Raw genomic sequence first — 115,343 nt, forward strand, 5'->3', positions numbered from 1 at the left:
TGGCAACCATCTTTATCCCCCCCCCCAGATCCCCCGGACTGCGCGCGAACCCCCGTCGACGCGCATGCCCGCTAATTATTGCCTACAATGAGCCGCGCGTCCACATGTCGGCCGGCCGGGCTCAAGGGGTGAGCCCGGATAGGAACGACGAGATGCGTTCGGGGAACACACGAGGGGACTTCAGGGGGAACACAGCCGTGCTCGGCCTAGATCACACTGCCGTTTTGGCGCCGCAACCCGCGCACGCCGCGGATCCCGCTCCGTCTCTGCCCCAGGGCCGACTCGCCGCCGAACCCGTGCCGGAGGCGCAGCGCGACCAACTCCAACCGCTGCTGAAGATCCTCATGCCTGTGGTGATGGTCGCCGCGCTGGGCGCGATGGTTGCTGTGGTCGCGCTCTCCGGCCGGGCGGTGAGCCCTGTGATGATGATCCTGCCGCTCATGATGGTGCTCAGCGCCCTCATGCTGATCAACCCGCCGGAGAAAACCGGCGACATTGATGAGACCCGGCGCACCTACCTGCGGCACCTCGACGCGCTGGCCGCCGCCGCGCGCCGCAACGCGGAACTCCAGCGCGCCCACGCGCAGCACTTCCACCCGGATCCCGCCGCGCTGGTCCACGCCACCCCGACCTCGCGCGTCTGGGAGCGGGGGCCGGACTTCCCGCAGGCGCTGGAGGTCCGGTTGGGGGTTGGCGCGACGTCGTTGTGTACGCCTATCGACGTCGGGGACCCTGGCTCCCCGGAAGACCTCGACCCCGTGTGCGCGGTGAGCCTGCGCCGCACGGTGGCGGCGGTGCACACCGTCGCCGGCATGCCGATCGTGGTGCAGCTGGGCGCCTTCCCCGCGATCTCGCTGACGGGCCCGCGTGCCGACGAGGTGGCCCGCGCCCTCGTGTGCCAGCTCTGTTTCTTCCACGGGCCCGAGATGGTGGGTCTGGTCAACCTCCATTCGGATCCCCAGTTCGAGTGGACGAAATGGTTGCCGCACACCCGCTCGCCGGAACGCGCGGAATTCCGCGTCGTGCTAGCAGACACCTCGCACGCGCACGCCGCGCTGCTTGATCCGGACGCCGACTGCGTGATTGTGGTCCACCCGGACGCGGGGTACGTCGCGGACGAGGAGGTCTTTCAGCTGGTGTGCGACGAGCACATCGTCGCCCGCACCCTCCAGGGCGAGGAGGTGCTGGGGACCCCGGACCGCTTCAGCGCGCGGGAGGCGGAGCTGGTTGCCCGGCAGCTAGCGTATTACCGGCGCCCGGAGAAGGCGGGCGCCGCGGGCAGCGCGGGGGAGCTGCTTCCCATGCTCGGGTTCGCCGACATCGACGACCTCAACCCGCACTCTATGTGGCGGGGTCGCGACGGCACCCGCCAGCGGTTGGTCGTCCCCTTCGGCTCGACGCCCCAGGGGGTACCCGTGCACCTCGACCTGAAAGAGTCGGCGCACGGCGGAATGGGGCCGCACGGCCTGTGCATCGGCGCCACCGGCAGCGGCAAGTCGGAGCTCCTTCGGACGCTGGTGGCGGCGCTCGCGGCTACGCATTCGCCGGAGGAGTTGAACCTCGTGCTCGTGGACTTCAAGGGGGGCGCGACGTTTCTCGGGTGCGAGGGACTGCCGCACACCTCGGCGGTGATCACGAACCTCGAAGACGAGGCGGTGCTGGTCGAGCGCATGTACGACGCCATCTCGGGTGAGCTCAACCGGCGCCAGGAGGTGCTGCGCAGCGCGGGCAATGTCGCGAACGTCACCGACTACTCCGACGCCCGGCGGACCAGGCGCCCCGAGCTCGATCCCCTGCCCTCGTTGGTGATCATCGTCGACGAGTTCTCCGAGTTGCTGGGCCAGCACCCGCACTTCGCCGACCTGTTTGTGGCCGTCGGCAGGCTGGGCCGCTCGCTGGGGGTGCACCTGCTGCTGGCGTCGCAGCGCCTCGAGGAGGGCAGGCTGCGCGGGCTTGACTCCCACCTGTCGTACCGGATCGGCCTAAAAACGTTCTCCGCGGCGGAATCGCGCCAGGTCCTGGGGGTGCCCGACGCCTACGAGCTGCCCGGTGAGCCGGGCAGCGGGTATCTCAAGGCAGGGTCGCCGGAGCTGACGCGGTTCCGGGCCGCCTACGTGTCGGGGCCGCTGACCAGGCGCAGTGCGGCGCCGGAACCTGGGGACGCGCCGGGCGTGGGGCTGTTCACCGGGTGGGAGCCACCGGATCCCGCGGGGAGCGCCGCGGACGGCGTGATCGTCGATGAGTCGACAACACTTCTCGACGCCGTCGTAGCCAAGGCACGCGACGTCGCCGAGGCCCGCGGGATGAGGGCGCACACGGTGTGGCTTCCTCCGCTGCCGCAGAGAGTGGAGCTCTCGGCGGTGTGCGAGTCGCCCGGGCCGCTGAGTGTTGCCATAGGCGTCGTGGACGATCCGTACCACCAGCGTCAGGAGCACCTCGTAGTCGACCTCTCCGTCGCGGGCGGGCACCTCGCCATTGCGGGAGGGCCGCAGACGGGCAAGTCCATGGCACTGCGCACCATCGTGTCGGCGCTGGCCGTGACTCACACCACCGACGACGTCGCGTTCTACGTCATCGACGCCGGCGCCGGCCAGTGGCAGGATGTCGAGGTGTTTCCGCATGTGGCGGGCACCGCCACCCGCTCCGAGGAGGAGAAGGTCCGCCGCATTGTCGACGCCGTGCTGGCGCACTTAGAGGAGCCCGAGCCCGCGCGTGACGACGCCCGCCGGCGCCACGTGTTCTTAGTCGTCGATGGGTGGCATGCCGTGGTGGCGAACGACTCGAAACTGGAGGACCTGCGCGACCCGCTGTCCAGAATCGCCTCGGAGGGTCCGGCGGCCGGCGTGCATTTGCTGGTGTCGACGCAGCGCTGGAGCGCCATCCGCAACAACGTCCGCGACCTCATCGGCACGCGCCTTGAGCTGAGCATGAGCGAATCCACGGATTCACTCATTGACCGCAAAGCGCAGCAGAAGGTGCCTACTCAGCCCGGCCGTGGCCTCGCGCCGGACGGGCGCCACATGCTCGTGGCGTTCACCGCCGCGCAGGACCTCGCGCACATCGCCTCCCAGACGGCTGCGCAGGAGAGGGTGCCGCGGATCAAAACCCTGCCCGCCCATGTTGCTGCGGAGCCGCTGCTGGCCGGGCCGTCGGCGCATCGGCTCCCCTTCGGCGTCGGGGGTGCGCGGCTCGACCCCGTCTTCCTCGACTCCTCCCACCTTGTGGCGGTCGGCTCCCGCGGCAGCGGCAAATCGACCTTGCTGGCCACCCTCATCGCCGGCATTTCCCAGCTGCCACGCGAAAACGCGCGCATGGTGATCATCGACCCGCGCCGCACGCACCTGGGCGCCGGCGGCTCGGACATGGTGGCGGCCTACGGGTCCGCCGGCTCGATTGAGGAGACGGTGAAAGCGACCGTCGAGACGCTCTCTGCCCGGCTGCCCGGCCCAAACGTCACCCCGGAGCAGCTCGCGGCCCGGTCGTGGTGGGACGGGCCCGACATCTTTCTTGTCGTAGACGACCTCGACCTGGTGGGAGACGACCCGCTGCGCCCGCTCCTGCCGTTGTTCCCGCACGCGCACGACATCGGGTTGCGCATTATCGTGGCCCGGAAATTCGGCGGCACCGCGCGCGCCCTCTACAGCGGCGTGCTGGCCGCCCTCAAAGACCTCACCCCGGACGTCCTCGTGCTCGACGGCAACCGCGACGAGGGCGCGATCTTCGGCGTCAAACCCGGGCCCCTGCCGCCCGGGCGGGCCACCCTGGTGCGCGGCGGGGAGAACGCCGGAAACATTCAGATCGCCGCCCTGCCACGCACGGAGGAGAGCTCATGACGACGACGCACCCAGACCTCACCGTCACCATTACCCCGGACGCCACCGTATTCGAGGGGCTGGCCAACGTCCGCCGCTACGACCATCCGAGCCCGGCGGACATCGCGGCGTACATCCGCAGCGTGATCGGGCCTTTTCCCGACGGCACCCAGGTGCACGTGGAGGCCGGAGGGGACGACTTCGCACGCGTCTCGGAGGCGCTGGCGGATTACGACATAGTTCTCACCCGCGGCCCGCGTGAGGATGGCGACGGCCCCTCCGGCGAGGGGAGGCACGCGCTCAAGGAGCCCGCCGAGCCTGCCGAGGCGGCTGAGCCCGCTGAGCCCGCTGAACCCGCTGACTGGTGGGACGACGAACCGATCCAGGTGGAGCGGCCCAGCGCCGATGGCGCCGCCCGCTTGCACCGGGCGTGGATTGTCGGGGCGTGTGTGGTCGCCGTCGCACTCGCGATCGCCGCGGCGATCTGGGCGACGATGGCGGCGCTTGGCGACGGGGCGGGAGAGGCGTTGCCGGAGGCGCCGACAAGCGCGGCGTCGCCAAGCGAGGCGGTGACAAGCGCGCCGACAAGCGCGCCGGCGGAGCCGGAGAGTGCCCCGGCGGGCGTCGTCATCGTACGGGAGGGGCTCATGGTGCGCGTGCCCGCCGGGTTCGAGGTCGAACCGGACGGCGACATGTGGAGGGCGACGGGCGACGACCCCGACTTCCGGCTGCAGCTCGCCGTCGATCCTCTCTACCGGTTGCCGCCGGAGGAGCTCACCGCCCAGCTGCTGCGCGACATGGATGGCGACCCACAGGTGGAGCTTGTGCACAACGACGGCCGCGCGCTGACGTACAAGGAAACCGGTGCCGATGGCTCCGAGGCACTGTGGCGCACGTGGGCGGAGGGTGGACACCACATTTCCGTCGGCTGCCACACCCGGACGGCGCCCAACCAGGTGCAGTCCGCGACCTGCCGGATGGCGATGGATTCCGCCGCCTTCGACGCCGATCACGCGGACGGGTAAAAAAATTCCCGACTGAAGGGAACCGAAGGGGCGCCGCGGGAGTCGAATAGAAGTAAGGCCACAACCGGCCTTGCCGGCAACCACACACCACTGACACCTATAGGGGGGAACACCTATGACTCAGCTGACTACTGAAGCCGATGTCATGCGCACCGCAGCCACCAACGTCGACGACACCAACGACGCAGTGAACAGGGAGATCGAACGCATCCAGGGCGTCGTCGAGGGCACCCGCGCCTTTTGGGCTGGTGAAGCCCAGACCAGCTTCGACGGGGTCATGCGCAACTACGACGACGCCCAGCGCCGTCTTGTCGAAGCGCTGCGCGCCATCGCTGACAACCTGCGCGAGAACGCGAAGAACTACGAGCACATCGAAGCGTCCAACATGGACGACCTGCAGAAGATCAGCGCCAGCGCGGGCCTGGCGCTCTAACGAGGAACTTTCAAGGAGACGATCAGCATGACCATCAAGTACGAATTCGGCCAGCTCGCTGGAGCGGCTGAGGACCTGCGCGGATCCGCCGCCCAGATCAACCGCATGCTCGACGAGCTCAAGAGCGGGCTCGCGCCGATGGTGGCGACATGGACCGGTGACGCCGCCGAGGCCTACAACGAGCACCAGCGCAAGTGGGACGCGGCGGCTGAGGACCTCAACGTGATCCTCAACAACGTCGCCCAGGCCGTCGACGGGGGCAACGACCGCATGCGCCAAGTCAACGACGCCGCCGCCCAGAGCTGGGGCTAGACCAATCGGCGGCGGGTAAGCTCGCCGCGCCATACCTATCGGGACATATCGGGGAAATCGGGGAACTCTCGGGGGCTCATCGCGCCCTCACGGCACGCCGGCCACGCGCCTTGGCCAGACCGTGGGGGCGCGTTGCCGCGTTTTGGTGTTCCGCGCGTCGTGCCGTAGGCTAATCCACCTGTGTGTTCACGCGCCGCGAGGCGCGCACCGCCCGTCGGGTCTCCACCGGCCGCCGTCTGGGTGTGTGAGGGCGCACTGACAATTTTCTGGCCGGCAGCCATCTAGACAGACTTTAAGGAGTCATGCATGTCTACTTACCACCCGAAGAGCGGTGACATTACCCGCAAGTGGTACGTCATCGACGCAACCGACGTGGTGCTGGGCAAGCTCGCTTCCACCGCAGCAGATATCCTGCGCGGCAAGCACAAGCCCCAGTTCGCGCCGAACGTTGACACCGGTGACCACGTTATCGTGATCAACGCCGACAAGATCCACATCTCCTCCAACAAGCGCGAGCGCGAAATGCGCTACCGCCACTCCGGTTACCCGGGTGGTCTGAAGTCCATGACCCTGGGTCGCGCTCTGGATGAGCGCCCGGATCGCGTTATCGAAGAGGCGATCCGCGGCATGATGCCGCATAACCGCCTCTCCCGCCAGTCCATCAAGAAGCTTCACGTCTTCGTCGGCTCCGAGCACCCCTACGCAGCTCAGAAGCCGGAAACCTTCGAGTTTAAGCAGGTGGCACAGTAATGACCGAGCCGAACAACTACACCGAAGAGACCTTCGACGCAGAGGTCGACGTCGACCTCGCCGCCGCAGCGACCGAAGGATTCAACTACACCATCGGCGACGCCATCGCCCCCGAGGTCGAAACCGATGCTGAGGAGACGGCAGCTCCGGTCTCCCTGCACGAGGGCCCGATCCAGACCGTCGGCCGCCGCAAGCGCGCCATCGCCCGCGTCACCGTGACCGAGGGTGACGGCACCATCACCGTCAACGGCCGCGAGTTCGAGAACTACTTCCCGAACAAGCTGCACCAGCAGGACATCCTGCAGCCGCTGACCCTGCTTGAGCGCGAAGGCCAGTTCAACATCAAGGCCACCATCACCGGTGGCGGCCCGACCGGCCAGTCCGGCGCACTGCGCCTGGCTATCGCCCGCGCACTCAACGTGTACAACCCGGCTGAGCGCCCGACCCTGAAGAAGGCCGGCCTGCTCACCCGCGACGCCCGCGCCGTCGAGCGCAAGAAGGCCGGCCTGCACAAGGCCCGCCGCGCGCCGCAGTACTCCAAGCGTTAATCACGCCGCGACAGGCACACAGCCGCTCCGACCGTATGGTTGGGGCGGCTTTCGGCGTTTCCGGCGGGCTGGCGAGACAAACGTAACCAGTCGTGCATAATTGGATAAATGACTCGACTGTTTGGAACTGACGGTGTCCGCGGCCTAGCCAACGAGGTGCTGACGGCGTCACTAGCCCTGCGGCTGGGTGCCGCTGCGGCGCTCGTGCTGACGGAGCACCGCAGCTCCGGCAAGCGTCGCCCCACCGCCATCATCGGACGCGACCCGCGCGTCTCGGGTGAAATGCTCGCCGCCGCGATGGCGGCCGGGATGGCGTCGAAAGGCGTCAATGTGTTGCGCGTTGGGGTCATCCCGACGCCCGGGCTCGCTTTCCTCACCGACGATTACGGGGCAGATATAGGCGTGATGATCTCGGCGTCGCACAACCCCATGCCGGACAACGGCATCAAGTTCTTCTCCGCGGGCGGGCGCAAGCTGCCGGACGAGGTGGAGGACCGCATTGAGGAGGCCATGGCGCGTCTCGACGACACCGGGCCCACCGGCACCGGAATCGGGCGCGTCATCGAGGAAGCCCCCGACGCGCAGGAGCGCTACCTCGCCCACCTCAAACGAGCGGTGTCGACGGACCTTTCCGGTATCAAGGTCGTGGTGGACTGCGCCAACGGCGCCGCGTTCGAGGTCGCCCCGAAGGCGTACGCCGCAGCCGGTGCTGACGTCACCGCCATCTTCAACGCGCCCGATGCCTTCAACATCAACGACGGCTCCGGATCCACCCACATGGAGCAGATTCAGCAGGCGGTTGTCAGCCACGGCGCGGACCTCGGGTTGGCGCACGACGGCGACGCGGACCGCTGCCTCGCCGTCGACGCGAAGGGCAACATCGTCGACGGCGACCAGATCATGGCGATTCTGGCCACGACGATGCGTGACAAGAACATCCTGCAGGAGAACACCCTGGTAGCCACGGTCATGAGCAACCTCGGGCTGAAACTGGCGATGCAGCGCGAAGGCATCACCATGAAAGAGACGAAGGTGGGGGACCGCTACGTTCTCGAGGAGCTCGGCCGCGGCGGGTACTCCCTCGGAGGCGAACAGTCGGGCCACATCGTCGTCCCCGCGCACGCCACGACTGGCGACGGCACGTTGTCCGGCCTCCTTCTCATGGCTCGCATGGCGGAGACGGGCAAGACCTTGGAGGAGCTGGCGAGCGTGATGACAGCCCTGCCTCAGGTCCTCATCAACGTGCCCGTGGCCGACAAATCCCGTGTCGCCGACGACCCCGCGGTGAAAACAGCCGTGGAGGAGGCTGAGGCGGAGCTCGGGGAGGCGGGCCGCGTCCTGCTGCGTCCGTCGGGGACGGAGGAAATCTTCCGCGTCATGGTGGAGGCCTCGGAGGAGGAGCACGCCCGCCGCATCGCGGGCAGGCTGGCGGCTGTGGTCTCAGCTGTCTGACGCCGTCGGCGGCGGGTCTATAGAGGCGCTGTGAAAAGAATTGCTGCGCGAGGGAACCGGGCGCGGCTTTTCGGAGTCTAAATAGGGTGCAACTGTTGATCAGGCGCGCCCTGCCAAGGGCCGCGCGGGGGAATGGGGGACACCCGTGGGACATCCGCTGCAGGTTGATCCGGCTGCCGTGAGGGAAGAACTGGCGGCCGCCATAAAGCAATACGAAGAAGTCATTTCAGAGCTCAGATCCGCACCGCCGGTCTTTCCGGCGGATGCTGTCGGTGTGGGCTTCGCAGACTCGGGCCGAGCGCTGGCAGAGGCCTTGGACGGAATGCAGAGCCTCAACGTGAAGTTCCTGGAGAACCGCGTCGAGGGGTGGCGCCAAGTGATGAGGTTGATGGACTCCGTCGAGGACACAGACGGCGTCAACGCCACGGATGTGGGGTCGATGTGGCAGTCGTAACCGCTAACGTCGATTCCCTTGCCGCGCAGGCCGCGGCGGTGCCCGGGTCGGACCCGGCGACGCTCCAGCGCATCATGTCGCTCGCCAAAGACATCAACGCCGCGTACAGCCGGACGGACGGCATGAACATGACGGCAGTGACCACGGGAGCCGGCAAGCTCTTGGGGTCCGGGGGGCGCTCGCGCGGCGGCATCGGTGGATTCATCTACAAATTCTTGGTTGACATCGCGAGCAAGATCGGATCAGACGGGGCGTTCCGGTGGTTTCAGAGCATCGGCGTGTCCGACGACGAAGAGCAGCGCGAATCGGCAGAAACTCGGCAACGGGACAACGCGCTGAAACTTCACGAGGAGGTGGAGGCGGCGTGCAGGTCCATCGAAGAGATCGACGCCACAGCAAACACCGCCATCGGAGGTTTGATGGAGACAATCTCCATGCTTCTCGGAATCGTACGACTCCACCCGGCCGGGCGAGCCGCAGCGCTCATCATGCCGCTCGTCGCCAACGGTTTCGAGCAGGTTTACGGCATCGTTGAGGACCGCAATCAGCAGCTCGAGGCGTGCCTGAACGCGGTGGCGGAGTCCGGCCGCGCCATGCAGGAGCACCAGCCTGCCCCACCGTGCGAGTGGACGTGCCCACCCGCCTCCGAAACTCCGTGTTCGGATGCGCCCGCGCCACAACAGCCGGGCGACGCACCCGCCCCACCCGCGCAGGGCGGAGCGGTCGCGGCGAGCAGTGAGGACGAGTGCGATGAAAAACCCACGCCGGCCGCGCAGCATGCGCAGCCCACACAGCCGGCACAGTGTGCGCCGCCTGCACCGAGTGAGCCGCCCGCGGAAAAATGCATCGAACGGTTGGTTCCGGCCCCGCCGCTCGACCGCATGCCCACGCACGCGGCTTCCGCCGTCACGGAGTCTCCCACGAACATTGCGTTCAACTTCCACATCGATTCAGATGCCACCTGGCAAGCTTCATCAGCGTGTGCACCGACGTGCGACGACGCCGCCCAGTTCGCGCCGCCGAAGCAAGACTTCTCGGTGTGCCACATCGGGGTGCTCGCCCAGATCGGGGTAAGCATCACGCTGGAATGCCTCGACTACCTCGCCGAATGCATCTCCCAGTCCGCGGAATGCCCCGGCGAGGACTGCAGTGTGCACGAGGAGACGCCACCTCCGGCGCCTGAGCCTCCTGCACCGGAGCCTCCTGCACCGGAGCCTCCTGCACCTGAGCCTCCTGCACCCGAGCCTCCGGTCACTGAGGAAACCCCGAAACCGCCGCCGCCGGACTTGGCCGCGGTGGAGGAGCCACCCGCGCCCGCGGAGAAACTGCGCGCGTTGGGTCTTGAGCCACAGGCTGCGCCGCCCGAACCGGAACCTGCACCCGCACCGGAACCGCCGCCCGCACCGGAACCGCCACCCAGCGGTGACACCCCGAAAATGAGAAAGACAGGTGAGTGGTAATGGATTTCATCGAGTTCGCTGAGCAGTACAAGCGACGCACCGCTAAACGGATGCTCGACTTCGAGGCGGCCATAGCGGAGGCGCACCGGAAGATGGAGCAGGCGGGTCGGCAGCAGGCGATGGTGCGCGAGCTCAACCTGCGCCAAACTCCGCCGAACCCGCCGCGCGGCACCTACAGGCCCGTGCGGCGCAGCGGCCGGGTGCAGGGGGTGCTGCGCCGTGACGGGCAGGACGAGGCCGACAGGTAGTCGTTCGAGCCGGCGCGGCTAGAAGAACGAGAAGCTGGAGTCGTCGCGGGTCAGTCCTGCCCGCTGCGCGAGGGCGTCGCCGGTCAGCGACTTCACCTTCGGGCCCGACGCGTCCGGCTCGCTGAAGTCCGAGTACTTCTTCTGCCCGTCGAGCTGGTGGAGGAAGTAACCGACGAGGAGACCGCGCACGGTCGCCTGCACACTGCTGTTCGGCTGCGCCAAGCCCATGATCCGCTTGACAAAGGAGTCCTCGCTGAAACTTGCCTGGCTTCCCTTGGCGGGGATGCGGTAGACGACGTCTCCGGCCCAGTTGTAGGCGAGCTTGGCGGGGTTGCCAGGATCGAAAAGCGAATCGGAATCGTCGTCTGCGCCGATGACCATGCTCGGAAGCAGCAGGTTGCGCGCCGCCTGTGTGGCGGACGGGGCGGTGTTGGCTGGGTACACGGCGGCGACCGCCTTAACCTTCGGGTTGTTCACCGCGGCCAGGGCCGCCGCGCCGCCGCCCATACCGTGGCCCGCCACTCCGATCTTGCCGGGGGCCACGGTGACGTTTCCATTGCCCAGCCGCACGCCGGCGAGAATCTGCATCGCCGTATCCAGGTCTGCGGCGAAGCCGGCGTGGTCGGGGTTGAAACCAGACTCGGTGTCCGGAGCTGCGACGACCAATCCCCAGCTGGCGAGGTGGCGCAGGGTGGCGTGGTAATCGCTCACGCCCTTCATCCAGTCGTGGCCGAAGGCGATGGCCGGCAGCCCGTTACCTTCGGCGGGGGTGTACACCTTTCCCGGCAAGCCCGTGTAACCGAGGTCGCCCTCCATCACTCGGTGCGGGCCCCGCTTGGAAAGATCCGACAGCTTCTTCAGATTCGCAGACACGTTGTACAGAATACGTTATCTAGTACGCGCGGGGCGCGGATCGAGCGCGGGCGAGTGGAGGTGGGCGCGGGCGGGAGGCGTCGATAAGCACAATGAGCGACGAATGAGTGCCGTGTATTAGGGTTGTGCGCATGTGTGGAATCGTGGGTTATGTCGGCCAGAAGCAGGCCCTGCCAATCGCCGTTGAGGCGCTCCGCCGGATGGAGTACCGCGGGTACGACTCCGCGGGTGTTGCCGTCGTGGGCGACGGTGGCATCTCCAGCGCGAAACGCGCAGGCAAGCTCGCCAACCTCGAGGACAAGATCGACGAGATCGGCCCCGACACGCTGGCGGGAACCACGGTTATCGGCCACACCCGCTGGGCCACCCACGGCCGGCCGACGGATGAGAACGCGCACCCGCACATCTCCTACGACGGCAAGGTGGCCATCGTCCACAACGGCATCATCGAGAACTTCGCCGCGCTGCGCGAGGAGCTGGAGCGCGACGGGATCGAGCTGACCTCGGAGACCGACTCCGAAACCGCAGCCCACCTCCTCGCCCAGGCCTACAACGACGGGCCGACGGCCGGCGACTTCCGCGCCAGCGCACTGCGTGTCCTCAACCGCCTCGAAGGCGCATTCACGCTGCTATTCGTCCACGCGGACCACCCCGGCCAGATCATCGCGGCCCGCCGCTCCACCCCGCTGATGGTGGGCGTGGGCGAGGGCGAGATGTTTTTGGGCTCCGACGTCGCGGCCTTCATCGAACACACCAAGCAGGCTGTTGAGCTGGGGCAGGACTCGGTGGTAATCATCACCGCGGATTCCTACGAGATCCTCAACTTCGACGGATCGAAGGCCGAGGGCACCCCCTTTAGCATCGACTGGGACCTCGAGGCCGCCGAGAAGGGCGGGTACGACTCCTTCATGATGAAGGAGATCTTCGAGCAGCCCGCGGCGGTGCGCGACACCCTGGCCGGTCACTGGGCCGAGGGGCGGGTCACGCTCGACGAGAACAACCTCACCGCCACCGAGCTGAAGTCCTTCGACCAGGTCTTCGTCGTCGCCTGCGGCTCCGCCTACCACTCGGGCCTCGCGGCCAAGTACGCCATCGAGCACTGGGTGCGCATCCCGGTGCAGATCGAGGTGGCCAGCGAGTTCCGCTACCGCGACCCGGTGCTCGACGAGCGCACGCTCGTGCTGGCGATCTCCCAGTCCGGCGAGACCGCCGACACGTTGGAGGCCGTGCGCCACGCCAAAACCCAGGGCGCGAAGGTGCTGGCTGTGTGCAACACCAACGGCTCGCAGATCCCGCGTGAGTCCGACGCCGTGCTCTACACGCACGCCGGGCCCGAGATCGGGGTGGCGTCGACGAAGGCGTTCTTGGCCCAGGTGGCCGCGAACTACATTGTCGGCCTCGCCCTGGCGCAGGCGAAGGGCACGAAGTACCCGGACGAGATCGCCGAGATCTGGGCCGAGCTCGAAGCCATCCCAGGCAAGATCGAGGAGGCGCTGAAATCGCGCGACCAGGTCAAGGAGATCTCGGAGACCCTCGGGGCCGTCAAGACCATGCTTTTCCTCGGCCGCGGGGTGGGCTACCCCATCGCGCTCGAGGGCGCGCTCAAGCTCAAGGAGCTCGCCTACATCCACGCGGAGGGCTTCCCTGCCGGCGAGCTCAAGCACGGCCCGATCGCGCTGATCGAGGAGGACCTGCCCGTCGTCGTCATCGTCCCCAGCCCCCGCGGCGTGAGCCAGCTGCACTCCAAGATCGTGTCCAACATCCAGGAGATCCGCGCCCGCGGCGCAAAGACCTTCGTCATCGCGGAGGAGGGCGACACCGCGGTGGAGCCGTACGCGAACTGGCTCGTGCGCATCCCGCAGACCCCGACGATCATGCAGCCCCTGCTGGCAACCGTCCCGCTGCAGTTCCTCGCCGCGGACATCGCCCGGGAAAACGGCAACGAGGACATCGACAAGCCTCGCAACCTGGCCAAGTCCGTCACCGTCGAGTAGCCGCGGACACTTATAGCGGATGCTCGGCGCACTCTCCCTCGCCTTTGTCGACTCCATCAACCTGCTGCTCATCGGGGTGATCGTCGCGGTGGGCATCGTGGCGCCGGTAGCAAGCCGATCGAGCGGGAGCCAGTACGCGAGGATCACCTCGCTGCTCATCGCGGGGGATTGGCTGGGGGTGTTGAGCCTCGCGCTGGTGATGCTCGTGGTCTTCGACGGGCTTGGCCCCGTGGTCCAGCGGTTCGTCGAGGGCCCGGTGTTCGGCATCGTGCTTATCGCCACCGGCGTGGTCACGGGACTGCTCGCTCTGCGCGGCGGGGACAACTCCGCGCTTGTGGAGCGTGTGATGGGCCCCGTGCGCACGCCCGGCCCGATGACCGTGGTCACCGGATTCGTGCTGGGCGTCGTCCAGTCGGCCACCTCCGTGCCCTTCTACGGCGGCCTCGCGCTGCTGTCGGCGTCGGGGATCGACCCCGCGGTGCGCTACAGCGCGCTGGCGCTCTACGCCACCGTGGCTCTGAGCCTGCCCACCGCCTGCGCACTGTTGATCGGGTGGTTGCGCCGGCACCCGGACAGCGCGGCGGGGCGCGCGTTTTCCTGGGCCCGCGTCCACCCGGACGTTGTCACGCTGGCGGCGACGTGGGCGGTCGCGGTGCTGCTGGTCGTGCTGGGCGCCGTTCACCTCTTCTAAGTTCGCGCGCGCCCATGGTGCACAATGGTGCCCATGGATTTGCTCACCGCGCGGGTCGACGTCGACGCCATCACGCACAACACCGGCGTGCTCAAGCGCCTCGCGGGCGAGGCGCGGCTGATGTGCGTGGTCAAGGCCGACGCCTACAACCACGGGGTGCGCCGCGTCGTGCCGGCGATGGAGCGCGGCGGTGCGGACGCGTTCGGCGTCGCCACGCTCGGCGAGGCCGCGCTCGTGCGCGAGCTGACCTCGAAGCCGGTTCTCGCCTGGCTGTGGGTGCCGGGCCAGGACATCCCCGCCGGCGTCGAGCTCGGCGTGCCCACCCTCGAGCACCTCCGCTGGCTTATCGACGCCCACGTCACCGCACCCCTACACATCAAGGTGGACACCGGCATGCACCGGTCCGGGCTCGTGGAATCCGACTGGGAGGAGGCCTTCGCGCTGGCCGCGCGGGCGGGCCTGAATGTGGTGGGCGTGATGAGCCACCTCGCCGTGGCGGACGAGGTTGGTAACCCGTACACGGACCTGCAGGCGGCCGCGTTCGAGCGCGCGGTGCGCCTCGCTCGCGCCCACGGCCTGCGCGCGGACGTCAACCATCTGGCCAACACGCCCGCACTCTTGACCCGGCCGGAGCTGAAGTTCGACCAGGTGCGCGCGGGCCTGGGCCTCTACGGCCTCGAACCGATCGCGGGGTCCGACAACGACCTGCGCCCCGCGCTGACCTGGGTGGCCCGCGTGGTGGCGGTCAAGCCGTTGTCCGCCGGCGAGGCCGTGAGCTACGGGCTGACCTGGAGCGCGCCCGCAAACGGCTGGTTCGCGGTCGTGGCGGCGGGCTACGCCGACGGCGTCTCGCGCGCCTGGCAGGGCACGTTCGAGGTCACCATCGGCGGCGTGCGGTACCCGCAGGTGGGCCGGGTGTGCATGGACCAGTTCATCGTCTGGCTCGGCGAGTCGGAGCCCGACGCCGCCTCTGGGGTGGCGGTGGGGGACGAGGCCGTCATTTTCGGTGCCGGGGGAGTCAGCGCGACGGAGCTGGCGGACAAGGTGGGCACCATCAACTACGAGATCATCTGCGCGCCGCGGGGCCGCACGGTGCGCAGCTACGTCGGAGGAGGAGACGCATGACACCGGACTTTCCCGCCCGGGGAACCCGCCAGTGCGACTCGGCGGCGGAGACGGCGCAGCTCGGGAGGGAGCTGGGTGCGGCGCTAGAGGCCGGCGACGTCGTCATCCTCGACGGCCCGCTGGGCGCGGGCAAGACCACGTTCACCCAAGGCATCGCGGCCGGCATGGGAGTGTCGGGGCGGGTGACCAGCCCGACGTTCGTCATCGCGCGCGAGCACAGGTCCCCCGCCGGCGGGCCGGCCCTGGTTCACGTCGACGCCTACCGGCTGATCGGTGAGGGATCCTCCGGCGACCCCCTCGGGGAGCTCGACGCGCTCGACCTGGACACGGAGCTGGCCAGCGCCGTCGTTGTGGCGGAGTGGGGCGGCGGGCTGGTCGAGCAGATTGCCAGCCGCTTCCTGCTCGTGACCATCGACCGCGAGACGCTGGTGCGCGCGGACCCCGACTCCGAGGGGCGGATCATCTCCTGGGAGATCAAATCGCCCGTCGAGGCCGGGATGTAGGCTTTAAGCCATGCTGAAGCTGAACAATGCGCACCGCCGCTGGATCGCCCTCGCCCTCGCTCTGTGGATCATCGTCCTCATCGCCATCATCTTCCTGCCCATGAGCCGGGGTGGAGCCCAGGCGAGCCACACCAACTCGCTGAGCCAGAGCCTGCAGTACACCGAGGCCGCCAACGGCGACGCCGTGGTCGCTGAGCTGATCACCCCCGCCAACGTCTACGACGATTCCTACGTCGGGTACACCACGATGTGCCCCACGGACCCGGTGGAGCTCACGCAGGCCAAGATGCAGGCGTTCGGCCTCGACGGCTCCCAGGTGGATCTGAGCGGCAAGTACGGGTACATGGTTCTGCTTCCGGCCGCGCAGCCCGGCGAGGTGACCCTCGACCGCGTCAACCTGAGCACCGTCAACATCTGCACTGTCCCGCAGTCCGAGTCGTTCCCCATCGACACCCCGATCCCGTTCTACATCGACGAGGGCACCTGGGTCATGGGGATCAACTCCTAAGGTCGCCCGCGTGATTGTTCTGGCTCTCGACACCGCCACGTCCGACCTGGTCGCCGGTCTGGTGGACACGGACGGGCCGCGCGTGCTCGCGGAGTCGGTCACGGCAACCCGGGCGCACAACGAAAAACTCGTGCCCGAGGTGACCAAGCTTCTCGACGCCGCGGGGGTCACCTTCGCCGACCTCGGCGCGATCGTCGTCGGGTGCGGCCCGGGCCCGTTCACGGGGTTGCGCGTCGGCATGGCCACCGCCTCGGCGTTCGGCCAGGCACTGGGCATCCCGGTGCACGGGGTGGTCACCCACGACGCGATCGCGTGGCAGATGGGTGCGCGCTCCGCACTCGCCGTCACCGACGCTCGGCGCCGCGAGGTGTACTGGGCCGCCTACTCCGACGGTGAGCGCGTCGCCGGGCCGTCGGTCACCGCGCCTGCCGACGTCGACGTCTCCGGGGCGGACGCGATCAGCGTGCCCCCCTCGCTGTCGGATCAGCTTCCCGCAAGCGAAGCGGAGATCACCTACGCCGCGCCCACCCCGTTGGGGCTCGTGGCCTCGGCCGACCTGGGTGCCCCGCCCGTCCCGTTGATGCCGCTCTACCTGCGCCGGCCGGACGCGAAGGAGCCGGCTCCCGCGCCGCGTTCCGCCGCCATCCCCGCGGATTTCTCGGTCGAGACGGGAGGCACGCCATGAGGTTACGCGAGCTCACGCTTGCCGACGCCACCCGCGTCGCCGAGATCGAACGCGACCTCTTCGCCGGCGACAACCCGTGGTCGCGCGACGTGTTCGTCGCCGAGTTCGCACAGCCCTACACGTTCTATGTCGGCGCGTTCGAGGATGGTGAGGATGACGGCGAGGAGCTGATGGGCTACGCCGGCCTGGCGATGCTGGGGCCCCGCGACGACCCGGAGTTCGAGGTGCACACCATCGGGGTGGCGCGCGAGCACCAAGGCAGGGGCATCGGGCGGCTGCTCATGCACCAGCTGGTGCACACCGCCGACCTGATGAACGGGCCGATGTTCCTCGAGGTGCGCACGGACAACGCGCCGGCGATCGGGTTGTACGAGAGCTACGGCTTCACCGTGCTGGCCACGCGCAAGGCCTACTACCAGCCTTCGGGTGCGGACGCGTATTCGATGATGCGGCACCCCAGAGACGAAAGGGATCCGGGCACATGAGCATGACCGTCCTCGGAATCGAGTCCTCCTGCGACGAAACCGCCGTGGGCGTTGTCACATTGCACGACGACGGGTCGATGGAGATCCTGGCCAACCAGGTGGCGTCATCCATGCAGGAGCACGCCCGCTTCGGCGGCGTCGTGCCAGAGATCGCCTCGCGCGCGCACCTGGAGGCCATGCCGCAGGTGATGGACGCGGCGCTGCGCGAGGCCGGCATCGACCGGCCGGACGCGGTCGCGGCCACGGTCGGTCCGGGCCTTGCCGGGGCGCTGCTGGTCGGGGCGTCGGCGGCGAAGGCGTACGCGGCGGCGTGGGGCGTTGACTTCTACGGCGTCAACCACCTCGGCGGGCACGTCGCGGTGGCCAACCTGGATGGCGCCGAGGACCTGCCGCACTCGGTGGCGCTGCTGGTTTCCGGCGGGCACACCCAGTTGCTCGAAGTCGACGCGGTGGGAAAGCCCATGAAGGAGCTGGGCAGCACGCTTGACGACGCCGCCGGCGAGGCCTACGACAAGGTCTCGCGTCTGCTCGGGCTGGGATACCCGGGTGGTCCGGTCGTCGATAAGCTCGCTGCCCGGGGCGAGGCCGTGATCGACTTCCCGCGCGGGCTGAACAAGGCGGAGGATTACCGCGGCGAGCACCGCTACGACTTTTCCTTCTCGGGGCTCAAGACGGCCGTGGCGCGGTACGTCGAGGCGGCCGAGCGCGAGGGCAGGGTGATCTCGGTGGAGGACGTGTGCGCGTCGTTCCAGGAGGCCGTGTGCGACATCCTGACCAAAAAAGCGGTCATGGCCTGCGAGGACACCGGCGCCCGCGTGCTGCTGCTGGGCGGGGGAGTGGCCGCCAACCGCCGGCTGCGCGAGCTGGCGGGGCAGCGGTGCGCCGCCGCCGGCATCGAGCTGCGCGTGCCCCGGCTGAGCCTGTGCACCGACAACGGGGTGATGATCGCGGCGCTGGCCGCGCAGCTGATCCACGAGGGGGCGCGCCCGTCCGGACTCGGCGTGGGCACGGACACCACACTGGATGTGGCGGTGCCCGTCGTGGCCGCTGAGACGTGTTGAGAGTTAGCACTCGCGGGGGTAGAGTGCCAGTAGGTTGCATTGAGCACAGTTGTTCACCCGCGACGACGGCTGCCGCTTGGATGAAAACCGACTTACGTAACTCCCATCACGAAAGGTCATTGATCGATCATGGCAAACGTCAACATCAAGCCGCTCGAGGACAAGGTCCTGGTTCAGATCGCTGAGGCGGAGACCACCACCGCCTCCGGCCTGGTCATCCCCGACTCCGCTGCGGAAAAGCCGCAGGAAGCCGTCGTCATCGCCGTGGGCCCGGGCCGTCTCGACGACTCCGGCAACCGCGTACCGGTGGATGTCCAGGAGGGCGACACCGTTGTCTTCTCCAAGTACGGCGGAACCGAGCTGAAGTACAACGGCGAGGAGTACCTGCTCCTGTCCGCCCGCGACCTGCTCGCAGTCGTCGAAAAGTAAAGAAACGGGGGCTTAGCCACCAATGGCAAAACTCATCGCATTTGACCAGGAAGCCCGCGAGGGCATCCAGCGCGGCGTGGACATCCTCGCCGACGCCGTCAAGGTCACGCTCGGCCCGCGCGGCCGCAACGTGGTGCTGTCCAAGGCCTTCGGCGGCCCAGCAGTGACCAACGACGGCGTGACCATCGCGCGCGACATCGACCTAGAAGACCCCTTCGAAAACCTCGGCGCGCAGCTGGTGAAGTCGGTCGCTGTCAAGACCAACGACATCGCCGGCGACGGCACCACCACCGCGACCCTGCTCGCCCAGGCGCTCGTGTCCGAAGGTCTGCGCAACGTCGCGGCCGGCGCGAACCCGGTGGAGCTGAACAAGGGGATCAAGGCGGCCGCCGAGAAGGCCGTCGAGGAGCTGAAGAAGCGCGCCACCGCCGTCTCGTCCAGCGCCGAGATCGCCAACGTGGCCACCGTGTCCTCGCGCGACCCGGAGGTCGGCGAGATGGTCGCCGGCGCGATGGACAAGGTGGGCAAGGACGGCGTGGTCACCGTTGAGGAGTCCCAATCCATGGACTCCTACGTGGATCTCACCGAAGGCATCTCCTTTGACAAGGGCTTCCTCTCGCCCTACTTCATGACGGACCCGGACGCCGGCCAGGCGGTCCTGGACGGGGCACGCGTGCTGCTCGTGCGGAACAAGATCTCCTCGCTGCCGGACTTCCTCCCGCTGCTGGAGCAGATCGCCACCGAGTCCGTGCCGCTGCTCATCATCGCAGAGGACGTCGAGGGCGAGCCGCTGCAGACCCTGGTTGTCAACACCATCCGCAAGACGCTCAAGGTTGTCGCCGTGAAGTCACCGTACTTCGGCGAGCGCCGCGCCGCGTTCATGGATGACCTCGCTGTGGTCACCAACGCTACTGTGATCGACCCGGAGGTCGGCGTGACCTTGAAGGACGCCACCCTGGACCACCTCGGCTCCGCCCGCCGCGTGACGGTGACCAAGGACGACACCGTCATCGTCGACGGCGCCGGTACCGCCGAGGCCGTCGAGGAGCGCCGTGCCCAGATCCGCCGCGACATCGAGGCGACGGACTCCACCTGGGACAAGGAAAAGATGGAGGAGCGCCTGGCCAAGCTGTCCGGCGGTGTCGCCGTCGTCCGCGTCGGCGCCGCCACCGAGACCGAGGTCAACGAGCGCAAGCTGCGCGTCGAGGACGCCATCAACGCCGCCCGCGCGGCGGTGGAGGAAGGCATCATCGCCGGCGGCGGTTCGGCGCTGGTGCAGATCTCCCACGAGCTGGAGGCGTACGCCGAGCAGTTCGAGGGAGAGCAGCGCACCGGCGTTCTCGCCGTGTCCCGGGCGCTGACCAAGCCCGCCTACTGGATCGCGAGCAACGCCGGCCTCGACGGTGCCGTCGTCGTGTCCAAGGTCGCCGAGCTGTCCAACGGGGAGGGCTTCAACGCCGCCACCCTGGAGTACGGCAACCTCATCGAACAAGGCATCATCGACCCGGTCAAGGTGACCCACTCCGCAGTGGTCAACGCCGCGTCCGTCGCGCGTATGATCCTGACCACCGAGGCGTCCGTGGTGACCAAGCCGGCAGAGCCGGATGATTCGGCTGCGGACCACGGCCACCACCACTAAGTAAGTGGCGTAGTCCCACTCATGAGTTAAGGCCCCGCTTGGCGGGGCCTTTAATCATTGGGCGGAGAAGCTACTTCGCGGAGACGGCGGCGACCTTCATGCCGCCGCGGGAGGAGCCGCCGCGCAGGATGGCCTGGCGCTCGGACTCGCTCATCCCGCCCCAGATGCCGTAGGGCTCCGCGACACGCAAGGCGTGGTCGCGGCACTGGGAGAGCACCGGGCAGTTGTAGCAGATCGCCTTCGCGCGGTTCTCGCGCTGGGTGCGGGCGCGCCCGCGCTCACCGTCCGGATGGTAGAAAACCTCGGAGGCCTCGCCACGGCATGCGCCGTGGAGCTGCCAATCCCAGAAATCCGCGTTCGGTCCAGGAAGTTGCTGAGGTTGAGACATAAAAGTTTGGGCTCCTTCTGCGTGGCGCCGCGGAAAATGCGGCGGGATCCATCTAAACCAGCGGTGTGTGCACCACGGAGCAGTTAAGTACGACATGGTTAACGTTTGGTTTCTGCGCGGTAACGTCCACCTAGAAACGAGGAGATAGCCGCGAAAATATTGGCAACACGCTGGGAGTTTGGTTAAGGTTAAACCTCGGTGAATTCTTGCGCGCCTGGGTAAAACCCGGCGAAAGGAGCACCACTGCGGGCGCGGGGTTGGGCCCCAGCGTAGGATGAACCGCAACTTTGAGAACCTGGGCCCGAATCGCTGAAAGGGGAGCTGTGGCTTCGTCGGACGTGGACAGTCGGCTCGCGGAACTCGTTCCGCTCGCGGCCGGCGGTGACCGTCGCGCTCTCCAGGAGGTGGTGAGGATCATCCACCCGATGGTCCTGCGCTACGCCCGGGCGCGCCTCGGCGGGGGCCGGGCCCCGACGGCGGAGGATGTGGCGCAGGAGATTTGCCTGGCCGTAGCGACGTCGGTAAGCAAGTTCGTCGACCGCGGCACGCCGTTTATGGCTTTCGTCTACGGCATCGCGTTTAACAAGGTCGCCGACGCGCACCGCAGCATGGCCAGGGACAGGCTCACGCCGACGGAGAACGTGCCGGATGGGGCGTCGGCAGAGGGGACGCCCGAGGACTTCGCCTTAGTCAACGACGGGAGTAACAGAGTGTACAAGTTACTCGATGTATTAAATGACAAGGCTAGAGACATCATCATCCTGCGGGTGTTCGTCGGGCTGTCCGCCGAGGAAACGGCGGCTGCTGTCGGTGGAACCGCAGGCGCTGTGCGTGTTGCGCAACACCGCGCCCTGGCCACTTTGAGGAAAGCCATTGAAGAAGGTGAGAGCAATGAGGCGTCGCTCTGACGAGCCGAAGCGCGATGTGACGGCACACCTGCAGCCGCTTGTCGACGACGACGTGTTCCTTACGGCGCTGTCCGAGGGAACCGACCCGTCCGACGGCGCCGACCCGCTCGCCGCGTTGCTGCTCGAGATGCGTTCCGAGGTGGAAAGGCAGATGCCACCCGCGCCCGTCATCGACGGCGGTGAGGCGGAAGGCGGTGTGGTCGACCTGGGTGAGGACCAGAAGCGCCACAGGGCGCCCGGCCCGCTGGTGTCCGGATTCATCGGCGCGGCCGCGGCGACGGCCGTCCTCGCCGGCACCGGCGCCGCCCTGTACAACGCGACGCCCGATTCGCCGTTGTGGGGCCCGTCCACGGCGTTGTTCGGTGAGCGGGCGTCCGTCGTGGAGCTCGCGAGCACGCTCGATGAGCTCGAGGTTGCCAGCGAGAAGGGCGATGTCGCCGGCACCCGGGATCTGCTCAACCAGGCTCGTTCACTTATCGACGCTCTCGGCGCCCCGCGCGCGCAGACCGACGAGCGGATGCCCGCCGAACCGGCGCCCACACCGGTGACGGTGACGGTGACGCAGACGGAACAGCGCCCGGCCGCGGAGGAGACCCCCGAGCCGTCGAACGCGGCGCCCGAGCCCGCCGAACCGGCCCCGGCGGTGACCCAGACACAGACGCTGGTACAGACCCAGACTGTGACGGTGACGGTAACCCAGCCGCCCGCGCAGCCCGCGGCGTCCGACACCCCGGAACCCGAGGCGCCCTCACCCGTCGCCGGTGCGCGGCCCGCCACGCCCCAGGCGGTGGCGGAGCCGGGTACCGCTAACGCCGGACGCTAGCGCGCGTCGAGCCCGTCGAGGTAGCCCAGGGCGTAGTCCCACGGCACATAGGCCTCGACATTGGGCTGCGCGCTCGGTTCGTGGACCGGGGGCAGCTCGCCGTTGAGGCTGGCGATCATGTTCTGCTCCATGATCTCCCAGTCGTAGTAGTGCATTTCCTCGCAGTCCTCGCACTGGAAATAGATGCCCTGCAGGCCTCGCGGCCCCAGCACGTCCTTGAACTCGCGGACCTGGGCGAGGTCGCGGATTACGGCGACGCGCTCCGAATCACTCAGTGGCTCGACGGCTTCGTCGTCCTCGATAAAGGACGCCGGATCGTTCGGGTCGTCCTTGAACGGGTCGAGCGGCATCATATCGTCGTAGTTCACAGTGGCCAACTCTAATTCCCTAGCCCGAGCCGGGGCAATTCACCGGCTTGTGACCTGCGCATATGTGGCAATTGGCGGCTCGATATATCATAACGTAAACGAACGGGATTCTACCTCAAGTGGAAAGGGAGTTGCGGATTATGGCCACAGAGTCAGTACTCACAGGCGGGGACGACCCGAACAAGGTGGCCCTGCGCGGCCTGACCTTTGACGATGTCCTGCTGTTGCCCGCCGAGTCGCACATCGTCCCCGCCGAGGTGAGCACCGCGAGCCAGTTCACCCGCAACATCCGCCTCGGGATCCCGATCACGTCCGCGGCCATGGACACCGTCACGGAGTCCCGCATGGCCATCGCCATGGCCCGCCAGGGCGGCATCGGCGTCCTGCACCGCAACCTCAGCGCGCAGGACCAGGCCGAGCAGGTCGACATTGTGAAGCGCTCGGAGTCCGGCATGATCACCGATCCCGTCACCGCCTCCCCCGAAATGACCATCCGCGACGTGGACGCACTGTGCGCCCGCTTCCGTATCTCGGGCCTGCCCGTGGTCGACGACGCGGGCACGCTCGTCGGCATCATCACCAACCGCGACATGCGCTTCGAGGCAGACTTTGATCGCCGTGTCTCCGAGGTCATGACGGCGATGCCGCTCGTGGTGGCCAGCGACGGCGTGTCCAAGGAGGAGGCGCTCGCCCTGCTGTCGGCCAACAAGGTGGAGAAGCTGCCGATCGTGGACGACGACGGCAAGCTCACCGGGCTCATCACGGTCAAGGACTTCGTCAAGTCCGAGCAGTACCCCAACGCGTCGAAGGACAGCCAGGGCCGACTGCTCGTCGCCGCCGGCATCGGCACCGGAGACGACTCCTACGACCGCGCTGGGCTGCTCGTCGAGGCCGGAGTGGACGCGCTCGTGGTCGATTCCGCGCACGCCCACAACAACCGCGTGCTCGAGATGGTCGCGCGGGTGAAGAAGGACTTCGGCGACCGCGTCGACGTCATCGGCGGCAACCTCGCCACGCGCAGAGCCGCGAGTGCGATGATCGACGCCGGCGCAGACGCCATCAAGGTCGGCATCGGCCCGGGCTCCATCTGCACCACCCGCGTCGTCGCCGGCGTGGGTGCCCCGCAGATCACCGCGATCCTCGAGGCGTCCGTCCCGGCGCACAAGGCGGGGGTCCCCGTTATCGCCGACGGCGGCATCCAGCACTCCGGCGACGTCGCCAAGGCCCTCGCGGCCGGCGCGTCTACGGTGATGCTCGGCTCGATGCTCGCGGGCACGAAGGAGGCCCCGGGCGACATCGTCGTCGTCGGCGGCAAGCAGTACAAGCGCTACCGCGGCATGGGCTCCATGGGCGCGATGCAGGGCCGCGGCCTCTCGGGGGAGAAGCGGTCCTTCTCCAAGGACCGCTACTTCCAGGCGGATGTGGCCAGCGAGGACAAGCTGGTGCCGGAGGGCATCGAAGGGCGCGTGCCGTACCGCGGCGAGCTCGACGCGATCACCCACCAGATCGTCGGCGGCCTGCGCGCGGCGATGGGCTACACCGGGTCGTCGTCCATCGAGGAGCTGCAGACCAAGCAGTTCGTCCAGATCACCGCCGCGGGCCTGCGCGAGTCCCACCCGCACGACATCACCCAAACCGTCGAGGCCCCCAACTACCGCGGCTAAGCCCGCCACCCCAGGAGAAAGCGAACGCACATGCGCGACTACGTGGAGATCGGAATCGGCCGCGAGGCCCGCAAGGCCTACCAGCTGAACGACATCTCGTTGGTGCCGTCGCGCCGGACGCGGTCGTCGGCTGATGTGGACACCAGCTGGAACATCGACGCCTACACCTTCGACGTCCCGCTCGTCTCCCACCCGACAGACGCCCTCGCCAGCCCCGAGTTCGTCATCGAGATGGGCAAGCAGGGCGGCCTGGGCGTGCTCAACGCCGAGGGGATCCTGGCGCGCCACGCGTCGCTTGACGACGCGATCGCCCGTGTCGTCGGCGCGGGCGTGCCCGACGACATCTTCGAAATGAACACCAGTGTCGCGGAGTTCATCCGCGCTACCCGCGACACCACCGCGGCGCTGCAGGAGCTGCACGCCGCGCCGCTGGACCACGACCTGCTCGCGGAGCGCATCGCCCAGGTGCGCGATTCCGGTGTCACCGTCGCGGTGCGCGTCTCCCCGCAGAATGCGCGCGAGCTCGCGCCCGTCGTGATCAAGGCCGGCGCCGAGATCCTGTTTATTCAGGGCGCCGTCATCTCGGCGGAGCACGTCCAGCGCGGCGGCGAGCCGCTCGACCTCAAGGAGTTCATCGGCTCCCTCGAGGTCCCCGTCATCACCGGCGGGGTCTACGACTACACCACGGCGATGCACCTGATGCGCTCCGGTGCGGCGGGCGTCATCGTCGGCTCCGGTGTCATCTCCGGCAACGCGTCGGTGGGGGTGGGCGTGCCCATGGCGACCGCAATCGCGGACGTCGCGGCCGCCCGGCGCGAATACCTGGACGAGACCGGCGGGCGCTACGTGCACATCCTTGCCGACGGCGAGATCAACAACAGCGGCAACGTCGCGGCGGCCATCGCGTGCGGCGCGGACGCCGTCATCCTGGGGCGCCTGCTCGCGCGGGCGACGGAGGCCGCGGGGCACGGCTCCTACTGGGAGTCGGTGTCGGCGCACCCGCGCTACCCGCGCGGTTCGGTCGAGCCCGTAAGCCTCGGCGAGGAGCGCATCCCGCTCGGCCAAGTACTCGGCGGACCCGCATCCGAGCCCTACGGGGAGACCAACATCGTGGGCGGGCTGCGCCGGATCATGGCCAAGTGCGGGTACACGGACACCAAGTCATTCCAGAAGGTGGGGCTTACGCTGGCCCGCTAGCGCTCCCCGGGTATTTCCTAGTCGCGGGGTGGGTTAGTATTTGGAGCGTGACTACACCCCAACAACGCCCAGTACTTGTTGTCGATTTCGGCGCGCAGTACGCGCAGCTCATCGCCCGCCGCGTCCGCGAGGCGCGCGTGTACTCGGAGGTCGTCCCCTCCACCATCACCGCCGCGGAGGTGCGCGCGAAGCAGCCCGCCGCGCTCGTGCTCTCCGGCGGACCGTCGTCCGTGTACGAGGAGGGCGCGCCGCAGCTCGACCCGGACATCTTCGAGCTCGATGTGCCGATCTTCGGCATCTGCTACGGCTTCCAGGTGATGACGCAGGCGCTCGGCGGAAAGGTGGAAAAGACCGGCGCCCGCGAGTACGGCCGCACGACGATGCTCACCAGCGAGGGCGCGCTGCACGGCGGGCTGCCCACCGAGCACCCGGTGTGGATGAGCCACGGCGACTCCGTCACGCAGGCCCCCGAGGGTTTCGAAGTCACCGCGTCGACCCCCGGCGCGCCGGTCGCCGCGTTTGAGAACCCGGCCAGGCGTTTCGCAGGCGTGCAGTACCACCCGGAGGTCATGCACTCCCCGCACGGCCAGCAGGTGCTTACGCGCTTCCTCACCGACATCGCGGGCCTGGAGCAGAACTGGACCGCCTCCAACATCGCCGAGCAGCTCATCGACCAGATCCGCGAGCAGATCGGCGAGGATGGCCGCGCCATCTGCGGCCTGTCCGGCGGCGTGGACTCCGCCGTCGCCGCCGCGCTGGTGCAGCGTGCGATCGGCGACCGGCTGACCTGCGTCTTCGTGGACCACGGCCTGCTGCGCCAGGGCGAGCGCGAGCAGGTGGAGCAGGACTTCGTCGCGGCCACGGGCGCGAACCTGGTCACCGTCGACGAGCGCGAGGCGTTTTTGGACAAGCTCGCCGGAGTGACGGAGCCGGAGGCGAAGCGCAAGGCAATCGGCGCCGAGTTCATCCGCTCCTTCGAGCGCGCTGTGAGTACGGTGCTCTCCGACCACACCGTCGACTACCTGGTTCAGGGCACGTTGTACCCGGACGTCGTCGAGTCCGGCGGGGGCACCGGCACGGCCAACATCAAGAGCCACCACAACGTCGGCGGCCTGCCGGATGACGTCGAGTTCGAGCTCGTCGAGCCGCTGAGCCTGCTGTTCAAGGACGAGGTGCGCGCCGTCGGCCGCGAGCTCGGGTTGCCCGAGGTCATCGTCAACCGCCAGCCGTTCCCGGGCCCCGGCCTGGGCATCCGCATCATCGGCGAGGTGACGGAGCAGCGCCTCGAGACGCTGCGCCAGGCCGACGCGATCGCGCGCGAGGAGCTCACCCGGGCGGGCCTGGACAACCAAATCTGGCAGTGCCCGGTCGTGCTGCTTGCCGACGTCCGCTCCGTCGGCGTCCAGGGCGACGGACGCACCTACGGACATCCCATCGTGCTGCGCCCCGTCGCCTCCGAGGACGCGATGACCGCCGACTGGGTCCGCATTCCCTACGACGTGCTGGAGACCATCTCGACCCGCATCACCAACGAGGTCTCCGACGTCAACCGCGTCGTGCTCGACATCACGTCGAAGCCCCCGGCGACCATCGAGTGGGAGTAGAAAGACAACGGCGGAAGACCTCAGCGCGAAATCGGCCCCGAAAAATGGCCTTTTTCGCGCTGAGGTCTTCCCTGTAAGTGCGGCGGTTATGGAGCAGCGACTTCAATCTCCCCGATGCCCAGGTCGATATCGAGGGAGAGGGTGGCGCGGCCGGAGGCGTCGTTAAGCGTGGGCGGGCAGTTGTTCGAGCCGAGGCCCTCGTCGCACGTGAACTCCACGCGGGTGTCCTTCGGCGGGATGATGGTGACGGTGCCGATGTCGTGCTGGATCCTCGTCTGGCGGTCGCCGTCCAAGGGCGCGAGGTGGGAGAGGTCGATCGTGGTGTCGCCGATGCCGGACTCGTAGATGTCGCGCAGGTCGTCGGTGACCGTGACGTGCTCGGACCCCACGTCGACCCGGGCCCCCGCGTGCAGGCCCCCGACGGTGGCCGCCATCGCGGCCAGCGCGATCAGCCCGGCGACGCCTAGTGCGATGAGCCAGCCCCACACCCCGCCGCGCTTCTTCTCCTGCGGCGGCGGGACGGTCTCTTCCTCCAGGTCAGGCAGGTGCCAGAGCTCGGGGGCGGCGCCTAGCGGGTCCCAGCTCGGAGGGGTCGTTTGCCCCACGTCCGGGTGCGGGTAGCCCGCGGGCGCGCTGAGGTGGCTGGTGTCCACCCGGATCCCCGTGTCCGCGGCGGAGGCGCTCAGTTCCGCCGGCGGGATGGGGTGGGAGCGGTGGAGCAGGTACAGCGCGGCCGCGGCGAGGGCGAGGGTGATGAAGGACGCCGCGACGAACCCGCCGGCGCCCGCCGACAGCGAGGGGAAGAACACGACCAGGCCGACGAGCAGCCACCAGCCGGTGTTGCGGTCTCGGCGTTCCTGGGGGTCGAGCTGGGCCTTGGGGGTGTTGATCGCGCGCCAGGGGGAGGTGGACATGCCGTAGCGGGGCATGTTCATCCACATGAGCAGGTACGCGAAGATTCCGCCACCGAAGGCGAGGGTGAGGCCGACGAAGGCGAGGCGGACGATGACGGGGTCGATTTGGTAGCGGGCGCCGATGCCCTCGCACACGCCGGCGACCATGGCGCTGCCGCCCTGGCTTTTGGGGATGCGCGTGGGGCGGGTGTGCCACATGTCTTTGATGGTGGTCTCGATGCTCTGGTTGGTGTCCATGCTTAAATCATCTCGGCTTCGGGCGGAAATGACTATCGGGATCAGCCCTGATTTCGTGGTTCAGGGTCTTCCCTGATTTCAACGCCCGCTGTCCGTGCGACAATCGGGGACATGCCGACTACCACCTCATACACAGCCGCAGCGGGGCAGCTCTACCCGCGCTTCGAGCGCCACCGCCGCGGGCGCGTTGTCGCCGGCGCCGCGTCTGGGCTGGCGGCGCACCTGGGGTTGGATGTGACGTGGGTGCGCGTGTTTTTCACCCTGGCCTGCTTCGCCAGCGGGTTCGGCCTGATCCTGTACGCCATGATGTGGGTGTTTACTCCGCTGGAGAAGCTGGAGAAGCTGGAGAAGCTGGAGAAGCTGGAAAACGGGGCGCGTCAGGGGGGCGTCGGAAAGCAAGGCGAGTGGCCGCAGGCGGCGTACGTCATTCTCGCGGGCGTCGGGATCGCCGGCGCGGTGGTGTCGATCGCGCTGGTTAGCGGGGTCGGCGGCGCGTTCTCTTTCGTCGTGGGCGTTGTCGCGGTCGGTGCGGTCGTGGTGTGGCAGGCCTACGACAGGGGGCTGTCGTCGGCAAGCAACGTCGTCGCGCTGGGGCTGGGCATCACGCTGGTGATGGGCGGGGTCCTCGCGATCGCGCTGCTGGGCGAGACCGCGGGCACGGCGGGCGTGGTGGTGGCCGTCGTGGCCACAATGTTCGGCATCTCGCTGCTGGTGATCCCCCTGATCGTGCGGCTCGCGTCTTCGCTGATGCAGGAGCGCCAGGCCACGGCGGTGGCCAACCACCGCGCCGAGATCGCCTCCCGGCTGCACGACTCCGTGCTGCAGACACTCGCGCTGATTCAGAAGCGCGCGGATGATGCCGAGGAGGTCGCGCGCCTCGCGCGGGGCCAGGAACGCGAGTTGCGGGCCTGGCTTTTCGACGCCGACGTCAAGGCCGAGGAGCGCTCCACCTCCACCGTCTTCGCCGCGCTGAACAAGGCGGCCGGCGAGGTCGAGGACCTGTTTTCCGTGGTCATCCGCCCGGTGTCGGTGGGCGAAGACGTCGCGTTCACCGGCGCCACCGAGCCGGTCGTGCTGGCGGCGCGCGAGGCGATGCTCAACTCCGCCAAGCACGCCGGGGTGGGAAGCATCGATGTGTACGCGGAGAACGTCGCCGGGGAGATCGGCGTGTTCGTGCGCGACCGCGGCTCCGGCTTCGACGCGGACGCCGTGCCGGCGGACCGCCACGGCGTGCGCGACTCCATCATCGGGCGAATGGAGCGCGCGGGGGGCCGTGCGGTGATTCGCTCGACGCCGGGCGAGGGCACTGAAGTCGAGCTGGGCTTACCGCTCTAGAGAGTGGGGTAGTCGATGTAGCCGGTGTCGCCGCCGGTGTAGAAGGTGGCGGGGTTCGGAGTGTTTTCCTCGGCCCCTGTCCTCCACCGGGTGACCAGGTCGGGGTTGGCCAGCATCGGGCGCGCCACGGCGGGGCCGTCGACCCAGCCCTTCTCCACCATCTCCACGGCGTCTTCCCGGGTGGTGGTTCGGGATTCCAGGATGGTGGCGTTGCCGAAGATGGTTCCCTTGTACGTGTTGCGCACGAGCTGGGCGATCTCGCCGGACAGGTCGGGCTGCTCGAGGGAGATGTAGGCCAGGCCCAGCTCTTGGATTGCCTGGACGAGCTCGCCGTACGTCTCCAAGGCGTGGGCGGTGTCGGATTCGCCGACACCCTGGATGCTCACACCCGGGCTGATGCGGATGGCGAGGCGGTCGGCGCCGATCTCGTCGGCGACTGCGCGCATCACCGAGATGGGGAAAGCGGCGCGCTTGCGCGGGGTGCCGCCCCATTCGTCGTCGCGCACGTTGGAGTTCTTGCCCAGGAAGGTGTGCAGCAGGTAGCCGTTGGCGCCGTGCAGCTCCACGCCGTCGAACCCGGCGTTCATCGCGCGGCGAGCGGCGAGGACGAACTCCTCCCGGATTGTGTCGAGGTGCTCAGCGGTCGCGGCCTGGGGCGTCTCGAAATCGATGTGGTTGCCCTGGGCGTCGTAGGTGTAGCCGTCGTGGGCCACGGCGCTCGGCGCCTCAACCGGCTTCCCGGTGATGGCGGAGTGGGTGTTCCACCCGGCGTGCATGTGCTGGTTGACGATGAGGCCGCCGTTGTCGTGGACGGCGTCGGTGACCTCGCGCCAGGCGGGGACGTGGTCGTCGCTAAAGATGCCGGGCTGGAGGAACTGGGCGCGGCCCGCCTGAGAGGGCGAGGTGCCGTCGGTGACGAGCAGCCCGACGCTGGCGCGCTCGGAGAAGTAGGTGACCATCCGCGGGGTGGGGGTGCCGTCCGGGTTGGCGCGCAGCCTGCCCATCGGCGCCTGCATCACCCTGTTTTTCAGCTTCAACGCCCCTGCCTCGATGGGCTGCCAGAGGATGTCGGTGTTCGTCGTGTTGTCAGTCATAACGTGCTTCTTTTACGTCCTTCTTTTCGAAAAGTTCGGGGAGGTATTCGAACCGCGCCCATGGTACGCCTGACTACAACGCGCATGGGCGGGGTCTTATTTCGGCGGTACGGGGCGCGGCGGGTCGGCCGGTGGCTTATTGTCTGGTGTATGGTTCGCGTCTTCCTCGTCGACGATCACTCCGTTTTCCGTGCCGGCGTGCGCGCCGAGCTCGCCGCCGCCGCAGGCATCGAGGTCGCCGGGGAGGCGGGCTCGGTGGCGGAGGCCATCGCGGGTATTGGGCAGGTGCGGCCCGACGTCGTGCTTCTCGACGTCCACATGCCCGACGGCGGCGGCCTCGCCGTAATCAGGGGAGTCCCGTCGGAGACGCCGGCCACCTTCCTCGCGCTGTCCGTCTCGGACGCGGCGGAGGACGTCATCGCCTTGATCCGCGCCGGGGCGCGCGGGTACGTGACCAAGAACATCGCAGGTGAGGAGCTCGCCGAGGCGATCGTGCGCGTCCACGGCGGCGACGCGTACTTCTCCCCGCGCCTGGCCGGGTTCGTCCTCGACGCTTTCGCCTCGGGCGGGGTGGTGGAGGACCCCGAGGGCGAGCCGGTCAAGGTGGAGGACCCGCTTGTCGACGCCCTCACGAGGCGCGAGCTGGAAGTCCTGCGGCTTCTGGCGCGCGGCTACACCTACAAGGAAATCGGCGGGCAGTTGTTCATTTCGGTGAAGACGGTGGAGACGCACGCGTCGAATATCTTGCGCAAGACACAGACGTCGAACAGGCATCAGCTCACGCGCTGGGCGGCGGACCGAAACCTGGATTAGGAGAGGACTGGGAGAGCAGGGAGGCTGCCACCGCGTCTGTTTCCTGCAGGAACGGGGCGTCGGTGCCCGGCATCGGCGAGATGGTCGTGTCGGCCCACTGGCCGCCCGTGGGAATGCCCGCGATGTGCAGCCGCGGGTCCAAGGTGCCGTCGGCGCGCACGGCGCGCCGGGTGGCGGCGTCGGTCTCAGGAGCGGCGGTGGGGACGCCGTGGGGGGCGAAGGGGCGGATGCGCCGGGCGTCGAGAAGCGAGCGGGTGAGCGGATCGGCGGGGCGGCGGACGTCCGGGCCGGGCAGAAAGGCGTCGGCGAGAACGGGTGCCGTGACGCGGCGTGTGGCGCTCGTGGCGGTAAATCCCGGGTCGGCGGCGGAGAGGACGGGCTGGCCGCCGAGGAAGCGGATAATCCCTGCGTCGTAGAGCGCCAGCAGCTCGCGAGTGCGGAACAGGGGAGGCCCGGAACCCACCATCTGACCGAAGGCCAAGAACTCGCGGAGCGCGCGCAGCCGGTCCTCCTCGGCGCCGCGGCCGTTCTCCACGGCGATGGTCGTGGGCTTGCGCGCCGTGGAGATCTCCCACAGCGCAGCCTTGACGGGCGAATCCCACGCCGCGACGGCCTCGGCGATGTCGCGTTCCATGCGGGAGGCGATGTATTCGCCCAGCTCGCCGATGCCGAGGCCGTCGGTGCCGCGCAGGGGGTCGATCCACTCGTTTAAGTCGAAGTCCGCGTCCGCCGAGCCGCGCAGGGCGTCGTTGAGCGCCGCGGGCACGAGCGAGATGTCCACCGCGGAGGCCACGGGCTCGACGTCGGCGGCGTCGATGAGCCCGACGATCTCGTCGAGGCCGCGCCGAAGGGCGTTCGGGCGGACCCGCGCGAGGGTGCGGTAGTAGGCGGCGTAGGCGTCGCGCACGAGCGCCGGCCAGATGCGGGTGCCGAACGCGATGGGGGAATGCTCTGAAGCCAGTTCTGAGAGTACTGCCCGGTGCCGCTCGAGGGTTCCGGCGGGCGGAAGCGAGTGGTACTCAGACTTGGGCAGGTACGGGTACCCGCGCCCGGAAGTGACCACGATGCGCGGCTCGCGCCCCGACGGGACGTAGCTCAGCCCCGAGCGGGCCGAGGCGTCGGGCACGAAGCGGCCGCCCCGGTCGATGGTGATCAACGCCATGAGGTCGAAAAATCCCATGCCGAGGCCACGGACGAGGACGGCCTCCCCGGGGGCGAGAGCGGCGGTGTCCTGCTCGACCGGGTTGTCAGGGGCGACCCACACCCCGCCTGAGGAGGGGGGCGCGGACCGGGCGGGCAGCACCCACCCGGTGGACAGCACGGTCGCGTCGGCGGTGACGGTCGAGCCGTCGTCCAGCTCGATGCGGTCGCGCCCGCCGTCCTCGGTGATGCCCACGGCCCGCGCGCGGTGGGTGCGCACCGTGACGTAGTCCGGCAGTTGGGCGAGCGCCACGTCGAAGACCCAGCGGAGGTATTCGCCGTAGAGGGCGCGGGAGGGGTTGGATTCAGTGCGCGTCGCCGCGATCTCCGCCGCGAACCGCTCGGTGCGCGCGGGGTCGGCCGGGTGGGCGTCGTAAAGCGAGCGGGCGGGGGAGGCTACGGCGTCGCGCTCGCCGCGGATGAGTTGGATCCACTCGAACATGGTGGGGCCCTCGAGCACGCGGCCGCCGACCGTGGAGCCGGGCTCGGTAAAGAGCGTCACCGCCCCGGCCAGGGTGTTCATGCACAGCGTCCGGGTCTGGTCGGTCTCCCAGACCCGGCCCGCGCCGATCTCGGCGTCGTCGATGAGGTGCAGAGTGAGTGCCTTCGGGGGGCGGCCGTCCAGGTACGACGCGATGCGTTCGACGGTGGAAATCCCGCGCGGGCCCATGCCCACGAGTGCGATGTCTGCCTGCATGCGGTTCAATGTACCTCCGCCCTCATCTTCGGACCCCAAACAGACCGAGTAGTTTATTTTTATTAGACCAAATCGTCTACCCGTGGTATGTTACGCGCCATGCAGACCCAGACGAAGGACGACGCGCAGTGAGGGCGCGGTGGACACGAGGGGCCGCCGCCGTGGCGCTGCTTCTAGCCGGCGGGCTCGCGGCGGGGTGCGCTGCGGACGCCGGCACCCAGGCGGCTGAGCCGAGCGAGGACGTCATCACCTACCTGGAGCCCAACTGGTTCACCAGCCTGTACCCGCCGGCCGCGGGCTTCTACCCGAACGGCGGGGTGGTCAACCAGATCACGGACAGACTGCTCTACCAGGACCCAGACACGCTCGAGCTCTCGCCGTGGATTGCCACGAGCCTGCCCGAGGTCAACGCGGACGCCACCGAGTTCACCTTCGACATCCGCACCGACGTGACGTACTCGGACGGCAGCCCGCTGACCGCCCGCAACGTCGTGGACAACATCGACCTCTACGGCAAGGGCGACAAGTCCCGCCTGCTCAGCCCATCCGAGCAGATCAAGGGGTACGACCACGGCGAGGTCGTCGACGACGATACCGTCCGCTTCCACTTCTTCGAGCCGGCCCCCGGCTTCGCGCAGGCGGTGTCCGTCTACAACGCCGGCCTGCTGTCCGACGCCAGCCTCGCCATGCGCAACGAGGAATTCGGCCCCGGCAACGCCGTCAACGTCATCGGCTCCGGGCCCTTCGTCATCAGCGACGAGCAGCTCGGAACAGAGCTGACCCTGCGCACGCGCGAGGACTACAACTGGGCCCCGCCCGCCCTGGAACACCAGGGCAGAGCGCGCATCGGCGGGGTGCGCTTCAAGCTCGCCCCCGAGGAGTCCATGCGCACCGGCGCGGTGCTCTCCGGCCAGGCAGACATCGCCCGCAGCATCACCGCCCCCGCCGAGCGCTACATGGAAGACGCCGGCGCGCACATCATCTCCCGCGGCACGAACTCCATGAACAACCAGCTCGCCCTGCGGTTTAACCACCCTCTTCTTCAGGACATCCGTGTGCGCCAGGCCATCACCCACGGCATCGACCGCGCCGAGATCCTGCGCGTGCTGTTTTCGCCGTCCTACCCGCTCGCGACCTCGACGGTGGCGGCCACGGGCCTGGGCTACAAGGAGCAGGACCAGTCCGCCTACGCCTTCGACCCGGACGAGTCGCGCCGCCTGCTCGCAGAGGCCGGCTGGACGCCCGGCCCGGACGGGATCGTGCAGAAGGACGGCGAGCGCTTGTCACTGCGCGTCAACATCGCCGGACCCCAGCCGCGCTCCCGGGAGGTGCAAACCATGATCCAGGACCAGCTGCGCCAGATCGGCATTGAACTGACCATCAACTCCGGGGACAACGCCAGCCAGAACGCCGACGCGAAAGACCAGGGGAAGATTCAGATTTACCACTCCATGGTCGGCCGGGCGGACTACGGCGCCATCGAGTCGCTCTACTCGGTCTCTTCCCGCGACGTGTTCATCAACTCGCCGTTCGGCGGGGAGAAGGGGCAGATCGCCGACCAGCACCTCGAAGACCTGCTGCACCAAACGGTCTCGCTTCCCGACAACGCCGACCGCGCCGCCGCCGTCGCGGCCGTCCAGGACTACGTCACCGAGCAGGCCTACTCCATCCCGCTGTTCGAGGAGCCGCAAGTCTACGCCACGACCGACCGCCTGAAGGGCTTCGAACCAGAGGCAGTGGCCCGGCCATCCTTCTACAGCGTCTACCTTGACGACGCCCGCGAGGGGGAGGGGAACTAGATGAGCTACGTTATCCGCAGACTCGCCCAGGCCCTCGTTGTCCTGCTACTCGCCTATACCGCCGCCTTCTTCCTCCTGTCCGCGCTTCCGTCGGACGGCGTCATGGCCCGCTACGCCGACCCGGCGCTGGGCCTGTCCAAGGAGGAGGTTGAGGCGATCCGCACCGAGCTGGGCGTCGACAAGCCTCTCGCGGTGCAGTATTTCACGGCGCTGGGTGGGTTCCTCACCGGCGATCTGGGTTACTCGGTGCGCACCGGGACCCCCGTCGCCGACCTGATCGCCGACGCCGCGCCCCACACCCTCGCCCTCGCGGTCACGTCCGTCGGGCTGGCGGTGGTGGTCGCGCTCGCCGTCGCGTACGTGGCCACGCTGCCGGGGATGGGCGCGGTCGGCGGCTTCTTCCGCTCGCTGCCGTCGTTCCTCGTCTCCCTGCCCGGGTTCTGGGTGGCCATCCTGCTGCTGCAGTTCTTCTCCTTCCGCCTCGGGTGGGTCGACGTGATCGACCCCGGCCCCGTCGAGGGCCTGGTGCTGCCCACGCTCACCCTCGTCGTGCCGATGTCGGCGCCGCTGATCCAGGTGCTGGTGCGCTCGATCGACGAGGTCAAGGCCCAGCCGTTCGTTCAGGTCCTGCGCGCCCGTGGGGCGAGCGAGGCGCGGATTTTCTGGCGTAACGTGCTGCGCAACGCCACGCTGCCCGCGCTGACCACGGCCGGCCTGCTCTTCGGCGAGCTCATCAGCGGCGCAGTCGTGACCGAGACCGTCTTCGCCCGTACGGGGCTCGGGTCGCTGGTGGTCACCGCCGTGTCCAACCGCGACACCCCGGTCCTGCTCGGAATCGTCCTCCTCGCGGCGGCCGCGTACGTGGTGATCAACTTCCTCATCGACATCCTCTACCCGGTAATTGACGTCCGCCTGCGCCCTAAGGAGCGATCATGACAGACACGTTGTTGCGCGCCCCGCGCCGCCGTCCCCGCACCGGCGGGCGCTGGACCGCACCCGGCTCACTCGCCGCGCTGGCCGTGCTCGCGGTGGCGGCTCTCTGGGCCGCCTTCCCGGGGGTGTTCGCCACCGCCGACCCGTACGCGGGCACGGATGTGGCGCTGTTGCCCCCGAGCGGAGAGCACTGGTTCGGGACCGACTCGGTGGGCCGCGACCTCTATTCGCGCGTGGTCTACGGGGCACGGCAATCGCTGTTCGGCGCCGCGCTCGCCGTTCTGGTGGGCCTGGTGGCGGGCACCCTCCTCGGCCTCGTCGCCGGCTCCGCGCGGGGGTGGGTGGACACGGTGATCATGCGGCTCGTCGATGTCCTCCTGGCGATCCCGGGCATCCTCTTGTCGCTGTCGATCATCATCGTCTTGGGATTCGGGTCCCTGCAGGCGGCCTTCGCCGTTGGCGTAGCCACGATCGCCGCGTTCGCTCGCCTGGCGCGCGCGCAGGTGATGACGGTGGCGACGGCCGATTACGTGGAGGCGGCCTACGGCTCCGGTGCGACCCGGGCCCAGGCTCTGGTCCGGCACGTCCTGCCGAACTCCCTGACCCCGGTGATCGCGCTGGCGGCCCTGCAGTTCGGCACCGCAGTGCTCCAGCTGTCCATTCTCGGCTTCCTCGGTTACGGCGCGCCGCCGCCCGTGCCCGAGTGGGGCCTCATCATTGCGGAGGGGCGCGACTTCATGGCGTTCGCGTGGTGGACCATCGTCCTGCCGGGCCTGGCTATCGTCGCGACCGTAATGTCCGCCAACCGCCTGGCGCGCAACATTGGAGTGGAGGAGCAGCGATGAGCACGACGGTGGATGACGGGGGAGCGGCGCGCGAGGTCGCGCTGCGGGTTTCCAACCTCACCGTGGAGTATGCCGCCGGCCGCGGCGCCCAGGCCGTCCGGGCCGTTGACGGCGTGGGCTTCGAGCTGCGCCCCGGCCGCATGACCGCGCTCGTGGGGGAGTCGGGCTCCGGCAAGACCACCTCCGCGATGGCGGCGGTGGGCCTGCTGGGCCCGGCGGCGACGGTGTTGGGCGGCACGATCGAGTTCGGGGGCGAGGACCTCCGCGGGTACTCGCCCGAGCAGTGGCGGGCGCTGCGCGGCGTGCGCATTGGCCTGGTGCCGCAGGACCCGAACAACTCGCTCAACCCCTTAAAGACGATCGGCGCCTCGATCGAGGAGGGCATGGAGATCCACGGTATCGGCGACCGGGCCAGCCGCCGGCGGCGCGCGCTCGAGCTCCTGCGCGAGGTGGGCATCGACGACCCGGAGCGCCGCTACGGCCAGCACCCGCACGAGCTGTCGGGAGGTATGAAGCAGCGCGTCCTCATCGCCGCCGCCGTCGCGCTGGAGCCCGAGGTGCTCATCGCGGACGAGCCGACCTCAGCGCTCGACGTCACGGTGCAGAAGACGATCCTCGACCTGCTCGACCGCATGCGCCACGAGCTCGGCCTAGCGGTTCTCCTCATCACCCACGACCTCGCGGTGGCGGGTGACCGCGCCGACGACATCGTGATCATGCAGGACGGCCGCGTGGTGGAGACCGGCCCGGCCAGCGAGGTGCTCTCCCACCCGCGGCAGGACTACTCCCGCCGCCTGCTTGCCGACGCCCCCTCGCTCGCCGCCTCGAATGCGGGTCACCGCCCGCCGGTGGGGGACGACGTGCTGCTGCGTGTCGACGGCCTCCGGGTGGACTTCGGCGACTTCACCGCGGTCGACGGCGTGAGCTTCGACGTGGCGCGCGGCTCGACCCATGCGCTCGTGGGCGAGTCGGGCTCGGGGAAGACCACCACCGGCAGGGCCATTTCCCTGTTCGGCCCGCCGAGCGCGGGAACAATCACCTTCGACGGCGCCGACATCACCCGCCCGGGCTCTCGGGCGCGGCACCGCCTGCGCTCGCGGATTCAGATGGTGCACCAAAACCCGTTCTCCTCCCTCGACCCGCGTTTGACGGTGGAGGAGATCGTGGCGGAGCCCGTGCGCTACCTGCTGGGTCTGCGCGGGTCGCGGGCACGGGAGAGGGTCCGCGACTTCCTGCGGCGCGTCGCGTTGGAGCCGGAGCTGGCCAGCCGGCGCCCGGCCGAGCTTTCGGGCGGGCAGCGCCAGCGCGTCGCCATCGCGCGTGCCCTCGTCGTCGAGCCCGAGCTCGTGGTCCTCGACGAGGCCGTCTCGGCGCTCGATGTCACGGTGCAGGCCCAGATCCTCCGCCTCCTGGAGGACCTGCAGGCCGAACTCGGCCTGACCTACATCTTCATTTCCCACGACCTTGCGGTGGTCAAGCAGATCTCGGACACCGTGAGCGTCTTCAGCCGGGGCCGGCAGGTGGAGTCCGGCGTCACCGACGATGTGTTCAGCCACCCGCGGGCCGACGTCACCCGGACACTCATCGACGCGATCCCGGGCACCATCTTCCGCGCCCGGAAGTTGGGAGAATACATTGTCTGACCTGATCAACCTGCTTGCCGACGCCACCCCGGACATCGCGCAGCTGCGCGACCGGCGACCCGACGCCACGGAGAACGCCCAGGCGAGTTTCCGCGCGCTGCTGGAGCCCGCGGAGCCCGGCGACTTCCCCCAGGCGTGGCGCTACGCCGTGGCCGCGTTCGTCTCCGGCGTCTCCGGTGCCGGCCGTGCGCACGAGTTCTACCGGGAGCTGCTGGCGGAGGAGGGCGACGACGGGGAGGCGGAAGCGCTGGCGGCCGCGGTCGACGAGGCGGTCGAGCGCGGCGTGTCAACCGGGCCCTACGCGTCCGGCGGGTTCGTCACCTTCGGAACCTCCGACACCGATTCTGCCGGGATCCCCGCGCGCCTCGCGGCGGGGTTGGACTTCGCCCACCTGCTCACCTTCCACCCCGCGGACGCCTCCCCGGCGGCAATCGGCCACCTGCAGGAGGTGGGCTGGAGTGATGACGCGATCGTGTCGCTGGCGCAGCTCATCTCCTTCCTCGCGTTCCAGCTCCGCGTCGTCCACGGCGTAGCCGTGGTGGGGGGATCCGCCGCGGCCCCGCGAGAGGTGCAGCGGGCCGACGGGGTGCCGGATCCCGGCTGGGCCCCGGGCCCGCGCACGCTGACCCCCGACGTGGTCGCGCCGGAGACGTTTGTGGCGCACTCCCTGGGGTGGAAGCCGTGGCTCCAGGCGCTGCCGAAGGGGGAGTTCACCGACCGGCACCGCGACGCGTTGATCCAGCCGCAGCGCATCGACTCCGAGTACTTCCGGCTGCTCGCCCGGGACCCGGACGCGTTGAAGGCGCGCACCCTGACCGACCTCGACATCTTCTACAACACCGACGGCGGTCTGGGGCGCGCCGAACGCGAGCTCGCGGCCACGGTGGTCTCCCGTTTCAACGGGTGCACATACTGCGCGTCCGTGCACCAGGCCCGCTCGAAGGACGAGGGCGGCGACGCCGCGGCGATCGACCGCCTCTTGGACGAGGGGATCGCCGCGGACCTCGGCTCGCCGGCGTGGTCCGCGATCCGCGACGCCGCGGTGGCGCTGACCTCCACGCCGACGCGGTTTGGCGCGGAGCACGTCGACGCGCTGCGCGCGGCGGGGCTGGACGATCTGGCGGTGCTCGACGTTGTCAACGCGTCGGCGTTCTTCAACTGGGCCAACCGCCTGATGCTCACCCTGGGGGAGCCCGACGTTCCGCGGCGCTTCCGGTAGCTAAAACCGTAGAAAACACGTTCGACCTTGGCGCTTGCCGCTGTCGAAGCGCGGGTGCATACTGAGTGGCGTGAGTGGAACACCTATTCGACTACCCCGGGGCCCCGAGGCTGCCCCGGAGCAGCTCAGCCGTGCAGATCGCATCGCTGAGCTGCGCTCACGCATGGCCGCGCTGGGCGGCGAGGTGCCCGAACCCGTGGCGCCCGACACGGATGTCGTGGGCGTCGGGGAGATGTTTCGAACTGTTTTGCCCGGTGGCGGGTTGCCGCGCCGGGCGGTGACCCACGTAAGTGACACGCCCGCGCTGGTGGTGGAGATGGTGGACTCCATAACCGCCGCAGGAGGGTTCGCGGGCGTGGTGGGGTGGCCGGATCTGTCCTACGCCGCGGTTGCGGCCCTCGAGCGGGTCATCGCCGTCCCCGACCCCGGCATCGACCCATTGAGCGTCGCGGGCGTGCTGGTCGAGGGCCTCGACCTCGTGGTGCTGCGCACGCCCCAGGCCATCAACATCAGCCCGGTGCGCGCCCGCCCCCTGCTGGCCCGGGTGCGCAAGGGGCGCGCCGCTCTGCTCACGGTCAACGCCCGCGTTCCTTCGCCCACGCTGACCGTCACCGGCCGGGTGACCGGGTTCCACGGCATCGGACGCGGAGCCGGGCGCATCGCGGGGATGGACATGCGCGTCGAGGCCGCCGGCCACAGGACCGCCTCGGCGGTGATCACGTTCGGAGAGGCGCCGCGGCTGAGCCCACTGAGCCCACTGAGCCCACTGAGCCCACTGAGCCCACTGAGCCCGCTGCGCCCGCTGAGGGCGGTGAGGTGAGGTGCGCGTGGCTGCGGTCTGGTTCCCGGACTGGCCCGTGCAGGCGGCGCGGCTGGAGGCGGGCGATGAGCTGAGCGAGCCCATGGTGGTTGCGGCCCAGCACCGCGTGAAGGTGTGCTCGCGGACCGCGCGCGGGCGCGGGGTGCGGCGCGGAATGAAAATCCGCCACGCCCAGGCGCTGGTGCCGGAGCTGACGGTGATGGAGGACAACCCCGACCGCGACGGGCGGATGTTTGCCGCGCTGGCGGCCAGCTTCGACGATGTCGCCTCCTCCGTGGAGGTCCTGCGCCCCGGCCTCGTGGTGGTGGATGTCGCCGCCGCGGGGAAGTTCCACGGCGGCGAGGACCGTGCCACGGAGATGCTTATCGACGCCGCAGCGCGCCGCGGCATCGACGCCCTCGCCGGAGTGGCGGACGAGATTGCCACGGCGGTGCTGGCCGCCCGTTCCTCCGCCGTGGTCCCGCCGGGCGGCTCGCGGCAGTTCCTGGCGTCCCAGCCGGTTCGCATGCTGCTCGCGGAGGTGGCGCTGGGGGCGGACACGGAGGTGGTCAAGGCGCTGAGTCAGCTGGGCCTGGCCACCCTCGGCGACGTCGCCGAGGTGCCCGCCACGGCGATGTCCACGCGCTTCGGGGCGCGCGGCACCCACATCCACCGCATCGCGTGCGCGGCCCCGGACCGGCGGGTGGCCCCGGAGCTTCCGGTGGCCGATCTGGCGGTGGCGGTCACCCCGGAGGAGCCGATTGACCGCGTGGACGCGGCCGCTTTTGCGGCCCGCGCCCTGGCGGCGAGCCTGCACGCCCGGCTCAAGGCGGCGGGCCGGGTGTGCGTGCGCCTCAAAGTCACGGCCGAGCTGGGCAGCGGCGAGCGGGTGGAGCGGGTGTGGCGCACGCGCGAGGCGCTGACGGAGGCGGGTACAGCGGACCGGGTGCGCTGGCAGCTCGACGGATGGCTCACCGGGGGAGGCGCCGGCGAGATCACCTCGCTGGTGCTGGAGCCGCTGGAGCTGGCGGAGCCGGAGGTCGTGGGCGAGCTGTGGGCGGACGGCACCACCACGGACGAGGCGCGGCGGGTGGTGGAGCGGGTGCAGTCGCAGCTGGGCATCGAGGCGGTGCTCCAGCCGCGGCTGGTTGGCGGGCGCGGGGTGGCGGAGCGGGTGGAGCTCGTCCCGTACGGGGAGAGCAGAGCGGCACCCGCCGCCGCGCCGTGGCCGGGAGCAATCCCGCCCCCGCTTCCGGCCCGCCTCGGCGAGGGGATCGATCACCCGGCGTCGAAGGTGGTGCTCATCGATGCGGAGGCGGCCCCGGTGGGGGTCAGCGCCGAGGTTCTGCTCACGTCGTCCCCGTATGCGCTGGGGTGGGGCACGAAGCGCTACCTGGTCACCGGTTGGGCGGGTCCCTGGCCGGTGGACGAGGGCTGGTGGGGCGCGGCACCGAACCGGGTTGCGCGGCTGCAGGTGGTGGGCGTGCCGGAGGAGGGGAGCGAACCGTGCGGCTGGCTGCTGGTGTGGGTGCGGCAGCGCTGGAGGGTCGAAGCCGTCTACGGGTGAAGGAGTTCTAGGAGGTGGAGATGTCGATTATCAGGCGCGTGGGGTCGCTGGTGAGTTGCACCGAGTAGGGGGCGGCCGTGCGCAGGCCGAGGATAAGCTGCGTCCGGTCGTCGATGGTGCCGACGTTAACGAGGTCGACCACGTTGGAGGAGGCGGCGGAGATGTCGATGGGGGCGGGAGAGGCCAGGCCCGCCTCGGCGCGGCTCACGGTGCCGTCGATGTTGATGTTCAAAAACGCGTTGCCCGCCACCTTGATGGGCTTGCCGATGGTCTCCTGCATGGGCGAGGGGACGTAGTCGACGAACCAGCCGGGTTGGCCCGCGCCGTGCAGCGTGACCACGAGCCGGTCGTACCCGCCGTGGCTGGCCACGGTGACGTCACCGACGGCGAGCTGCGCGGGCGGTTCGGGCCGTAGCGTCTTGGGGGACTGGTCCATGGACGCCGGCGCGACGGGGCCGGGCGTGCCGCCGAGCTTGGCCGCGACGGTTTCCGTGCCGTCCCGCATCGGGGCGGCGTCAGTAGCGCACGCGCTCACGGCGACCGCGGCAGCGCAGGCCACGGCCGCGAGACCCGTCCCGGCAGCTGCTCGTGGAAGACCGACCGACAAAAACATATCAGCCACCGTAACCAGTCCCCCCGGCATTAACGAAATTAAATCCGCCGGAGGCGAAAAAGGTTACAAAACTGTTGCGTAAATGAGGGGGTAAGGTGGGGAGGCATGAGTGCGATCGCCGAAGACATCTTTTGCTCGGATGTGGAAGTGGAGCCCCTGCCTGGCACCGCGAAACGAGGCGACGTGTACGTGCTGTTCGAGTGGCCCGGCCCCTGGAGCAACGACGTCCTCGACGGGGACACACTGGGCGCGGAGCTCAGCGCGAAGATCAAGGCTCACCTGAAGACATTCGGTGCGTCCCTGCAGCTGATCCGCCACCCGACGCGTGAGGGCCGGCGTATCGACGACCACCACCTCTACATCGTCCACACCCGCATCGGGCTCACCGAAGTCAAGCATGTCTCCGGGCCGGAAGCGATCCTGGAGCTCGATTTGTCCGGGCCGGGCAAGAACCACGCGATGGCCAGGCCCACCCCGCTGGTGCTGGTGTGCACCCACGGCAAGCGCGACCGCTGCTGCGCGGTCAAAGGCCGCCCCCTGGTCAACGAGCTGGAAAAGATCTACCCCTTCAACCGGGGCAGCGACGTGGTGTGGGAGACCTCCCACATCAAGGGGCACCGCTTCGCGGCCACCTTGCTGCTCATGCCGTGGGGCTACAGCTTCGGGCGGATGAACCTGGAGGCCACGGAGGCGATGATCGCCGACTCCATGCGCGGGCTGTACTTCGTGCCCGGCAACCGCGGGCGCGGCATCTTCTCCGCGCCCACGCAGGCGGCCGAGGTCGCCCTCGCCGCGCACCTCGCCACCGAGGGGACGCGCATCACCTACGGTCAGCTCCAGCTCGTCAGCGAGGATGTCAGTGGGGATCGGGCGCGCGTCACGCTAATCGACGCCTCCACCAACGCCTCCTATGACATCGACCTGCGCCGGGGCTCTGTCAGCGGAGTGCTGTCCTCCTGCGGCGAGGAGCCGAAGGACGGCGTTGTGTGGGGCGTCGACACGCTCGCGCGCGCTCACTAGCGGCGCATGACCCTCTTCGACAGCCAGTTGCCCAGGAACTGGGCGAGCTGGACCATGATCACAATCACGATCACGGCCGCGAAGGTGACCGCCGGCTCGAATTGGCGGTAGCCGTAGACGATGGCGAAGTCTCCAAGACCGCCGCCGCCGATGTAGCCGGCCATGGCGGACATGTCGATCACCGCGATGAAGATGAAGGTGTAACCCAGGATCAGGGGGCCGAGTGCCTCCGGAAGGATCACGGTGCGGATGATGCGCCACGGCCCCGCGCCCATGGAACGCGCCGCCTCAATCACGCCCGGGTCGATGGAGACTAGGTTCTGCTCCACGATGCGGGCGACGGTGAACGTCGCGGCCACACACATGACGAAGGTGGCGGCCGAGCGGCCGATGGTGGTGCCCACCACCTGCAGGGTGATGGGGTAGAGCATGGCGATCATGATGATGAAGGGGATCGGCCGGAAGAAGTTCACCGCCACGTTGATCAGCCAGTACACGGCGCGGTTCTGCAGGATTGCGCCGGGGCGGGTGGTGTAGAGGAACACGCCGAGCACGAGGCCGAAGAAGCCGCCCACGACCATGGTGATGGCGACCATATACAGGGTGTCGCCGATGGCCTCGACAAACGTCGGGCCGAGTCGCTCCCAGTTGGGTTGCGCGAGGACGAGTGTGTTCATCGGACGATCTCCTCAATGTCGGTGGTGCGCTGCAGGGTGGCCAGGAACTGGCTGATCGCGGCGTCGTCGCCGGTCAACCGCACCGTCATCTTGCCGAAGGAGTGGTTCTGCAGCGTGGTGATTCCCCCGTGGACGGGCTTGACCTTCACGCCTGCCGCCCGGGCGGACTCCACGGCGCCGAAGAAGCCGGAATCCTCATCCAGGTCGACGGTGAACAGTCGGCCGGGCTCCGAGAGCAGGTCGCGGGCCTCCACCTCGTCGGGGGTGTTGCGCAGCGACGTGGCCACGAACCGCCTGGCCACCTGCGTCTGGGGGTTGGAGAACACCTGGTAGACCGAGCCGTACTCGACCACCCGGCCGCCCTCCATCACGGCCACCTTGTCCGCGAGGGAACGCACCACCTCCATCTCGTGGGTGATCACCACGATGGTGATGCCGAGCTCCTCGTTGACTCGGCGCAGCACCTCGAGGACCTCGCGGGTGGTCTCCGGGTCGAGGGCGGACGTAGCTTCGTCCGCGAGCAGGAGAGACGGGTTGGTGGCGAGCGCCCGGGCGATGCCCACGCGCTGCTTCTGGCCGCCGGAGAGCTGCTCGGGGTAGTTCGAGCCGCGGTCCGACAGGCCGACGAACTCGAGCAGCTCGGTCACGCGGCGCTTGCGCTCCGCGGACGGCATCCCGGCCAGGGTGAGCGGGTACTCAACGTTGCCCGCGGCGGTGCGGGAGTTGAACAGGTTGAACTGCTGGAAGATCATGCCGACACCGCGGCGGATGCTGCGCAGCTCGCGCTCCTTCATCCCGGCGATGTCGGTGCCGTCGAGAAGCAGCTCGCCGCTCGTCGGCATGTCCAGGCCGTTGATGAGACGCACGAGCGTCGACTTGCCGGCACCCGAGTACCCGATGACGCCGAGGATCTCGCCGGGCTCGACGGTCAACGTCACGTTATCGACGGCCGTGACCTCGCGCTTGCCCGTGGTGAACACTTTGGACACGCCCCGGAACTCGACCCGGGTACCGGTGGATGACACTACTTGTACTCCTCCACGAGGCCGTCAAGAATCTCGTTGAGCTCCTCCTTGGAGCGCTTGACCTGCACGGCGGTGCCGCCGGAGTCCTGGTTCAGCGCCTCGGTGACCTCGTCGGAGTGCCAGACCTCCACGAGCTTCTCAAACGCCACGTTGTCGAGCTGGTCGCCCTTGACCGTGAACACGTTGATGTAGGGCTCGGCCAGCTCGGAGTTCGGGTCGTCGGCGGCGACGGCGGACGCCGGGTCGATGCCCGCGCGCGAGAGCCAGTTGTTGTTGATCACTGCGGGCCGGCCCTCGTTGTAGGCCGACGGGGTCTGGGCCGCGTCGACCGCCACGACGGAGACCTTGGAGGCGGCCTCGTCGATGTCGGCCGGCGTCGGCGTCAGCTTCGGGGCGCCGTCTTTGAGGGTGACCAGGTCGGCCTGGACGAGCACGTTGATGGCGCGGCCCTGGTTCGACGGGTCGTTGGGGATGGCGACCTCCTCGCCCTCGATGCCGTCGAGGGAGTCGTGGTCCTTCCAGTACAGGCCCAGGATGTTGATCTCGCCCGAGCCGATGATGCGCAGGTCCTTGTTCGCCGAGGCGTTGTACTGGGCCTGGTAGTTGATGGTCTGGAACTTGGAGATCTCGATCTGGTCCTCGTCGAGGGCCGGGTTGACCGGCGGGTACTCGGTGAAGCGGACGATGTCGAGGTCGATGCCCTCTTCCTCGGCCTTCTTCTCGAAGGCGGTCCAGGCCTGCTGGTCCGCGTCCGTGGTGCCGATCTTCACCGTGATGCGGTCGTTGCCTTCACCGGGAGCGTTGGTGCCGGTGGTGGACTCGCCGCCGCAGGCGACGAGGCTCGTCGCGGCGATGGTGGTGGCGGCGACGGTGGCCGCGATGCGCGTGATGTTCATGTGTCGTGATTCCTTAAATACGTGATATACGCTTACTTGCGCTTACGCGCGCTTACTTGGACTCGAGCTCGGTCAGCAGGTCGTTGAGCTCACCCTTGTCACGCTTGACCGGCACGGAGGTGCCCTTGGAGTCCTGGGCGACAGCCTCGGTGACCTTCGGGTCGTGCCAGATTTCGACGAGCTTGCTCAGGGTTTCGTCGTCAATGTCGCCCGAGCGGGAGGCGAAGACGTTGATGTAGGGCTCGGCCTCGGGGGAGTTCGGGTCATCCTCGAACACGGCCAGGCCCGGCTCGATGCCGGCGCGGTCCAGCCAGGTGTTGTTGATGATGGCGGGGCGGCCCTCGTTGTAGGCGGTCGGGGTCTGGGACGCATCAACGGGCACGACGGAGACCTTGGACGTAGCCGCGTCAATATCCGCCGGCGTCGGCGCCAGCGGATCCGCGACGGTGTCCTTGAGGGTGACCAGGTCAGCCTGGACGAGCACGTTGATGGCGCGGCCCTGGTTCGACGGGTCGTTGGGGATGGCGATCTCCTCGCCCTCAATGCCGTCGAGGGAGTCGTTGTCCTTCCAGAACAGGGCCAGGGGCACGATCTCGGTGGAGCCGACGATGCGCAGGTCGTTGCCGGAGTTCTTGTTGTACTCCGCCAGGTACTTGATGTGCTGGAACTTGTTCACGTCCAACTCACCCTGGGCGAGCGCCTCGTTGACCGGGGCGTAGTCGGAGAACTGCACAATGTCGAGGGTGATGCCCTGCTCCGCGGCCAAGTCGCTGAAGACGGACCACGCCTGCTGGTCGGCGTCCGTGGTGCCGATCTTGATCACGGTTTCACCGTTTTCCCCCGTGGTGCCGGGGGTGGCGGTGTTGGCGGATTCAGTGCCGCAGGCAACCAGGCTGGTTGCGGCGATGCCGGTGGCGGCCAGGGTGGCGAGCACTCGGTTGAGTCGCATGGGGTCTCCTTTAAAAAAAGCGAAGTATATCGGGAGAAAATCTATCACCCGGCATACCGCTTAGTCTATTTTCTTGATCGCGGTGAAGGGGGGACGCGGCCCCGGCCGGGGTCTATGGGGTCGGGGAAATACCTGGGCGCACGAGCGGAATCGGGGCCGGTAACAGGGGCCTGCCGCGTGTCACGCGGTGATCTTGTTCACATTGATCGCGTGGCGCGCGATGTGGGCGATCCCTTAAAATACTGACGTGAACAGCGAAATTTCCTGAATTGCTAGACGTCGGGTGGTGTGCTCGGCCCCGAAAAGGTTTCTATCGCCCTATTGAAACGCGTGTCTTGAAATGCCAGCCTGTCGACCGACAGTTAGAAAACTGTCGTGGGTACTTTCTGAAAGCGAGTACAACAGTGAGCACAACAACCAAAGTGGGTGACACCGGGGCGCCGGTAACAAAACTCAACGACGATTTCCCACTTCGATTCGCGCCGCGGAGCTACCGGCGCTGGACCCCGGCAGCCGTGGCAGGCTCCGCGCTCGGCGGAATGGCCTACCTCGCGGACTTCTCCATCGGCGCAGGCATCGGCATCACTCACGGCACGACCAACGCGATAGGCGGCATCCTCATCGCGGCGGTACTGATCTTCGTCTCATCCTTCCCGCTCGCGGTCTATGCGGCGAAGTTCAACCTGGATCTTGACCTGATCACACGTGGCTCGGGCTTCGGCTACTACGGCTCCGTGGTGACCAACATCATCTTCGCCAGCTTCACGTTCATCTTCTTCGCCCTCGAAGGTGCGATCATGGCGCAGGGCTTGAGGCTGGGTCTCGGGGTGCCGTTGTGGCTCGGCTACCTGGTGTCCACGTTGATCATCTTCCCGCTGGTCATCTACGGCATGAAGCTCTTGTCCAAGCTCCAGACGTGGACGAACCCGCTGTGGCTGGTCATGATCGTGCTCCCGCTGATCATCCTCGTCGTTCAGGAGCCGAGCACTGTCACCGAGTTCCTCAACTACACCGGTGAGGGCACCGGTGAAGCGAGCTTCGCTGCAATGATGCTCGCCGCCGGCGTCTGCCTCGCCCTGGTGGCGCAGATTGCGGAAAACAACGACTACATCCGCTTCATGCCACCGAAGACTCCGGAGAACTCTCGGTCGTGGTGGACCTCCGTGATCATGGCCGGCCCGGGTTGGGTGTTCTTCGGCGCGACCAAGCAGATCCTCGGTGTGTTCCTCGCCGTCTACGTCATGAGCCACCTTGGCGCGTCGGCGGCTGAGGCTTCCGAGCCCGTGCGCCAGTTCTTCGCCCTCTATCAGGAAATGATGCCCGCTTGGTTGGCAGTGACGCTCGCGGTGTTTTTGGTGGTGGTCTCTCAGATCAAGATCAACGTCACCAACGCCTACTCCGGATCGCTGGCTTGGACCAACTCCTACACCCGCATCACCCAGACGTACCCGGGCCGCACATTCTTCGTGTTCTTCAACTTGGCCATCGCGTTGGCGTTGATGGAATTCAACATGTTCGGCATGCTCAGCTTCGTGCTCGGCTTCTACTCCAACCTCGCTATCGCCTGGATCTTCACGGTCGCTGCGGACATCGCGATCAACAAGTCCCTGTTGAAGATCTCGCCCGAGTACCCCGAGTACCGCCGCGGCATGATCGCCAACTTCAACCCGGTGGGCCTCGGTTCACTCGGATTGTCCGCAATCGTCTCCGTTGCCATGTTCTTCGGTGCCTTCGGTGAGGCGGCCAGGCCCTACTCTGCGCTCGCCGCGGCACTGATCGCTGTGGTGTGCACCCCGCTGATCGCCGTGTTGACCAAGGGCAAGTACTACCGCCGCCGCACCCACGACGGCATCGACGCCCCGCTTTTCGACGCTCACTTTAACCCTTCCGATGAGCGCTTCACCTGCTGCGTCACAGGTGAGGAGGTTGAACGACCGGACGTGATCCGCTCTGCAACGGATCACCCGGACGGGTCGCCGCGCTACATTTCCTCCCTGGCGCTGACCATGGACAAGACCGGTGAGCACGTTTTGCCCGAGGATCTGGGCCCGCGACAGTAGCTCAGGTGCTGGTAAGGGCCTCGGCGATGAATCGCCGGGGCCCTTTTTCGCTGTCCAGCGACTGAATTGTTGTTATAATTTGCCTCACTGACTCTCTGGTGACCGAAGGAAGCGAGTCCCCATGAAGATTGCGCTTTTCGCGACGTGCATCGTGGACGCGATGGTTCCGACCGCGGCCATTGCAACCACCCGAATTCTGCGGCGGCTCGGACACGAAGTGACGTTTCCCGCTGGCCAGGTTTGCTGCGGCCAGATGCACGTCAACAGTGGCTACTTCGCCGACGCGCTGCCTGTGGTGCGCAACCACGTCAACGCCTTCGACAGTGCCGAGTACATCGTCGCGCCGTCCGCTTCGTGCGTCGCCTCCGCGCGGCACCAGCAGGCGCTGGTTGCGCGCCGGGCCGGTGACCCAGGCCTGGAAAGGGCCGCCGTCGATACCGCCGAGCGCACCTACGAGTTATCGCAGTTCCTCGTCGATGTCCTCGGAGTCACTGATGCCTCCGAGCTCGGTTCGTACTTCCCACACTCGGTTACCTACCACCCCTCGTGCCACGGCAAACGGCTGCTGCGCCTGGGCGACCGGCAGGTGGACCTCGTGTGCAGCGTCGAGGGCGTCGAGTTCACACAGCTTCCCGACTCTGCCGAGTGCTGCGGTTTCGGCGGCACCTTCTCGCTGAAGAACCCGGACGTGTCCGGGGCGATGGCGGAGGCGAAGATCGCCAACATCGAGCGCTCAGGTGCGGACATCTGCACCGGGGGAGACGCCTCATGCCTGTTTCACCTTCAAGGGGCGATGCTGAAGCGGGGCGTCGACAAGCGCACGCTGCACTTCGCCGAAATCCTCGCCGCAACCAAGGAGCAACCGTGGTCAATCTAGGAATGCCCGCCTACGGGCACGGAAACCTCACCCTGGACGCGGCCTTCCCGGACGCGGCGAAGGAGCAGATGGAAAACGCGCAGATGCGGGAAAACATCCGCCACGCCACGCACTCGATTCGTAGTAAGCGAAACGATGTCGTGGCGGAGCTGCCCGACTGGGAGGAGTTGCGCAACGCCGGGTCGGCGATCAAGGAAGGGGTGATGGCGCGGCTGCCGGAGCTGCTGGAGCGCTTCGAGCGCGAGTTCACCGCGCGCGGCGGGGTGGTGCACTGGGCGCGGGACGCGGACGAGGCGAACGCGATCGTGGAAAAGCTCGTGCGGGAAACCGGGGAAAGCGAAGTGCTCAAGGTCAAGTCCATGGCCACCCAGGAAATTGGGCTCAACGAGCACCTCGAGGCGGCGGGGATCCGCGCGGTGGAAACGGACCTGGCCGAGCTGATCGTGCAGCTCGGGGGTGACAAACCCTCGCACATCCTCGTGCCTGCGATCCACCGCAACCGTCGCGAGATCCGCGACATCTTCCGCGGGCACATGGACGGGCCGCTGACCGACGAGCCAGCGGAGCTGGCGGAAGCCGCGCGCACCTACCTGAGGGAGAAGTTCCTGGGCGCGAAGGTGGCGATCTCCGGGGCGAACTTCGGGGTGGCGGAAACGGGCACCCTGGCGGTGGTGGAATCCGAGGGCAACGGGCGCATGTGCGTAACCATGCCGGAGACGCTGATCACCGTGATGGGCATTGAAAAACTCGTGCCGACCTTCGCCGATTTGGAGGTGTACCTGCAGCTGCTGCCGCGTTCCTCGACAGGCGAGCGGATGAACCCGTACACCTCACTGTGGACCGGGGTGCACGAGGGTGACGGGCCGGACAACGTCCACCTGGTTCTGCTGGATAACGGCCGCTCCGCGGTGCTATCGGATCCGCAGGGGCGCTCCGCCCTGCACTGCATCCGCTGCTCCGCGTGCCTGAACGTCTGCCCGGTGTTCGAGCACGTCGGCGGCCACGCCTACGGTTCGACCTACCCGGGTCCGATCGGGGCGATCCTGTCCCCGCAGCTCACCGGCATTGAATCCGAGGCCAACGCGACGCTGCCGTTCGCCTCGACGCTGTGCGGCGCGTGCTACGACGTCTGCCCTGTGAAGATCAACATCCCGGACATCCTCGTCCACCTGCGCGCCGAGGCCGTGGAAAAGACCGGTCAACCTGTACAGATGACGGCGGTGATGAAGGCCACGTCCGTGGCGATGCGCTCCGGGCGACTCATGGCGCTCGCCGAGCGAATTCTCCCTCTCGCGCGTTTTCGGGTTTCGTGGCTGCCCGGCCTCCTCGGCGGGTGGACCGAGCAGCGCATCATCCCCGCGCCGCCGAAAAAGGCCTTCCGCCACTGGTTTAAGGAGAACCGATGAGCGCCAAATCCGACATCTTGGCCAGACTGCACGCAGCGTTGGCGGATAACCCACCGGCCCCGGCCGTGGCGCGGGCATACCGCCGCGTGTCGACGCTTACTGCAGACGAGACCCGAGACATGTTCGTCGACCGCCTCACCGACTACAAGGCCGCCGTGTATTTCGCAGACAGGGTCAATGACCTTCCCGGGGTTTTGGCGGAGCTGATCTCCGGGCCCGTGGTCGTGCCGAGCGGTGTGGATCGCGCGTGGCTGCCGCCCGCCGAGGAGGTGCGCGACCCCTTGGAGGCCTCCTGCGTGGTCACCGGGTCGACAGTCTCGTGCGCAGAGACCGGCACGATCTTTCTCACCGGGCGTGACGACGAGGGGCGCCGCAAGCTCACGCTCATCCCCGACCACCACATCTGCCTGGTGTTTTCCGGCACCATCGTCGAGCTTTTTCCCGAGGCGTGGGAGCGGTTGGGTAGCTCATGCGGCCCGATCACCATGATTTCCGGGCCGTCCGCCACCTCCGACATTGAGTTGGAGCGCGTCGAGGGGGTGCATGGGCCGCGCCGGCTCGACGTTGTGGTTGTTCGGTAGCGGCCTAATCTGACACGAATCCAGCGAATCACGGAAATCGTGTTAGAATAGCGCCTACCTAATCTAATAATATGCAGGTGGGGCGGGGTACATGCTGTCCGGATTTGCTAACCTCTTAGAGCGCCGAAGGGAACTGGAAGATGGGGTTGACGCGATCTTGGGATCCGCCTCGGATGGGCGGGTAAGCAAGACGCGAGAATCGCAGTCCATCGACTTCAAGGAAGAAGCCGGTCGCAGGATCGGTGCAAATATCGAGCCGGGTACGACACAGAATCCGCAGGCGGCGACCAAGCTCGCGGACGAGGTCGCTTGCTACGCCAACACGCCAGGCGGCGGCGCACTGATCGTCGGGGTCGAGGACAAGACCGGGGTGATTATCGGCACCGAGTTGGATATTGATTGGCTCCGGCAGCGGATTTACTCTGGGGTCGGGGTAGCCCCGGACATCGTGGAAAAGCGTGTAGAAGGTCAACGTGTTCTAGTCATCTTCGTCGCGCCCGCACCGGAGCCGGTCCAAGATACGGGCACTAGGCTGCGGTGGCGAGTCCGGGACGCGTGTAAGTCAGTGGATCGTTCCGAGTGGTGGCAGTACCAGCGTGACCACCAAGCCTTCGACGAGATGGCGCAACCGACTAAAGAGACGAGCTCAGACGTTCGCCCCGGCGCTATCGATATCGTCCGACGGACTTTCCCACAGGCAGACGAGCTCACAACGCAGGAGGTGATGCGTCAGATTGGCGCGCTTGGCCCCGATGGCCGGCTCACCGTTGCGGGGACGCTGCTATTTGCGGCGCAAGCAGGCCCGGTAATAGAGCTGACTGTCTTTGATGTGTTCGGCGGCGACATCACTAGTCGGATCGTGGGGGAACCGGGGACCTCGGTGCTCGAGCAGCTTGATCTCATCGAGAGATCCTTGCGCGTGGTGAACAAGAACACCACGATTGTGAAAGGATTCGTTCACGATCCGGTGCCGCTGGTGCCGCACAACGCGGCGCGTGAGGCGCTGCTCAATGCGTTGATCCACCGCGACTGGAGCCGCAGTGAGGCCGTCGCCGTGAGCTGGATTGAGCTGGACAACACGCTAATCGTGCGTAGTCCGGGCGGTTTTCCCTCAGGAATCACTTCTGAGAACGTGTTAAGCAACCGCTCCGCCCGCTACCCGGCGCTTGCGGATCTCTACCGGGCCGTGGGTCTCGTGGATAAGCAAGGGGTGGGAGTCGACAGGATGTACCAGAATATGATCACGCTCGGCCACCGTCCTCCCATCATCGAGGAGGTTTCCGGCCCTTTCGTGGAAACTACACTGGTTGGCGGCCCGCCAGTCGTGCAGGTGCTCGACCTTGTTTCGCGCATTGTGCCGGTGGCGAGGCAGCGGGACTACCGAATCGCGATCATCCTCCACATCCTCATGTCTCGCGCCTTTGTGACGGAAGATGTGGTGGCTCACGGGTTGCAGGCAGGAACGGAGCAGGCACGCAACGCTCTGGAAGCTGCTTCCCAGACCACGGTCGACGGAGAACCGCTTGTTGTGCTTCATCGCCGCGGGACGTGGATTCTCGGGGCGAGCTCAAGGTCTGTGCTGGCTGACAAGCTGCCGTATCTCGGCACTGACCCTGCGTCGATGGAGGAGGTCGCGTTGCTTTGGCTCAACGAGGTGGGGGACATGGCGACGAGCGATGTGATGGTGCTGTGCGGCGTTTCCCGAGGCACCGCCAAGAAGTGCGTGGACAGCATGAACGATGAAGGTGCCGTCGAGATCGTAGGCGGGGGCAGATCGACCCGCTACCGACTGGCAGAGCAGTCAAAGAAGTAGAAAACGTGTTCTAAAACCGCTAGTATCTACTCCCATGAGGTTTCATGGCGGCGAGGCCCTGTCGTGGTCGCGGCTGGAGCGTATTCTCTCCGGCCGCCCCGGCCCCGTGCCCGTGCCCGTCAACCACACCCGCCCGCTTGCCGACGCCCCCACCAACTACCCTGAAGCCAGTCACGCGCCGTTCGCCGAACTGCACGCGGTGTCCTCCTACAGCTTCCTCGACGGGGCGAGCGAGCCGGAGGACATGGTCGCTCGCGCCCGCGAGCTGGGCATCATGACGCTCGCGCTGCTGGACAGGGATGGTTTTTATGGGGCGGTGAAGTTCGCCGAGGCCGCGGCGCGTGAGGGTATTGCCACGGTCTTCGGCGCGGAGCTGAGCCTGGGCGATAGGGTCCTGCCCGTGCTGGCGAAAGGCCCGGAGGGGTATCGCCACCTGTCGCATCTCATTGCTGCGGCCCGCATGATCACCCGGGAAAAGGACGTGGTGTCCTACCCGCCGCTGGAGCTCATCGCCCACGAGCTGGCGGGCACGTGCATCGTGCTGGCGGGATGGCAGTGGGTGGATGATATCGACCACCTGGTCGAACTCTTCGGGGGCAACGTGGTGCGCGAGTACGAAGTCTCGATGACCCCGGAGGACGCCGACCACCACCGCGCACTGGATGACTACCCGCACGTTCCGGCGATCGTCAGCGCCATGCCGGCTGCCGCCACGCGCGATGACGCCCGCCTGGCCGCGGCGAAACGCGCGCTGGCCAGGCGTGACTGCTTAAACGACGCTCACGCGCACCTGCACCCCATGGGGGCGAACTGGTTGCGCTCCGCCGAACAGATCGAGGCGATGTTGCCGGGTGCGCAGGACAAGATTGCAACTGCGCTGGCGATTGCCGCGCAGTGCGCCTTCACGCTCAACCTCGTTGCCCCCGAACTACCGCGCTACCCCACGCCTGCGGGCTTTGATGAGATGAGCTGGCTGCGCCACATCACGCTCGCGGGCGCTCAGCTGCGCTACGCGACGCGCCCGGACGAGATCCGGGCCAAGGCGATGGCGCAGATCGACTACGAGCTCGGCGTGATCGAGGAGCTGAGTTTCCCCGGCTACTTCCTCATCGTCCACGACCTGGTGGATTTCGCCCGCCGGGAAAACATCCTGTGCCAGGGGCGCGGGTCGGCGGCGAACTCCGCGGTGTGCTTCGCGCTCGGCATCACCAATGCCGAGCCGATCAGCGCGGGGCTGCTGTTCGAGCGCTTCCTCTCCCCGGACCGCGACGGCCCGCCGGACATCGACATCGACATCGAGGCGGGCCGGCGCGAGGAGGTGATCCAGTACGTCTATTCCCGCTACGGGCGCGACAACGCCGCCCAGGTGGCCAACGTGATCACCTATCGGACGAAAGGCGCGATTCGCGACGCCGCGCGGGCCCTCGGCTACGCCCAGGGGGCGGCGGATTCGTGGTCGAAGGGGATTGCGCGGCCACCGGAGGGCGTCGAGAAGCTCGCTGCCCAGCTCACGGGCCAGCCGCGGCACCTGGGCATCCACTCGGGCGGCATGGTGATCTGCGATAGGCCGATCGCGGACGTCGTACCGGTGGAGTGGGCGCGGATGGAAAACCGCTCGGTGGTGCAGTGGGACAAGGACGACTGCGCCTCCGCGGGGCTGGTCAAGTTCGACCTGCTCGGCCTGGGCATGCTGGAGGCGCTGCACCACATGACGGACTTGGTGCGCGATACCACCGGCCGCGAGGTCAACCTGTGGGAGCTGGACCTGGCGGACCCGGAGGTCTACGAGATGCTGTGCCGCGCCGACGCGGTGGGCGTGTTCCAGGTCGAGTCGCGCGCCCAGCTCTCCACCCTGCCGCGGCTCAAGCCGCGCTGCTTCTTCGACCTGGTTGTGGAGGTCGCGCTGATCCGCCCCGGACCGATCCAGGGCGGTTCGGTGCACCCCTACCTGCGGCGTCGCGACGGGCGCGACCCGGTGGTCTACGACCACCCGGTGCTGGAGAAATCCCTGGGCAAAACCCTCGGTATCCCGCTGTTCCAGGAGCAGCTCATGCAGATCGCCGTCGACGCGGCCGGTTTCTCCGGACGTGAGGCGGACGCTCTGCGGCGCGCCATGGGCTCGAAGCGGTCCCCGGAGAAGATGGCCGCGCTCAAGGCACGGTTTTTCGACGGCTGCTGGGATACCAACCGCATCGACGACGCCACGGCCCAGAAGCTGTGGGCGAAGATCGTCGCGTTCGCCGCCTACGGGTTCCCGGAGTCGCACTCGCAGTCGTTCGCCTCCCTGGTGTTCTTCTCCGCGTGGTTCAAGCGCTACTACCCGGCGCAGTTCTGCGTGGGGCTGCTGCGCGCCCAGCCGATGGGGTTCTACTCGCCGCAGTCGCTGATCCAGGACGCGCGCCGCCACGGTATTACGGTGGAGCCGGTCAACGTCAACACGTCAGGGCGGGAGGCGCTGTGCGTGGACAATTCCACCATCCGGGTGGGGTTGAACCTGGTCAAGGGCTTAGGCGACGCGGCCGCGGACCGCATCGAGGCCGCCCAGCCGTTTAGCGGCATTCCGGATCTGTCGCGCCGCGCGGAGCTGAGCGTCGAGCACGTCGAGGCCCTGGCGCGGGCCGGCGCGCTCGACTGCTTCGGGGTGGACCGCCGCCAGGCGCTGTGGCAGGCGGGCGTGGCCGCGACCGAGCGCGACGGCATGCTGCCGGGACTGTCGGCGATCAGCGCGCCGGCGCTGCCGGGCATGAACGCCTTCGAGCTCATGGTCGCCGACATCGGCGCCACCGGCGTCACGCACGACAAGCAGCCCATGGAGCTGTTGCGCGAGCGCCTGCGTGCCGACGGCCTCGTCACCGCCGCGGGCCTCAAGCAGGTCGAGGACGGCACTCGCGTGCGCGTCGCCGGGGTGGTCACGCACCGGCAGCGGCCGCGGACAGCCTCCGGGGTGACGTTTTTCGGCATGGAGGACGAGACGGGGCTGATCAACGTTGTCGTCTCGCCGGGGCTGTGGAAGCGCCAGCTCGTGCTGGCGCGCACCGCGAAGGCGCTCATCGTGCGCGGGATCGTGGAAAACGTCACCGGGGCGGTCAACGTGGTGGCGGACAAGCTCGAGCCACTGGAGCTCGGGGAGTACCTGAACCGCGGGTCGCGGGACTTCCATTGAGTAGGCTGGCGGCCATGGAAACGGAGCTCAACGGCGTGTCGATGAAGCTGGTCATTCCCCACTACATAACGCTCGTCGTGTGGGCGGCACTGGTGCTGGGCGCGCTGTCCTGGACCTACGTGAGGTGGGGGTCGTGGTGGCTGGTGCCACTCGGCGCCGCCGCGGCCGTTGTCCTCTGGGGCCTCGTGCTCGTTCCTCTGCGAGTGCGCGCCCTCGGCTGGAAAGAGACGGACGACGAGCTCGTCCTGGCACGGGGCAGGCTGCGGCGCACCGTCACCGTCATCCCCTACGGGCGGATCCAGTTTGTCGACGTCACCACGGGGCCGGTGGGCCGGGCGCTGGGGCTCAAGAGCTTGGCGGTGAACACGGCGTCGACAAGCTCGATCTCGAAGCTGCCCGGGATCGAGGCCGCCGAGGCCGATGCCCTGCGCGACCGGCTGGCGGCGAAGGCGCGCGAGCGCATGAGCGGGCTGTGATGGAGCGGCGCGTCCACAGGCTCACGCCGCTCCTGCACGTCTGGGCCACACTGCTGGCGGTGGCAGCGATCGCGCTGTTCAACTTCACCGTCCCGCTCTACAACTGGGTGCGCGAGGGGGAGTTTCCCGCGGTGTCGGCTCTGTGGGCCATAGGCGGCGTCGCCCTCGTCGTGGCGGCCGGGGCCGGGGCGTCGCAGCTGTGGTGGTCGAAAATGAGCTTCGCGCTGGGCCCGGAGGAACTCAGCGTGCGCAGCGGCGTGGTGACGACGAAGCTGCGCACCGCCCGCTACGACCGCATCCAGGCCGTCGACGTGGTCGAGCCGCTGGCGGCGCGGATCGCCGGGCTCGCCGCCGTGCGGGTCGAGGCGGCCGGCGGCGCGGACTCGGCGCTCGAGATCGCCTACCTGCCACGGCGCGAGGCGGAGCAAGTGCGTGAGGAGATACTGCGCGCCGCGGGTTCCGCCGGCGGTGGCGCGGCGGCGCAGGAGGACTACCTTGTCGCGCCCATCCCCATCCGCCGCTCGCTCATTGGCACGGCTCTGCGGCTGACCACGGTCGCCACCGCCGCCTGGACGGTCATTTCCCTGCTCACGAGTGTTTCCGTGGCCGCTGCGGTGCCGGTTCTCGTTGGCGTGTTGCCGGTGATCTGGCGGATGGTGGACCAGTCGTGGCGGTTTAGCTCGACGCTGGATAGCGGCGTGGTGAACCTCACCTACGGCCTCGCCAACCGCCGGAGGCAAGCGGTTCCGCTGGACCGCATCCACGCGGTCAAGCTATCCCAGCCGGTACTGTGGCGCCCGCTCGGCTGGTGGGAGGTCACGGTCAACGTGGCCGGCTACGCCACCACCGGTGCGCGCGCGGGCACGCTGACGCTTCTGCCGGTCGGCTCGCTGGAGCAGGCCCTCGAGGTGGTCGCGGCACTGAGCCCGGCACCGTGCACGGCACCGTGCCCGGCGCCCGACCCCGCCACCGCCGAGGTGCACATGCGCTCCCCGCGGCGCGCACGCTGGGTCTCGCCGGTGGATTGGAAGCGGCAGACCGTCACGCTGGAAGGGGGCGTCGCCGTGGTCACCTATGGAGCGGTCTCGCGGCGCTACGTGTTCGTGGAGATCCCGCACATCCAGGAGCTGACGTACACCCAAGGCCCGGTGCAGCGCTGGCTCCGCCTGGCGCACGTGCGTCTCGACCTCGTGCCGGGGCCGGTCAAAGCGACGGTGCGCGATCTGGAGGAGGATCACGCGCGGGAGCTCGTCGATAAGCTGCGTGCGCGAAACCTGCCGGGGTGAGTCACACCCCGCCGGGAAAGCCCAGCTGGCGCCACGCCTCGTAGGTGGCCACGGCCGCCGAGTTGGACAGGTTCATCGAGCGCCGGCCGGGCAGCATGGGGATGCGCACGCGCTCGGTCACGCGGGGGTGGTGCGCGTGGCTTTCCGGCAGGCCGGTGGGTTCGGTGCCGAAGAGGAGGGCGTCGCCGCGCTCGTAGGCGATCTCGTGGAAGTACGCGGAGGCCTGGGTAGTAAACGCGAAGACGCGCGAGCCGGTCAGCGCCGCCAGGCACGCGTCCAGGTCCGGGTGGATGACCACGTCGGCCAAGTCGTGGTAGTCCAGCCCGGCGCGGCGCAGGTGCTTCTCATCCAGCGTGAACCCGAGCGGCTCGACGAGATGCAGCGTCGCGCCGGTGCCCGCGCACATGCGGATCGCGTTGCCGGTGTTCGGCGGGATGACGGGATTATCGAAGATGACATGCAGGTGCGACACGTCCCGCAAGTCTAGGATAGGTGCCGTGACTGCGATCAAGTTAGACGGAAAGCTCTACCGCGAGGAGATTTTCGCGGACCTGAAGAAGCGCGTCGCCGCGCTGAAGGACAAGGGGGTTACGCCGGGCCTGGCCACGGTGCTCGTCGGGGAGGACCCGGCGAGCCAGAACTACGTGCGCATGAAGCACAAGGACTGCGCTGAGCTCGGCATCGCCTCCATCATGAAGGAGCTGCCCGGAGACACCACGCAGGAAGAGCTTGATGCGCTTATCGACGCTCTGAACAACGACCCGGCCGTCACCGGCTACATCGTCCAACTGCCGCTGCCGGGCCACCTCGATGAAAACCGCGTCCTGGGTCTCATCGACCCGGACAAGGACGCCGACGGCCTGCACCCGGTCAACCTGGGCAAACTGGTCCTGGGGGAGCCCGCGCCCCTGCCGTGCACCCCGAACGGCTCCATCAAGTTGCTCGAGCGCTTCGGGGTGGATCTGCGCGGCGCGATCGTGTGCGTGATCGGCCGCGGCGTGACGGTGGGCCGCCCGATTTCGCTCATGCTCACAGCCCGCGACGTCAACGCCACCACCGTGCTGTGCCACACCGGCACCAAGGACCTCGCCGCGGAGACCCGCCGCGCGGACGTGATCATCGCCGCGGCCGGCAAGCCGCACATGATCACCGCCGACATGATCAAGGAGGGCGCCGCGCTTCTCGACGTCGGCGTGTCCCGCGTGGACGGCAAAACCGTCGGCGACCTGCACCCCGACGTGTGGGAGAAGGCCGGCTGGGTCTCCCCAAACCCGGGTGGCGTGGGCCCGATGACGCGCACCTTCCTCGTCCGCAACATCGTGGAGCGTGCCGAAGCACTTGCTGGATAACCCCCACGACGTCAACAACGCCCCATCGCCGCTGCCCGTGCGCGTGCAGCAGGCGATGGCGGCGCTGTTTGTCCTGGGCTTTGTCGCCTCCGGGTTGTTCTCCGCCACGGAGCACTGGCGCCGCGCCACCTTCACCCTGGGCGTGTCGATGCTGTGGCTGGCGGTGATGCGTCTGACCTGCGACTCGCGCGTCATCGGACTCGTCGCCGTCCGCTCGAGGCGTTTCGACGTCGCGTTCACCTCCGTCCTCGGCGCCGCCATGATGTGGCTGGCGTGGTCGGTGGACTCGCTGGGGAGCTAGCCGGCGCGGGCGCCCTCTTCCGCCTAAAACCGGACGGCTAAAGTTGCCCCGTTTTGGGCCTGTTTCGGCGCAGTCTTAGGCGTCTGAGTTTAGGGGGAGGCGCCGCCGCTAGATGTCGTACGCGCCGCTGCTCGAGGCGAAGTCGTGCGGCGAGGGCGTCTGCTCCGTCAGCGCGATGAACCGGCGCAGGATAAGGTCCATCTGGCGCGCCTCGACGAGGAAGGCGTCGTGGCCGACGGGGCTCGAGAGCTTTGACATGGCCAGCAGGTTTCCTAAGTTGCGGCTTAGGTGCTCCTGCTGGTGGTAGGGGTAGAGGATGTCGGTGTCCACGCCCACGATCATGGTGGGCACCTTCGAGCTGGCCAGGGCCTTGTTCAGTCCGCCCCGGCCACGCCCGACGTCGTGGCGGTTCAAGGTTTCGGTGAGGGTGACGTAGCTTCCGGCGTCGAAACGCTCGACGAGCTTGACCCCCTGATAGTCGAGGTAGCTCTGCACCGCGAAGCGCTGGGCGTCGTCGCGGTAGGGGCCGAGTGGGTTTTCGCCGGCCTGGAAGGCGGTGCCGAAGCGCTCATCGATCTCCAGTTCCCCGCGGTACGTCAGGTGCGCGATGCGGCGCGCCGCCGCGAGGCCCGCGTCGGGGCCCTGGGGCTTGTCGTAGTAGTCGCCGCCGTGCCAGTCGGGGTCGCGGGTGATCGCGGAAAGCTGCGCGGTCTGGATGCCGATCTGCCACGCGCTCGCACGCGCAGATACAGCGAGCACGCAGGCGTAGTCCACCGTCTCGGGGTGCATCAGCGTCCACTCGAGCGTGCGCGCCCCGCCCATCGACCCTCCCAGGATGGCGCGCACGCGTCCGATGCCCAGGGCGTCGAGAAGCAGCTTCTCGGCTGCCACCTGGTCGCGGATGGAGATGGCCGGGAAGCGCGAACCCCACCTGCCGCCGTCGGGATGCTCGCTCGCGGGTCCGGTGGAGCCGTAGCAGCTGCCCAGAGCGTTGGTGCACACCACGCACCACGTGTCCGTGTCCAGAGCCTTGCCCGGGCCGATGACTTCGCACCACCACTCGGCGGCGTTGGAATCGCCGGTTAGAGCGTGCTCGACGAGCAGAATGTTGTTGTCGCCGGCCGGGTCGCCCCTAAACTCGCCCCAGCGCTGGAAGGCGATGGTGGTGTCGGGGATCTCGGCGCCGGCCTGGGTCGTAAAGCATCCGATGCTTACGTGATGGAGAGCGCCATGCGGCGGCAGGGAAAAGCTCACGGCGCGGCCCCTAGATGGCCGCGAAACCGCGCTCGAGGTCAGCGAGAATGTCGTCGATGCTCTCGATGCCCACGCTCAGGCGCACCGTTGATTGGGTGATGCCCCCGCGCGCCAGGCCCGCCTCGTTGGACTGCGAGTGGGTCGTGGAGGCCGGGTGGACCACCAGGGAGCGCACGTCGCCGATGTTGGCCAGGTTGGAGTGCAGGCGCAGGGCGTCGATGAACGCCCAGGCCTGGGTGCGGTCGGCCGGGTCCCCCGCGATGTCGAAGGAGAGCACCGAGCCGGTGTAGCGCAGGCCGAGCTTCTCCTTCACGGCCCAGTAGGGGCTGGACTCAAGCCCGGCGAAGTTGACCTTGGACACCTTCTCGTGGCCGCTGAGGAACTCGGCGACCTTCAGCGCGTTCGCGTTGTGGCGCTCCACGCGCAGCCCCAGGGTGTCCAGGCCCTGGAGCGCCACCCACGCGTTGAACGGGGAGATCGCGGCGCCGGTGTCGCGCAGGATGCCCGCGCGCGCCTTGACGGCGAAGGCCGGGGCGCCCAGGTCGGCGTACTTCAGGCCGTGGTAGGCGGCGTCCGGGGTGACAAAGTACGGGAAGACCGGTTCGCCGTCGCGCTCGACGGTCCAGTCGAACCGGCCGGAGTCGATAATCGCGCCGCCGATGGCCGCGCCGTTGCCGGTGTAGAACTTCGTCGTGGACACGACGACGATGTCGGCCCCGAGCTCGAGCGGGCGGACCAGCGCGGCGGTGGCCATGGTGTTGTCCACGATGAGCGGGACCTGGTTGTTGTGGGCGACCTCGGAAATCGCGGGGATGTCGAGGACGTCCGCGATCGGGTTGCCGAAGGTCTCTCCGTAGAGCGCCTTCGTGTTCGGGCGGATGGCGTCCTGCCAGGACTGCGGATCATCCGGGTCGTCCACGAAGGTGAACTCGATGCCTAGGCGGGGCAGGGTGACCTCGAAGAGCGTCTCGGTGCCGCCGTAGAGGCGGGGCGAGGTGACAAGGTGGTCGCCGGCGGAGGCCAGGTTGGTAATCGCGGCGGTTTCCGCGGCCATGCCGGACGCGAACGCCACCGCCGCGACGCCGCCCTCCAGGCTGGCGAGGCGGTCTTCCAGCGCCTGCTGGGTGGGGTTGGTGATGCGGGTGTAGATCGGGCCCGGGTTCGACAGGTTGAAGCGGTTTTCCGCGTGCTGCGCGTCGTCGAACACGTAGGACGTGGTCATGTAAATCGGCTGGTTGCGCGCGCCGTAATCGGAGTCGACAGTTTGGCCGGCGTGAATGGCGCGGGTGTCGAAGGACCAGTTCTGCGGTTCGGAGTTGTCGTATTTAGCCATGTGGACAATCTATCGCCGCACGAGGCCGGTGTGTACCAAGCTGTCTATAAGCGCCGATGCGCTGGGCTTTTACATGAATATTAATTGAGGGGGACCGGGTCCCACCCGGCCCGGCGCTAGGCGCGGGTGAGGCCGTCGATGATGCGGTTGAACGTCGAAGACGGGCGCATCACGGCCGCGGCCTTGGCGTCGTCCGGCAGGTAGTACCCGCCGAGGTCGCCCGGGGTGCCCTGCACGGCGAGGAGCTCCGCGGCGATGGTCTCCTCGTTGTCGCGCAGTGCCTTGGCCACCGGCGCGAAGTACTCCGCGATCGAGGCGTCGGCGGTCTGCTTCGCCAGCTCCTCCGCCCAGTAGAGGGCGAGGTAGAAGTGGGAGCCACGGTTGTCGATCTCACCAGCCTTGCGGGAGGGCGAGCGGCCCTCGACGAGGACGGTTTCGGTGGCGTTGTCCAGGGCGTCGGCAAGCACATCGGCCTTGGGGTTGCCGTGGTCGGCGGCGAGGCGCAGGGACTCGGCAAGCGCAAGGAACTCGCCGAGGGAGTCCCAGCGCAGGTGGTTTTCCGTCTGGAGCTGCTGGACGTGCTTCGGGGCGGAGCCGCCGGCGCCGGTCTCGAACAGGCCGCCGCCCGCCATGAGCGGGACGATGGAGAGCATCTTCGCGGAGGTGCCCAGCTCGAGGATGGGGAAGAGGTCGGTGTTGTAGTCGCGCAGCACGTTGCCGGTCACGGAGATGGTGTCCTCGCCGCGGCGCAGGCGCTCGACGGTGATCTTCGTGGCTTCGACGGGCGAGGCGATGGAGATGTCGAGGCCCTCGGTGTCGTGGTCCGCGAGGTAGCGGTTGACCAGCCCGATCAGGTTGCGGTCGTGGGCGCGGGACTCGTCGAGCCAGAAGATGGTCTTCATGCCGGACTTGCGGGCGCGGCTCACGGCGAGCTTGACCCAGTCGCGGATCGGGGCGTCCTTGGTCTGGCAGGCGCGCCAGATGTCGCCGGCCTCGACGTCGTGGGTGAGGATGGCCTCGCCGGCGGAGTTGACCACGCGGACGGTGCCGTCGGCGGGGATCTTGAAGGTCTTGTCGTGGGAGCCGTACTCCTCGGCCTTCTGGGCCATGAGGCCGACGTTGGGCACGGTGCCCATGGTGGTCGGGTCGAAGGCGCCGTTGGCGCGGCAGTCGTCGATGACGACCTGGTAGATGCCGGCGTAGGAGGAGTCCGGGATGGTGGCCAGGGTGTCCTGCTCCTGGTCCTCGGCGTTCCACATGTGGCCGGAGGTGCGGATCATGGCGGGCATGGAGGCGTCGACGATCACGTCGGAGGGGACGTGCAGGTTGGTGATGCCCTTGGTGGAGTTGACCATGGCGAGGTCGGGGCCGTCGGCAAGCGCTTTGTCGATTGCGGCGCGGATCTCCTCGCCGTTGTCCAGGGCGGACAGTCCGTCGAGGATGGCGCCGAGGCCGTTCTCGCCGTTCAGGCCGGCTGCGAGCAGTTCCTCGCCGTATGCGTCAAATACGTCCTTGAAGTAGGCGCGTACTACGTGGCCGAAGATGATCGGGTCGGAGACCTTCATCATGGTGGCCTTCAGGTGCGCCGAGAAGAGCACGCCTTCGGCCTTGGCGCGCGCCACGGCCTCCAGGAGGAAGGCGTCGAGCGCCTTAGCGGACATGTAGGTGGCGTCGATCACCTCGCCCTCGAGGACGCTCAGCTCCTCCTTGAGCACGACGACCGAGCCGTCGGCGGCGGCCAGCTCGATGCGCAGGGTGTCCTCTGACGGCATGATGACGGACTTCTCGTTGGCGCGGAAGTCGCCCGATTCCATGGTGGTGACGTTGGTCTTGGAGTCCGCGGGCCACTCGCCCATGGAGTGGGGGTGCTTGCGGGCGTAGTTCTTCACCGCGATGGGGGCGCGGCGGTCGGAGTTGCCCTGGCGCAGCACGGGGTTGACGGCGGACCCCTTGACCGAGTCGTAGCGGGAACGGATCTCGCGCTCCGCGTCCGTGACGGGGGTGTCGGGGTAGTTGGGGATGTCGAAGCCCTTTTCCTGCAGCTCCGTGATGGCCTTCTTCAGCTGCACGAGGGAGGCGGAGATGTTGGGCAGTTTGATGATGTTGGCTTCGGGCTCCAGGGCGAGATCGCCCAGCTCCGCGAGGGCGTCGTGGGTGAGGCTCTCATCCGTGACACGCTCCGGGAACAGTGACAGGATGCGACCGGCGACGGAGATGTCGCGGGAGGCCACGGCGACACCGGCGTTGGAAGCGAACGCCGTGACGATCGGCAGCAGCGAGTAGGTCGCAAGCAGCGGTGCTTCGTCGGTGCGTGTCCAAATGATGGTAGCCACTATTTTGCTCCTCTAAGTATTTGCCAATAATCCAGTCATTCAGGATACCAATATTCGCCGGAACCGCTGCATGGACGGGCCCCAGATGGTACGGACATCGGCGCTGTAGGGTGACATGCATGAGTCTTACCATTGCGTCCGTCAACGTCAACGGCATCCGCGCAGCCACCAAGGTGCGCAGCGAAGTCAACCCGGGCATGCTGGCCTGGCTCGAGGAGACATCCGCGGATGTGGTGCTTATGCAGGAGGTTCGCGCCGAGGTCGACCAGACACGCGCCGCGCTCGCCCCGGCGCTCGAGGCCGGCTGGCACCTCGTCGTCGCCCCCGCCGAAGCACCGGGGGCGAAAGGGCGGGCTGGCGTGGGCATATTGAGCCACTCACAGTTGGAGGATGTGGAGATAGGCATCACATCGTTCGAAGACGCCGGGCGTTTCATCGCGGGCACGCTTGACGACGTCCGCGTGGCGTCGCTCTACCTCCCGTCGGGCTCCGCGGGAACGGCCAAGCAGGACGAAAAGTACCGCTTCCTCGACGAGTTCGAGCCCCTGCTCGACACGTGGGCCACCCAGCACCCCAACATGGTCATCGGCGGCGATTGGAACATCTGCCACCGCCGGGAGGACCTGAAGAACTACAAGACCAACCAGAAGAAGTCCGGCTTCCTGCCGCACGAGCGCGCCTTCATGGACTCCGTCTTCGGCACCTTCCCGGACGACGAGGCCCAGGACGTAGACGCCAAGGCTGCGAGCGAGTGGGCTGGGGCCGTGGACTACGCCTCAACGGAGCGTCGAGAAGCGAGCTCGGACCCGCGGTGGTTCGACGTCGCCCGGCGCCTCCAGCCTGATGACGCCCCGTACACCTGGTGGACCTTCCGCGGCCAGGCCTTCAACAACGACGCGGGCTGGCGTATCGACGTCCAGGCCGCGACCGCCGGCATGCTCGAGCGCGCGCGGCGCACCTGGGTGGACAAGGCGCCGACCGTGGAGCAGCGGTGGTCCGACCACTCGCCGCTGCTGGTGGAGTACGTTTAAGCGCCGTGGAATCCCAAACAGTGCTGGGCGTGAGCATGCCGGAGCTTTTAACGACGCTGTTCGTCATCGGTATCGTCGCCGAATCCATGACCGCGGCGGTGGCGGCCGGCCGGATGCGCATGGACCTGTTCGGAGTGATCACGCTCGGCGCGCTGACCGGGCTCGGCGGGGGAACGGTGCGCGACATCATCTTGGGCGCCTACCCCCTGACCTGGGTGGAGGAGCCGCGCTTCCTGCTCGCCACGGTCGTCGCCTCGGTGGTCACGGTCAAGATCGACTGGTTGATGTACTAGCTGCGCAAGTTCTTCCTCGTCGCCGACGCCGTCGGCCTCGCGGCGTTCGTGGTGCTGGGCATCCAGACGGCCCTCTCGCTCGGCCACGGGTTCGTCATCGCGGCCGTCGCCGCCGTGACCACGGGCGAGTCCGGCGGCGTGATGCGCGACATCCTCTCCGACCGCGTGCCGCTGGTGTTCCGCGAGGAGCTCTACGCCTCCATCGCCGTTGCGGGCACCGTGGTCTACATGGCGCTCATGGCCGCGGGGGTGCCGGAATGGATCGTCACTATCGCCACCGTGGTGTTCGTGTTTATCACCCGCCTGCTCTCCCTGCGCTACAAGTGGTCCCTGCCGATCTTCGAGTACGACGACGACAGGGTCGCCGCCATCGACCCCAGGAACCAGCTCTCCGCCATGGTCCATTCCCGCGGCCGCAAGATCCCCGGTGCGCGCCGGGTGTACAGGCCCGTGAAGATGGTGGCCGAGCGAGCACCCGTACGGTACAAACGCAAGCGCAAGTAGACTTTCCAACCATGACCGACACGCAGCGAGTTCTCTCCGGCATCCAGCCGACGGCCGATTCCTACCACCTGGGCAACTACCTCGGTGCGCTGAAGCAGTGGATTGACCTCCAGGACGGCCACGACGCGTTTTACTTCATCCCCGACCTGCACGCCATCACGGTGGACCAGGACCCGGCCGAGCTGCGCGAGCGCACCATCAAGGGCTGCGCCCAGCTCATCGCGCTGGGTATCGACCCGAACAAGTCCACCCTGTTCGTCCAGTCCCACGTGCCCGCGCACGCCGAGCTGACGTGGGTGCTGCAGTGCCTCACCGGCTTCGGCGAGGCCTCGCGCATGACGCAGTTCAAGGACAAGGCGGCCAAGCAGGGCCAGGACCGCGCCACCGTGGGCCTGTTCACATACCCGGTGCTCATGGCGGCGGACATCCTGCTCTACTCGCCGCAGCTCGTTCCCGTGGGCGAGGACCAGCGCCAGCACCTGGAGCTCACGCGCAACCTCGCCGAGCGCTTCAACTCCCGGTTCGGAACGACCTTCGTCGTGCCCGAGGGGTTCATCCCCGAAGGTGCGGCGAAGATCTACGACCTGCAGGAGCCCACGGCGAAGATGTCGAAGTCCGGCGCGAACCCGAAGGGCCTGATCAACCTGCTGGACGACCCGAAGACCTCCACCAAGCGCATCAAGTCCGCCGTGACGGACAACGACGGCGTCATCGCCTTCGACCGCGAGAACAAGCCGGGGGTGTCCAACCTCCTGATGATCCAGTCGGCGTTGACCGGGGTGGGCGTCGACACGCTTGTCGCCGGGTACGAGGGGCAGGGCTACGGCGCGCTGAAGACGGACACCGCCGAGGCGCTCGAGGCGTTCACCACCCCGCTGCGCGCGCGTTACGACGAGCTGATGGCGGACCGGGCCGAACTCGAGGCCATCCTCGCCCGCGGCGCGCAGCGCGCCCGTGAGATCTCCGAGCCGCTGCTTGCCCAGGTGTACGACAAGGTCGGTTTCCTCGCCCCGCGGCGCTAGCGCGGCCGCCCGCCGCCGGCGCCCGGGAACCACGGGGCGCCACTTCCTCTAAACTGTGGGTTTGCACACAGATTTTTTTATGAATCGGCCAACGACGAGGGAAGGACAGCTGATGGCTACCTCCACAGCGCCCCGCAAGGCGTACACGGACGAGCAGGGCATAGAGCGGGTGAGCAAGCAGCAGGACAACGGCCCAGCTGACGAAGTGGCGAAGAAGGCGCCGCCCGTCGCGCACCTGCTCCGCATGAACGAGCGATTCGCGAAGGAGGGCGGCAACCAGCTCTCCGCCGGGATCACCTACTTCTCCGTTCTCGCGCTGTTCCCGCTGACGATGCTGCTGTTCGCGGGCATGGGGTTCTTCCTCGCCGCGCGGCCCGACCTTATCGACCGGATTCAGGAGCAGATCCACACCTCCCTCGGCGGGGATGTCGGAGCCGCCGTCTCCCAGCTCGTGGACACCGCCATCGCGCAGCGCGGCGCCGTCGCCGGCGTCGGTTTGCTCACAACCCTGTGGTCGGGCCTCGGATGGATGAACAACCTGCGCGTGGGCATCTCCGCGATGTGGAAGCTCGACGCGAACGAGGGCGGCAATTTCGTTGTGAAGAAGCTCTGGGACCTGCTCGGGCTCATCGGCCTGATCCTCCTGTTCATCCTCGCGTTCGGTGTCACCGCTGTGGGCACGTCGTCAATCACCACGTCCGTGATGGATCAGCTCGGCCTGGGCAACTTCCCGGGCGCGCGTTTCGTGGTGTGGCTGGTCGGCCTCGCCGCCGGCGTGCTGGCGAACTTCCTCGTCATGGCGTGGCTGGTCATCTTCATGCCCCGCACCAAGGTGCCGCTGCGCTCCGGGCTCAAGGGCGCCCTCCTCGGCGCCGTGGTCTTCGAGCTGATCAAGCAGTTCGCCACCATCATCGTGGGCGCCGCGACGAACAACCCGGCGGGCGCGATCTTCGGCCCGATCATCGCGCTGATGGTGGTGCTCTACCTCGTGTGGCGCGTGGTCCTCTACGTGTCGGCGTGGACGGCCACCACGGAGGAGTCGCTCGCCGCCCACAAGACGGAGGTGCCGGAGCCGGCCGTGATCAACGTCCGCGGCGCGGCCGCCACGCAGGTCAAGCCGCGCAAGGGTGCGGCCATCGGGGTGGGCGCGGCCGTGGGCGCTATCGGTGTCGGCCTGCTCTCCTTGTTGACGCGCGACTGATCCACCACGCGATTCCCGCCAGGGCGAGGACACCGGCTACGACGCCGGCTGACGCCCACGGGAACGCCCCCTTGTCCGGGCCCGCGGCAGCGACCGCGGGCTTTTCGACGTCCGGCGCCGGCGCATCCGTCGCAGCCGCGGTCTCAGTCGCCGAGGCGTGAGCGGCCGCGACCTCGAGCGTTGCGACGGGCGCGCCCTCGAACTTGTAGGCCTCGTGCAAGAGCTGCTGCGCCTGCTCCCAGGGCCGGGCGCGGTCGGCTGTCGTGTCCAGGATCACGGCCGCAAGGCGGCGCCCCGAGTGGTTGACGGCGCCGACGAACGTGTGGTTGGCGTCGTCGGTGAAGCCCGTCTTGCCGCCGATGCCGTCCGGGTCGTTGAGGTAGAGCGCGTTGTCGTTCCACACCTCGAAACCGGGCAAGTCCCCGAACCCGGGGAAGGGGTAGGAGGGAGTGTCCACGATGTCGGCGAAGGTCTCGTTCTCAAACGCGGCGCGGTAGGCCAGGGCCATGTCCCACGCGGAGGTGGACATTCCCGGGCTGTCGAGCCCCGTGTACGTGGTTACCCTGGTGTCTTCCATGCCGAGCTCGGCGGCGAGCGCGTTGACCTTGCGCAGCGTCGCCTCGTCGCCGCCGAGGCTCTGTGCCAGCGCGTGGGCGGCGTCGTTGCCCGACGCCATCAGCAGGCCGTGGAGCAGGTCGTTGACGGTGTACTCACCACCCGGCCCGATGCCGACGGCCGAACCCTCCATCTGCGCGGATTCGTCGCCGACGGGCACTGTGGTGTCGAGGGGGAGCTCGCGGATGGCGACGAGCGCGAGCAGGACTTTGATGATGGAGGCCGGCCGGTAGCGCCCGTGCGGGTCCTTCATGGCGACGATCTCACCAGAATCGATGTCCGCGACGACCCAGGCGGAGGCTAAAACGGAGTCGCTCACCGTGAAACCGGCGGGCGCCACCACGCCGCACGGGCCCCGGTAATGCACGGGCAGCGCCACCGGCGCAGCGTCCGGGGCCACCGCCTCCGAGGTCGTTCTGGGTTCCGGGGGCCACGTCGCCTGCGGGCAGCTGTCGGTGTGCGGCGCCGTCGCCCGGGTGGTGCGGGTCGGTTCTGGCACCGGGATGCCGGGCGCCGCCGATACTGGCACCGTCATTGACACCACAGAGCATGTGCAGGCGAGCGACAACACCGTGTTGGCCGCGCCGAGTCGTAGGGTCTTCATCGCCGAGCAGTGTACGCGTGACGTCGACACGCGCCCGTGCGCGACGTGAGCTTTTGGGTTTCAACTCGGGGTAGCCTTGGGTAAAAGGCGCTCTGACCTGCATAAACTAAGGCTTACCTGGCTTGCGGAGGTGTCACTAAAGGCGCAAGATGATCCTCATGACACCTTCAAACACACCTTCATCATCCACTTCATCATCCACTTCATCATCCACTTCATCATCCGCACCCGTCGAGATCTCAGCGGGCCTCAATGAGCGGCTGAACAAGCTCCGCGCCGCGGTTCTCGGCGCCAACGACGGCATCGTCTCCACCGCGGCGGTCGTCGTCGGCGTGGCGGGCGCTACCCCAGACATCCGCGCCATCGCGTCCGCCGGCATCGCGGCCGTCATCGGCGGCGCCATCTCGATGTCGCTGGGCGAGTACGTCTCGGTGTCCTCGCAGCGCGACACCGAGCGCGCCTACATCGCCAAAGAGACCGCGCTGCAATACGCCGACCCGGAGGCCGAGTTCGAACACTTAGTCGCGGCGTACGAGCAGTCGGGCTTGACCCACGCGACCGCCGTACAGGTGGCCAAGGAGCGCACCGCTTCCGACCCGCTCAAGGCCCACCTGGAGGTGCATTACGGCATCAACGAGGCGGATCTGGTCAACCCCTGGTCCGCCGCGGTCGCATCGTTCCTCGCGTTTTCCGTGGGTGCGGTGCTGCCGCTTATCGCCGTGCTTTTGCCGCCGGACGCGTGGCGCGTCCCCGTTACCTTCGCGGTCACCCTGGTTGCGCTCGCCATCACCGGCGCGGTGTCCGCCCGCATCGGCGACGCCGACCCGAAGCGCGCCGTCGTCCGCCTTCTCATCGGCGGCGCGCTGGGGCTAGCGGTCACCTTCGGGGTCGGCTGGATTTTCGGTACGACCGCCCTCTAGCTCTTCCCGTTGGTAGGAGTCGCCGCGCCAATCAAGCCCGACTCCCTCCTCCTCGGAAGGTTGTGTCCCGCCGGAGCCCGACCGCTTCCGGTGGGACGCGGCTTTCGTGGCCAGCTCCGCCACGTGCGAGACGGTGGTGTTGACGGGTGCGAACTCGGTGTTGGCGGGCACTTTCCACCCCAGGTGGTAGGAGAGCAGGAAAATGGACAGGCTCGTCAGCGGCCCTAAAATTGCGCCCGCCGCCATGTGGCCAGTGTCGGCGCCGATGAGAGTCACCACCGCGCCGGCGATGGCGGGGATCACGGTGGGTTGGTTGTTGGCGAACAGCGCCGGTTCCTGGCCCGTAAGAACGTCCCGGATGATGCTGCCGCCCGTGGCGGTGAGCACACCCATCATGATTGTCGGCAGGACGGGAAGCCCGTAGGTAATCGCCTTGAAAGCGCCGACGGAGGCCCAGAGCGCGGAGATAAGCGCGTCGCCGTGCGTCCTGATCACTTCCCACGCCATCCCCTTGAAGTAGGTGAACCGGGCGATCAGCGCCCCGGCGAAGGCGAGGATCAGGTACTCCGGTGTGGCCATGGCGGCGACCGTTCCGCTGTCGATCAGGACAATCACGAACCATGCCTCCCCCGAGGGCGGAGACCATGGCGATAAAGCCGAAGCCCACGATGTCGTAGCCCTTTTGGCGCGCGATGGTCCCGCCGATGATGCCCATCAGCACAACGCCGATGAAGTCCAGTCAGCGGTAGGCGGAGAGGATGACGGGGTCGACTTGGTCCGGGGTCATTAGGGGATTTAGAACTTGGAGAACCGGTTGATGAGCTGGGACTCCATCTCGTTCCACGTCTCCACCTTGTCGGAGTAAGGGGGAGTGGGGACGTAGCCCCCGGCCTCGGTCGAGCCGAGCATGTAAGCGAGGTAGTCCTGCATGCGCGGGTTGGCCAGCAGCAGGGAGTTCAGGGAATCGTCCTTCGCCCAGTCCGCCGCGTCGGCGAGCAGCTCGTAGGCCTTGCCCATCTGGGCGGTGTCCACCGCCTCGGGCCCCTTCTCAATGTCGGCGGCGATGCCGGCGAAGGAGTAGGCGTTGTCGGGGTGGACAGTAACGGCCAGCTCCCCGGCGTTGGCGGAGACGACGATGTCCTCCCACGTGGACACACCGGCGAGCTCGTGGTCGTCGTTCTCCGTAATCCAGCGGATGAGGTGTTTTCCGGACGGGAAGGTGAAGATCTCGCCGTACTTGCCCAAAAAGACCGGCGCGGTTCCCAGGTAGGTGCGCAGCGTGTACACGGTCTTGCCCCGGACCGTGACCTTGATCGGGTCGATCCCGGCCTTGGACCAGGTAGAGACGTCGTAGGGGTCCTGGGCGGCCGCCCGCGCCTCCCGCTCGCGCCGGGCCTCCTCCTCGGCCTCGGTGCGGGCCGCCTTGGCTGCGGCAATGCGCTTCGTGGCCGCGTCGACTGCGGTGTCGCCAAGAGTCTGCTTATCGACGACGCGGACAGCGCCATCCAGCGAGCGCACGACGTCGGCCCAGTTCGCCAGCACCGCACGCCCCACGCCGGACCATTCGCTGAGACCGCTCTCGCCCGCGTAGTGCTCCGAACCTCGCTCAACGTTGGCCAGCACCGAATGCGAGGCGAAGAAGATCTGCGCCTGCTCCGCCGCGGCGACGTCGGCAAGCGAGCGGGAGATCTGGAACACGCCCGCGAGCTTGGAGACGTTCTCGTGGCTCGGTCGCCCGGCGAGGAAGGCGGGCGCGCCGATGATGTCGTAGTAGTTCCTCTCGTCCGGCACCACCTTGTCGTCGGCCTGCGCGGCGAACTGTGCCCACTGCGGGTGGTCCGTCAGGTCGTGGGGCGCGCCCGAGTCGAGGTAGGCGAGGAGCTCCTCCGGGGAGCCGAAGGCCAAAACGGAGTTGTCGTCTCCCAAAAACGCCTGCCACTGCGCACCGTTTTCCTTCCAGGCGGGTGCCCACAAGGTGAAGACGTCGCCGGCGGAAAGAGACAGTTTGACGGGGAGAATCGCGCGCGTGCTCATCGGGCTCATGGTGCGCAACTGTACTAAACCGCTAACCCGTCGGGCGCCAAAAGCCCTTGAACGGCATGCCGATGTTCGAGGTGCGCACCGGGTTCATCTGCACCGGGTCGCCCGCCTCGATGTACATGCCGTCGCCCGCGTACATGGCCACGTGCCCGTCCCACACCGCGAGGTCCCCCGGCTGGAGCTGGTCGTAGGACACCTGGGTGCCTATCGCCTGCTCGTGCGCCATGCGGGGCAGATCCACCCCGGCCTGCTTGTAGGCCCAGGAGGTCAGCCCGGAGCAGTCGAATCCTCCCGGCCCCGTGCCGCCCCACACGTACGGCGCGCCGAGCTGGCTCTTGGCGGCTTCCACCGCGGCTCGCCCCGCGGCGCTTCCCTCTGCGGCATCTTCCGGGCCGTCTGTCGTGTTTTCTGCTGTGGCCTCCTCCTCCGGCAGTACGGCTTCCTTCTCCGCGGCGGCCGCCTCCATGGCGACGGGCCCGGACCCGGCCAGCGTGTGCAGCTCCTCCGTGGCGCGTTGGGCCGCTGGCGCGGGCGCCAGCGACGGCTCGGCTTCCAAGGCCGCGGCCACCTCCAGCATCCGGGAAGTGTGCGGGTGCAGGTCCTTCTCCAACTGCTCCAGCCGGCGCTGCACGTCCGTGAGCGCGCCGGAGGCGATCTCGGCGAGCTTGGCCGCCACCTGCATGGGCGCCCCGGGCACAAGTGCGAGTGGGAGGAGCGCGGCGGCCTGCCCGAGGTAGCGCTGCGCGATGGCCACGATGTCCGCCCCCGCTTTCGCAACGAGCCCGGCGGCGGCGACCGCCGCGTCATCGATCGCGCCGCGGTTCGCCGACAGTGCGTCCGCGGCGCGCCCCACCCGGCCGGGATCCGCGCCTACGATGCGCGCCAGCTCAGCAGCCTCGGAAAGGCTCGGGAGGGCCGGGACGGCGACGGGCCCGGTAAAGCGCGGGATTCTCGCCGCGACCGCGGACAGCACCTCGGCGGGGGAGATCACGGCAGCATCGCCCCCAGTCTGCGGGCAGAAGCGGTATCGACGGCGGTGGCCGCCTCGACGGTGAGATCCATGACGTCGGCCAGCCTGAGCGCCTCCTCGCGCAGCATCACGCCGCGCTCGTTGGCGCGTTCAACAGCCCGGGCGAGAGCGGCGTCGAAAGCGGCGGTCGGGCCCGGACCGGGGTGGCCGGGCGGGGTAGTGATGTCGGCGATGGAGGAGGCGGCAGTGCGCAGGGCGCGAGTGAGTTCCGCGACCGCCGGCGCGTCCACAACGAAACTGTTCATGCCTTCCTTAGACGGCGCGGCGCCCCGGCAGGTTCCATCGCGCGGCATATTGACCGTTAGCATGGGGGACATGGACGTTACCGTTGTGCGCCACCCTCTGGCCGCCTCCCGCCTGACCATCATGCGCGACGAGCGCAGCAACAACGCCGCGTTCCGCGCGGCGCTGGCGGACCTCGGCGGGATGCTCATCTACGAGGCCTCCCGCGACCTCGAGGTGGAGCACTTCCCCTGCCACACCCCCGTCGGGGAAGCAGACGGCGTGCAGCTGGCCAAGCCTCCCATCATCGTGCCCATCATCCGCGCGGGCCTCGGCATGATCGACTCTGCGCTGTCGATGATCCCCGACGCGCAAGTCGGCTTCATCGGCCTGGCGCGCGACGAGGAAACGCACGAGCCGGTGCCGTACCTCGAGGCGTTGCCGCAGGACCTCTCCGGCCAGCCGGTCTTCCTCGTCGACCCGATGCTCGCCACCGGCGGGTCCCTCATCCACGCCATTGACCTGTTGACGGGCCGCGGCGCCGACGACATCACGTGTATTTGCATTGTGTCGGCGCAGGCGGGCGTCGACAAGCTCGAGGCCCATAGCCCGCACGTGCGGCTGATCACGGCGGCGGTGGACCCCGAGCTCAACGCGGACGCCTACATCGTGCCGGGCTTGGGCGACGCCGGCGACAGGCTGTACGGGCCGCGCAACATCAACCTGTAGTAGTCTCGGGCGCGTCCACGGGGGACAGTTTTTCTACACGACATACACAGCGGGGGGCTGTTATGGCGGACATCATGCCGCAATCGAATTGGGCCAGTTACGGGTTCGCGCTCGCGGAGCGACTGCGCGCGCTGCGCGAGATGAGGGGGTTGAGCCAGCGCAGGCTGGCGGAGCTGTCGGGGGTGTCGCGGAGCTTGATTTCGAACCTGGAGCGCAACCAGTACAACACGTCGCGCTCGGCAGATCCCACGCTTTCGACCGTCTACCGCATCGCGCACGCGCTGCACGTGCCGCCGCTGGCGCTGCTGCCGGCGCCGGACTCGGTGGTGGAGCCGAGGTGCTCGGAGACCGCGGCGGCCGTGATGCCGGTGCGCGCCGTGTGGCCGGCGTCGCCCGAGGATACCGCGCGTTTCGACGACGCCCACCTCGCCGGCTCCTAGCCACGGGCCGCGCGATGTACCGCTTTGTCTAGTTGGTAAACTCTGCACGACGCACTATTCGCACTTTTTATAGGTCGTAAGCAGGGAGGACCACAGTGGGTGAAGCGGGCACAGGATCCGGCATACTCGCCGGCGTGAGCGAGTGGATGCGCGTGAACGAAGCTGACGTGCTGAGCTGGCGGCGCCACATCCACGCGCACCCCGAGCTCTCCCACGAGGAAGTGGAGACGACGGCGTTCATCTCGCGGGTGCTCACGGACCACGGCATGAACCCCGTGCCGTTCCCGGGCACGGGCCTCTACGTCGACATTGGGCCGGACGGGGGAGACCGGCTGGCGTTCCGCGCCGACATCGACGCGCTCCGCGTCGCCGAGATCTCCGGCCTCGAGTTCGCCTCCGGCACCCCCGGCGTGTCGCACTCCTGCGGCCACGACGTCCACACCACCATCTGTCTGGCCCTGGCGTGCGCGCTGTCGGAGCAAGAGCTCGAGCACGGGGTCCGCATCATCTTCCAGCCGGCGGAGGAAGTGATGGGCGGGGGAGCCATCGACGTCATCCGCTGGGGCGGGCTGAAAAACGTCGCGGCCATCTACGCGCTGCACGTGGAGCCGTCGATACGCGTGGGCCAGATCGGGGTGCGCACGGGGGCGATTACCTCGGCCGCGGACGTGATCAGTTTGGAGATCACGGGCCCCGGCGGGCACACCTCGCGGCCGCAGAAGACGGCGGACGTGGTCTACGCGCTCGGCGCCGTGGTCACGCAGCTTCCCGCGCTGCTGTCGCGGCGCGTGGACCCGCGCACGGGCACGGTCGTCGCCTTCGGCGCGGTGGAGGCGGGCGGAGCCGCCAACGCGATCCCGAAGGCCGGCCGGCTCAAGGGCACCATCCGCACCTCGGACATCGGCACGTGGCGGGCGCTCGAAGGGCTGATCACCGAGCTCGTCGGCCAGATTCTGGCTCCCACCGGGTGCGACTTCGACCTGCACTACACGCGCGGTGTGCCGCCCGTGCTGAACGACGACGTGGCAACCGCCCTGGTCGTCGAGGCGGGTCGCTCGGTGGACCCGCACGCCGTGGTCTCCGCCCCGCAGTCCTCCGGCGGCGAGGACTTCTCGTGGTACCTCGAGCACGTGCCCGGGGCGATGGTGCGCCTCGGCGCGTGGAGCGGCAAGGGGTCGAAGCAGGACCTGCACCAGGGGGATTTGGTCGTGGACGAGAAGTCGATCGGGGTGGGCGTGCGCCTGTTCGGGGCGGTGGCGGAGAAGTACTTCGCCGCTGTCGCCGTTGACGAGGGGTGAATGTAGACTTGCCTTCCGTCAACGTGGTCGTCTATTAGAGCGTGAGCTCACGGAGGAATAGCTAGGTGTCCAAGAAGATCGTCATCATCGGTGGTGGCCCCGCAGGCTACGAAGCCGCGCTCGCCGGCTCGAAGTACGGGGCGGACATCACCTTGATCGAGAATCGGGCCATCGGCGGTTCCGCGATCAACCTCGACGTCGTGCCGTCGAAGGGGTTCATCGCGGCCTCCAACATCAAGACAGACCTGCGCCGCGCCGACGACATGGGGCTCAACCACGGCCTCGGCGAGGCGAGCCTGCTCATCACCGCGCTGAACAACCGCGTGGTCGCGCTCGCCTCGGAGCAGGCCCGCGACGTGAAGAAGCAGCTGGAGCGCGCCGGGATCAAGATCATTAACGGCAAGGGAGCCCTGTCGTCGGAGCAGACGGGCCACACCACCCACAGCGTGAAGGTCACCTACCCCGACGGCACGTTCGAGCGTGTCGACGCCGACATGGTGCTTGTGTGCACCGGGGCCTCCCCGCGCGTGATCAAGGGCGCGGAGCCCGACGGCAAGCGCATCCTCAATTGGCGCCAGGTCTACGACCTGATTGAGCAGCCCGAGCACCTGATTGTGGTCGGCTCCGGCGTCACCGGCGCGGAGTTCGTCTCCGCCTTCGCCGAGCTGGGAGTCAAGGTCACCATGGTGTCCTCCGGCAGCCGAATCCTGCCGCATGACGACGCGGATGCGGCCGACGTCCTAGAGACGGTGCTGGCGGGCCGCGGCGTGGAGCTGGTCAAGGACGCTTACGCCGACAGCGTGGTCAACACGGGCGACGGTGTCGTGGTGACCACGAAGGACGGGCGCACCATCGAGGGTTCGCACTGCATCATGTCCATCGGTTCGATCCCCAACACGAAGGATCTCGGCCTCGAGGCCAACGGCGTGTCTATGACCCCGTCGGGGCACATCCACGTGGACCGTGTCTCGCGCACCAATGTCGCTGGCGTGTACGCGGCGGGCGACTGCTCTGATCTCATGCCGCTGGCGTCGGTGGCCGCGATGCAGGGGCGCATCGCCATGCACCACGCGCTCGGCGAGGGCGTGGAGCCGCTGCGTTTGAAGACGGTGGGCAACGCCGTGTTCACCCGCCCGGAGATCGCCGCCGTGGGCGTGACCGAGCAGCAGATCACCAACGGCGAGGTGGATGCCGACGTGGTCAAGCTCGATCTGGAGACCAACCCGCGCGCGAAGATGCGCTCGCTGCAGCACGGCTTTGTCAAGATCTTCGCGCGCAAGGGCTCAGGCCAGGTGCTCGGCGGGGTGATCGTGGCCCCGACTGCCTCCGAGCTGATTCTCTCCCTGACGATTGCTGTGACCAACAACCTGAGCGTGTCCCAGCTCGCAGAGTCCATGGCGGTCTACCCGTCACTGTCCGGCTCGATCACCGAGGCCGCGCGCCGCCTGGTCACCTCCACCGACCTGGATTAACGGGACTCACCGTCCGCGTTGCGCGGCGCCGGCAGCTTCGGGAACGCCCGCTGCGGGCATGCTTCACGGGGGCAGGTTTCGCACCCCGGGCCGATCGGCGTGGCCGATCGCAAGCTGAGGTCAAGGCCGTCCGCGTAGACGAGCTTGCCGGCGTGCGCGATGTCGCACCCGAGCGCGACGGCGTTCTCCTGCCGGGGCGCGCCGAACCCCGCGGTGGGTCCCTGCACCATCCGCGCCACCCACAGGTAGCGGGTGCCGTCGGGCATCACGGAGACCTGGCGGGTCACCCGGTTCGGGGTGTCGAACGCGCGGTGGACCACCCACAGCGGGCACGTCCCGCCCGTCACCGCGAAGGGGAACGAGGTGGTGGACTGCCTCTTGGAAATGTTGCCGGCGCGGTCGGTCCGGATGAAGAAGAAAGGGACGGCTGCCGCGCCGGGGCGCTGCAGCGTGCCCAGCCGCTGGCAGGTGGATTCGAAGCTGGTGCCGAAGCGCGAGGAGATCACCTCGATGTCGTAGCGGGTGCTTTCCGCCGCGTGGAGGATTTCCGTGTACGGCATGGTCACGGCGGCCGCGAAGTACTGCGCCAGCCCGTGGCGGGCGATGCGGCGGGCGGGGGAGTCCGGCTTTAAGGTGTCCGGGTGCGCGTCCAGGTGGGCGTCGATAAGCGGGGCGAAGGTGCTCAGCCCGTAGTGGTAGGCCATCTTGAAGCACTGCTGGGCCTCAGTGAGCCCCGTGCGCAGGCGGAGCTCGCGGGCGGGGACGTCGTAGACGGAGCGCGGCCCGCCGACGTCCTGGTTGAAGCGGACGGTGACGCCGAGATTTTTGTCGAAGGCCGCGGCGAGGCTGGTCAACCTCGCCTGGCGCCCGCGGGCGGCGGCGGCGAGCTCTTCGGCGGCGCGGTCGAGGTCGGCGAAGTGGTTGCGGTTGTCCTGGAAGAAAGTCCGCACAGCGGCGTACGGGTTGGCGGCGCCGATGCCGAGGCTCGAGGGAATGGCCACGATGGCGTCGGCGACGGCGGGGTAGCGCGCGGCCATGTCCCGCACGACGGCCGGGGCGACGCCGGGGAGCAGCCCGGCGAGTTCGGTGAGCGTGCGGCGCTCGTCATCGCCGGAAAAGTAGGCGGGGTCGAGGCCGAAAACGCTGGTGAGCCCGACCAGGACGGAGACGGTCAAGGGACGCTAGTTGTTCTCCAGCTGGTTGAGGTAGCTCGTGGAGATGCCGAGGCGCTGGGCCATGTCCACCTGGGTCAGGTCGTTATCCCGGCGGACCGTCCGAATCCGTCCCCCCGCGTAGAGCTTGGCCACCGCCCGCACCCGCCTTTCTCCGCCGTGAACTGCATTTTTACAAAGTTTACAAAATGGGCTTATTTTGCACTCGAAACTTCGCATTCTAGATCATGGCGTCGGTCACATTCCCTCTCTTACTATGAGGTGAACCATTCAATCCGGAGTGCCTCAAGGAGTAACGCATACCCATGATCAACCACGAAGTACGCACCCACCGTTCCGCCGAGGAGTTCCCGATCGAGGAGCACCTGGCTTACAAGGTGGCCAAAGTCGCCGCCGACCCGGTCGAGGTCCCCGAGGACACCAAGGACATGATCATCAACCGGATCATCGACACCCGACGCGGATCACATCCGCGACGTTGCGCTGACACTGCTGACCAAGCTGCCCACCATCGTGGCCCTCGACATCCGCCGCCGCAGGGGCGAGGGATACATCGAGCCTGACGTGAACCGGGGCTACGCGGAGAACTTCCTGTGGATGGTCTTCGGCGACGGCGAGGGCTCGCCCGCCACGATCCCCTCCGACATCGAGGCGTTTGAAAAGTCGATGATCCTCTACGCGGAGCACTCCTTCAACGCCTCCACGTTCACCGCCCGCGTGATCACCTCCACCAACTCGGACGCGTGGTCGGCCGTCACCGGCGCCATCGGCGCGCTCAAGGGCCCGCTCCACGGCGGCGCCAACGAATTCGTCATGCACAACTTCGTCGAGATCGGCGACCCGGCGAAGGCCGAGGAGTGGACGCTTGCCAAGCTGAAGAACAAAGAGCTTGTCATGGGCTTCGGCCACCGCGTGTACAAGAAGGGCGACTCGCGCGTTCCCACCATGGAGGCGTGCTTCAAAAAGCTCGCCTCCGAGCACCCGGAGAAGGACTCGCAGAAGTGGGTCGAGATCTACGACATCATGGCTAAGACCATGTACGACAACACCTCGATCCGCATCATGCCGAACCTGGATTTTCCGGCGGGCCCCGCCTACCACATCCTCGGTTTCGACATCGAGTTCTTCACTCCGCTGTTCGTGATGGCGCGTATTACCGGCTGGACCGCCCACATCATCGAGCAGTACAACAACCCGACGATCATCCGCCCGCTGGCCGCGTACAACGGGCCGGACGAGCGCCACGTACCGGCGAAGTAACCCGCCGCGTGCGACGATGAGGCTCCTCCCGGATATTGTTTCGGGGGGAGCCTGTCTCATGACGCCATTCGATCCACCTTAACGTCACTTGAAGGGAAAGGACCGGTTTAACATGACCACGCAAGACCTTCCGCACTTCGACAAAGTTCTTGTCGCCAACCGCGGCGAGATTGCCGTGCGCGCCTTCCGCGCCGCGTTCGAGACAGGCGCCAAGACGGTCGCCGTCTACCCGCGCGAGGACCGCAACTCCTTCCACCGCCCGTTCGCGGACGAGGCGGTCCAGATCGGTGTGGAGGGTCAGCCGGTCCGCGCTTACCTGGACATCGACGAGATCATCGCCGCCGCGAAGAAGACCGGCGCGGACGCCGTCTACCCGGGCTACGGCTTCCTCTCCGAGCGCGCGGAGCTGGCCCGCGCCTGCGCGGACAACGGAATCCGCTTCATCGGCCCGTCGCCGGAAACGCTCGACCTCACGGGCGACAAGGCGGCGGCGGTGCATGCGGCCGAGCGCGCCGGGCTGCCCACGCTGAAGGACTCGGAGCCCTCGGATGACCCGGCGCAGCTGGCCGAGTACGCCAAGGCGTTCGAGTTCCCCGTCTTTGTCAAGGCCGTCGCCGGCGGCGGCGGGCGCGGGATGAGGTTTGTGGAGCGTGCGGAGGACATCGAAAAGCTCGCTGCGGAAGCTTCGCGCGAGGCGGAGGCGGCCTTCGGCGACTCCCGCGTCTACATCGAGCGCGCGGTGATCAACCCGCAGCACATCGAGGTGCAGATTCTTGCCGACGGCCACGGCAACGTCATGCATCTCTTCGAGCGCGACTGCTCGCTGCAGCGCCGCCACCAAAAGGTCGTCGAGATTGCGCCGGCCCAGCACATTACAAACGAGCAGCGCGAGCGCATCTGCGCGGACGCGGTGCGGTTCTGCCAGGAGATCAACTACGAGGGCGCGGGCACGGTCGAGTTCCTCGTCGACGAAAAGGGCAACCACGTCTTCATCGAGATGAACCCGCGCGTCCAGGTCGAGCACACCGTGACCGAGGAGGTCACCGGCGTGGACATCGTGCGCTCCCAGCTCTACATCGCCGCGGGCGCCACGCTTGCCGACCTCGGCCTGAGCCAGGACACCGTGCGGCTGACCGGCGCTGCCCTGCAGTGCCGCATTACCACCGAGGACCCGGCCAACGGGTTTCGGCCCGACGCGGGCCTGATCACCGGGTACCGCTCGCCGGGCGGCGCGGGCGTGCGTCTCGACGGCTCCGTGGGCGTGGGCACCGAAATCACCCCCAACTTCGATTCCCTTCTGGTGAAGATGACCTGCCGCGGCAAGGACTTTCAGGTTGCGGTCGACCGTTCCCTGCGCGCGCTCAACGAGTTCACCGTGACCGGTGTGTCCACCAACATCGGGTTCCTCCGCGTGCTCTTGTCCGACCCGGACTTCCGCTACAAGCGGATCAACACCAACTTCATCGCCGAGCACCCCCACCTGCTCGAGGCCCCGGCCGCCGCGGACGACGCCGGGCGCATCCTGGACTACGTCGCCTCCGTGACCGTCAACCAGCCCAACGGCCCGCGCCCGACGAACATCGCGCCGTCGAAGAAGCTGCCCGAGCGGTCCTACGGCGAGCTGCCCCGCGGCTCCCGGGACGACCTGCTCGAGCTCGGCCCGGTCAAGTGGGCGGAGAAGCTGCGCGCCCAACCCGCCCTCGGCGTGACCGACACGACGTTCCGCGACGCGCACCAGTCCCTGCTGGCCACCCGCATCCGCACCAACACGCTGATCGCGGCCGCCAAGCACGTCGGCCACCTCACCCCGCAGCTGACCTCGGTAGAGGCGTGGGGCGGGGCGACGTACGACGTGGCGATGCGCTTTTTGCACGAGTCGCCGTGGATGCGTCTCGACGAAATGCGCGAGGCGTTGCCGAACGTGAACCTGCAGATGCTGCTGCGCGGCCGCAACACCGTCGGCTACACCCCGTACCCGGACACGGTGACCAAGGCGTTCGTCGCGGAGGCGGCCCGCGGCGGCATCGACATCTTCCGCATCTTCGACGCGCTGAACGACGTCTCCCAGATGCGCCCGGCCATCGACGCGGTGCTGGAGACGAACACCACCGTCGCCGAGGTGGCGATGGCGTACTCCGGAAACCTCCTTGACCCGAAGGAGGACCTGTACACGCTGGATTACTACCTGCGTCTGGCGGAGAAGATCGTGGACACCGGCGCGCACGTGCTGGCGATCAAGGACATGGCGGGGCTCATGCGCCCGGCCGCCGCGACTCGCCTGGTGGGCGCGCTGCGCGAGCGTTTCGACCTGCCGATCCACGTGCACACCCACGACACCGCGGGCGGACAGTTGGCCACCTACTTCGCGGCCGCGGCGGCCGGCGCCGACGTGGTGGACGTGGCGTCTGCGCCGCTGGCGGGCACGACCTCGCAGCCGTCGATGTCGGCGCTGGTCGCCGCGTTTGCGGACACCGATCGCGACACGGGCCTGTCCCTGGAGGCGGTTTCCGACATGGAGCCGTACTGGGAGGCGGTGCGCCAAGTCTACGCCCCCTTCGAGTCCGGGATTCCCGGCCCGACCGGACGGGTGTACAAGCACGAGATCCCGGGCGGGCAGCTCTCCAACTTGCGCACCCAGGCCAACGCCCTGGGTCTGGGGGACCGGTTCGAGCTGATCGAGGACTACTACGCGGCCGTCAACGAGATTCTCGGGCGCCCGACGAAGGTCACCCCGTCGTCCAAGGTGGTCGGGGACCTCGCGCTGCACCTGGTCGGCGCCGGTGTCGACCCGTACGTGTTCGCGGAAAACCCGCGCAAGTACGACATCCCGGAGTCCGTCATCGGGTTCCTGCAGGGTGAGCTGGGGACCCCTCCGGGCGGCTGGCCGCTACTGCGCGACAAGGCTCTCGAGGACCGCACCGTGGTCGACCGCACTGTCGACGTGCCCGAGGAACTCGCCCGCGACCTCGCGTCTGAGGACCGCAAGGTGCGCCGCGCGGCGCTGGACAAGCTGCTGTTTCCGAAACAGTACGCGGAGTTCCTCGAGCACCGCCGCACCTTCGGCATCACCGACCAGCTCTCCGACAAGACGTTCTTCTACGGTCTGGTCGAGGGCGAGGAGAACCTCATCTACTACGGCGAGGTGGACGAGGAAAAGACCCCGCTGGTGGTGCGCTTAGAGGCCATCGGCGACGCCGACGAGAAGGGAATGCGTCAGGTTATCCTCACCGTCAACGGGCAGGTCCGCCCGCTGCGCGTGCGCGACGAGAGCGCCGAGTCCACCGTCGCTGAGGTGGAGAAGGCGGATCCGTCGAATCCGGGGCACGTCGCCGCCCCGTTCGCGGGCGTGGTCAACGTGACCGTCTCGGTCGGCGACGAGGTCAAGGCGGGGGATCAGATCGCCTCGATCGAGGCCATGAAGATGGAGGCGGCGATCTCCGCCCCCACGGACGGCGTCGTCGAGCGGGTCGCCTTGGTGCAGGCCACGAAGGTGGAGGGCGGGGACTTGGTGGCCGTTATCGGGTAAATGTTGCGTTCGGGCAGAAAACTACCCGCTCTGCGCATATTGTTCGGGGCATGAATTCCAAGATGGCGTTGTGCGCGGTCGGCGGCCTTATAGCCGGCGCGCTGAGCGCAGTAGGCCCTGCCCATGCTTCAACCGTCACCGTCTAGCAAGGAACCCCCATCGCGATTGAACAGGAAACCGGGGTCAGCGGATGCACCCTCGGTTTCACTCACGGGGGGCTTGGCTACACAGCCGCCCAGTGCGGAAGGGAGGGCGGGCTGGTGTTCCTGTGGAACCCGGCGACCAACTACGCCACGGGTCGGGCGATAGGACGTTTCCACCCCGACCACGACTACGCTCCGACAGACAATGATCCCGTCTCCGACGACTACGGGTACATCGAGTGGTTCGACAACGTGGTGGTCGGGGACAACGTGGTGGTCGGGGACAACGTCGTTTCCGTGGATGCACTCACGGTCGGGGATCAGCTGTGCTGCCATGGGGCGTCGTCCCACGACGGCACGGAACGCTCCTGCGGGGCCGTAGTCGACATCGACGGTGGCACCGTTATCTACGACGGCCCGATCAGCGCCCGGGGCGACTCAGGCGGTCCCGTGTGGGCGCCCGGGCGCGGATTCGTCGCCGTGACCTCGGGCGAGCTGCAGGTGTTCACCTCCAACACCGGCTGGCGCTCGTACAACGCTGCTGTCGCACCACAGCTGCGCGCGGCGCCCGCTACCTCGAGCCCCGTCACCTCGAGCCCCGTCACCTCGAGCCCCGCCTCCGCGCCGGAAACCTCCGTCGCCGACGTGGAACCGGCAGAGGTGGAACCGGTGAGGGCGGAACCGGCGGAGGTGGTCCCGCAGAAAGCCAACGGCGGATTCGGCGCCGCGATCATTGCGGTCGTCGTGGCGCTGCTGGCGGTGTTAGGAATCGGAGCGGCCGCGGCGGTGAACCTCGGGCTGTTGTAGCCCGGTAGCCCCATGGCCCGGTTCGAGCGCGAGCACCATGACGTTGTCCGCGTCCGCGTCGGTAAACCCGAACTTTTCGTAGCGGTGCCGGGCGCGCGGGTTGTCAGGGTCGACCCACAACGCGATCTGGCGCGCGCCGTGTGAGCGCGCCAGGTCGCACGCCGCCTGGAGGAGCTGTTCGCCGAGCGCGTTTCCGGCGTAGCGGTTCTCCACCGCGATGGCCAGCTCGGGAACGTCGGGGCGAATGAAGGCGTGGCCCTCGGCGGGGGACTGCCAGTACCGCAGCCAGACGCCGCCGGCGGGTGTGCGGAACTCGTCGAAGGCGATGATCCCGCCGTCGCGCTCGGGGTCCCAGTTGTCGACGTAATTTTCCACGCCGTCCAAAGCGTCGTCGCCGAGGGCTCGGCCTTCATCGCCGAAAACCTCCGTCAGGAAATTCAGGCGGCGGATGTACGTCCGGTCGGACTCGGTTGCGGGGTGAAATGCGAACTCCATGCACTCCACCCTAACGTGGTGCTATTTAAGCTCCATGAGGACGGCGCCCTTGTTCACCTGCGCGCCCTGCACAGCGGCGAGGCCGGTCACGGTGCCGGACTTGTGGGCCTTGACGGGGTTCTCCATCTTCATGGCCTCCAGGACGAGCACGACGTCTCCCTCGGAGACCTCGTCGCCCTCGGACACGTGGACCTTGATCACGGTGCCCTGCATGGGCGCGGCGACGGCGTCGCCGGAGGCGGCCACCTTGGAGCCGGCGGAGCGGCGCTTCCTCGGCTTCCTACGCGGCCCGGATCCCAGAACGAGGGAGTGGGGGAGAGCGACCTCGATGCGGCGTCCGTTGACCTCCACCGCGAACGTGCGGGTGGGTTCCTGGCCTCCGTCCTCGTCGGTGCCGGTGTCGGCATCGGCGTAAGCCGGGATCTCGCCGCCCCATTCCTCTTCGATCCAGCGGGTGTACACGCTGAAGGACTCCCCGCCGCCGACGAAGGCGGGATCATTGAGTACCGACTGGTGGAACGGGATCACCGTGGGCAGGCCGGAGACGGTGTATTCCGACAGGGCGCGCTTCGCGCGCTCGATCGCCTCCCCGCGGGTCTCGCCGTAGACGATGAGCTTGGCCAGCATGGAGTCGAACTGCCCGCCGACCACGGAACCGGCGCGCACGCCGGAATCCACACGCACGCCCGGCCCGGTCGGCTCGGCGTACTCGGTCACGGTGCCCGGCGCCGGCATGAAGTTCGCGCCCGCGTCCTCGCCGTTAATGCGGAACTCGATTGCGTGGCCGCGGGGGGCCGGATCCTCCGTCAGGCGCAGGACCTCGCCCTCCGCGATGCGAAACTGCTCGCGCACCAGGTCAATGCCCGCGGTGAGCTCAGTGACGGGGTGTTCGACCTGGAGGCGGGTGTTGACTTCCAGGAAGGAGATCAGCCCGTCCGAGCCGACCAGGTACTCCACGGTGCCGGCTCCGTAGTACCCCACCTCGCGGCAGATCGCCTTCGCCGAGGAGTGGATCCGCTCGCGCTGCTCGTCCGTGAGGAAGGGGGCGGGGGCCTCCTCGACGAGCTTTTGGAACCGGCGCTGCAGCGAGCAGTCGCGCGTGCCGACGACGATCACGTTGCCGTGCTGGTCCGCCAGGACCTGGGCCTCGACGTGGCGCGCCTTGTCCAGGTAGCGCTCCACGAAGCACTCGCCGCGGCCGAAGGCGGCCACTGCCTCGCGGGTGGCGGACTCGAACAGCTCAGGGATCTCCTCGCGGGTGTGGGCGACCTTCATGCCGCGGCCGCCGCCGCCGAACGCGGCCTTGATGGCCACGGGCAGGCCGTGCTCGTCGGCGAACGCGAGCACCTCGTCGGCGTCGGCGACGGGCTCCTCCGTGCCCGGGGCCATGGGCGCGTTTGCCGCTTTGGCGATGTGGCGGGCGGTTACCTTGTCCCCGAGGGCGGCGATGGCCTCAGGCGAGGGGCCGATCCACGTCAGGCCGGCGTCGATGACGCGGCGGGCGAACTCGGCGTTTTCCGAGAGGAAGCCGTAGCCGGGGTGGATCGCGTCCGCCCCGGAGTCCGCGGCGGCCTTGAGGATTTTGTCGATGTCCAGGTAAGACTCGGCGGCGCTGGAACCCCCGAGTGCGAAGGCTTCGTCCGCCAGCTCGACGAACGGTGCGGCGGCGTCCGGTTCCGCATAGACGGCCACGGAGGCAATTCCCGCGTCCTTGGTGGCGCGGATGACGCGTACGGCAATTTCACCGCGGTTGGCGATGAGCACCTTCTTCAACTTTGACACGACTGTGGTTCCGTCCTTACTACGACTACGACACTACGACTACGACAATGTCGGCACAACTCGGTTTCAACCTGCTTACAGCCCGTTATAACCGCACCATGGGCGACAATGTTACAGGTCGCCTCGGTGACCGGAAACTTAGCTGCAGCAAACCTACCTTAGCGTAGGTTAGTCCGCCGAGCGCTCAATGGGAACCCCCACCAGGTTGCCCCACTCCGCCCAGGACCCGTCGTACAGCGAGGCCTGCTCGAACCCGAGAACGTATCGCAGGATGTACCACGTGTGCGCGGCAGCCGCGCCCAAGTCGCAGTAGGTCACGGTGGGTTTAGCCGGGTCGAGGCCGGAGTAGACCTCCTCAATCTCCGCGCGGGTCTTGAACCGCGCGTTCGGGTGCACCGCGTTGCCCCACGGGATGTTTCCCGCGCCCGGGATGTGGCCGTGGCGCAGGCTCAAACTCGGGCCCTCGGGGGCGCACCCGGCGTAGTCCTCGGGCGCGCGGACGTCGATAAGCTGGGCGGGGGCCTGGTCGCGGACAGCGGCGACGAAGGTGCGGATCGCCGCGTCCTCGCGCTCCACCACCGGGTAGTCGGTCTCGGGGAGCACCGGGACGGCGAACGACGTGTCGCGTTCCTCGCCCATCCAGGCGTCGCGCCCGCCGTCGAGAAGCCGCACGTCGGGGTGGCCGAAGAGCTCGAACACCCACGCGGTGTAGGCGGCCCACCAGTTCGCGGAATCGCCGTAGACGACGACCGTGTCCTCGCGGGAAATCCCGCGGGAGCGCATCAGCGCGGCGAACGCTTCGCCGCCGATGACGTCGCGGCGGACGGGATCGTTCAAGTCACGGTTCCAGCCGATGCGCACCGCGCCGGGAATATGGCCGATGTCGTAGAGGAAGGCGTCCCCGTCCGACTCCACGATTTTGAGACCGTTTATCCCCAACCGCGCGGAGAGCCAGGCGGCGGAGACGAACTTTTCCGGGTTGGCGAACTCCTGGAACAGCGGATGCGGGTCATGCTCGACGCCCATGAGCTACCTTTCCTTGGGGCCGGTTCGTACGTGTTCCCACCTTACAGCGCCGCCCCACGGCCCCTGTTGTGGCGTAGGTAACGCAAACGCCTACTTGCCCAGCGGCGGGGGCCCGCGCCCCATAAACTTTGCACCGCACGCCGTGCATGCGCGGCCGCAACCCGTGCCCGGTTACCCGCAGAAAGGTGCGCTCATGCATAAAGCAATCGCCGTCTTCGAAGTCGAAGGCGGATCCGACAAATACATCGACGGACACCGCAAGGACACCATGCCCATCGTGGGCGCCATCAAGGGCAAGGGCTGGCACGCAGAGGTGGTGTTCTTCCGCCCCGAGTGGAGCGAGGACCTGTTCGGTTACGTCTCCGAGAATTTCGACGCCTACATCTCGCGCGTGAACCCGGGCAACGTCCCGGGCGGGGAGAAGGGCTACTTCGAGCTGCTGTCGCGCCTGTCCGACGCCGGCCTGGTGGGCATGTCCACCCCGGAGGAAATGGTGTCCTACGGCGCCAAAGACGCGCTGGTCAAGCTCAACGACACCGACCTCGTGCCGTCCGACACCGCCGCCTACTACGACGTGGAGTCCTTCCACGAGGCCTTCCCGGTGTCCCTGTCCTACGGCGAGCGCGTGCTCAAGCAGAACCGCGGCTCCACCGGCTCGGGCATCTGGCGCGTGCGCCTGGCCGACCCCGAGCTCGCCGCGTCCGTCGAGCCGGGCACCGCCCTGCCGCTGGACACCAAGCTCAAGTGCACCGAGGCCGTGGACAACCACACGGAGGAGCGCGAGCTGGGCGAGTTCATGGACTTCTGCGACCAGTACATCGTCGGGGACAACGGCATGCTCGTGGACATGCGCTTCCTGCCGCGCATCGTCGAGGGCGAGATCCGCATCCTGCTCGTCGGCCCCCACCCCGTGTTCGTGGTGCACAAGAAGCCCGCGGAGGGCGGCGACGCCTTCTCCGCCACCTTGTTCTCCGGCGCAAAGTACACCTACAACAAGCCGGAGGAGTGGCAGGAGCTTATCGACATGTTCGCCGCCGCCCGCCCTGTCATCGCCGACAACCTCGGCGGGGACAACATTCCGCTGATCTGGACGGCCGACTTCATGCTTGCCGACGACGACGCCACCGGTGAGGACACCTACGTCCTCGGCGAGATCAACTGCTCCTGCGTCGGCTTCACCTCCGAGCTGGACATGGGCATCCAGGAGATGGTGGCAGAGGAGGCCATCAAGCGCGTCGAGGAGAAGCAGCCCGCTTAATCAGGCCTGATCGAGCAGCGTGTCGACGCTGCCCGGGTCCGCGTCGGAAAGCATCTGGCGGCACCGGTCGTATTCGGCGGTGTCGCCGATTGCCTTGGAGGTCAGCGCGAGCATGGCGATCGCCTCAAGCACGGAGCGGTTGGGCGCGTGGCTGGCGGGCACCGGGCCCCAGCCCTTCCACCCGTTGGCACGCAGGCGGTCCAGGCTGCGGTGGTAGCCGGTGCGCGCGTAGGCGTAGGCCACGAGCACGTCGCCGTCGGCAAGCTCGGTGCGGGCGCGCGCAGCCCACACGGCGGGGGAGTCGGGGTGGGCGAGCGCGGTGTCGCGGGCGAGGAGGTCTTGGTCTGCGGCGGGATCCTCGGGCAGGTGGACCGGGGGCGGGGCGAGCATATCGTCGAACTTCATGCCTACCAGGCTACTCTGCTACTCGCCCCAGAACCGGGACGCATCCAGCCCGAAGGAGTACAGCGCGCGGCGCAGCAGCGGCATGGACAGGCCGATGACACTCGAGGGGTCGCCCTCGATCGAGTCGATGAACCAGCTGCCCAGGGCTTCGAGCGTGAACGCGCCGGCGCATTCGAGCGGCTCCCCGGAGCGGGCGTAGGCCTCGATGTCGGCGTCGGAGACATCCCCGAAGTGCACGGTCGTTGCCACGGTCTCCACCACCCAGGCACCACCGTAGGTCACCGCGTGCCCGGTAAGCAGCTGGGCGCTTTTGCCCCGCTGGGCGCGCCAGCGCTGGATCGTGGCGTCGACGGTGTGGGGCTTGCCCTGCAGGACGTCGTCGAGAAGCAGCATGGAGTCGCACCCGACTACCACGTCGTCGGGGTAGAGCGGGGCCACGGCCTCGGCCTTCGCGCGGGCCAGAGCCGCGACCTTATCGCCCGGGCCGCCGTCCGACGAGGCGAGCAGCGCCTCCTCGTCGATGTGCGCCGGGTGCGTGACGGGGCTGACCCCGCCGTTGCTCAGTAGCATCCGCCGCGAGGGCGACTGGGAGGCCAGGACGAGGCGGACGGGGCGCAGGTCAGGGCGCATGTCAGAAGTAGGTGACGTTGTTGAACGCGCCGGGGTTGAAGATTGTCTCGTTGTGGCGCAGCTTGCCGGGCCGTCCCCACAAGTTGAGGTCGCCCGGCCCGCGGTCGGCCTTCGCCTCCGCCTGCAGCTGCGCGAGCACCATCGTCAGCGCCGCCACCTCGTCGTCGGTGGGGTTGCCTTTGACTACTGTCATGTCCATGGAAACGGTCTCCTTGCCGGTGTCTTACGGGGGTCTTTAGAGGGGGATGTTGCCGTGCTTCTTCGCGGGCGGGTAGACCACCTTGCGCTCCAGCAGGCGCAGGCCCTCGAGGACGTTCGCGCGGGTGGTGGAGGGCTCGATCACGGAGTCCACCAGGCCGCGCTCGGTGGCGGCGTAGGGGGTGAGGTTGGCCTCGGCGTACGCGTCGGCGTCGACGCCGAGGGCGGCGGCGGCCGTGGGGGCGTCGGCAAGCGCGATCTGCGCGGTGGGCCACGCGAAGACGAGGTCGGCGCCCAGGTCCTTGGGCCCCATCAGTGCGTACGCGGGGCCGAGCGCCTTGCGGGTCACCACGGTGAGGGTGCCCACCTGCGCCTCCGCGAAGGCGTACGCCAGCGCCGCGGCACCCGAGACCACGCCCGCGTGCTCCTCGTCAGCGGCGGGCACGAATCCGGGGGAGTCGACGAACAGCACCAGCGGCAGGTTGAAGGAGTCGCAGGCGCGGATGAAGCGGGCGGCCTTGTATGCGGCGTCGTTGCTCAGGCACCCCGCCAGCACCGACGGCTGGTTGGCCACGATGCCGACCGCGCGCCCGCCGATCCGGGCGAAGCCGGTGACGATGTTGTCGGCGTACGCCGCGCGCAGCTCGAGGAAGTCCCCGTCCGTGACGGCGGCAATGATCTCGCGCACGTCGTAGGTGGCGTGCTCGTCGTCCGGCATGAACGCGTCCAGGTCGGAAGCGTCCGGCTCGGCCGCCTCCGCGATGGGGGTGGCGGCGCGGTTGTTGGCGGGCAGAAAGCCCACCACGTCGCGCACGAGCTGCACCGCCTCCTCGTCCGTGGCGGCGGTCAGGTGGGCCAGCCCCGTCTCGGTGGTGTGCACGGCGGCACCGCCCAGGCTCTCAGCGGTCGCGTCGGTGCCGGAGACCGTGGTGACGATCTGCGGGTCGGTCAGGTGCAGGGTCGATCCCTCCACCATGATCGTCACATCAGCCAGGGGCATGCTTATCGACGCCAGTGACGACGTCTCCCCAACCACCACCGCAATCTGCGGAATGAGGCCCGAGGCGGTGGTGGCGGCGCGCAGGAGTCGCGCGTGCATCGCAGCGGTGACAATGCCCTCCGCCACGCGCGGGCCGGTGGAATCGTAGATCCCCACCAGGGGGACCCCGGTCTTAGTGGCCAGGTCGTAGATTTTCAGGATCTTCTCGGCGTGCACCTCGCCCAGCGCCCCGTCGAAGATGGTCGAATCCTGGGAGAAGACGCAGACCCGGCGGCCGTCGACAAGCCCGTAACCGGTGACCACGCCGTCGGTGGCGGGCTTGTTGCGGTCCATCTTGTACGCCTCGACGCGGTGGCGCGCCAAGGCGTCCGTTTCCACGAAGGTGCCGGTGTCGAAGAGCGCCTCGACGCGCTCGCGCGCGGTGGAGCGGCCCGCGGCATGGACCTGCTCAATGCTTTCCTGCCCGACCGGCGCCTTGGCCTCGGCCAGGCGGTTGCGCAGGTCCGTCAAGCGACCCGCGGTCGTCGTCAAATCCGGCTTCGATGAACTCATGGCGCCCCAGTCTAGTTGTCACATGCTTGTTACCGTCCACTGACATATATCGTGGCCGACGCCATTGTGTTTCGCGGACATTTGCGCACGAAAGTACGAGCGCGAACCTCACGGGTGCATTAACATCGGCTGTGAGAAAGCTGCGCTTAGGCTTTTTCTCACCTGTACTTGTCACTCTCTCGGAGGTGTCCTCGCCTTGATCACGTCTATTTTGTCCCTGATCTCCGCCGCCATCGGCCTCGGCCTGTCGTCCTTCGGCGCGTACTCACTCGGTGTGCGCGTGAACCTGCTGGACGCCATCCCGGCCATCGACCAGCTCGCCCACTCCCTCATCTAACGCACCGGACCGTAAAACACCTGACACACAAAGGAGCCCTCATGATCGGCCTCGCTCTGTCCTCTTTCGGCCTGTACTCGCTGCTCACCATGAACGGCGTCATGGCCACCATCCCCGCGCTGGAGGATTTCCTCAACTCCATCCAGTTCTAGGACGCGAACGGACAAACGCCCGGGAGGCCTCCCGGGCGTTTGCGCGTGACACTGCTGGTTAGCAGTCGAAGTACATCTCGAACTCGAGCGGCGTCGGGCGCAGGCGGTTCGGCGCGATCTCGTTGGTTACCTTGTAGTTGATGTAGGTGGCGATGAGATCCTCCGGGAACACGTCGCCGGCGGTGAGGAACTCGTGGTCCTGGCGCAGCGACTCAATGACGGCCTCCAACGAGGTGGGCGCCTGCGGGATCGCGGCCGCCTCCTCCGGCGGGAGCTCGTAGAGGTCCTTGTCCACCGGGACGTGCGGCTCAATGCGGTTCTTGATGCCGTCGAGCCCCGCCATCATCATCGCGGCCAGGCCCAGGTAGGGGTTGCCTGAGGGGTCGGGCGCGCGGAACTCGATGCGCTTGGCCTTCGGGTTGGCCCCGGTGATCGGGATGCGGATGGCGGCGGAGCGGTTGCGCTGGGAGTACACGAGGTTGATCGGCGCCTCAAACCCTGGCACGAGGCGGTGGTAGGAGTTCAGCGTCGGGTTGGTAAACGCCAGGACGGCCGGCGCGTGGTGCAACAGCCCGCCGATGTAGTAGCGGGCGATGTCGGAGAGCCCGCCGTAGCCGGACTCGTCGTAGAACAGCGGCTCGCCGCCCTTCCACAGCGACTGGTGGGCGTGCATGCCCGAACCGTTGTCACCCGCCAGCGGCTTCGGCATGAATGTGGCCACCTTGCCGTACTGGTGGCAGGTGTTTTTCACGATGTACTTGAACGTTTGCAGGTCGTCGGCGGCGCGCAGGAGGGTGTCGAAGCGGTAGTTGATCTCGTTCTGCCCGCCGGAGGCAACCTCGTGGTGGAAGCGCTCGACATCGAAACCGACCAGCTGGAGGTTGCGCACGATCGCGTCGCGGACCTCCTGGGTCTTGTCCACCGGGGTGTTGGGGAAGTAGCCCCCCTTGTGGCGGGTGGGGTTGCCCAGGTTGGGGGAGCCGCAGATAAGCGTCTCGTTGCCGCGGTTCCACCATCCCTCGTCCGAGTCGACGAGGTAGAACGAGGAGTTCGTCTCCGCGGCGTAGGACACCTTGTCAAAGATGAAGAACTCGGCCTCCATGCCGAAGGACGCGGAGTCGGCGATGCCGGTGGAGGCGAGGTATTCCTCCGCCTTCTTGGCCACGTTGCGCGGGTCGCGGGTGAACGGCTCGTACGTGAAAGGGTCGTGCACGAAGAACTTCATGTTCAGTGTGGGCACGCTGCGGAACGGGTCCTGGTAGGCGGTGGCGGGGTCCGGCAAAAGAACCATGTCCGACTCGTCGATGGTGGTGAAACCGCGGATGGAGGAGCCGTCGAACGCTAGGCCGGTCTCCGCGGCCGATGCGTCGAAGGCGGATGCGGGCAGGGTGAAGTGGTGCTCGGTGCCGGGGACGTCGGTGAAGCGGATGTCGAGGAATTCGATCCCTTCATCCTTGATGAATTTGATGACGTCGTCGGTGGTGGTGAAAGACATGTGGGTCTCCTTGCTTCTGGGGTTTGGGGCTAGCTGGGATGCGTTTAGATGCTGAGCGGCGCCTTGGTCGGCTTAACCGGGGCCGGCAGGGCGGTCTCACCCATGAGGTCTGCGTCCACCGCGGCGGCGGCCGCGCGCCCCTCCGCGATGGCCCACACGATGAGCGACTGCCCGCGCCCGTTGTCGCCGGCGACGTATACCTTCGGGCCCGTATCGACGCTGCGCCGCGCCCGGTACGAGCCGTCCCGGGTCATCCGGCCGCGCTCGTCGAGCACCACGCCCAGCTCGGCGGCGAGGCCGCTTGGGTCCGCGCCGGTGAAGCCCAAGGCGATGAGGACGAGGTCCGCGTCCATCTCGAAGTCGGTGTACTTGACGGGGGTGCGGCGGCCGTCGACGACGCGCACCTCGTTGCCGCGCAGCGACTCCACCGTGCCCGCCGAGCCGTGGAAGCTCACCGTGTTGACGGAAAACAGGCGCTGGCCGAGCGTGTCCCCGGTGCCGCGGTGCGCCAAGCCGAGGTTGGCGATCTCGTCGGCGGACTCGTCGCCGGTGACCACGTACTCTCCTTCCTCGTGCGCCGTGGCGGTGCGGTAGAGCAGCGGGTACATCGGCCACGGTGTGGACGCGCCGCGGAACTTCGGCGCACGCGCACGGATGTCGAACTGCGTGACGCTGGCCGCGCCCTGGCGCAGCGCCGTGCCGAAGCAGTCGGTGCCGGTGTCGCCGCCGCCGATGATGACCACCTTCTTGCCGCGGGCGTCGATAGCCGGGGACTCGGTGTCGCCCTCGCAGAACCTGTTCGCGGCGGTGAGGAACTCCATCGCGAGGTGGATCCCGCCCAGCTCGCGGCCGTCGACAGGCAGGTCGCGGGCGATCGGGGTGCCGGTGGCGAGCACGACGGCATCGAAGCCGGCCAGGTCGACGGCCGACGGGGAGGCGTTCACCTTAAACTCGGTGCCTTCCGCGGCCATCTGCTCGATGCGGCGGTCGATGCGGCTCTTTTCCATCTTGTATTCCGGCACGCCGTAGCGCATGAGGCCGCCGAGGCGGTCGTCGCGCTCGAACACCGTCACCCGGTGGCCCGCGCGGGTGAGCTGCTGGGCGGCGGCGAGACCCGCCGGGCCGGAGCCGACCACGGCCACGGACTGGCCGGTGTCGAAGCTGGCCTTGACGGGACGCACCCATCCGTTGTCGAAGGCGACGTCGGCGATCTTCTGCTCGATGTGCTTGATGGATACAGCGTCGTCATTAATACCGAGCACGCAGGCGCCTTCGCAGGGGGCGGGGCACAGCCGGCCCGTGAAATCGGGGAAGTTGTTGGTGGCGTGGAGGCGGTCGTAGGCCTCCTGCCAGCGCCCCTGGCGCACGAGGTCGTTCCACTCCGGGATGATGTTGCCCAGCGGGCAGCCCTCGTGGCAGAACGGCACGCCGCAGTCCATGCAGCGCGTGGCCTGCGCCTTGTCGTGCTCCTCGCTGGTCGGCTCGTACACCTCGCGGTAGTCCATGAGGCGCAGCGGAACCGGGCGGTGGGGCGCCTCCTGGCGCGGGTAGCGCATGAATCCTTGTGGGTCGGCCATTAGCTCACTGCCTCCATAATTGCCTCAGCCTCGTCGCGGCCGGAGCGGCGCGCGAGGGAGATGATGTCGAGAACTTTGCGGTAGTCGCGCGGCATGATCTTGATCATGTCCTCCGGGGCGAAGGGCAGCTCCGCCCCGGTGTAGCGGGTGTGGTCGGCGAAGACGGCGCGGAGGAAGTCGATGTCCTGGTCGTCCAGCTCCGCGATATCGACCTGGCCCGGGTTGATCTTGCGGGTCAGGGCGGCGGTGTCCTCCACGGGCGCGAGGTAGGCGACCCCGCCGGACATGCCGGCCGCGAAGTTGCCGCCGATCTCGCCGAGGACGACGACGCGCCCGCCGGTCATGTACTCGCAGCCGTGGTTGCCGATGCCGTGGACGACGGCGGTGGCACCCGAGTTGCGCACGCAGAACCGCTCGCCTGCGTAGCCCGCGATGAACAGCTCGCCCGACGTTGCGCCGAACCCGGTGACGTTGCCGGCGATGATGTCGGGCTCGCCCAGGTCGAGCTGCTCCGGCGCGCCGGGGTTGGGGCGCACGATGATCCGCCCGCCGGACAGCCCCTTGCCCACGAAGTCGTTGGCCTCGCCGACGAGGTCGAGGGTCATGCCGTGCGGCACGAACGCCCCGAAGGAGTTGCCGGCCTGGCCAGTAAACCTCAGGGTGAGGGCGGAATCCTCCAGTCCGTCCGCGCCGCTGGCGCGCGTGACCACCCCGCCCGCGAGCGCCCCGACGCTGCGGTCGGTGTTGCGGATGCGGTAGGACTCGGAGGCGGCGCCGCCGCCCAGGGCCGCCGCCGCGTGGGCGACGATCGCGCGGTCGAGAACATCGTCAAGCCCGTGGTCCTGGGAGATCGTGCACTTCGGCGACTGGTCCGGGAAGAACGCGGACCGGGGGGTGGCAAAGATCGGCGAGAGATCGAGCTGGGCGGCGCGCGGGTTGTGCTCCACGAACTCGGCGTCCGTGCGCTGGCGCAGCAGGTCGGCGCGGCCGATGACCTCGTCCAGCGAGCGGAAACCGAGCTCGGCCAGGTACTCGCGGATCTCCTCCGCGATGAACATGAAGAAGTTGACCACGTGCTCGGCCTTGCCCGTGAACTTTGCGCGCAGGTCGGGGTTTTGCGTGGCGACGCCCACGGGGCAGGTGTCCAGGTGGCAGACGCGCATCATGACGCAGCCCTCCACCACGAGCGGGGCGGTGGCGAAACCGTACTCCTCGGCTCCGAGCAGCGCGGCGACCATCACGTCGCGCCCGGTCTTGAGCTGGCCGTCTGCCTGCACCGTGATGCGGTCGCGCAGCCCGTTGAGCAGCAGGGTCTGCTGGGCCTCGGCAAGGCCCAGCTCCCACGGCCCGCCGGCGTGCTTCAGGCTAGTCAGGGGGGAGGCGCCGGTGCCGCCGTCGTGGCCGGAGATGAGCACGACGTCCGCGTGCGCCTTGGACACGCCGGCCGCGACGGTGCCCACGCCCTGCTCCGCCACGAGCTTCACGTGGATCCGGGCGTCCGGGTTGACCGACTTGAGATCGAAGATGAGCTGGGAGAGGTCCTCGATGGAGTAGATGTCGTGGTGCGGCGGCGGGGATATCAGGCCGACGCCCGGGGTGGTGATGCGCACCTCGGCGATCCACGGGTAGACCTTGTTCGGCGGCAGCTGGCCGCCCTCGCCAGGTTTCGCGCCCTGGGCCATCTTGATTTGGATGTCCGTGCAGTTGGACAGGTAGTGGCTGGTCACGCCGAAGCGCCCGGACGCCACCTGCTTGATAGCGGAGCGCTTCCAGTCGCCGTTGGGCTCGCGCTCGAAACGCGCCGCGTCCTCGCCGCCCTCGCCGGAGTTGGACTTGCCGCCGAGGCGGTTCATCGCGATGGCGAGCACCTCATGGGCCTCGGCGGAGATGGAGCCGTACGACATTGCGCCGGTGGAGAACCGCTTCACAATCTCGCTCGCCGGCTCGACCTCCTCGATCGGAATCGGGGGGCGGTCGGGGGCGAACTCCATCATGCCGCGCAGGGTCGCCAGGCGGGCGGACTGCTCGTCCACCGACCGGGTGTAGTCCTTGAAGATCTCGTACTGGCCCGACTTCGTGGCGTGCTGCAGCTTGAAGATGGTCTCCGGGTTAAACAGGTGGTACTCGCCCTCGCGGCGCCACTTGTACTCCCCGCCGATCTCCAAGTCGCGGTGCGCCTGCTCCTCGGGGCGCGGCAGGAAGGCGTGGCGGTGGCGCGTCTCCACGTCCTCGGCGACGTCGGCAAGCCCGATGCCGCCGATGGGGGAGGGCTCGCCGCCGAAGTAGGCGTCGAGAAGCTCCTGGCTCAGGCCGGTGATATCGGCCAACCGCGCGCCGCGGTAGCTGGCGACGGTGGCGATGCCCATCTTGGCCATGACCTTGAGCACGCCGGCGGTGGCGGCCTGGACGTAGTTGGTGCACGCCGCGTCCAGCGTGAGGTCGCCGAGCTGGCCCTTCATCCGCAGCTCATCAATGGTCTCGAACGCCATGTAGGGGTTGATGGCGTCCGCGCCGAACGCGATGAGCATGGCCAGGTGGTGCACCTCCCGGGCGTCACCGGACTCCACGACGAGGGAGGCGCGGGTGCGGGTGCGCTCGGCGACCATGTGCTGGTGCACGGCGGAGGTCAGCAGCAGGGAGGGGATGGGGGCGAAGCGCTCGTCGGAGTCGCGGTCCGTGAGCACGATGAGGCTGATGCCGTCGCGCACGGCCTCGGAGACCTCGCGGCGCACCCGATCGATGGCCTCCTTCATCCCCGCGCCGTGGTGCGCCTTGGGGTACAGGCCGGAGATCACGCGCGCACGGAAGTGGGGGAACTGTCCGTTTTCGTTGGCGTGCACCAGGGTGGTGAAGGCGTGGTTGTCGATCACGGGCGAATCCAGCTGGATGCGCGCCGCCGCCTCGGGGCCCGGGTTGAGCACGTCCGACTGCGCGCCGAGAAGCGTGTGCATCGAGGTCACCGGCTTTTCCCGGATGGAGTCCAGCGGCGGGTTGGTCACCTGGGCGAAGCGCTGGGCGAAGAAGTCGTACAGCAGGCGCGGGCGTTGCGAGAGCGCTGCGATCGGGGTGTCCGAGCCCATGGAGCCGAGGGCCTCGGCGCCGGTCAGCGCCATCGGGCGGATGATGAGGTCGACGTCTTCCTCCGTGATGCCGAAGACGCGCTGGCGCAGCACGGCGCGCTCATGCGCCATGTAGTTGTAGCGGGTCTGCGGGAGGCGGTCGAGCGGGGTGAAGTTGCGCTCGATCCACTCGCCGTAGGGGGCCCTCGTGGCCAGGGTGTGCTTGATCTCCTCGTCCGGGACGATCCTGCCCTCTTCCATGTCCACCAGGAACATGCGGCCCGGGCGCACGCGGGTGCGCTTGACAATCTTCTCATCGGGGATATCCACCACGCCGGCCTCCGAGGCCATGACGACCAGGTCGTCGTCGGTGACCCAGATGCGGCCCGGGCGCAGCCCGTTGCGGTCGAGCAGGGCTCCGATGTAGCGGGAGTCGGTAAACGCGACGGCCGCCGGACCGTCCCACGGCTCCATCATGCAAGAGTGGTAGGCATAGAAGTCGCGCAGCTCGGCCGAGATCGTTGGGTTGTGCTCCCAGGCCTGGGGGATGAGCATGGCCATGGCGTGCGGCAGGCTGTACCCGCCGAGGGTGAGCAGCTCGAGGGCCTCATCAAGGCGCGCGGTGTCGGAGGCGCCGGGGGTGCAGATCGGCAGGACGCGCTCCAGCGGGCCGAGGACCTCGGAGTTGATCAGCGCCTCGCGTGCGCGCATCCAGTTCTCGTTACCGCGGACCGTGTTGATTTCGCCGTTGTGGGCGATGAGCCGGTACGGGTGGGCGAGCGGCCACGACGGGAACGTGTTGGTGGAAAACCGCGAGTGGACCAGCGCCAGGGCGGAGACGACGCGGTCATCGCGCAGGTCCGGGTAGAAGGTGGGCAGCTGGGAGGCCGTGAGCATGCCCTTGTACACGATCGTGCGCGAGGACAGCGACGGGAAGTAGACCGTGTCGCGGCCGTCGGTCTCGCCGAGCTCGCGGGTCAGGCGCTTGCGCAGGAACCACATGATGCGGTCGAGCTCGATGCCCGATGCGCCCCGGGCGGCGAAGAACGGCTGCAGGAAGTACGGCATTGCGTCCAGCGCCATGTTGCCGACACCCACGGGGTTCACCGGGATGTCGCGCCAGCCGAGGAGCTCTGCGCCTTCTTCTGCCGCAATGGTTTCCACGGCGCGCATCACATCCAGCATGGCCATGCGGGAGGTTGGCAGGAACGCGATGCCGGTGGCGTAATGTCCCGGTTCCGGCAAGGTAAAGCCGAGGTGGGTGGTGACCTCGCGGTAGAACGCATCAGGGATGTTGATCATGATGCCGGTGCCGTCACCGGTGTTCACTTCCGCGCCGGCGGCGCCGCGGTGATCGATGTTTTTCAGGACGTCGAGACCGTGCTCGACGATCGAGCGGCTGGCTCGCCCCTTCATGTCCGCCACGAAGCCGACGCCGCAGGCGTCATGCTCGTGTGCAGGGTTATACAGGCCGACTGGGTTCAGGCCCAATGCTGGTCACCTCACTCTCTTCCATGGAGTTCTATCGAGCTATAGAAAACACCGCTGCGGGCCGGCGACGCAATCCGCATACCTAGTGCGTTATAGAAAAGCCCAGCATACGGGAGGAGAACGTGACGTATGTCATAGTTTTCGGGGCCGTGGGGCGGTTCCCCGAGGGGGCTCGGCGCACGCGGGAAGCCGCGTTTTCGTGTTCACTGGAGGGCGAAACCACAAGCCATCGTTTACGAATTGGGGAACCGCACATGAAAATCGCCGTCACCGGAGCATCAGGAAACGTCGGCACGGCGGTGCTGCGCGCGCTGCACGCCGACAATGACGTCACGGACATCATCGGGATCTCGCGGCGCGTGCCGTCGCCCGAGCAGGAGCCCTACGCGGGCGTGGACTGGCTCAGCATCGATATCGGAGCCGCGGTGGGCGAGAGTGAGGCCGTCCCCGCGCTCACGGAAGCGTTCGCCGGTGCTGACACCGTCATCCACCTCGCCTGGATCATTTACCCCAACCACGACCGCGAGCTGCTGCGCCGCGTCAACGTCGACGGCACCCGGCACGTGCTTACGGCCGCCGCGGCTGCCGGAGTCAGACACATCGTGGTCGCCTCCTCCATCGGCGCCTATAGCCGTGACGACGCCCGCGGCGACGTGGACGGCGCGCACGACACCCCACAGCTGCGCGGGGAGGACTTCCCAGCCCGCGGGATCGCCGGATCGCACTACAGTGAGGACAAGGGTGCCGTCGAGGGTATTCTCGACTCCTTCGAGAAGGCCCACCCCGACATCACCGTCGCCAGGCTGCGCCCCGGCCTCATCTTCCAGGCCGAGGCGGCGTCCGAGATCCAGAGGTTCTTCCTCGGCTCCGCGCTCCCGGTCGGCCTGCTGGGCGCAGCGAAGCTGCCCGTGCTCCCCCTGCCGCGGGGCATCCGTGCCCAGGCCGTCCACGCGGACGACGTCGCCCAGGCGTACCTCGCGGCAGCGAAGAAGCGCGCCACCGGCGCCTTCAACATCTGCGCCGATGACATCCTCTACCCGAAGGACTTTGCAGAGGTCATCGACCACGGCCGCTTTGTCGAGCTGCCCCCCGCCGCCGTGCGCGCGGCGGCAGCGGCGGCCCACCGCTCCGGTGCTCTCCCGGCGGACGCGGGCTGGATCGACATGGCGATGGGGGTGCCCATGATGGACAACACCCGAGCCAAGACCGAGCTCGGGTGGGCGCCCACGCGCAGCGCGAAAGACACGCTGCGCGAGCTTGTCCGCGCCATGGCCGACGGTGCCGGGCACCACTCCCCGAGCCTGTGGGCGGAGCGTTCTGCAGTGAAGATAACGGAGGTAGCGCAGTTCGCCCCCGCGCCCACGGACGAGATCGACCTCGACCTCCTCGGGCAATACCTCGCCGACCACTTAACCGGGGCGCGCGGTGCGGTGGAGCACCTCGACGCCATGACCGTGAACCACCAGGACACCCCGGTATTTCCCCAGATCGCACGCCTCGCCCGCGAGGTCCGGGAAGACCGGGACTTCCTCGAGCACATCACGCGCAGTTTCGGCCTGAACCCCAAGCCGTCGCAGGGGGCGCTCGCCTGGGCGGGGGAGCGGGTCGGGCGGCTCAAACTGGGCGGCCGGGCGCGGAAGAACTCTCCCACGGAGCTGCTGCTGGAGGCGGAGGTTCTGCGGTCGGCCGTGGCTGGCAAGATCGGCGGCTGGGAAGTCCTGCGCGACAACGCGGAACACCTCGGCGTCAAGGCCGAGGTGTTCGACGAGCTGATTGAGGCGGCGCATGGTCAGCTCCGCCTCATCAGCGACATCCACGGGTACGCCTCGGCGACCGCGCTGCGCGCCGATCGCGAGACATTTAGGGGGTAGCTAGCGCTCCCACACGCGGTGGGAGGCGAGCAGCTCCGTGACGGGGTCCGCCGCCTTGATGGCGGAGTCCACCACGACGACGCCGGGCTGGTCGGCGGCCACGCGGGCGTCGTCAAGCACGCCGCGTCCCTGGTCGCCGACCGCGACGATGGCCTTCTTGTGGCGCTCGAACTCGCCGAGCATGATCGCCACGTCGGGCAGCTTCGGCGCCGAGGCAACCACGACGGCGTCGAACTCAATCGACCGCGCCGTGAGGAAGGTGCGGGACACGGACACGGCGGAGCCGTCGAGGGTCAGCTCGCCGCCCTTGTCGGAGACGACGAGCGGGGTGACGCCGGCGTCGAAAAGCGTGTTCAGCAGCTCGCCGACCCCGATGGGGGCGGAGGAGGAATCGACGAGGACGGCCACCTGGCGGCCGTCGATAGGCCAGGTCCGGCCCAGCTGGGACAGGGCCGGCGAAGGCTTGACCTCGGCCACGGGCACCTCGGCCGGGTGCGGCAGGCCGAGGTTGTCGGCAACGGCCACAGCGAGGTCGTGATCCACCTGCGCGAGGACGTCGAGATAGCGCGACTTCACGGCCTCCTCGTAGCACTTGCCCAGCTCGAAAGAGAAAGCGTCGATCATGTGCTGCTTCTCGACGTCCGTCAGGGACACGTAGAACATGCGCGCCTGCGAGAAGTGGTCCTCGAAGGAGACCGGGATGTCGCGGGTGATGTGGCCCTCGACCGCCTGCGGCACGTCGATGAGCGCGCCCTCCTCCACGGTCGCCTCGTGCGGGTTGCCCTTGTCCAGGCTGTTCGGCTTGTAGGGGGCAACACCGGTGTGCGCGCCCTGCTGGTACATGCCGTCGCGCAGCATGTCGTTGACGGGCGCGTGCGGGCGGTTGATCGGCAGCTGGCCGAAGTTCGGCCCGCCGAGGCGGCTGATCTGGGTGTCCAGGTAGGAGAACAGGCGGCCCTGCAGCAGCGGGTCGTTGGTCACGTCGATGCCCGGCACGAGGTGGCCCGGGTGGAAGGCGACCTGCTCGGTCTCCTCGAAGTAGTTGCCCGGGTTCTTGTTCAGGGTCACGGTGCCGATGATCTCCACCGGGGCGAGCTCTTCCGGCACGATCTTGGTCGGGTCGAGCAGGTCGATGCCCTCGAACATCTGGTCCTCGGTGTCCGGGAAGATCTGGACGCCCATGTCCCACTCGGGGAAGGCGCCGGCCTCGATCGCGTCGGCGAGGTCGCGGCGGTGGAAGTCAGGGTCGACACCGGCGGTGATCTGCGCTTCCTCCCATACCTGGGAGTGCACGCCCAGGCGCGGCTTGAAGTGGAACTTGACCAGGGTGGTCTCGCCGGCGTCGTTGATGAAGCGGAAGGTGTGGATGCCGAAGGACTCCATCATGCGGTAGGAGCGCGGGATGCCGCGGTCCGACATGTTCCAGAAGGTGTGGTGGGTTGCTTCGGTGTGCTGACCGACAAAATCCCAGAAGGTGTCGTGGGCGCTCTGCGCCTGCGGGATCTCGCGGTCCGGGTGCGGCTTGGCGGCGTGGATGACGTCGGGGAACTTGATGGCGTCCTGGATGAAGAACACCGGGATGTTGTTGCCGACGTAGTCCCAGGTGCCTTCGTCGGTGTAGAACTTGATGGCCGTGCCGCGGGTGTCGCGCACGCTGTCAGCGGAGCCGCGCGAACCCAGCACGGTGGAGAAGCGCCAGAACACCGGGGTTTCCTTGCCCTGCGCGAACATGCCCGCCTTGGAAACTTTCGAGGCTTTACCGTTGGAGCGGAACACGCCGTGGGCTGCGGCGCCGCGGGCGTGGACGACGCGCTCGGGGATGCGCTCGTGGTCAAAGTGGGTGATCTTCTCGCGGAAGTGGTGGTCCTGCATCAGCAGCGGGCCACGGGTGCCCGCGCGCAGGGAGTGGCTGGTCTCGCTCAGGCGCGCGCCCTGGGCGGTGGTGAGGTACTCACCCTGCTGTGCGCGGGGATCGGGCTCGCCGGCGCCGATGTGGAACGGGCAACCGGTCGGGGAGACCGCCTTCGGCGGCTGCTGGTCGGCCTTCGGCTCGGGGGGAGTGGTCGGCTCGGACGGCTCAGGCTTCTGCGGGGTGGCGCTGCCGGGAGCTCCCGGCGCGGCGTCGCCCTGCGGGGAAGCAGCGGGGGTGTTGGGGCGTTCCATGAACTGATCTTCTCCTTATCGGGCTGTCGGGGGTGTTCCCGGCCGCGATGTTATATCAAAAACTGTTAATGGGTCGGTGCCCAATTTTGAAGCTGCCTATCGGGGTGGAGTGTCGTTTACTCTCGTATGGAGAACGCCCACAAGCTCTGAAGGAGAGACACCATGGAAACCGCCGCCATCACCGAATGGACCTTCGTCGCAGAAACCCCGATCCCCGACGACGTGCAGGCGCTCCTCGTCCCGGGGGAGCAGGCCACCGTGGCCTTCAAGACCTTCCGCGACAGCGCCATCTTCACCACCCACCGCCTCATCGTCCGCGACGCGCAGGGCATGCGCGGCAAGAAGGTGGAGGTTTACTCGCTGCCGTATTCCGCCATCAACATGTGGTCGACCGAAAACGCCGGCACGCTCGACTTCAACGCGGAGCTCGAGCTGTGGACTCGCGCCGGCAAGATCAAAATCAAGATCGGCCGCGGCCTCGATGTGCGCCGCATCGACATGCTGATCGGCCGCGCCGTGCTGGGGGCAAGCTAGCGCCACAGGACCACAGCCATGAGATTTCCCACCCGCCGCGACGTGCTCCTCTCGGGGCTGATGGTGTCGCTGGCCGGCACCGCGGCGGCGTGCGCGGCGCAGGATGCCGGGGTGCCGGCCCCGGAGGCCCCCGCGCCGTCTCCTCCCCCTCCACCGCCGTCCGCGACCGTTGTAGAGGACGTCGCTTCGCGGTACTCAAGCGCCGAGGCGCGCCAGTGGGGGATCGACCTGCCGGGAATCGTGACCACGGTTGACACGCATTCGAAAACGATCGCCCTGACCTTCGACGCGTGCGGAGGGCCGCACGGCTCGCTTATCGACGACCCCCTGCTCACGCTCCTTAACGAAGAAGCGGTCCCGGCGACCCTGTTCTGGAACAAGCGCTGGATCGAAGCGAACCCGCAGCGGGCGCAGCAGATCGCGGCGAACCCTCTGTTCCAGATCGAAAACCACGGCACCCTGCACAAGCCGCTGTCGGTCAGCGGCCGCGCGGCCTACGGCATTCCCGGCACCGCCAACGCCGCGGAACTAGTGGAGGAGATCGAGGACAACCGCCGTTTCATGCGGGAGTTCTTGGGGGTGGAGTCGAACTGGTTCCGCTCCGGCACGGCTCACTACGACGACGTGGCGGTGCGCATCGCCCGCGACCTGGGTGTGGCCATCGCCGGGTTCGCCGTCAACGGAGACGCCGGGGCCACCATGTCCGGGCACGCGGTGGCTTCCGCCCTGGTGCACAGCCACCCGGGCGCCATAGTGATCATGCACATGAACCAGCCCGGGCACGGCACCGCAGACGGCGTGAGGGCGGCGATCCCCCGGCTACGCGCCGCGGGGTTCAGCTTTGTCACGCTGGGGCCGGCGCCGGTGTAGTGCACAATGTTGCCGGTCCGTGAACCTCGACCTGGGGAAAGTGAAAAATGTTGCACCCGCCGGCGAACATTTTTCACTGGCGCGGTGGGGCTTCAGGCGGCCGGGGAAATGTTGTTAAGCCGCCGCAGCAGGTTTCCTATCTCACCACTGAGTAACTGGGCGTGCATTTGGTTCCCGCCCATGATCTGGGCGATGAGAACCAGAAGCCCGAAGCACGCCAGCACCTCTTCGGCGGAGAGGGTCTCCACCGGGCGTGCAGCCATGAATGAGCTGAGGTCTTGACCGCCGAGCACCGCCGCCGGGTCGGAGGGAAGATGACCCCGTAGGGCGGAGATGAGGTTCTCCCGCAGCTCGGCTGTCTCGTCCGCGTCGATGCTGCTTCCCTCGACTTCCTCCACCAGCGGCAGAAGCGCGACGATCTCGCTATACGGGGATTCCACAGTCGGATCGGGATCTGAGGCAGCAACAGGGCCCGAGGGAGAGTGGGGTTTGAGGAAGAGCGTGATGTCATCCGGGTCAAAGTCGATCGCGCTGCATATCCTCCGGATCAGGGAAACTTTCTGTGAGGTGGAGGTGTTCACCCGCACTGACAGGGCAGGGTCAACCTCGCGCATCTTTGCGTTGGCCGAAACGTCGGATTCGCCGCCGTGGGTGTCGAGCATCGCTTCGGATACCGCCGCGGTGAGCACCTCCTCTCGGTGGGTTTCCATCCACGACCTGAAGACAACGACCAGGAGATCTGCCCATGATTTCACCGCCGTTTTCGCCCCGCCAATTTCAACCGCGGACACTTCCACACCGGTGAAGTCGGTTTCCTCACCCAGCGGCTCAGATTGAAGCACGTCTCGGACTGGTTGAAAGTCCGTGTGCGGCAGGGGCCAGAGTTCGAGCGCCCGCGCGACCATGTGCCCGGAGCGTTCGCTGAGCTGCTCTACCCCCCACGTGTTCTGCTGTTTTAGGTAGTTGTTGATGGCGTAGGGGGACTGGAGGAAGCCCCCGGGCATTTCCTTTTTTGTCTTGAAGGAGGAGTTCGAGTACTGCGAGTTGTAACCGGTGATGGTGAGGTTGGCGATCCGGTTTACCCAGGTGCGGTGGATGTCCTCGGCATCGGCCCCGAGCTCGTCGCGCCAGGCATTGCTTAGTGTCTGGGGCATGATGTGCTCGATGGTGAGCTCGCCCTGAACCAAGTAGTTGGCAATGTCGGCCACATCGAGGGAGTGCCCGCGCTCGAGCATCTGGAACAGGTAGGGACGGTAACTCAGCTTCATATGGTAGAAGTCTCGGGTGCGGAACGCCTCGGCAAACTCCTCGTCGTCGGGGAACCTCCCGCTGTGGCCGCGACTCAACAGCATGTAGGCAAGGACGTCGCTGTATGTTTCCTCGCCCCGACGCAGCTTCCGTAGCTCCGAATACGCGTTGGCAAAGATCTTGTTCAATGCGTTAGATGCCACGGTCACAACAACGCGTCGGAAGATGTAGGTCTCTATGAGAGCAAGGAGTGCAGTGAAGTCGTCTGCACTGATGACACCCTCTTTGAGGTCGCGGTAAGTCAGCCACAGAAAAGGTTTGACCACGTCACCGAACACCATGTTGGCGGTGCGCAAACGGCGGTCCACGGCTGAGATGCCGGTATCTGCCTTGGTGAGGGCCCTCTCAAACGTTGAAAACAGGTACATGTCTTCGACGATCGCGGGCGTGCTCTTGGGCGATTTCGACGCGAAGTCCTTGAACGCCTCGAAGACGTCCGCCTCCTTCGGGGTTCTGGAGGTCTGCGCAGTGAGATACCACCGGATGAAGGTATCCGTCCGGAACTCGACGTTTTTCTCCATCTCGTTCCAGTACTTTTCATACACGCGCTCCTGCTCGTCGTGGGGCAAGCCCATCAGCACAAGGTTGCGGATCTTGTCGGACTCCTTGAGCGCGAGCCCGGTTGAGTTGAGGGTTTCAAAGATACGCTGCGGATCGTCTCCGGGCTCGAGGTCGAGGTGCATCACCTGCAGGCGCGAGATCCCCTTGTTCCACAGGTCGTCGGCGTTGAGGTGAGTCTTTCGAAGGCGGTCCCTCAAGTAGGAGTAGTTGGACGTAATGTTTGAAGTGGCATTGAAAAGTTCCGGCGGACCGAAAAGCCTGGCATAGGAATCTTGGTCGTCCTTGATGGGTTTGAGCTTAAACTTCTGTTTGTCAGTGTCGCCCAGAAGCAAGTAGTTGTTCAACAGTCTCTTTGCCAATCCCTCCGACCCTTCTTCCACCTCACCGTCGCGCACTGCATGCACCAAGGCGAGGATGAGCAGGCTGACCGTGGTCAGACGCTGTTGGCCATCGATAACCACCCACGTGAATGAGTCTTCGGGGTTTCCCACCACCGACCCGAAGAAATGACGTTCGCGTTTGGCGTCCACCATTTCTTCGATGTCGTTGAACAGCCGTTCGCACGTCCAAGGAGCGCGACGCAGTGGACATCATCATTGCGCTCGGGATGGCGAAGGAAGGCTTCGACTGGCCATTCGCAGAACACGCGCTGACGGTGGGATACCGAGCTTCCCTTACCGAAATCATCCAGATCATCGGCCGAGTCACCCGCGACGTCGAGGGCAAATCCCACGCGCAATTCACCAACCTGTTGGCCGAGCCCGATGCCTCGCAGAGCGAGGTGACGGTTTCAGTGAACAACATGCTCAAGGCGATCACCGCCTCACTTCTCATGGAGCAGGTGCTTGCACAGAACTTCAACTTCAAGGCGAAGAAGGACCCGAATGACGCCAGCGAGGGCAACACTCTGAAAATTGCCGGCTTGAAAGAACCGTCCACCGACCGGGTGCGGCAAATCGTGTCCACCGACCTCAACGACCTGAAGGCGAAGATCCTGCAGGACGACACGTTCGCGCGTGCTGCCGTAGGAAGCGTGGAGGCCGAAACAACGAACAAGGTGCTCATCCCTAAGATCATCCGCGAGCAGTACCCGGACCTCACTGAAAACGAGGTGGAGGAGGTTCGCCAGCGCGTGGTGGTCGACTCCGTGGTCAAGTCGGGCCGCGAAAAGCAGGTGGGCGACAAGCGGTTCATCGAGATGGCGAACCAGTTTGTCAATATCGACGACCTCACCATCAATCTGATCGATTCCATCAACCCGTTCCAGCGGGCGTTCGAGATCCTGTCCAAATCCGTCAACACCTCCGTGCTGAAGCTGATCTCCGACTCGATCTACGCAACCCGAGTGGAGATGTCGATCGAGGAGGCATTGGCTCTGATCCCGCAAGTCAGGGCCTGGATCGCGGCCAACGGCAGGGAGCCCGACCGCCGAACTGAAGACAATGAGGAGCGCAGGCTTGCCGACGCCCTCCTTGTCGTACGCAATGCAGCAGCACAACGCAAAGCCGAGCTGGAGGCAGGCAAGTGACCGAAGACCACATTCTCGCCCAACTCGACGCACTCATTGAGTCCGACACCGACGGGCTGTTGGACACGCCGGAGAAGCCAGCGCCCGTCACCGCCGCCGACCGCCTCACCCGCGCTTTCGGGGAGATCCTCGAGTTCGTCGAAGCCAACGGGCGCGAACCGGACCCAAACACGATGACGATCTCGGAGCGAAAACTCGGCGCTCGGCTCATGGGAATCAGGGCGAGCGAGGAAAAGATGCACGCTCTCCGGGACAGTGATCACTTGGGTCTGCTCGCCCCGCAAGAAGCACCGGCCTCGGTGGATGAGCTGCTCGCCTCTGGTGACCTCATCGGCGAGGTGCCGGATATTCTCGATGTCTCGCGGCTTCCCGCCCGCAAGAGCCCCGACAACGACCACGACCGGGCCACCAGGGTGAAGGCCTCCGATTTCGAGCGGTTCGAGCAGCTCTTCGCGGACAAGCACGCCGGGCTTGCCAGTGGTGGTTGGAAGCTCACTGTTTTCGCCGGCGAACGCACCATCAAAGAAGGCCGCTTTTTCGTCATCGGAGGCGTGATGGCATTCGTGGCAGAGGTTCGCGAACCAGCAGAAGGGGAGACGAAGCCGCGTCTGCGCGTAATTTTTGAAAACGGCACAGAATCTTCCATGTACCGCGAATCACTGGCCACGAGAATCTACGAGTCGAACGGTCAAGCGGTGACGCGGACAAGAATGGACGCAACCGAGATCGGCGATGCCGATGTCGAGACTGGGCACATTTACGTCCTGCGCTCCCTGAGCGAGCACCCGGATCTGCGTTCTCTGGGCGATTTATACAAGATCGGCTACACCACAGGGACCGTGGCCTCCCGAATCGCCGGGGCAGAGAAAAGCGCGACCTATCTCAATGCGCCCGTGGAAGTCGTCGCCGACTACCGCGTATACAACCTGCGCCCATCCGCGCTCGAGCACCTGCTGCACCGCGTGTTCGCCTCTGTGCGCCTCGATGCGGCAGTGGTTGACGCTGTCGGCGGCTCGGCGGCTGCCACCGAGTGGTTCCTGGTGCCGATTACCGTCATCGACCGGGCCATCGAGATGATCATGTCCGGAGATATCGTGGACTACGTCTACGAGCCGTCGGTGGGGGACTTGGTTCCCATTACCGGGCGGGTATAAGCGGAAGGGCTAATCAGTGCCTAAGTACAAGAGGCCGCGTCCGGTGAAATCACTTTCCGATGCTCCGGAAGAAAAGCCGGAGTGGGCGGTGCGAGTGCTTGCCGCCATCGAAGCCGCCAGCAAAAGTGACGAACTCACCTCGGTCGAAACAACCGAATCGTTGGATAAGGCCGAGAGCCACAAATTGCAGAACCGTGCAACGGAACCCTCCCAACCCAAGCCCCCGCTGGGAAAGGAGGAAACGGAAGAGCCGCGGGTTTCCGCCGTGGAAGAGGCTCAGATTCTGGTCGACCGTGAGGCTGTGCAAGCACGGTTGGACTACGAGCGCGAACGAAACAGCCTTCTGTCGGATCTGAGGGAGGCCCAGGAAGTGACCCCCAAGGTCAGGTGGCGCCCCCTCGATGGCGGCGCGGCACCCGGAGCCTAGGAGCCAAGCTGGCCAGCGTCCGGCGAACCGCGAATTCGCCCCGCGACAAGGCCGCGCCGGATGGCCGCCCTCGGACCGCGACGCTGCGGCTGGCGAGGGAGCGGACCAGGGTCAGACCGAGGAGAGCGCCCTTGCCTTGATCTGGTCGAACTCCTGCTGGGTAATCGCTCCCGAGTCGAGAAGGGCCTTCGCCGAGGCGATCTCATCGGTCGGGCTCGATCCGGCGGAGCCGCCGGCGACGGACTTGATGTACTCATCCTGCCGCTGCTGGAGCTCCTGGTGCGCCTCGACCGCGCGGTCGGTCATCCCCCGACCTCGAACAAGCAGGTACGCGAGCATTCCGATGAACGGCAGCACGACGATGAACACCACCCACAGCGTCTTCGCGAAGCCGCCGAGGTCCTTGCTGCGGAAGAGATCTCCGAAGATCCACCACAGGGACATGAGCCATGCGAAGAAGATGAAGAACTCGAACATGGCGAGCAGGAATGAGCCGTTGTCGTCGAACATCTGCTGATTGCCTCCTGACTGGATGGACGCTGGCCGAGCGGTCCACGCGGACCCCAGCGCACGACGGTTAGGAACAAGGACGTGCCCGGGCCGTCGCCGAACCACGTTAGCAGATCTTCCTCACCAAGCGTGGTAGCCGGGTTGCGACGCGCTGACCGGGTTGGGCTGGTGAAGACGGACCTGGGACTCCACGATTCGTAGCGACCAAGCAACGGATCGAGAGGAGTCCCAGGTGAGTGTTGAGGCTACCGTCCTGCCCGCTGCGATGCTCGGCATCTCGGGGTTGGTGGTGCTTGCCGCCGGTGAGTACGGCGGTGAGCTGGAGCTGTTGGTGGAGACCTCCGAGTCGGTGACCGGGTGCCCGCGGTGCGGGGTGGTCGCGGTGGCCCACGGCCGGCGTGAGCATCTGGTGCGTGACATCCCCTCGGCGGGGCGGCCGGTGCTGCTGGTGTGGCGCAAGCGGCGAGGGTGTCAGATGGTTTGTGTGTGAGGGATTCCCCTCACACCAAGGAGATGAACCAGAATGACTACCGTGGCACGACGAAACCCAGAGGACTCCGCCAAGATCAAAGCGATCGAGGAAAAGCTCCTCGCCAATCCTGAGATGGCGAAGCTGATCGACGAGCTCGGCACCTCCACCACGGATGCCAACGATCTCGTCCGGGGCCTGCTCCAGGCCTCGATCAACCGGGGTCTCAACGCCGAGATGGATGCCCACCTCGGCTACCAGCACGGCGACCGGAACAGCAAGGAAGCCGCTGGTCAGAACAATTCCCGTAACGGTTCCTACCCCAAGCGGGTCGATTCGAACTACGGACCGGTCGATGTCGCTGTTCCCCGGGACCGTGACGGATCCTTCCTGCCGACAATGGTGCCCAAAGGATCCCGCCGGCTGACCGACGTCGACGACATGATCATCAGTCTCTATGCCGGTGGCATGACCGTCCGAGACATCCAGCACCACATGGCCACCGCCATGGGCGTGGACATCTCCCATGAAACAATCTCCGCGATCACCGATGCGGTCCTCGAGGAGGTCATGATCTGGCAGAACCGCCAACTTGATGAGTTCTACCCCGTGGTCTTCCTCGATGCGTTACGGATCAAAGTCCGTGACGGGGGCCGGGTGGTCAACAAATCCGCGTACCTGGCTATCGGGGTGGACATGGAGGGGATCAAACACATCCTGGGTATCTGGCTGGCTAAAGAGGAAGGAGCCTCGTTCTGGGCGCAGGTGTGTGCCAACCTCGCTACCCGCGGAGTGCACGATGTGTTCATCGTGTGCTGTGACGGGCTCAAGGGTCTGCCGGAGGCTGTGGAAGCCACCTGGCCGGATTCGATGGTCCAGACCTGTGTCGTCCACCTGATCAGGGCAGCAAACCGGTGGGTGGCCTATGGAGATCGTAAGGCGGTGTCCGCCGAGTTGAAGAAGATCTACACCGCCCCCACCGAGCAAACCGCTCTGGCGGCGTTGACGGAGTTTGAGGCCTCCGAGCTGGGGGAAAAGTATCCGCAGTCAGTCAAGGTGTGGCGCGATGCGTGGGACCGGTTCATCCCGTTCCTGGAGTTCCCACCGATGGCTAGGAAGGTGATCTACACCACGAACTCGATTGAGTCGATGAACAACGAGCTGCGTAAAGCCACCCGGAATCGGGTGCAGTTCACCAACGATGAGTCTGCGATCAAAACCTTGTGGTTGATGATCTGCAACATTGAGGACAAACGGGCCGCCAAGCGTGCTAAGCAGGGCAAACGGGTCGCGGCGACCAGCGGCCGGCTGATCGAGGGCAGGCGGGTGACGAACTGGAAGCAGGCCATCAACCAGATGTCTGTGGCTTACCCTGACCGCTTCGAGCCCTACCTTTAATAATCACGCCCCACACACAAACAACTTGACACGCTCCAAGCGGCTGTGGCGGTGCGCCGAACCGGCGTGCCCGCAACGTACCCGGTCAGTACACCTAATAAAGCGACGTCAGTACGTTCGCTAATGCTCGAGCTGATCTTTCATCGCTCGTACCTCTCGGCTGCCAGCGTGGTCACTTATTCGCAACCGCCCACCGTGCGTTCTCTACACCCCTCACCGTTGCACCCGCGTGAGACTCTTAGACGGACCTGACGATCCACTCACGATCGCCAGGCAGTGCAATTTCGGACAAGACCAACTCGCCAAAGTCAACGACCTTGTCGAAGAAGACCACAACAAAGCCGACCAAGAAACAGGACGACCAGCCTTCTACGACAACGCTATCCCAACCGAATACAACCACTCGATAGGAATCAGAAAAGGCCCCATGAAATAGCAAGCAAAGTGTTCGACCGACGACACGCCGACCGGACACACTTTTTGCTACTTAACCCTCTTTTTGCGCTATAGGTCAAGGCTCTGCATGGTTCAACTTGTGCGATCCCCGAGCACAACAACGGTCCCGACACGGTGAGGGTGTGGCGGGGGAGGTGTGATACCCAAAGTTGCTAGTTGTCTAGCCACTAATCAAAACTGGCCAAGTTGGGCGTGGTGTGGCCGCTCATCGCCTCTGCCGGGGTCACCACACCGGGCCGCGGTTACGGCGCCGGCTCACGCCCAGTGCACAATGTTGCCGGCCCGTGAACCCCGACCTGGGGAAAGTGAAAAATGTCGCACCCGCCGGCGAACATTTTTCACCGCACCCCGCCAGCGCACCA

General features: G+C 67.5%; 101 protein-coding genes and 5 pseudogenes (1 of these 106 only partly in view). 70 read left to right on the forward strand and 36 right to left on the reverse strand.

Translation table 11 applies throughout. The annotated features are described in order from the left end of the window. Positions 1-10: the start of a type VII secretion integral membrane protein EccD gene (gene eccD, locus BLS40_RS09625; protein WP_092151631.1), read on the reverse strand. It extends 1,319 nt beyond the left edge of the window; the window shows 10 of its 1,329 coding nt (coding positions 1-10); its start codon is at positions 8-10; its stop codon lies off the left edge, out of view. Between the two features lie 187 nt (positions 11-197). On the opposite strand from eccD, the gene eccCa reads away from it, so the two are divergent. The 10 genes from eccCa to BLS40_RS09675 all read left to right on the forward strand — a co-directional run bounded on the left by eccCa (position 198) and on the right by BLS40_RS09675 (position 10,494). Then, on the forward strand, positions 198-3,833 hold the full coding sequence (eccCa, locus tag BLS40_RS09630) for a type VII secretion protein EccCa (protein WP_092151633.1): 3,636 nt from the start codon (positions 198-200) through the stop codon (positions 3,831-3,833). Beyond that, the gene (locus BLS40_RS09635) at positions 3,830-4,837 is read left to right on the forward strand and encodes a type VII secretion-associated protein (protein WP_092151635.1); all 1,008 of its coding nucleotides are present in this window, start codon (positions 3,830-3,832) and stop codon (positions 4,835-4,837) included. The genes eccCa and BLS40_RS09635 overlap by 4 nt, the downstream gene beginning before the upstream one ends. 115 nt (positions 4,838-4,952) lie before the next feature. Next, positions 4,953-5,270 carry a WXG100 family type VII secretion target gene (locus BLS40_RS09640; protein ID WP_092151637.1) on the forward strand — a complete coding sequence of 106 codons (318 nt, stop codon included), beginning with the start codon at positions 4,953-4,955 and terminating at the stop codon, positions 5,268-5,270. Between the two features lie 27 nt (positions 5,271-5,297). Then, the gene (locus tag BLS40_RS09645) at positions 5,298-5,582 is read left to right on the forward strand and encodes a WXG100 family type VII secretion target (RefSeq protein WP_092151639.1); all 285 of its coding nucleotides are present in this window, start codon (positions 5,298-5,300) and stop codon (positions 5,580-5,582) included. Positions 5,583-5,888: 306 nt separating this feature from the next. Beyond that, positions 5,889-6,332, forward strand: coding sequence for a 50S ribosomal protein L13 (rplM, locus tag BLS40_RS09650; RefSeq protein ID WP_092151641.1), 444 nt, complete (start codon positions 5,889-5,891; stop codon positions 6,330-6,332). Beyond that, positions 6,332-6,880 (forward strand): 30S ribosomal protein S9, encoded by a 549-nt coding sequence (gene rpsI / locus BLS40_RS09655; protein ID WP_092151643.1) that lies wholly within the window; start codon positions 6,332-6,334, stop codon positions 6,878-6,880. Before rplM ends, rpsI begins: the two co-directional genes overlap by 1 nt. Positions 6,881-6,988: 108 nt before the next feature. Then, positions 6,989-8,332: a phosphoglucosamine mutase gene (gene glmM, locus BLS40_RS09660; RefSeq protein ID WP_092151645.1), complete on the forward strand. Its 1,344-nt coding sequence runs from the start codon at positions 6,989-6,991 to the stop codon at positions 8,330-8,332. Positions 8,333-8,606: 274 nt separating this feature from the next. Further along, positions 8,607-8,786: a hypothetical protein gene (locus BLS40_RS09665; RefSeq protein WP_157672473.1), complete on the forward strand. Its 180-nt coding sequence runs from the start codon at positions 8,607-8,609 to the stop codon at positions 8,784-8,786. Next, on the forward strand, positions 8,774-10,246 hold the full coding sequence (locus BLS40_RS09670) for a hypothetical protein (RefSeq protein WP_092151649.1): 1,473 nt from the start codon (positions 8,774-8,776) through the stop codon (positions 10,244-10,246). Before BLS40_RS09665 ends, BLS40_RS09670 begins: the two co-directional genes overlap by 13 nt. Continuing rightward, positions 10,246-10,494: a hypothetical protein gene (locus BLS40_RS09675; protein WP_092151651.1), complete on the forward strand. Its 249-nt coding sequence runs from the start codon at positions 10,246-10,248 to the stop codon at positions 10,492-10,494. Before BLS40_RS09670 ends, BLS40_RS09675 begins: the two co-directional genes overlap by 1 nt. 18 nt (positions 10,495-10,512) lie before the next feature. On the opposite strand, the gene BLS40_RS09680 is transcribed toward BLS40_RS09675, so the two are convergent. Beyond that, positions 10,513-11,367: a poly(ethylene terephthalate) hydrolase family protein gene (locus tag BLS40_RS09680; RefSeq protein ID WP_092151653.1), complete on the reverse strand. Its 855-nt coding sequence runs from the start codon at positions 11,365-11,367 to the stop codon at positions 10,513-10,515. Positions 11,368-11,498: 131 nt separating this feature from the next. Between BLS40_RS09680 and glmS the strand changes: the two genes are divergently transcribed. The 10 genes from glmS (at position 11,499) to groL (ending at position 20,487) form a co-directional block, all read left to right on the forward strand. Continuing rightward, positions 11,499-13,361 carry a glutamine--fructose-6-phosphate transaminase (isomerizing) gene (glmS, locus tag BLS40_RS09685; protein ID WP_092152261.1) on the forward strand — a complete coding sequence of 621 codons (1,863 nt, stop codon included), beginning with the start codon at positions 11,499-11,501 and terminating at the stop codon, positions 13,359-13,361. Positions 13,362-13,380: 19 nt separating this feature from the next. Beyond that, positions 13,381-14,052 (forward strand): hypothetical protein, encoded by a 672-nt coding sequence (locus BLS40_RS09690; RefSeq protein ID WP_092151655.1) that lies wholly within the window; start codon positions 13,381-13,383, stop codon positions 14,050-14,052. 33 nt (positions 14,053-14,085) lie between these two features. Further along, positions 14,086-15,177 carry an alanine racemase gene (gene alr, locus BLS40_RS09695; RefSeq protein WP_092152262.1) on the forward strand — a complete coding sequence of 364 codons (1,092 nt, stop codon included), beginning with the start codon at positions 14,086-14,088 and terminating at the stop codon, positions 15,175-15,177. After that, a complete protein-coding gene (tsaE, locus tag BLS40_RS09700) occupies positions 15,174-15,680 on the forward strand; it encodes a tRNA (adenosine(37)-N6)-threonylcarbamoyltransferase complex ATPase subunit type 1 TsaE (protein ID WP_092151657.1) in 507 nt (168 codons plus the stop codon). The genes alr and tsaE overlap by 4 nt, the downstream gene beginning before the upstream one ends. Positions 15,681-15,690: 10 nt before the next feature. Further along, positions 15,691-16,188 carry a hypothetical protein gene (locus BLS40_RS09705; protein WP_092151659.1) on the forward strand — a complete coding sequence of 166 codons (498 nt, stop codon included), beginning with the start codon at positions 15,691-15,693 and terminating at the stop codon, positions 16,186-16,188. Between the two features lie 10 nt (positions 16,189-16,198). Continuing rightward, the gene (gene tsaB / locus BLS40_RS09710; protein ID WP_092151661.1) at positions 16,199-16,873 is read left to right on the forward strand and encodes a tRNA (adenosine(37)-N6)-threonylcarbamoyltransferase complex dimerization subunit type 1 TsaB; all 675 of its coding nucleotides are present in this window, start codon (positions 16,199-16,201) and stop codon (positions 16,871-16,873) included. After that, positions 16,870-17,358 carry a ribosomal protein S18-alanine N-acetyltransferase gene (gene rimI, locus BLS40_RS09715; protein WP_092151663.1) on the forward strand — a complete coding sequence of 163 codons (489 nt, stop codon included), beginning with the start codon at positions 16,870-16,872 and terminating at the stop codon, positions 17,356-17,358. The genes tsaB and rimI overlap by 4 nt, the downstream gene beginning before the upstream one ends. Positions 17,359-17,360: 2 nt before the next feature. Further along, on the forward strand, positions 17,361-18,419 hold the full coding sequence (gene tsaD, locus BLS40_RS09720; protein ID WP_092151664.1) for a tRNA (adenosine(37)-N6)-threonylcarbamoyltransferase complex transferase subunit TsaD: 1,059 nt from the start codon (positions 17,361-17,363) through the stop codon (positions 18,417-18,419). 129 nt (positions 18,420-18,548) lie between these two features. After that, a complete protein-coding gene (gene groES, locus BLS40_RS09725) occupies positions 18,549-18,848 on the forward strand; it encodes a co-chaperone GroES (RefSeq protein ID WP_092151666.1) in 300 nt (99 codons plus the stop codon). Positions 18,849-18,870: 22 nt separating this feature from the next. Continuing rightward, positions 18,871-20,487 (forward strand): chaperonin GroEL, encoded by a 1,617-nt coding sequence (gene groL, locus BLS40_RS09730; protein WP_092151668.1) that lies wholly within the window; start codon positions 18,871-18,873, stop codon positions 20,485-20,487. Positions 20,488-20,557: 70 nt separating this feature from the next. Here groL and BLS40_RS09735 read toward each other — a convergent pair whose 3' ends face one another. Beyond that, positions 20,558-20,875, reverse strand: a complete 318-nt coding sequence (locus BLS40_RS09735; protein WP_092151670.1) for a WhiB family transcriptional regulator — start codon at positions 20,873-20,875, stop codon at positions 20,558-20,560. A 323-nt stretch (positions 20,876-21,198) separates the two neighbouring features. Between BLS40_RS09735 and shbA the strand changes: the two genes are divergently transcribed. Next, positions 21,199-21,783 carry an RNA polymerase sigma factor ShbA gene (shbA, locus tag BLS40_RS09740; RefSeq protein ID WP_092151672.1) on the forward strand — a complete coding sequence of 195 codons (585 nt, stop codon included), beginning with the start codon at positions 21,199-21,201 and terminating at the stop codon, positions 21,781-21,783. Continuing rightward, complete coding sequence (locus BLS40_RS09745; RefSeq protein ID WP_092151674.1) at positions 21,767-22,606, forward strand: hypothetical protein; 840 nt, start codon at positions 21,767-21,769, stop codon at positions 22,604-22,606. The genes shbA and BLS40_RS09745 overlap by 17 nt, the downstream gene beginning before the upstream one ends. On the opposite strand, the gene BLS40_RS09750 is transcribed toward BLS40_RS09745, so the two are convergent. Continuing rightward, complete coding sequence (locus BLS40_RS09750; RefSeq protein WP_172808024.1) at positions 22,603-22,983, reverse strand: DUF5319 domain-containing protein; 381 nt, start codon at positions 22,981-22,983, stop codon at positions 22,603-22,605. The genes BLS40_RS09745 and BLS40_RS09750 overlap by 4 nt on opposite strands. 131 nt (positions 22,984-23,114) lie before the next feature. On the opposite strand from BLS40_RS09750, the gene guaB reads away from it, so the two are divergent. Genes guaB through guaA form a run of 3 tightly spaced genes read left to right on the forward strand, consistent with a single transcriptional unit; the run spans position 23,115 to position 27,439 of the window. Further along, on the forward strand, positions 23,115-24,638 hold the full coding sequence (guaB, locus tag BLS40_RS09755; RefSeq protein WP_092151676.1) for an IMP dehydrogenase: 1,524 nt from the start codon (positions 23,115-23,117) through the stop codon (positions 24,636-24,638). Positions 24,639-24,668: 30 nt separating this feature from the next. Next, positions 24,669-25,835, forward strand: a complete 1,167-nt coding sequence (locus tag BLS40_RS09760) for a GuaB3 family IMP dehydrogenase-related protein (protein WP_092151678.1) — start codon at positions 24,669-24,671, stop codon at positions 25,833-25,835. 47 nt (positions 25,836-25,882) lie between these two features. After that, positions 25,883-27,439 carry a glutamine-hydrolyzing GMP synthase gene (gene guaA / locus BLS40_RS09765; RefSeq protein WP_172808025.1) on the forward strand — a complete coding sequence of 519 codons (1,557 nt, stop codon included), beginning with the start codon at positions 25,883-25,885 and terminating at the stop codon, positions 27,437-27,439. Positions 27,440-27,525: 86 nt separating this feature from the next. On the opposite strand, the gene BLS40_RS09770 is transcribed toward guaA, so the two are convergent. After that, positions 27,526-28,590, reverse strand: coding sequence for a PspC domain-containing protein (locus tag BLS40_RS09770; protein ID WP_092151680.1), 1,065 nt, complete (start codon positions 28,588-28,590; stop codon positions 27,526-27,528). A gap of 111 nt (positions 28,591-28,701) precedes the next feature. Here BLS40_RS09770 and BLS40_RS09775 point away from each other — a divergent pair, with 111 nt between their 5' ends. Then, complete coding sequence (locus BLS40_RS09775) at positions 28,702-29,925, forward strand: ATP-binding protein (RefSeq protein WP_092151682.1); 1,224 nt, start codon at positions 28,702-28,704, stop codon at positions 29,923-29,925. Here BLS40_RS09775 and BLS40_RS09780 read toward each other — a convergent pair. Further along, positions 29,922-31,019, reverse strand: coding sequence for an oxidoreductase (locus BLS40_RS09780; RefSeq protein WP_092151684.1), 1,098 nt, complete (start codon positions 31,017-31,019; stop codon positions 29,922-29,924). The genes BLS40_RS09775 and BLS40_RS09780 overlap by 4 nt on opposite strands. 150 nt (positions 31,020-31,169) lie before the next feature. Here BLS40_RS09780 and BLS40_RS09785 point away from each other — a divergent pair, with 150 nt between their 5' ends. After that, entirely contained in the window at positions 31,170-31,832 is a 663-nt protein-coding gene (locus tag BLS40_RS09785; protein ID WP_092151686.1) for a response regulator transcription factor, read from the forward strand. On the opposite strand, the gene BLS40_RS09790 is transcribed toward BLS40_RS09785, so the two are convergent. Continuing rightward, positions 31,798-33,729, reverse strand: a complete 1,932-nt coding sequence (locus BLS40_RS09790; protein WP_092152265.1) for an FAD/NAD(P)-binding protein — start codon at positions 33,727-33,729, stop codon at positions 31,798-31,800. The two genes, BLS40_RS09785 and BLS40_RS09790, sit on opposite strands and share 35 nt — an antisense overlap. Before the next feature lie 128 nt (positions 33,730-33,857). On the opposite strand from BLS40_RS09790, the gene BLS40_RS09795 reads away from it, so the two are divergent. From BLS40_RS09795 to BLS40_RS09825, 7 genes are all read left to right on the forward strand, one after another. Further along, on the forward strand, positions 33,858-35,528 hold the full coding sequence (locus BLS40_RS09795) for a TIGR04028 family ABC transporter substrate-binding protein (RefSeq protein ID WP_231908445.1): 1,671 nt from the start codon (positions 33,858-33,860) through the stop codon (positions 35,526-35,528). Next, positions 35,529-36,464, forward strand: coding sequence for an ABC transporter permease (locus BLS40_RS09800; RefSeq protein ID WP_092151690.1), 936 nt, complete (start codon positions 35,529-35,531; stop codon positions 36,462-36,464). After that, positions 36,461-37,306, forward strand: coding sequence for an ABC transporter permease (locus BLS40_RS09805; protein ID WP_092151692.1), 846 nt, complete (start codon positions 36,461-36,463; stop codon positions 37,304-37,306). The genes BLS40_RS09800 and BLS40_RS09805 overlap by 4 nt, the downstream gene beginning before the upstream one ends. Further along, positions 37,303-38,949: a dipeptide ABC transporter ATP-binding protein gene (locus BLS40_RS09810; RefSeq protein WP_092151694.1), complete on the forward strand. Its 1,647-nt coding sequence runs from the start codon at positions 37,303-37,305 to the stop codon at positions 38,947-38,949. The genes BLS40_RS09805 and BLS40_RS09810 overlap by 4 nt, the downstream gene beginning before the upstream one ends. Further along, positions 38,942-40,168, forward strand: a complete 1,227-nt coding sequence (locus BLS40_RS09815) for an alkylhydroperoxidase domain protein (RefSeq protein WP_092151696.1) — start codon at positions 38,942-38,944, stop codon at positions 40,166-40,168. The genes BLS40_RS09810 and BLS40_RS09815 overlap by 8 nt, the downstream gene beginning before the upstream one ends. A 70-nt stretch (positions 40,169-40,238) precedes the next feature. Then, a complete protein-coding gene (locus BLS40_RS09820) occupies positions 40,239-40,988 on the forward strand; it encodes a hypothetical protein (protein WP_231908446.1) in 750 nt (249 codons plus the stop codon). A gap of 1 nt (position 40,989) precedes the next feature. Next, positions 40,990-42,534, forward strand: coding sequence for a Y-family DNA polymerase (locus BLS40_RS09825; RefSeq protein ID WP_092151699.1), 1,545 nt, complete (start codon positions 40,990-40,992; stop codon positions 42,532-42,534). A 7-nt stretch (positions 42,535-42,541) separates the two neighbouring features. On the opposite strand, the gene BLS40_RS09830 is transcribed toward BLS40_RS09825, so the two are convergent. Further along, a complete protein-coding gene (locus tag BLS40_RS09830; protein WP_456236291.1) occupies positions 42,542-43,147 on the reverse strand; it encodes an AMIN-like domain-containing (lipo)protein in 606 nt (201 codons plus the stop codon). A gap of 105 nt (positions 43,148-43,252) precedes the next feature. Here BLS40_RS09830 and BLS40_RS09835 point away from each other — a divergent pair, with 105 nt between their 5' ends. Further along, complete coding sequence (locus BLS40_RS09835) at positions 43,253-44,167, forward strand: sucrase ferredoxin (RefSeq protein ID WP_092151703.1); 915 nt, start codon at positions 43,253-43,255, stop codon at positions 44,165-44,167. Here BLS40_RS09835 and BLS40_RS09840 read toward each other — a convergent pair. Genes BLS40_RS09840 through BLS40_RS09855 form a run of 4 tightly spaced genes read right to left on the reverse strand, consistent with a single transcriptional unit; the run spans position 44,164 to position 47,714 of the window. Beyond that, positions 44,164-44,844, reverse strand: a complete 681-nt coding sequence (locus BLS40_RS09840; RefSeq protein WP_092151705.1) for a methionine ABC transporter permease — start codon at positions 44,842-44,844, stop codon at positions 44,164-44,166. The two genes, BLS40_RS09835 and BLS40_RS09840, sit on opposite strands and share 4 nt — an antisense overlap. Further along, positions 44,841-45,869: a methionine ABC transporter ATP-binding protein gene (locus BLS40_RS09845; RefSeq protein WP_092151707.1), complete on the reverse strand. Its 1,029-nt coding sequence runs from the start codon at positions 45,867-45,869 to the stop codon at positions 44,841-44,843. Before BLS40_RS09845 ends, BLS40_RS09840 begins: the two co-directional genes overlap by 4 nt. Further along, positions 45,869-46,765, reverse strand: coding sequence for a MetQ/NlpA family ABC transporter substrate-binding protein (locus BLS40_RS09850; RefSeq protein WP_092151708.1), 897 nt, complete (start codon positions 46,763-46,765; stop codon positions 45,869-45,871). Before BLS40_RS09850 ends, BLS40_RS09845 begins: the two co-directional genes overlap by 1 nt. A 52-nt stretch (positions 46,766-46,817) precedes the next feature. Continuing rightward, positions 46,818-47,714 carry a MetQ/NlpA family ABC transporter substrate-binding protein gene (locus BLS40_RS09855; RefSeq protein WP_092151710.1) on the reverse strand — a complete coding sequence of 299 codons (897 nt, stop codon included), beginning with the start codon at positions 47,712-47,714 and terminating at the stop codon, positions 46,818-46,820. A gap of 404 nt (positions 47,715-48,118) precedes the next feature. Here BLS40_RS09855 and BLS40_RS09860 point away from each other — a divergent pair, with 404 nt between their 5' ends. From BLS40_RS09860 to BLS40_RS09895, 8 genes are all read left to right on the forward strand, one after another. Further along, on the forward strand, positions 48,119-49,774 hold the full coding sequence (locus BLS40_RS09860) for a purine-cytosine permease family protein (RefSeq protein ID WP_231908447.1): 1,656 nt from the start codon (positions 48,119-48,121) through the stop codon (positions 49,772-49,774). 121 nt (positions 49,775-49,895) lie between these two features. Further along, positions 49,896-50,651 carry a (Fe-S)-binding protein gene (locus tag BLS40_RS09865; RefSeq protein WP_092151712.1) on the forward strand — a complete coding sequence of 252 codons (756 nt, stop codon included), beginning with the start codon at positions 49,896-49,898 and terminating at the stop codon, positions 50,649-50,651. Positions 50,652-50,653: 2 nt separating this feature from the next. Next, complete coding sequence (locus tag BLS40_RS09870) at positions 50,654-52,057, forward strand: LutB/LldF family L-lactate oxidation iron-sulfur protein (protein ID WP_092151713.1); 1,404 nt, start codon at positions 50,654-50,656, stop codon at positions 52,055-52,057. Then, positions 52,054-52,638 carry a LutC/YkgG family protein gene (locus BLS40_RS09875; RefSeq protein WP_092151714.1) on the forward strand — a complete coding sequence of 195 codons (585 nt, stop codon included), beginning with the start codon at positions 52,054-52,056 and terminating at the stop codon, positions 52,636-52,638. Before BLS40_RS09870 ends, BLS40_RS09875 begins: the two co-directional genes overlap by 4 nt. A 91-nt stretch (positions 52,639-52,729) precedes the next feature. Beyond that, the gene (locus BLS40_RS09880; RefSeq protein WP_092151716.1) at positions 52,730-54,451 is read left to right on the forward strand and encodes a DUF5635 domain-containing protein; all 1,722 of its coding nucleotides are present in this window, start codon (positions 52,730-52,732) and stop codon (positions 54,449-54,451) included. A gap of 34 nt (positions 54,452-54,485) precedes the next feature. After that, positions 54,486-57,614: an error-prone DNA polymerase gene (locus BLS40_RS09885; protein ID WP_092151718.1), complete on the forward strand. Its 3,129-nt coding sequence runs from the start codon at positions 54,486-54,488 to the stop codon at positions 57,612-57,614. Between the two features lie 14 nt (positions 57,615-57,628). Next, entirely contained in the window at positions 57,629-58,090 is a 462-nt protein-coding gene (locus BLS40_RS09890; RefSeq protein WP_092151720.1) for a PH domain-containing protein, read from the forward strand. Beyond that, a complete protein-coding gene (locus BLS40_RS09895) occupies positions 58,090-59,376 on the forward strand; it encodes a PH domain-containing protein (protein WP_092151722.1) in 1,287 nt (428 codons plus the stop codon). Before BLS40_RS09890 ends, BLS40_RS09895 begins: the two co-directional genes overlap by 1 nt. A 1-nt stretch (position 59,377) precedes the next feature. Here the strand turns inward: BLS40_RS09895 and BLS40_RS09900 are convergent, their stop codons facing one another. Beyond that, complete coding sequence (locus BLS40_RS09900; RefSeq protein WP_092151724.1) at positions 59,378-59,848, reverse strand: tRNA (cytidine(34)-2'-O)-methyltransferase; 471 nt, start codon at positions 59,846-59,848, stop codon at positions 59,378-59,380. 25 nt (positions 59,849-59,873) lie between these two features. Between BLS40_RS09900 and BLS40_RS09905 the strand changes: the two genes are divergently transcribed. Together BLS40_RS09905 and BLS40_RS09910 are read left to right on the forward strand one after the other, a co-directional pair. Further along, the gene (locus BLS40_RS09905) at positions 59,874-60,725 is read left to right on the forward strand and encodes a bifunctional methylenetetrahydrofolate dehydrogenase/methenyltetrahydrofolate cyclohydrolase (RefSeq protein ID WP_092151726.1); all 852 of its coding nucleotides are present in this window, start codon (positions 59,874-59,876) and stop codon (positions 60,723-60,725) included. Beyond that, positions 60,703-61,026: a DUF3017 domain-containing protein gene (locus BLS40_RS09910; protein WP_092151728.1), complete on the forward strand. Its 324-nt coding sequence runs from the start codon at positions 60,703-60,705 to the stop codon at positions 61,024-61,026. The genes BLS40_RS09905 and BLS40_RS09910 overlap by 23 nt, the downstream gene beginning before the upstream one ends. Positions 61,027-61,134: 108 nt before the next feature. Here BLS40_RS09910 and metX read toward each other — a convergent pair whose 3' ends face one another. From metX to BLS40_RS09925, 3 genes are all read right to left on the reverse strand, one after another. Further along, entirely contained in the window at positions 61,135-62,280 is a 1,146-nt protein-coding gene (metX, locus tag BLS40_RS09915) for a homoserine O-acetyltransferase MetX (RefSeq protein ID WP_172808026.1), read from the reverse strand. 10 nt (positions 62,281-62,290) lie between these two features. Further along, positions 62,291-63,613 carry an O-acetylhomoserine/O-acetylserine sulfhydrylase gene (locus tag BLS40_RS09920; RefSeq protein WP_092151730.1) on the reverse strand — a complete coding sequence of 441 codons (1,323 nt, stop codon included), beginning with the start codon at positions 63,611-63,613 and terminating at the stop codon, positions 62,291-62,293. A gap of 116 nt (positions 63,614-63,729) precedes the next feature. Further along, positions 63,730-65,946, reverse strand: coding sequence for an NADP-dependent isocitrate dehydrogenase (locus BLS40_RS09925; protein ID WP_092151732.1), 2,217 nt, complete (start codon positions 65,944-65,946; stop codon positions 63,730-63,732). A gap of 119 nt (positions 65,947-66,065) precedes the next feature. Between BLS40_RS09925 and BLS40_RS09930 the strand changes: the two genes are divergently transcribed. The 5 genes from BLS40_RS09930 to BLS40_RS09945 all read left to right on the forward strand — a co-directional run bounded on the left by BLS40_RS09930 (position 66,066) and on the right by BLS40_RS09945 (position 69,997). Continuing rightward, entirely contained in the window at positions 66,066-66,977 is a 912-nt protein-coding gene (locus tag BLS40_RS09930; protein ID WP_092151734.1) for an exodeoxyribonuclease III, read from the forward strand. A gap of 5 nt (positions 66,978-66,982) precedes the next feature. Next, positions 66,983-67,270: a TRIC cation channel family protein gene (locus BLS40_RS11255; RefSeq protein WP_231908448.1), complete on the forward strand. Its 288-nt coding sequence runs from the start codon at positions 66,983-66,985 to the stop codon at positions 67,268-67,270. Beyond that, entirely contained in the window at positions 67,271-67,774 is a 504-nt protein-coding gene (locus BLS40_RS11260) for a trimeric intracellular cation channel family protein (protein WP_407922429.1), read from the forward strand. A gap of 11 nt (positions 67,775-67,785) precedes the next feature. Continuing rightward, a complete protein-coding gene (gene trpS, locus BLS40_RS09940) occupies positions 67,786-68,796 on the forward strand; it encodes a tryptophan--tRNA ligase (RefSeq protein ID WP_092151736.1) in 1,011 nt (336 codons plus the stop codon). Between the two features lie 112 nt (positions 68,797-68,908). Further along, positions 68,909-69,997, forward strand: coding sequence for a YhjD/YihY/BrkB family envelope integrity protein (locus BLS40_RS09945; RefSeq protein ID WP_092151738.1), 1,089 nt, complete (start codon positions 68,909-68,911; stop codon positions 69,995-69,997). Here the strand turns inward: BLS40_RS09945 and BLS40_RS09950 are convergent. Next, on the reverse strand, positions 69,957-71,216 hold the full coding sequence (locus BLS40_RS09950) for a D-alanyl-D-alanine carboxypeptidase family protein (protein ID WP_092151740.1): 1,260 nt from the start codon (positions 71,214-71,216) through the stop codon (positions 69,957-69,959). The two genes, BLS40_RS09945 and BLS40_RS09950, sit on opposite strands and share 41 nt — an antisense overlap. Before the next feature lie 158 nt (positions 71,217-71,374). Here BLS40_RS09950 and BLS40_RS09955 point away from each other — a divergent pair, with 158 nt between their 5' ends. Further along, positions 71,375-72,136, forward strand: a complete 762-nt coding sequence (locus BLS40_RS09955; RefSeq protein WP_092152268.1) for a VIT1/CCC1 transporter family protein — start codon at positions 71,375-71,377, stop codon at positions 72,134-72,136. On the opposite strand, the gene BLS40_RS09960 is transcribed toward BLS40_RS09955, so the two are convergent. The 5 genes and pseudogenes from BLS40_RS09960 to BLS40_RS09975 all read right to left on the reverse strand — a co-directional run bounded on the left by BLS40_RS09960 (position 72,086) and on the right by BLS40_RS09975 (position 75,451). Next, the gene (locus tag BLS40_RS09960) at positions 72,086-72,751 is read right to left on the reverse strand and encodes a trimeric intracellular cation channel family protein (protein ID WP_331710849.1); all 666 of its coding nucleotides are present in this window, start codon (positions 72,749-72,751) and stop codon (positions 72,086-72,088) included. The two genes, BLS40_RS09955 and BLS40_RS09960, sit on opposite strands and share 51 nt — an antisense overlap. A gap of 55 nt (positions 72,752-72,806) precedes the next feature. Continuing rightward, positions 72,807-72,851 (reverse strand): annotated as a pseudogene (locus BLS40_RS11330) (hypothetical protein); the annotation flags it as partial. A gap of 80 nt (positions 72,852-72,931) precedes the next feature. After that, positions 72,932-74,170: a hypothetical protein gene (locus tag BLS40_RS09965; RefSeq protein WP_092151742.1), complete on the reverse strand. Its 1,239-nt coding sequence runs from the start codon at positions 74,168-74,170 to the stop codon at positions 72,932-72,934. A 31-nt stretch (positions 74,171-74,201) separates the two neighbouring features. Next, complete coding sequence (locus BLS40_RS11315; protein WP_092151744.1) at positions 74,202-75,167, reverse strand: C40 family peptidase; 966 nt, start codon at positions 75,165-75,167, stop codon at positions 74,202-74,204. Next, positions 75,164-75,451, reverse strand: a complete 288-nt coding sequence (locus BLS40_RS09975; RefSeq protein ID WP_092151746.1) for a hypothetical protein — start codon at positions 75,449-75,451, stop codon at positions 75,164-75,166. Before BLS40_RS09975 ends, BLS40_RS11315 begins: the two co-directional genes overlap by 4 nt. 70 nt (positions 75,452-75,521) lie before the next feature. On the opposite strand from BLS40_RS09975, the gene upp reads away from it, so the two are divergent. The 4 genes from upp to BLS40_RS09995 all read left to right on the forward strand — a co-directional run bounded on the left by upp (position 75,522) and on the right by BLS40_RS09995 (position 79,367). Beyond that, positions 75,522-76,157 (forward strand): uracil phosphoribosyltransferase, encoded by a 636-nt coding sequence (upp, locus tag BLS40_RS09980; protein WP_092152269.1) that lies wholly within the window; start codon positions 75,522-75,524, stop codon positions 76,155-76,157. A 74-nt stretch (positions 76,158-76,231) separates the two neighbouring features. Beyond that, entirely contained in the window at positions 76,232-76,597 is a 366-nt protein-coding gene (locus tag BLS40_RS09985) for a helix-turn-helix domain-containing protein (RefSeq protein WP_407922407.1), read from the forward strand. A gap of 146 nt (positions 76,598-76,743) precedes the next feature. Continuing rightward, positions 76,744-77,895, forward strand: a complete 1,152-nt coding sequence (locus tag BLS40_RS09990) for an amidohydrolase (RefSeq protein WP_092152270.1) — start codon at positions 76,744-76,746, stop codon at positions 77,893-77,895. 65 nt (positions 77,896-77,960) lie between these two features. Continuing rightward, positions 77,961-79,367: an NAD(P)H-quinone dehydrogenase gene (locus BLS40_RS09995; protein WP_092151750.1), complete on the forward strand. Its 1,407-nt coding sequence runs from the start codon at positions 77,961-77,963 to the stop codon at positions 79,365-79,367. Here the strand turns inward: BLS40_RS09995 and BLS40_RS10000 are convergent. Then, a pseudogene (locus tag BLS40_RS10000) lies at positions 79,364-80,674 on the reverse strand (helix-turn-helix domain-containing protein). The gene BLS40_RS09995 and the pseudogene BLS40_RS10000 overlap by 4 nt on opposite strands. Before the next feature lie 170 nt (positions 80,675-80,844). Here BLS40_RS10000 and BLS40_RS10005 point away from each other — a divergent pair. From BLS40_RS10005 to BLS40_RS10020, 4 genes and pseudogenes are all read left to right on the forward strand, one after another. Then, positions 80,845-81,102: a hypothetical protein gene (locus BLS40_RS10005; protein ID WP_092151752.1), complete on the forward strand. Its 258-nt coding sequence runs from the start codon at positions 80,845-80,847 to the stop codon at positions 81,100-81,102. Beyond that, positions 80,990-81,799: pseudogene (locus tag BLS40_RS10010) on the forward strand (citrate/2-methylcitrate synthase); the annotation flags it as partial. The gene BLS40_RS10005 and the pseudogene BLS40_RS10010, both read left to right, overlap by 113 nt. 112 nt (positions 81,800-81,911) lie before the next feature. Further along, complete coding sequence (locus BLS40_RS10015; protein ID WP_092151754.1) at positions 81,912-85,325, forward strand: pyruvate carboxylase; 3,414 nt, start codon at positions 81,912-81,914, stop codon at positions 85,323-85,325. Positions 85,326-85,585: 260 nt separating this feature from the next. Beyond that, positions 85,586-86,275 (forward strand): hypothetical protein, encoded by a 690-nt coding sequence (locus BLS40_RS10020; protein ID WP_092151756.1) that lies wholly within the window; start codon positions 85,586-85,588, stop codon positions 86,273-86,275. Here the strand turns inward: BLS40_RS10020 and BLS40_RS10025 are convergent. The 3 genes from BLS40_RS10025 to BLS40_RS10035 form a co-directional block, all read right to left on the reverse strand. Next, positions 86,231-86,770, reverse strand: coding sequence for a GNAT family N-acetyltransferase (locus BLS40_RS10025; protein ID WP_092151757.1), 540 nt, complete (start codon positions 86,768-86,770; stop codon positions 86,231-86,233). The two genes, BLS40_RS10020 and BLS40_RS10025, sit on opposite strands and share 45 nt — an antisense overlap. Positions 86,771-86,791: 21 nt before the next feature. Then, a complete protein-coding gene (locus BLS40_RS10030) occupies positions 86,792-88,552 on the reverse strand; it encodes an acetyl/propionyl/methylcrotonyl-CoA carboxylase subunit alpha (RefSeq protein WP_092151759.1) in 1,761 nt (586 codons plus the stop codon). Between the two features lie 168 nt (positions 88,553-88,720). Then, positions 88,721-89,578 (reverse strand): sulfurtransferase, encoded by an 858-nt coding sequence (locus BLS40_RS10035; RefSeq protein WP_092151761.1) that lies wholly within the window; start codon positions 89,576-89,578, stop codon positions 88,721-88,723. Between the two features lie 193 nt (positions 89,579-89,771). Between BLS40_RS10035 and BLS40_RS10040 the strand changes: the two genes are divergently transcribed. After that, a complete protein-coding gene (locus BLS40_RS10040; RefSeq protein WP_092151763.1) occupies positions 89,772-90,836 on the forward strand; it encodes a Cj0069 family protein in 1,065 nt (354 codons plus the stop codon). On the opposite strand, the gene BLS40_RS10045 is transcribed toward BLS40_RS10040, so the two are convergent. The 4 genes from BLS40_RS10045 to BLS40_RS10060 are packed head-to-tail and all read right to left on the reverse strand — an operon-like array spanning position 90,837 to position 93,621. Next, positions 90,837-91,241, reverse strand: a complete 405-nt coding sequence (locus tag BLS40_RS10045) for a DUF3151 domain-containing protein (RefSeq protein WP_092151765.1) — start codon at positions 91,239-91,241, stop codon at positions 90,837-90,839. An 18-nt stretch (positions 91,242-91,259) separates the two neighbouring features. Then, positions 91,260-91,871 (reverse strand): Maf family protein, encoded by a 612-nt coding sequence (locus tag BLS40_RS10050; RefSeq protein WP_092151767.1) that lies wholly within the window; start codon positions 91,869-91,871, stop codon positions 91,260-91,262. A 1-nt stretch (position 91,872) separates the two neighbouring features. Then, positions 91,873-92,070, reverse strand: coding sequence for an acyl-CoA carboxylase subunit epsilon (locus tag BLS40_RS10055; RefSeq protein WP_092151769.1), 198 nt, complete (start codon positions 92,068-92,070; stop codon positions 91,873-91,875). Between the two features lie 36 nt (positions 92,071-92,106). Further along, on the reverse strand, positions 92,107-93,621 hold the full coding sequence (locus BLS40_RS10060; protein WP_092151771.1) for an acyl-CoA carboxylase subunit beta: 1,515 nt from the start codon (positions 93,619-93,621) through the stop codon (positions 92,107-92,109). 196 nt (positions 93,622-93,817) lie between these two features. Here BLS40_RS10060 and BLS40_RS11020 point away from each other — a divergent pair, with 196 nt between their 5' ends. After that, positions 93,818-93,958 (forward strand): hypothetical protein, encoded by a 141-nt coding sequence (locus BLS40_RS11020; RefSeq protein WP_157672475.1) that lies wholly within the window; start codon positions 93,818-93,820, stop codon positions 93,956-93,958. Positions 93,959-94,168: 210 nt separating this feature from the next. On the opposite strand, the gene glnA is transcribed toward BLS40_RS11020, so the two are convergent. The 3 genes from glnA to gltB are packed head-to-tail and all read right to left on the reverse strand — an operon-like array spanning position 94,169 to position 101,726. Continuing rightward, positions 94,169-95,605, reverse strand: a complete 1,437-nt coding sequence (gene glnA / locus BLS40_RS10065; protein WP_092151773.1) for a type I glutamate--ammonia ligase — start codon at positions 95,603-95,605, stop codon at positions 94,169-94,171. 44 nt (positions 95,606-95,649) lie between these two features. Continuing rightward, on the reverse strand, positions 95,650-97,182 hold the full coding sequence (locus tag BLS40_RS10070) for a glutamate synthase subunit beta (RefSeq protein ID WP_092151774.1): 1,533 nt from the start codon (positions 97,180-97,182) through the stop codon (positions 95,650-95,652). Beyond that, entirely contained in the window at positions 97,182-101,726 is a 4,545-nt protein-coding gene (gltB, locus tag BLS40_RS10075; protein ID WP_092152271.1) for a glutamate synthase large subunit, read from the reverse strand. Before gltB ends, BLS40_RS10070 begins: the two co-directional genes overlap by 1 nt. A 260-nt stretch (positions 101,727-101,986) precedes the next feature. Here gltB and BLS40_RS10080 point away from each other — a divergent pair, with 260 nt between their 5' ends. Further along, positions 101,987-103,603: an NAD-dependent epimerase/dehydratase family protein gene (locus BLS40_RS10080; protein ID WP_092151776.1), complete on the forward strand. Its 1,617-nt coding sequence runs from the start codon at positions 101,987-101,989 to the stop codon at positions 103,601-103,603. Here BLS40_RS10080 and BLS40_RS10085 read toward each other — a convergent pair whose 3' ends face one another. Then, positions 103,604-105,766: a catalase gene (locus BLS40_RS10085; protein WP_092151778.1), complete on the reverse strand. Its 2,163-nt coding sequence runs from the start codon at positions 105,764-105,766 to the stop codon at positions 103,604-103,606. Between the two features lie 162 nt (positions 105,767-105,928). Between BLS40_RS10085 and BLS40_RS10090 the strand changes: the two genes are divergently transcribed. Beyond that, positions 105,929-106,300, forward strand: a complete 372-nt coding sequence (locus BLS40_RS10090; protein WP_092151780.1) for a PH domain-containing protein — start codon at positions 105,929-105,931, stop codon at positions 106,298-106,300. A gap of 18 nt (positions 106,301-106,318) precedes the next feature. After that, positions 106,319-107,170 carry a polysaccharide deacetylase family protein gene (locus BLS40_RS10095; RefSeq protein WP_231908452.1) on the forward strand — a complete coding sequence of 284 codons (852 nt, stop codon included), beginning with the start codon at positions 106,319-106,321 and terminating at the stop codon, positions 107,168-107,170. A 92-nt stretch (positions 107,171-107,262) separates the two neighbouring features. Here BLS40_RS10095 and BLS40_RS10100 read toward each other — a convergent pair whose 3' ends face one another. Continuing rightward, the gene (locus BLS40_RS10100) at positions 107,263-109,572 is read right to left on the reverse strand and encodes a DUF262 domain-containing protein (protein ID WP_092151782.1); all 2,310 of its coding nucleotides are present in this window, start codon (positions 109,570-109,572) and stop codon (positions 107,263-107,265) included. A gap of 32 nt (positions 109,573-109,604) precedes the next feature. Here BLS40_RS10100 and BLS40_RS10105 point away from each other — a divergent pair. From BLS40_RS10105 to BLS40_RS10115, 3 genes and pseudogenes are all read left to right on the forward strand, one after another. Then, positions 109,605-110,567: pseudogene (locus BLS40_RS10105) on the forward strand (DEAD/DEAH box helicase); the annotation flags it as partial. Then, positions 110,564-111,721, forward strand: a complete 1,158-nt coding sequence (locus BLS40_RS10110; protein ID WP_092151784.1) for a GIY-YIG nuclease family protein — start codon at positions 110,564-110,566, stop codon at positions 111,719-111,721. The pseudogene BLS40_RS10105 and the gene BLS40_RS10110, both read left to right, overlap by 4 nt. 16 nt (positions 111,722-111,737) lie before the next feature. Beyond that, positions 111,738-112,148, forward strand: coding sequence for a hypothetical protein (locus BLS40_RS10115; RefSeq protein WP_157672476.1), 411 nt, complete (start codon positions 111,738-111,740; stop codon positions 112,146-112,148). A gap of 111 nt (positions 112,149-112,259) precedes the next feature. Here BLS40_RS10115 and BLS40_RS10120 read toward each other — a convergent pair whose 3' ends face one another. Continuing rightward, complete coding sequence (locus BLS40_RS10120; RefSeq protein WP_092151788.1) at positions 112,260-112,658, reverse strand: SHOCT domain-containing protein; 399 nt, start codon at positions 112,656-112,658, stop codon at positions 112,260-112,262. A gap of 232 nt (positions 112,659-112,890) precedes the next feature. Between BLS40_RS10120 and BLS40_RS10125 the strand changes: the two genes are divergently transcribed. The 3 genes and pseudogenes from BLS40_RS10125 to BLS40_RS10140 all read left to right on the forward strand — a co-directional run. After that, positions 112,891-113,148, forward strand: a complete 258-nt coding sequence (locus BLS40_RS10125; protein ID WP_092151789.1) for a transposase family protein — start codon at positions 112,891-112,893, stop codon at positions 113,146-113,148. Positions 113,149-113,181: 33 nt separating this feature from the next. Next, on the forward strand, positions 113,182-114,525 hold the full coding sequence (locus tag BLS40_RS10130) for an IS256 family transposase (RefSeq protein WP_092150768.1): 1,344 nt from the start codon (positions 113,182-113,184) through the stop codon (positions 114,523-114,525). Positions 114,526-114,772: 247 nt separating this feature from the next. Beyond that, a pseudogene (locus BLS40_RS10140) lies at positions 114,773-114,961 on the forward strand (IS1249 family transposase); the annotation flags it as partial. Between the last annotated feature and the right edge of the window lie 382 nt (positions 114,962-115,343).

Origin of the sequence: Corynebacterium mycetoides (assembly GCF_900103625.1) — a bacterium.
Taxonomy (GTDB): Bacteria; Actinomycetota; Actinomycetes; order Mycobacteriales; family Mycobacteriaceae; genus Corynebacterium; species Corynebacterium mycetoides.

Coding starts and splice junctions, on each gene's coding strand:
- BLS40_RS10130 (WP_092150768.1), top strand. CDS start 113,182: ATGACTACCGTGGCACGACGAAACCCAGAGGACTCCGCCAAGATCAAA.
- rimI (WP_092151663.1), top strand. CDS start 16,870: ATGAGGTTACGCGAGCTCACGCTTGCCGACGCCACCCGCGTCGCCGAG.
- BLS40_RS09945 (WP_092151738.1), top strand. CDS start 68,909: ATGGCTACCTCCACAGCGCCCCGCAAGGCGTACACGGACGAGCAGGGC.
- BLS40_RS09640 (WP_092151637.1), top strand. CDS start 4,953: ATGACTCAGCTGACTACTGAAGCCGATGTCATGCGCACCGCAGCCACC.
- BLS40_RS09895 (WP_092151722.1), top strand. CDS start 58,090: ATGGAGCGGCGCGTCCACAGGCTCACGCCGCTCCTGCACGTCTGGGCC.
- BLS40_RS09850 (WP_092151708.1), bottom strand. CDS start 46,765: ATGAACATCACGCGCATCGCGGCCACCGTCGCCGCCACCACCATCGCC.
- BLS40_RS09950 (WP_092151740.1), bottom strand. CDS start 71,216: ATGAAGACCCTACGACTCGGCGCGGCCAACACGGTGTTGTCGCTCGCC.
- BLS40_RS09830 (WP_456236291.1), bottom strand. CDS start 43,147: ATGTTTTTGTCGGTCGGTCTTCCACGAGCAGCTGCCGGGACGGGTCTC.
- BLS40_RS09690 (WP_092151655.1), top strand. CDS start 13,381: ATGCTCGGCGCACTCTCCCTCGCCTTTGTCGACTCCATCAACCTGCTG.
- tsaE (WP_092151657.1), top strand. CDS start 15,174: ATGACACCGGACTTTCCCGCCCGGGGAACCCGCCAGTGCGACTCGGCG.
- BLS40_RS09865 (WP_092151712.1), top strand. CDS start 49,896: ATGAAGATTGCGCTTTTCGCGACGTGCATCGTGGACGCGATGGTTCCG.
- BLS40_RS10015 (WP_092151754.1), top strand. CDS start 81,912: ATGACCACGCAAGACCTTCCGCACTTCGACAAAGTTCTTGTCGCCAAC.
- BLS40_RS10085 (WP_092151778.1), bottom strand. CDS start 105,766: ATGGAACGCCCCAACACCCCCGCTGCTTCCCCGCAGGGCGACGCCGCG.
- BLS40_RS09745 (WP_092151674.1), top strand. CDS start 21,767: ATGAGGCGTCGCTCTGACGAGCCGAAGCGCGATGTGACGGCACACCTG.
- trpS (WP_092151736.1), top strand. CDS start 67,786: ATGACCGACACGCAGCGAGTTCTCTCCGGCATCCAGCCGACGGCCGAT.
- BLS40_RS09705 (WP_092151659.1), top strand. CDS start 15,691: ATGCTGAAGCTGAACAATGCGCACCGCCGCTGGATCGCCCTCGCCCTC.
- alr (WP_092152262.1), top strand. CDS start 14,086: ATGGATTTGCTCACCGCGCGGGTCGACGTCGACGCCATCACGCACAAC.
- BLS40_RS09770 (WP_092151680.1), bottom strand. CDS start 28,590: ATGGACACCAACCAGAGCATCGAGACCACCATCAAAGACATGTGGCAC.
- BLS40_RS09930 (WP_092151734.1), top strand. CDS start 66,066: ATGAGTCTTACCATTGCGTCCGTCAACGTCAACGGCATCCGCGCAGCC.
- BLS40_RS09880 (WP_092151716.1), top strand. CDS start 52,730: ATGCTGTCCGGATTTGCTAACCTCTTAGAGCGCCGAAGGGAACTGGAA.
- BLS40_RS10080 (WP_092151776.1), top strand. CDS start 101,987: ATGAAAATCGCCGTCACCGGAGCATCAGGAAACGTCGGCACGGCGGTG.
- BLS40_RS10060 (WP_092151771.1), bottom strand. CDS start 93,621: ATGAGTTCATCGAAGCCGGATTTGACGACGACCGCGGGTCGCTTGACG.
- groL (WP_092151668.1), top strand. CDS start 18,871: ATGGCAAAACTCATCGCATTTGACCAGGAAGCCCGCGAGGGCATCCAG.
- BLS40_RS10045 (WP_092151765.1), bottom strand. CDS start 91,241: ATGAAGTTCGACGATATGCTCGCCCCGCCCCCGGTCCACCTGCCCGAG.
- BLS40_RS09805 (WP_092151692.1), top strand. CDS start 36,461: ATGACAGACACGTTGTTGCGCGCCCCGCGCCGCCGTCCCCGCACCGGC.
- BLS40_RS10090 (WP_092151780.1), top strand. CDS start 105,929: ATGGAAACCGCCGCCATCACCGAATGGACCTTCGTCGCAGAAACCCCG.
- BLS40_RS09990 (WP_092152270.1), top strand. CDS start 76,744: ATGCGCGTGAACGAAGCTGACGTGCTGAGCTGGCGGCGCCACATCCAC.
- BLS40_RS09985 (WP_407922407.1), top strand. CDS start 76,232: ATGCCGCAATCGAATTGGGCCAGTTACGGGTTCGCGCTCGCGGAGCGA.
- BLS40_RS09810 (WP_092151694.1), top strand. CDS start 37,303: ATGAGCACGACGGTGGATGACGGGGGAGCGGCGCGCGAGGTCGCGCTG.
- BLS40_RS09890 (WP_092151720.1), top strand. CDS start 57,629: ATGGAAACGGAGCTCAACGGCGTGTCGATGAAGCTGGTCATTCCCCAC.
- BLS40_RS10005 (WP_092151752.1), top strand. CDS start 80,845: ATGATCAACCACGAAGTACGCACCCACCGTTCCGCCGAGGAGTTCCCG.
- BLS40_RS09965 (WP_092151742.1), bottom strand. CDS start 74,170: ATGAGCACGCGCGCGATTCTCCCCGTCAAACTGTCTCTTTCCGCCGGC.
- BLS40_RS09975 (WP_092151746.1), bottom strand. CDS start 75,451: ATGAACAGTTTCGTTGTGGACGCGCCGGCGGTCGCGGAACTCACTCGC.
- BLS40_RS10025 (WP_092151757.1), bottom strand. CDS start 86,770: ATGGAGTTCGCATTTCACCCCGCAACCGAGTCCGACCGGACGTACATC.
- BLS40_RS09875 (WP_092151714.1), top strand. CDS start 52,054: ATGAGCGCCAAATCCGACATCTTGGCCAGACTGCACGCAGCGTTGGCG.
- BLS40_RS09735 (WP_092151670.1), bottom strand. CDS start 20,875: ATGTCTCAACCTCAGCAACTTCCTGGACCGAACGCGGATTTCTGGGAT.
- BLS40_RS10050 (WP_092151767.1), bottom strand. CDS start 91,871: ATGCGCCCTGACCTGCGCCCCGTCCGCCTCGTCCTGGCCTCCCAGTCG.
- BLS40_RS10040 (WP_092151763.1), top strand. CDS start 89,772: ATGCATAAAGCAATCGCCGTCTTCGAAGTCGAAGGCGGATCCGACAAA.
- glnA (WP_092151773.1), bottom strand. CDS start 95,605: ATGTCTTTCACCACCACCGACGACGTCATCAAATTCATCAAGGATGAA.
- groES (WP_092151666.1), top strand. CDS start 18,549: ATGGCAAACGTCAACATCAAGCCGCTCGAGGACAAGGTCCTGGTTCAG.
- BLS40_RS09645 (WP_092151639.1), top strand. CDS start 5,298: ATGACCATCAAGTACGAATTCGGCCAGCTCGCTGGAGCGGCTGAGGAC.
- BLS40_RS09870 (WP_092151713.1), top strand. CDS start 50,654: ATGCCCGCCTACGGGCACGGAAACCTCACCCTGGACGCGGCCTTCCCG.
- BLS40_RS09835 (WP_092151703.1), top strand. CDS start 43,253: ATGAGTGCGATCGCCGAAGACATCTTTTGCTCGGATGTGGAAGTGGAG.
- BLS40_RS10035 (WP_092151761.1), bottom strand. CDS start 89,578: ATGGGCGTCGAGCATGACCCGCATCCGCTGTTCCAGGAGTTCGCCAAC.
- upp (WP_092152269.1), top strand. CDS start 75,522: ATGGACGTTACCGTTGTGCGCCACCCTCTGGCCGCCTCCCGCCTGACC.
- BLS40_RS09780 (WP_092151684.1), bottom strand. CDS start 31,019: ATGACTGACAACACGACGAACACCGACATCCTCTGGCAGCCCATCGAG.
- BLS40_RS09790 (WP_092152265.1), bottom strand. CDS start 33,729: ATGCAGGCAGACATCGCACTCGTGGGCATGGGCCCGCGCGGGATTTCC.
- BLS40_RS09675 (WP_092151651.1), top strand. CDS start 10,246: ATGGATTTCATCGAGTTCGCTGAGCAGTACAAGCGACGCACCGCTAAA.
- glmM (WP_092151645.1), top strand. CDS start 6,989: ATGACTCGACTGTTTGGAACTGACGGTGTCCGCGGCCTAGCCAACGAG.
- BLS40_RS09955 (WP_092152268.1), top strand. CDS start 71,375: ATGACACCTTCAAACACACCTTCATCATCCACTTCATCATCCACTTCA.
- BLS40_RS09760 (WP_092151678.1), top strand. CDS start 24,669: ATGCGCGACTACGTGGAGATCGGAATCGGCCGCGAGGCCCGCAAGGCC.
- BLS40_RS09885 (WP_092151718.1), top strand. CDS start 54,486: ATGAGGTTTCATGGCGGCGAGGCCCTGTCGTGGTCGCGGCTGGAGCGT.
- tsaD (WP_092151664.1), top strand. CDS start 17,361: ATGACCGTCCTCGGAATCGAGTCCTCCTGCGACGAAACCGCCGTGGGC.
- rplM (WP_092151641.1), top strand. CDS start 5,889: ATGTCTACTTACCACCCGAAGAGCGGTGACATTACCCGCAAGTGGTAC.
- BLS40_RS09840 (WP_092151705.1), bottom strand. CDS start 44,844: ATGAACACACTCGTCCTCGCGCAACCCAACTGGGAGCGACTCGGCCCG.
- BLS40_RS09800 (WP_092151690.1), top strand. CDS start 35,529: ATGAGCTACGTTATCCGCAGACTCGCCCAGGCCCTCGTTGTCCTGCTA.
- glmS (WP_092152261.1), top strand. CDS start 11,499: ATGTGTGGAATCGTGGGTTATGTCGGCCAGAAGCAGGCCCTGCCAATC.
- BLS40_RS10120 (WP_092151788.1), bottom strand. CDS start 112,658: ATGTTCGACGACAACGGCTCATTCCTGCTCGCCATGTTCGAGTTCTTC.
- BLS40_RS09785 (WP_092151686.1), top strand. CDS start 31,170: ATGGTTCGCGTCTTCCTCGTCGACGATCACTCCGTTTTCCGTGCCGGC.
- guaB (WP_092151676.1), top strand. CDS start 23,115: ATGGCCACAGAGTCAGTACTCACAGGCGGGGACGACCCGAACAAGGTG.
- BLS40_RS09775 (WP_092151682.1), top strand. CDS start 28,702: ATGCCGACTACCACCTCATACACAGCCGCAGCGGGGCAGCTCTACCCG.
- BLS40_RS09855 (WP_092151710.1), bottom strand. CDS start 47,714: ATGCGACTCAACCGAGTGCTCGCCACCCTGGCCGCCACCGGCATCGCC.
- BLS40_RS10055 (WP_092151769.1), bottom strand. CDS start 92,070: ATGGACATGACAGTAGTCAAAGGCAACCCCACCGACGACGAGGTGGCG.
- BLS40_RS10070 (WP_092151774.1), bottom strand. CDS start 97,182: ATGGCCGACCCACAAGGATTCATGCGCTACCCGCGCCAGGAGGCGCCC.
- BLS40_RS10095 (WP_231908452.1), top strand. CDS start 106,319: ATGAGATTTCCCACCCGCCGCGACGTGCTCCTCTCGGGGCTGATGGTG.
- BLS40_RS09920 (WP_092151730.1), bottom strand. CDS start 63,613: ATGGCTAAATACGACAACTCCGAACCGCAGAACTGGTCCTTCGACACC.
- BLS40_RS10100 (WP_092151782.1), bottom strand. CDS start 109,572: ATGGTGGACGCCAAACGCGAACGTCATTTCTTCGGGTCGGTGGTGGGA.
- rpsI (WP_092151643.1), top strand. CDS start 6,332: ATGACCGAGCCGAACAACTACACCGAAGAGACCTTCGACGCAGAGGTC.
- BLS40_RS09635 (WP_092151635.1), top strand. CDS start 3,830: ATGACGACGACGCACCCAGACCTCACCGTCACCATTACCCCGGACGCC.